General features: G+C 45.3%; 95 protein-coding genes, 1 tRNA gene and 1 riboswitch (2 of these 97 cut by a window edge). Of the genes, 54 read left to right on the forward strand and 42 right to left on the reverse strand.

All coding sequences use genetic code 11. From position 1 onward, the window contains the following. Window positions 1-1,689, forward strand: the 3' portion of a protein-coding gene (locus tag ACAY30_RS00285; RefSeq protein ID WP_290251354.1) for an alpha-amylase family glycosyl hydrolase. It extends 102 nt beyond the left edge of the window; only the last 1,689 of its 1,791 coding nucleotides appear in the window; the start codon falls outside the window, past its left edge; its stop codon occupies window positions 1,687-1,689. Window positions 1,690-1,851: 162 nt separating this feature from the next. Here ACAY30_RS00285 and ACAY30_RS00290 read toward each other — a convergent pair whose 3' ends face one another. After that, window positions 1,852-3,156 carry a Xaa-Pro peptidase family protein gene (locus ACAY30_RS00290; protein ID WP_290251353.1) on the reverse strand — a complete coding sequence of 435 codons (1,305 nt, stop codon included), beginning with the start codon at window positions 3,154-3,156 and terminating at the stop codon, window positions 1,852-1,854. 198 nt (window positions 3,157-3,354) lie between these two features. Between ACAY30_RS00290 and ACAY30_RS00295 the strand changes: the two genes are divergently transcribed. Both ACAY30_RS00295 and ACAY30_RS00300 read left to right on the forward strand, forming a co-directional pair. After that, a complete protein-coding gene (locus ACAY30_RS00295; RefSeq protein WP_290251352.1) occupies window positions 3,355-3,783 on the forward strand; it encodes a hypothetical protein in 429 nt (142 codons plus the stop codon). Then, complete coding sequence (locus tag ACAY30_RS00300) at window positions 3,780-3,971, forward strand: helix-turn-helix transcriptional regulator (RefSeq protein ID WP_290251351.1); 192 nt, start codon at window positions 3,780-3,782, stop codon at window positions 3,969-3,971. Before ACAY30_RS00295 ends, ACAY30_RS00300 begins: the two co-directional genes overlap by 4 nt. A 41-nt stretch (window positions 3,972-4,012) precedes the next feature. On the opposite strand, the gene ACAY30_RS00305 is transcribed toward ACAY30_RS00300, so the two are convergent. From ACAY30_RS00305 to ACAY30_RS00320, 4 genes are all read right to left on the reverse strand, one after another. After that, a complete protein-coding gene (locus ACAY30_RS00305) occupies window positions 4,013-5,431 on the reverse strand; it encodes an MFS transporter (RefSeq protein ID WP_290251350.1) in 1,419 nt (472 codons plus the stop codon). A gap of 68 nt (window positions 5,432-5,499) precedes the next feature. Beyond that, window positions 5,500-6,417 (reverse strand): aldo/keto reductase family oxidoreductase, encoded by a 918-nt coding sequence (locus ACAY30_RS00310; RefSeq protein WP_290251349.1) that lies wholly within the window; start codon window positions 6,415-6,417, stop codon window positions 5,500-5,502. An 8-nt stretch (window positions 6,418-6,425) separates the two neighbouring features. Further along, window positions 6,426-7,913 carry a tryptophan halogenase family protein gene (locus tag ACAY30_RS00315; protein ID WP_290251348.1) on the reverse strand — a complete coding sequence of 496 codons (1,488 nt, stop codon included), beginning with the start codon at window positions 7,911-7,913 and terminating at the stop codon, window positions 6,426-6,428. Between the two features lie 181 nt (window positions 7,914-8,094). Then, on the reverse strand, window positions 8,095-10,914 hold the full coding sequence (locus ACAY30_RS00320) for a TonB-dependent receptor (RefSeq protein ID WP_290251347.1): 2,820 nt from the start codon (window positions 10,912-10,914) through the stop codon (window positions 8,095-8,097). A 363-nt stretch (window positions 10,915-11,277) separates the two neighbouring features. On the opposite strand from ACAY30_RS00320, the gene pulA reads away from it, so the two are divergent. The 6 genes from pulA (at window position 11,278) to ACAY30_RS00350 (ending at window position 20,426) form a co-directional block, all read left to right on the forward strand. Continuing rightward, window positions 11,278-14,061 (forward strand): pullulanase-type alpha-1,6-glucosidase, encoded by a 2,784-nt coding sequence (gene pulA, locus ACAY30_RS00325; protein ID WP_290251346.1) that lies wholly within the window; start codon window positions 11,278-11,280, stop codon window positions 14,059-14,061. A 48-nt stretch (window positions 14,062-14,109) separates the two neighbouring features. Next, window positions 14,110-16,134, forward strand: a complete 2,025-nt coding sequence (locus ACAY30_RS00330; protein WP_290251383.1) for a glycoside hydrolase family 97 protein — start codon at window positions 14,110-14,112, stop codon at window positions 16,132-16,134. A 19-nt stretch (window positions 16,135-16,153) separates the two neighbouring features. Then, complete coding sequence (locus ACAY30_RS00335; RefSeq protein ID WP_290251345.1) at window positions 16,154-17,608, forward strand: MFS transporter; 1,455 nt, start codon at window positions 16,154-16,156, stop codon at window positions 17,606-17,608. 128 nt (window positions 17,609-17,736) lie between these two features. Continuing rightward, window positions 17,737-18,783 (forward strand): LacI family DNA-binding transcriptional regulator, encoded by a 1,047-nt coding sequence (locus tag ACAY30_RS00340; RefSeq protein ID WP_290251344.1) that lies wholly within the window; start codon window positions 17,737-17,739, stop codon window positions 18,781-18,783. A 148-nt stretch (window positions 18,784-18,931) separates the two neighbouring features. Next, window positions 18,932-19,564: a fused MFS/spermidine synthase gene (locus ACAY30_RS00345; protein ID WP_290251343.1), complete on the forward strand. Its 633-nt coding sequence runs from the start codon at window positions 18,932-18,934 to the stop codon at window positions 19,562-19,564. Beyond that, complete coding sequence (locus tag ACAY30_RS00350; RefSeq protein WP_290251342.1) at window positions 19,545-20,426, forward strand: spermidine synthase; 882 nt, start codon at window positions 19,545-19,547, stop codon at window positions 20,424-20,426. The genes ACAY30_RS00345 and ACAY30_RS00350 overlap by 20 nt, the downstream gene beginning before the upstream one ends. 24 nt (window positions 20,427-20,450) lie before the next feature. On the opposite strand, the gene ACAY30_RS00355 is transcribed toward ACAY30_RS00350, so the two are convergent. Beyond that, window positions 20,451-21,371, reverse strand: coding sequence for a hypothetical protein (locus ACAY30_RS00355; protein ID WP_290251341.1), 921 nt, complete (start codon window positions 21,369-21,371; stop codon window positions 20,451-20,453). Between the two features lie 84 nt (window positions 21,372-21,455). On the opposite strand from ACAY30_RS00355, the gene ACAY30_RS00360 reads away from it, so the two are divergent. The 6 genes from ACAY30_RS00360 to tesB all read left to right on the forward strand — a co-directional run bounded on the left by ACAY30_RS00360 (window position 21,456) and on the right by tesB (window position 28,976). After that, entirely contained in the window at window positions 21,456-21,992 is a 537-nt protein-coding gene (locus tag ACAY30_RS00360; RefSeq protein WP_290251340.1) for a cytidine deaminase, read from the forward strand. A gap of 51 nt (window positions 21,993-22,043) precedes the next feature. Continuing rightward, window positions 22,044-23,357: a thymidine phosphorylase gene (gene deoA / locus ACAY30_RS00365; protein ID WP_290251339.1), complete on the forward strand. Its 1,314-nt coding sequence runs from the start codon at window positions 22,044-22,046 to the stop codon at window positions 23,355-23,357. 160 nt (window positions 23,358-23,517) lie between these two features. Further along, window positions 23,518-25,275, forward strand: a complete 1,758-nt coding sequence (locus ACAY30_RS00370) for a monovalent cation:proton antiporter-2 (CPA2) family protein (protein ID WP_290251338.1) — start codon at window positions 23,518-23,520, stop codon at window positions 25,273-25,275. Between the two features lie 5 nt (window positions 25,276-25,280). Next, entirely contained in the window at window positions 25,281-25,739 is a 459-nt protein-coding gene (locus ACAY30_RS00375) for a DUF523 domain-containing protein (RefSeq protein ID WP_290251337.1), read from the forward strand. Window positions 25,740-25,750: 11 nt separating this feature from the next. Beyond that, complete coding sequence (locus tag ACAY30_RS00380) at window positions 25,751-27,517, forward strand: DUF885 family protein (protein ID WP_371189947.1); 1,767 nt, start codon at window positions 25,751-25,753, stop codon at window positions 27,515-27,517. A 374-nt stretch (window positions 27,518-27,891) separates the two neighbouring features. Next, window positions 27,892-27,991, reverse strand: a riboswitch (cyclic di-GMP riboswitch). Between the two features lie 127 nt (window positions 27,992-28,118). Next, on the forward strand, window positions 28,119-28,976 hold the full coding sequence (tesB, locus tag ACAY30_RS00385; protein WP_290251336.1) for an acyl-CoA thioesterase II: 858 nt from the start codon (window positions 28,119-28,121) through the stop codon (window positions 28,974-28,976). Between the two features lie 93 nt (window positions 28,977-29,069). Here tesB and ACAY30_RS00390 read toward each other — a convergent pair whose 3' ends face one another. Then, the gene (locus ACAY30_RS00390) at window positions 29,070-30,317 is read right to left on the reverse strand and encodes a mechanosensitive ion channel family protein (protein ID WP_290251335.1); all 1,248 of its coding nucleotides are present in this window, start codon (window positions 30,315-30,317) and stop codon (window positions 29,070-29,072) included. A gap of 200 nt (window positions 30,318-30,517) precedes the next feature. On the opposite strand from ACAY30_RS00390, the gene proB reads away from it, so the two are divergent. Continuing rightward, entirely contained in the window at window positions 30,518-31,627 is a 1,110-nt protein-coding gene (proB, locus tag ACAY30_RS00395) for a glutamate 5-kinase (protein WP_290251334.1), read from the forward strand. A 77-nt stretch (window positions 31,628-31,704) separates the two neighbouring features. Here proB and ACAY30_RS00400 read toward each other — a convergent pair whose 3' ends face one another. Together ACAY30_RS00400 and ilvC are read right to left on the reverse strand one after the other, a co-directional pair. Continuing rightward, a complete protein-coding gene (locus tag ACAY30_RS00400) occupies window positions 31,705-32,778 on the reverse strand; it encodes an asparaginase (protein ID WP_290251333.1) in 1,074 nt (357 codons plus the stop codon). 120 nt (window positions 32,779-32,898) lie between these two features. Beyond that, on the reverse strand, window positions 32,899-34,383 hold the full coding sequence (ilvC, locus tag ACAY30_RS00405; RefSeq protein WP_290251332.1) for a ketol-acid reductoisomerase: 1,485 nt from the start codon (window positions 34,381-34,383) through the stop codon (window positions 32,899-32,901). A 205-nt stretch (window positions 34,384-34,588) separates the two neighbouring features. Here ilvC and ilvY point away from each other — a divergent pair, with 205 nt between their 5' ends. Continuing rightward, entirely contained in the window at window positions 34,589-35,512 is a 924-nt protein-coding gene (gene ilvY / locus ACAY30_RS00410; RefSeq protein WP_290251331.1) for an HTH-type transcriptional activator IlvY, read from the forward strand. On the opposite strand, the gene ACAY30_RS00415 is transcribed toward ilvY, so the two are convergent. Beyond that, window positions 35,502-37,025, reverse strand: a complete 1,524-nt coding sequence (locus ACAY30_RS00415; protein WP_290251330.1) for a YifB family Mg chelatase-like AAA ATPase — start codon at window positions 37,023-37,025, stop codon at window positions 35,502-35,504. The two genes, ilvY and ACAY30_RS00415, sit on opposite strands and share 11 nt — an antisense overlap. Window positions 37,026-37,577: 552 nt before the next feature. Between ACAY30_RS00415 and ACAY30_RS00420 the strand changes: the two genes are divergently transcribed. From ACAY30_RS00420 to ilvA, 3 genes are all read left to right on the forward strand, one after another. Beyond that, window positions 37,578-38,504, forward strand: coding sequence for a branched-chain amino acid transaminase (locus tag ACAY30_RS00420; protein ID WP_290251329.1), 927 nt, complete (start codon window positions 37,578-37,580; stop codon window positions 38,502-38,504). A gap of 109 nt (window positions 38,505-38,613) precedes the next feature. Next, entirely contained in the window at window positions 38,614-40,470 is a 1,857-nt protein-coding gene (gene ilvD / locus ACAY30_RS00425) for a dihydroxy-acid dehydratase (RefSeq protein ID WP_290251328.1), read from the forward strand. A gap of 11 nt (window positions 40,471-40,481) precedes the next feature. Further along, window positions 40,482-42,080, forward strand: coding sequence for a threonine ammonia-lyase, biosynthetic (gene ilvA / locus ACAY30_RS00430; RefSeq protein ID WP_290251327.1), 1,599 nt, complete (start codon window positions 40,482-40,484; stop codon window positions 42,078-42,080). Here the strand turns inward: ilvA and ACAY30_RS00435 are convergent. Beyond that, on the reverse strand, window positions 42,077-42,343 hold the full coding sequence (locus ACAY30_RS00435; protein ID WP_290251326.1) for an accessory factor UbiK family protein: 267 nt from the start codon (window positions 42,341-42,343) through the stop codon (window positions 42,077-42,079). The genes ilvA and ACAY30_RS00435 overlap by 4 nt on opposite strands. 151 nt (window positions 42,344-42,494) lie before the next feature. On the opposite strand from ACAY30_RS00435, the gene rep reads away from it, so the two are divergent. Further along, complete coding sequence (gene rep, locus ACAY30_RS00440) at window positions 42,495-44,522, forward strand: DNA helicase Rep (protein WP_290251325.1); 2,028 nt, start codon at window positions 42,495-42,497, stop codon at window positions 44,520-44,522. A 311-nt stretch (window positions 44,523-44,833) separates the two neighbouring features. On the opposite strand, the gene ACAY30_RS00445 is transcribed toward rep, so the two are convergent. The 6 genes from ACAY30_RS00445 to ftsY all read right to left on the reverse strand — a co-directional run bounded on the left by ACAY30_RS00445 (window position 44,834) and on the right by ftsY (window position 51,852). Further along, window positions 44,834-45,052, reverse strand: a complete 219-nt coding sequence (locus tag ACAY30_RS00445; protein ID WP_290251324.1) for a hypothetical protein — start codon at window positions 45,050-45,052, stop codon at window positions 44,834-44,836. Window positions 45,053-45,192: 140 nt separating this feature from the next. Beyond that, complete coding sequence (locus ACAY30_RS00450) at window positions 45,193-47,193, reverse strand: EAL domain-containing protein (RefSeq protein WP_290251323.1); 2,001 nt, start codon at window positions 47,191-47,193, stop codon at window positions 45,193-45,195. A gap of 211 nt (window positions 47,194-47,404) precedes the next feature. After that, window positions 47,405-48,268 (reverse strand): RNA polymerase sigma factor RpoH, encoded by an 864-nt coding sequence (gene rpoH, locus ACAY30_RS00455; RefSeq protein ID WP_290251322.1) that lies wholly within the window; start codon window positions 48,266-48,268, stop codon window positions 47,405-47,407. A 530-nt stretch (window positions 48,269-48,798) separates the two neighbouring features. Further along, window positions 48,799-49,773, reverse strand: a complete 975-nt coding sequence (gene ftsX, locus ACAY30_RS00460) for a permease-like cell division protein FtsX (RefSeq protein WP_290251321.1) — start codon at window positions 49,771-49,773, stop codon at window positions 48,799-48,801. Window positions 49,774-49,775: 2 nt separating this feature from the next. After that, the gene (gene ftsE / locus ACAY30_RS00465; RefSeq protein ID WP_290251320.1) at window positions 49,776-50,459 is read right to left on the reverse strand and encodes a cell division ATP-binding protein FtsE; all 684 of its coding nucleotides are present in this window, start codon (window positions 50,457-50,459) and stop codon (window positions 49,776-49,778) included. Window positions 50,460-50,508: 49 nt separating this feature from the next. Then, complete coding sequence (ftsY, locus tag ACAY30_RS00470) at window positions 50,509-51,852, reverse strand: signal recognition particle-docking protein FtsY (protein WP_290251319.1); 1,344 nt, start codon at window positions 51,850-51,852, stop codon at window positions 50,509-50,511. Between the two features lie 186 nt (window positions 51,853-52,038). On the opposite strand from ftsY, the gene rsmD reads away from it, so the two are divergent. Beyond that, on the forward strand, window positions 52,039-52,638 hold the full coding sequence (gene rsmD / locus ACAY30_RS00475) for a 16S rRNA (guanine(966)-N(2))-methyltransferase RsmD (protein WP_290251318.1): 600 nt from the start codon (window positions 52,039-52,041) through the stop codon (window positions 52,636-52,638). 14 nt (window positions 52,639-52,652) lie between these two features. Here the strand turns inward: rsmD and ACAY30_RS00480 are convergent, their stop codons facing one another. From ACAY30_RS00480 to ACAY30_RS00510, 7 genes are all read right to left on the reverse strand, one after another. After that, window positions 52,653-52,868: a dodecin gene (locus ACAY30_RS00480; RefSeq protein ID WP_290251317.1), complete on the reverse strand. Its 216-nt coding sequence runs from the start codon at window positions 52,866-52,868 to the stop codon at window positions 52,653-52,655. Window positions 52,869-53,036: 168 nt separating this feature from the next. Further along, on the reverse strand, window positions 53,037-53,630 hold the full coding sequence (locus ACAY30_RS00485; RefSeq protein WP_290251316.1) for a YjaG family protein: 594 nt from the start codon (window positions 53,628-53,630) through the stop codon (window positions 53,037-53,039). Between the two features lie 91 nt (window positions 53,631-53,721). Further along, window positions 53,722-55,437: a hypothetical protein gene (locus tag ACAY30_RS00490; RefSeq protein ID WP_290251315.1), complete on the reverse strand. Its 1,716-nt coding sequence runs from the start codon at window positions 55,435-55,437 to the stop codon at window positions 53,722-53,724. Between the two features lie 89 nt (window positions 55,438-55,526). Next, entirely contained in the window at window positions 55,527-56,111 is a 585-nt protein-coding gene (locus ACAY30_RS00495) for a YhgN family NAAT transporter (RefSeq protein ID WP_290251314.1), read from the reverse strand. A 362-nt stretch (window positions 56,112-56,473) separates the two neighbouring features. Then, complete coding sequence (locus ACAY30_RS00500; protein ID WP_290251313.1) at window positions 56,474-56,731, reverse strand: YdcH family protein; 258 nt, start codon at window positions 56,729-56,731, stop codon at window positions 56,474-56,476. A 14-nt stretch (window positions 56,732-56,745) separates the two neighbouring features. Then, window positions 56,746-57,072 (reverse strand): TraR/DksA C4-type zinc finger protein, encoded by a 327-nt coding sequence (locus ACAY30_RS00505; protein WP_290251312.1) that lies wholly within the window; start codon window positions 57,070-57,072, stop codon window positions 56,746-56,748. 213 nt (window positions 57,073-57,285) lie between these two features. Beyond that, window positions 57,286-57,531, reverse strand: a complete 246-nt coding sequence (locus ACAY30_RS00510; protein ID WP_290251311.1) for a VF530 family protein — start codon at window positions 57,529-57,531, stop codon at window positions 57,286-57,288. A gap of 529 nt (window positions 57,532-58,060) precedes the next feature. Here ACAY30_RS00510 and ACAY30_RS00515 point away from each other — a divergent pair. From ACAY30_RS00515 to yghU, 5 genes are all read left to right on the forward strand, one after another. Further along, window positions 58,061-58,399 (forward strand): metalloregulator ArsR/SmtB family transcription factor, encoded by a 339-nt coding sequence (locus ACAY30_RS00515; RefSeq protein ID WP_290251310.1) that lies wholly within the window; start codon window positions 58,061-58,063, stop codon window positions 58,397-58,399. A 43-nt stretch (window positions 58,400-58,442) separates the two neighbouring features. Further along, window positions 58,443-59,450: an ArsJ-associated glyceraldehyde-3-phosphate dehydrogenase gene (locus tag ACAY30_RS00520; RefSeq protein WP_290251309.1), complete on the forward strand. Its 1,008-nt coding sequence runs from the start codon at window positions 58,443-58,445 to the stop codon at window positions 59,448-59,450. Between the two features lie 17 nt (window positions 59,451-59,467). Further along, window positions 59,468-60,685, forward strand: a complete 1,218-nt coding sequence (gene arsJ, locus ACAY30_RS00525; protein ID WP_290251308.1) for an organoarsenical effux MFS transporter ArsJ — start codon at window positions 59,468-59,470, stop codon at window positions 60,683-60,685. Window positions 60,686-60,711: 26 nt separating this feature from the next. Then, window positions 60,712-61,734 carry a Gfo/Idh/MocA family oxidoreductase gene (locus ACAY30_RS00530; protein WP_290251307.1) on the forward strand — a complete coding sequence of 341 codons (1,023 nt, stop codon included), beginning with the start codon at window positions 60,712-60,714 and terminating at the stop codon, window positions 61,732-61,734. A gap of 245 nt (window positions 61,735-61,979) precedes the next feature. After that, entirely contained in the window at window positions 61,980-62,840 is an 861-nt protein-coding gene (gene yghU / locus ACAY30_RS00535) for a glutathione-dependent disulfide-bond oxidoreductase (RefSeq protein WP_290251306.1), read from the forward strand. A gap of 417 nt (window positions 62,841-63,257) precedes the next feature. Here yghU and glmS read toward each other — a convergent pair whose 3' ends face one another. Beyond that, a complete protein-coding gene (gene glmS / locus ACAY30_RS00540) occupies window positions 63,258-65,087 on the reverse strand; it encodes a glutamine--fructose-6-phosphate transaminase (isomerizing) (RefSeq protein WP_290251305.1) in 1,830 nt (609 codons plus the stop codon). Window positions 65,088-65,104: 17 nt separating this feature from the next. Beyond that, complete coding sequence (locus tag ACAY30_RS00545; protein WP_290251304.1) at window positions 65,105-65,875, reverse strand: DeoR/GlpR family DNA-binding transcription regulator; 771 nt, start codon at window positions 65,873-65,875, stop codon at window positions 65,105-65,107. Between the two features lie 211 nt (window positions 65,876-66,086). Here ACAY30_RS00545 and hutG point away from each other — a divergent pair, with 211 nt between their 5' ends. Both hutG and ACAY30_RS00555 read left to right on the forward strand, forming a co-directional pair. Further along, window positions 66,087-66,878 (forward strand): N-formylglutamate deformylase, encoded by a 792-nt coding sequence (hutG, locus tag ACAY30_RS00550; protein WP_290251303.1) that lies wholly within the window; start codon window positions 66,087-66,089, stop codon window positions 66,876-66,878. Between the two features lie 16 nt (window positions 66,879-66,894). Further along, window positions 66,895-68,280, forward strand: a complete 1,386-nt coding sequence (locus tag ACAY30_RS00555) for a formimidoylglutamate deiminase (protein WP_290251302.1) — start codon at window positions 66,895-66,897, stop codon at window positions 68,278-68,280. An 80-nt stretch (window positions 68,281-68,360) separates the two neighbouring features. On the opposite strand, the gene ACAY30_RS00560 is transcribed toward ACAY30_RS00555, so the two are convergent. After that, a complete protein-coding gene (locus ACAY30_RS00560; RefSeq protein ID WP_290251301.1) occupies window positions 68,361-68,720 on the reverse strand; it encodes a hypothetical protein in 360 nt (119 codons plus the stop codon). Window positions 68,721-68,964: 244 nt separating this feature from the next. On the opposite strand from ACAY30_RS00560, the gene ccoG reads away from it, so the two are divergent. From ccoG to ACAY30_RS00575, 3 genes are read left to right on the forward strand one after another with little or no spacing between them, the layout of a single operon-like run. Beyond that, entirely contained in the window at window positions 68,965-70,410 is a 1,446-nt protein-coding gene (ccoG, locus tag ACAY30_RS00565) for a cytochrome c oxidase accessory protein CcoG (RefSeq protein WP_290251300.1), read from the forward strand. Window positions 70,411-70,415: 5 nt separating this feature from the next. Beyond that, on the forward strand, window positions 70,416-71,393 hold the full coding sequence (locus ACAY30_RS00570) for a serine/threonine protein kinase (RefSeq protein WP_290251299.1): 978 nt from the start codon (window positions 70,416-70,418) through the stop codon (window positions 71,391-71,393). A gap of 26 nt (window positions 71,394-71,419) precedes the next feature. Next, window positions 71,420-72,055 carry a thiol:disulfide interchange protein DsbA/DsbL gene (locus ACAY30_RS00575; protein ID WP_290251298.1) on the forward strand — a complete coding sequence of 212 codons (636 nt, stop codon included), beginning with the start codon at window positions 71,420-71,422 and terminating at the stop codon, window positions 72,053-72,055. 82 nt (window positions 72,056-72,137) lie between these two features. On the opposite strand, the gene ACAY30_RS00580 is transcribed toward ACAY30_RS00575, so the two are convergent. Genes ACAY30_RS00580 through ACAY30_RS00590 form a run of 3 tightly spaced genes read right to left on the reverse strand, consistent with a single transcriptional unit; the run spans window position 72,138 to window position 73,965 of the window. Then, window positions 72,138-72,851 (reverse strand): TVP38/TMEM64 family protein, encoded by a 714-nt coding sequence (locus ACAY30_RS00580; protein WP_290251297.1) that lies wholly within the window; start codon window positions 72,849-72,851, stop codon window positions 72,138-72,140. Further along, window positions 72,848-73,279, reverse strand: coding sequence for a thermonuclease family protein (locus ACAY30_RS00585; RefSeq protein ID WP_290251296.1), 432 nt, complete (start codon window positions 73,277-73,279; stop codon window positions 72,848-72,850). Before ACAY30_RS00585 ends, ACAY30_RS00580 begins: the two co-directional genes overlap by 4 nt. A 14-nt stretch (window positions 73,280-73,293) precedes the next feature. Further along, window positions 73,294-73,965 carry a single-stranded DNA-binding protein gene (locus ACAY30_RS00590; RefSeq protein ID WP_290251295.1) on the reverse strand — a complete coding sequence of 224 codons (672 nt, stop codon included), beginning with the start codon at window positions 73,963-73,965 and terminating at the stop codon, window positions 73,294-73,296. A 363-nt stretch (window positions 73,966-74,328) separates the two neighbouring features. On the opposite strand from ACAY30_RS00590, the gene ACAY30_RS00595 reads away from it, so the two are divergent. Then, a complete protein-coding gene (locus tag ACAY30_RS00595) occupies window positions 74,329-76,002 on the forward strand; it encodes a SulP family inorganic anion transporter (protein ID WP_290251294.1) in 1,674 nt (557 codons plus the stop codon). Between the two features lie 392 nt (window positions 76,003-76,394). Here ACAY30_RS00595 and ACAY30_RS00600 read toward each other — a convergent pair. Further along, a tRNA-Arg gene (locus tag ACAY30_RS00600) sits at window positions 76,395-76,471 on the reverse strand. A gap of 218 nt (window positions 76,472-76,689) precedes the next feature. Between ACAY30_RS00600 and prsK the strand changes: the two genes are divergently transcribed. From prsK to ACAY30_RS00620, 4 genes are read left to right on the forward strand one after another with little or no spacing between them, the layout of a single operon-like run. Beyond that, window positions 76,690-78,723: an XrtA/PEP-CTERM system histidine kinase PrsK gene (gene prsK, locus ACAY30_RS00605; protein ID WP_290251293.1), complete on the forward strand. Its 2,034-nt coding sequence runs from the start codon at window positions 76,690-76,692 to the stop codon at window positions 78,721-78,723. Between the two features lie 11 nt (window positions 78,724-78,734). Further along, window positions 78,735-80,090 (forward strand): PEP-CTERM-box response regulator transcription factor, encoded by a 1,356-nt coding sequence (gene prsR, locus ACAY30_RS00610; protein WP_290251292.1) that lies wholly within the window; start codon window positions 78,735-78,737, stop codon window positions 80,088-80,090. A gap of 4 nt (window positions 80,091-80,094) precedes the next feature. Beyond that, complete coding sequence (locus ACAY30_RS00615; protein WP_290251291.1) at window positions 80,095-80,748, forward strand: GDSL-type esterase/lipase family protein; 654 nt, start codon at window positions 80,095-80,097, stop codon at window positions 80,746-80,748. Then, window positions 80,736-81,893 carry an acyltransferase family protein gene (locus tag ACAY30_RS00620; RefSeq protein ID WP_290251290.1) on the forward strand — a complete coding sequence of 386 codons (1,158 nt, stop codon included), beginning with the start codon at window positions 80,736-80,738 and terminating at the stop codon, window positions 81,891-81,893. The genes ACAY30_RS00615 and ACAY30_RS00620 overlap by 13 nt, the downstream gene beginning before the upstream one ends. Window positions 81,894-81,898: 5 nt before the next feature. On the opposite strand, the gene ACAY30_RS00625 is transcribed toward ACAY30_RS00620, so the two are convergent. The 5 genes from ACAY30_RS00625 to ACAY30_RS00645 all read right to left on the reverse strand — a co-directional run bounded on the left by ACAY30_RS00625 (window position 81,899) and on the right by ACAY30_RS00645 (window position 87,927). Next, entirely contained in the window at window positions 81,899-83,101 is a 1,203-nt protein-coding gene (locus ACAY30_RS00625) for an ExeA family protein (protein ID WP_290251289.1), read from the reverse strand. A gap of 6 nt (window positions 83,102-83,107) precedes the next feature. Next, the gene (locus ACAY30_RS00630; protein WP_371189957.1) at window positions 83,108-84,622 is read right to left on the reverse strand and encodes a TIGR03016 family PEP-CTERM system-associated outer membrane protein; all 1,515 of its coding nucleotides are present in this window, start codon (window positions 84,620-84,622) and stop codon (window positions 83,108-83,110) included. A gap of 61 nt (window positions 84,623-84,683) precedes the next feature. Further along, window positions 84,684-85,598: an XrtA-associated tyrosine autokinase gene (locus tag ACAY30_RS00635; RefSeq protein ID WP_290251287.1), complete on the reverse strand. Its 915-nt coding sequence runs from the start codon at window positions 85,596-85,598 to the stop codon at window positions 84,684-84,686. A 1-nt stretch (window position 85,599) separates the two neighbouring features. Then, on the reverse strand, window positions 85,600-87,204 hold the full coding sequence (locus ACAY30_RS00640) for an XrtA system polysaccharide chain length determinant (RefSeq protein ID WP_290251286.1): 1,605 nt from the start codon (window positions 87,202-87,204) through the stop codon (window positions 85,600-85,602). 87 nt (window positions 87,205-87,291) lie between these two features. Further along, entirely contained in the window at window positions 87,292-87,927 is a 636-nt protein-coding gene (locus tag ACAY30_RS00645; protein ID WP_290251285.1) for an XrtA/PEP-CTERM system exopolysaccharide export protein, read from the reverse strand. 174 nt (window positions 87,928-88,101) lie between these two features. Here ACAY30_RS00645 and ACAY30_RS00650 point away from each other — a divergent pair, with 174 nt between their 5' ends. The 15 genes from ACAY30_RS00650 to ACAY30_RS00720 are packed head-to-tail and all read left to right on the forward strand — an operon-like array spanning window position 88,102 to window position 105,060. Further along, window positions 88,102-89,484 (forward strand): TIGR03013 family XrtA/PEP-CTERM system glycosyltransferase, encoded by a 1,383-nt coding sequence (locus tag ACAY30_RS00650; RefSeq protein ID WP_290251284.1) that lies wholly within the window; start codon window positions 88,102-88,104, stop codon window positions 89,482-89,484. 9 nt (window positions 89,485-89,493) lie between these two features. Next, window positions 89,494-90,705 (forward strand): TIGR04063 family PEP-CTERM/XrtA system glycosyltransferase, encoded by a 1,212-nt coding sequence (locus ACAY30_RS00655; RefSeq protein ID WP_290251283.1) that lies wholly within the window; start codon window positions 89,494-89,496, stop codon window positions 90,703-90,705. After that, entirely contained in the window at window positions 90,698-91,798 is a 1,101-nt protein-coding gene (locus tag ACAY30_RS00660) for a glycosyltransferase (RefSeq protein ID WP_290251281.1), read from the forward strand. Before ACAY30_RS00655 ends, ACAY30_RS00660 begins: the two co-directional genes overlap by 8 nt. Beyond that, complete coding sequence (locus ACAY30_RS00665) at window positions 91,795-92,307, forward strand: serine O-acetyltransferase (protein WP_290251280.1); 513 nt, start codon at window positions 91,795-91,797, stop codon at window positions 92,305-92,307. Before ACAY30_RS00660 ends, ACAY30_RS00665 begins: the two co-directional genes overlap by 4 nt. Next, window positions 92,304-93,443 carry a glycosyltransferase family 2 protein gene (locus ACAY30_RS00670; RefSeq protein WP_290251279.1) on the forward strand — a complete coding sequence of 380 codons (1,140 nt, stop codon included), beginning with the start codon at window positions 92,304-92,306 and terminating at the stop codon, window positions 93,441-93,443. Before ACAY30_RS00665 ends, ACAY30_RS00670 begins: the two co-directional genes overlap by 4 nt. Next, window positions 93,444-94,619 (forward strand): hypothetical protein, encoded by a 1,176-nt coding sequence (locus ACAY30_RS00675; RefSeq protein ID WP_290251278.1) that lies wholly within the window; start codon window positions 93,444-93,446, stop codon window positions 94,617-94,619. It begins immediately after the preceding gene. Further along, window positions 94,616-95,608: a polysaccharide deacetylase family protein gene (locus ACAY30_RS00680; RefSeq protein WP_290251277.1), complete on the forward strand. Its 993-nt coding sequence runs from the start codon at window positions 94,616-94,618 to the stop codon at window positions 95,606-95,608. The genes ACAY30_RS00675 and ACAY30_RS00680 overlap by 4 nt, the downstream gene beginning before the upstream one ends. After that, a complete protein-coding gene (locus ACAY30_RS00685) occupies window positions 95,602-96,789 on the forward strand; it encodes a hypothetical protein (protein WP_290251276.1) in 1,188 nt (395 codons plus the stop codon). Before ACAY30_RS00680 ends, ACAY30_RS00685 begins: the two co-directional genes overlap by 7 nt. After that, window positions 96,776-98,518: an asparagine synthase-related protein gene (locus tag ACAY30_RS00690; RefSeq protein ID WP_290251275.1), complete on the forward strand. Its 1,743-nt coding sequence runs from the start codon at window positions 96,776-96,778 to the stop codon at window positions 98,516-98,518. Before ACAY30_RS00685 ends, ACAY30_RS00690 begins: the two co-directional genes overlap by 14 nt. After that, on the forward strand, window positions 98,515-99,462 hold the full coding sequence (locus ACAY30_RS00695; RefSeq protein WP_290251274.1) for a hypothetical protein: 948 nt from the start codon (window positions 98,515-98,517) through the stop codon (window positions 99,460-99,462). The genes ACAY30_RS00690 and ACAY30_RS00695 overlap by 4 nt, the downstream gene beginning before the upstream one ends. 2 nt (window positions 99,463-99,464) lie before the next feature. Next, window positions 99,465-100,547 carry a GNAT family N-acetyltransferase gene (locus tag ACAY30_RS00700; protein WP_290251273.1) on the forward strand — a complete coding sequence of 361 codons (1,083 nt, stop codon included), beginning with the start codon at window positions 99,465-99,467 and terminating at the stop codon, window positions 100,545-100,547. After that, window positions 100,544-101,779, forward strand: coding sequence for an O-antigen ligase (locus tag ACAY30_RS00705; protein WP_290251272.1), 1,236 nt, complete (start codon window positions 100,544-100,546; stop codon window positions 101,777-101,779). The genes ACAY30_RS00700 and ACAY30_RS00705 overlap by 4 nt, the downstream gene beginning before the upstream one ends. A 1-nt stretch (window position 101,780) precedes the next feature. Beyond that, a complete protein-coding gene (locus ACAY30_RS00710; protein WP_290251271.1) occupies window positions 101,781-102,512 on the forward strand; it encodes a hypothetical protein in 732 nt (243 codons plus the stop codon). Then, entirely contained in the window at window positions 102,512-103,564 is a 1,053-nt protein-coding gene (locus ACAY30_RS00715) for a glycosyltransferase family 4 protein (protein ID WP_290251270.1), read from the forward strand. Before ACAY30_RS00710 ends, ACAY30_RS00715 begins: the two co-directional genes overlap by 1 nt. A gap of 8 nt (window positions 103,565-103,572) precedes the next feature. Continuing rightward, the gene (locus ACAY30_RS00720; protein ID WP_290251269.1) at window positions 103,573-105,060 is read left to right on the forward strand and encodes a lipopolysaccharide biosynthesis protein; all 1,488 of its coding nucleotides are present in this window, start codon (window positions 103,573-103,575) and stop codon (window positions 105,058-105,060) included. 127 nt (window positions 105,061-105,187) lie between these two features. Here ACAY30_RS00720 and ACAY30_RS00725 read toward each other — a convergent pair whose 3' ends face one another. From ACAY30_RS00725 to xrt, 4 genes are all read right to left on the reverse strand, one after another. Beyond that, complete coding sequence (locus ACAY30_RS00725; protein ID WP_290251268.1) at window positions 105,188-106,534, reverse strand: alkaline phosphatase family protein; 1,347 nt, start codon at window positions 106,532-106,534, stop codon at window positions 105,188-105,190. A gap of 119 nt (window positions 106,535-106,653) precedes the next feature. After that, on the reverse strand, window positions 106,654-108,147 hold the full coding sequence (locus ACAY30_RS00730; RefSeq protein WP_290251267.1) for a hypothetical protein: 1,494 nt from the start codon (window positions 108,145-108,147) through the stop codon (window positions 106,654-106,656). A gap of 4 nt (window positions 108,148-108,151) precedes the next feature. Beyond that, window positions 108,152-109,162: a glycosyltransferase gene (locus ACAY30_RS00735; RefSeq protein ID WP_290251266.1), complete on the reverse strand. Its 1,011-nt coding sequence runs from the start codon at window positions 109,160-109,162 to the stop codon at window positions 108,152-108,154. Next, complete coding sequence (gene xrt / locus ACAY30_RS00740) at window positions 109,146-110,513, reverse strand: exosortase (RefSeq protein ID WP_290251265.1); 1,368 nt, start codon at window positions 110,511-110,513, stop codon at window positions 109,146-109,148. Before xrt ends, ACAY30_RS00735 begins: the two co-directional genes overlap by 17 nt. A gap of 127 nt (window positions 110,514-110,640) precedes the next feature. Here xrt and prsT point away from each other — a divergent pair, with 127 nt between their 5' ends. Then, window positions 110,641-113,394: an XrtA/PEP-CTERM system TPR-repeat protein PrsT gene (gene prsT / locus ACAY30_RS00745; RefSeq protein WP_290251264.1), complete on the forward strand. Its 2,754-nt coding sequence runs from the start codon at window positions 110,641-110,643 to the stop codon at window positions 113,392-113,394. Continuing rightward, on the forward strand, window positions 113,375-114,160 hold the full coding sequence (locus ACAY30_RS00750; RefSeq protein WP_290251263.1) for a serine protease: 786 nt from the start codon (window positions 113,375-113,377) through the stop codon (window positions 114,158-114,160). Before prsT ends, ACAY30_RS00750 begins: the two co-directional genes overlap by 20 nt. 4 nt (window positions 114,161-114,164) lie before the next feature. Here ACAY30_RS00750 and ACAY30_RS00755 read toward each other — a convergent pair whose 3' ends face one another. Then, window positions 114,165-114,968: a divergent polysaccharide deacetylase family protein gene (locus ACAY30_RS00755; RefSeq protein WP_290251262.1), complete on the reverse strand. Its 804-nt coding sequence runs from the start codon at window positions 114,966-114,968 to the stop codon at window positions 114,165-114,167. A gap of 337 nt (window positions 114,969-115,305) precedes the next feature. After that, window positions 115,306-115,343: the final stretch of a murein hydrolase activator EnvC gene (locus ACAY30_RS00760; RefSeq protein WP_290251261.1), read on the reverse strand. Its footprint extends 1,117 nt past the window's final position; 38 of the gene's 1,155 nt are visible here — the last part of the coding sequence; the start codon falls outside the window, past its right edge — the gene reads right to left on this strand; its stop codon occupies window positions 115,306-115,308.

Genomic DNA, 115,343 nt, shown 5'->3' on the forward strand with positions numbered 1-115,343 from the left:
CAACTGCAGCACAGCGTTGCGACAGCACCAATTAGTGAACAGCTACCACACTATTTAGAGCGCGATATTAAAGATGAAGTGTTTTACTTTGTGATGCCCGATCGCTTTTACAATGGCGATCGCAGCAACGATTTAGGCAGTGCTAACAAACCTGAATCTTATGGCGGCTTTGATCCAAGCAGTAAAGGTCATTATCACGGCGGTGATATGCGCGGCTTAAAACAGAAGTTGCCGTATTTGCAACAAATGGGTATTACCGCCCTTTGGATGACGCCAATTATGCGCAACCAAGCGGTACAAGGCGACAGTTCTGGATATCACGGTTATTGGGTACTCGACTTTACCGAAATTGACCCGCATTTAGGCTCTAATCAGGATTTAATTGATCTGATAGACGCGGCACATGCACTTAATATGAAGGTGTTCTTTGACATCATAGCCAACCATACGGCTGATGTGATTAAGTTTAAAGAGTGCCATGGAGAAAACGGTGATCAGTGGTTGCACAAAACACCTGGTTTGTGTGACTACAAGAGTAAAGCGCAACTTGCCAACGGCGATGCATACACCGTGTTTGTTCCCGAGGGCAAAGAGCACTTGAAGGTGCCGGCTTGGTTGAATGACCCCAAATACTACAATAACCAAGGCGATAGTATGTGGCATGGTGAAAGCGCCTTATACGGTGATTTTGCTGGACTCGATGATATCAATACCGAGCACCCTGACGTGGTGACTGGGTTAATTGACGTGTTCAAAGATATTGTCACTGAATTTAAACCCGACGGTTTTCGCATTGATACGGTTAAGCACGTTAATTTAGAATTTTGGCAGCAGTTTTCGCCGGCGATTTTAGCGCATGCTAAGCAACAAGGCATACCGCAGTTTTTCATGTTTGGTGAAGTGTACGACGGCGAACCTAAAAACCTGAGCAAATTTGTCACCGAGGGCAAGCTGCAATCGATTCTTGATTTTGCCTTTCAAGGCGCGGTATACCGCAGCTTAATAGACAATCAAGGCAGTGACGAACTGGCTAAATTGTTTGCCCAAGACAGCTTGTACAACGGTGAGTATGGCGACGCCTCTACGTTAGTCAACTTTACCGGTAACCACGATATGGGACGTTTTGCGTATATGCTTAACGCCAAACACCCGAATATGACTGAAGCTGAAAAATTGGCGCGGATAAAGCTTTCTAATGCGCTGATGTATTTCAGTCGTGGTATTCCGGTTGTCTATTACGGCGATGAGCAAGGCTTTGTCGGCGATGGTAATGACAAAGACGCTCGCCAAGATATGATGCCGTCAAAGGTGGCTAGTTATAACGATGACGACTTACTCGGTACCAATAGCACCACCGCCGATGACAATTTTGATCAGCGCCATGTGTTGTATCAGAACCTAGTGTCGCTGGCCAATATTTATGGCCAACACAAAACCTTGCGCCACGGCGTTCAACAGGTGGTTTATTCGCAATCGACACCCGGCATATTTGCGTTAACTCGCACCGACGACCAGTATCAGTATTTGTTTGTTGCTAATACCGCCAATACCGAGCAAGCCGTTGACTTAACTATGACGGAGCAGGATTATCAGCCCGTTGTTAGGGCTGAGGATAAAACCGAGAGTGCTGGTATTATCAATATCAACTTAGCACCGCTGAGTTACGCCATTTATCGCAGTAAACGATAAATACGACAGTGGTGCTAAATGCCATTGTGCCAACATTAACAAAGGGCAGTGATGACTTACTGCCCTTTGTTATTGATTAATCGTTAGTTACCTCAGTAACGGTAAATCAACCAATCATTGTTGCTCTGTGTCGATACTTATAATCTTTGATTTTGTTAAACGTTAATCGTTTGCTATTAACACCAATTCTCGTTGGACAGGGATCAGGTATCTGGCACCAGTGTCGGTGATCTCGACCATCTCTTCTACCGAAATGGTCTTAACACCGCCATTTTCTAAGTACCAACTGTGAAACCCATCAAACGCAAATATCATCCCTTGTTTCAATGGTTTTTGTGCTGCAGGACGCGATGACGGACTGTGTGCGCCTCCTAGATTGGGTCCTGTATCGTGGGCGACATAACCTACGGGATGACCGGTGCTCCAAATGACGGGTAGCGACTTGGCTTTAACCATTAACTGCTTTTGCGCCGCATCAACCTCAACACCTTTAACGCCCGGTTTCATCGCTTTAAATGCAGCGTCTCGACCCGATATCGCATGTTGCCAGTAGCTTGCAATGTCATTTGGCGCCGTTGTTTCGCCGGGCTTTAAAACATAGGCAAAACGCTGGATATCAGTTACCCAGCGATCAAATACGCGAATACCGAAATCGGTTTGAATAACATCTCCTGGCATGATCACCTTGTCAGTGGCATGAGAGTGGCCGCGATCGACACCCGAATTAACGTTTGGATTTTGCTCAGCGGCCCAAGCATCAGTGACCCCGTGTTGTAGCATTTTCTGCTTAAGCCATGCGGCAACATCGGCATCCGTGGTTTTACCTGGGATAACTTGTTGGTAAGCCTCTAATTGCCATTGTGCGGTAAGTTTAGCTGCCTCGGTCATAATCTCGATCTCAGCAGGTAGCTTGATCGATAACCATTGGTAGACCAAGTCTTCTGAAGAGACCAACTTGTTGGTGAGGGCATTGCCAAGTGCCTGATGCAAGCGCATCCGCTGACTAAAACTGAGCCCATCGGCTTGTGCGTTGTTATCGGAGTTATTGACCGCGATACGAGCAAAATCCTGCTGCTTAATAAATTGCGCCGCTTGCTCAATGCTAGAGTCGCCTTTTTTCACCGCTATTATGCGATCGTGAAGCCCTGCGTCTTGCAGGGCGGTTGACTCACTTTCGGGGGAAAATACCACTGAACGCACGCCGTTTTCGCTGCGATAGAAAACAAAGCTGGCTTCACCACCGGCGTTTTCTCCGCCGATGTGATCGGCAAGTGGATCATTGTCATTTTCGCGACAAATAACCACCCATGCGTCGACATTGGCCGCTTGCATGGCTGTTGGTAGCAATTGACTGATGCGTTGTTTACGTATTTCAGGCCAAGGGGATGGGCCTGTAAAGTCGATGGCGAGAACCGGTTGTACAAGAGAGATAAGGGTAAATACCAAAGTAAATATAAGTCGCGTCATTATTGTCAGGTCCTGTTGTTATATCGACTTTACTTTACTGCCAATCTGAATAAAAGCAAACCGATAATGCTGACTTAGCCACCCTGTCAAAGTTAAGTTAACTAGATTAAAAGTAAAGCAAGATTGACATGGTGGTTTTTGTCATTATACTTAATTAAAGTAAAGTGTATTTTACATTATGACAAGCGGAGTATACAAATGGTTAAGCAAGATATACAAAATCAACATCAGCACTGGCAGTCTCAACAAAAGCAGAAGGTGAAAACGTTGGCGGTTTACACCGCGCTGTGGTTAGTCGCTACGGCGTTACTTGCCTTTGGACCTAAGTATCTATGGGACTTTAATGCGCTGTTTAGCATTATCGCAGCGATTGTTTATTGCGTAACGGGCACGGCAATGATTTTGGCCAATCGAGCCCATTTGCGCTCACTTGATGAGCTACAGCAAAAAATTCAAAGTGAGGCAATGGCCTTGTCATTGGGCGTCGGACTGGTGTTTGCTTGCGGTTATGAGATTTTACACGCGGTGCGCTTATTGAATTTTGAACCTGCAATAGCACATGTCGTGGTGGTTATGTGTGTCACCTATCTGATCGGGGTTGTTAAAGGTGAGGTTAAGTATCGATGAACAACCGCTTAAAAGTATTACGCGCTGAGCGCGATATGACCCAAGCAGATTTAGCCATGGCCTTGCAAGTATCGAGGCAAACGATTAACGCCATAGAAAAGGGAAAGTTTGATCCGAGTTTGCCATTGGCGTTTAAAATTGCTCGGTTGTTTGAGTTAGCGATCGAAGAGATCTTCTTTGAAAACTAAACAGGGCCGTTTTTACGGCCCTGATGTTGGTTAGTAGTGAGTTATTTGCGGTGCTCTTTTACTTGTGTCCAACACAATGCTGACAGCGTTAAGGCAATACCACAGAGGTAGAATATGGCGCTTTTGTCGCCTGTTTGTGAGATAAACAAGCCCACCCCTAAACTGACTAATAACTGTGGTAAAACCACAGATAAGTTAAACAGCCCCATGTACATGCCCATTTTATTTTGGTCTATTTTTTCCGACATGATGGCAAACACCAAGGAGATGATTGACGACCAACCAATACCTAAAATAGCCATAAGCAGGTATAGCGTATATTTGTTCTCACCGATCATCGCAATGGCAAAGTAACCAAGCGCCATTGTGGCTATGGCGATGGTATGCACCTTAACACGACCAATGCGCTTTGCCATAGGTTCCAGTAATAGCGCCGGTAAATAGGCAGCAACGACGCTTAAGATTAAAAACGCAATTGAGATAATTTGACCGAGCTCTTTGTCACCGATAGCCGGCATTTTGTCTTGCAAAAATGCAAACATAAAGACGAACATGGTTTGTACACCAATCCAGCTAAACGAGTGCGCAGCCAACACTTTTCTAAAACCGATAAGGCCAGCCTGGCTGTCGCTGTGGTGTTGTTCTTTAGCAAGCATGGTTTGCACGACAAACAACAGCGTTAATGCCGCACAAGCATATTCGGCGTAGTAGTGAGTGACTTCTATGCCCGATAGTTGTCGGCCCAAGGCGTAGATGTCGTAAATAATAAAGCCCCATAGTGGGCGGATGTTGATAAGCACTTCGATCAAGCTTAACGCGCTTGTCTGGTCTTCAGAACTAACCGGTAACTGACGCGGTTCAGAGATTAAAAATGGTGGGATCACTGATAACAATAGCACTAGGGCTGCGCCGAAGTAGATCAGCACATAGTTACCCCAAATAGCACCGATTGCATAGGCAAGAATTCCGAATGTTCCGGAAATCGTTTGCATCCACGTATAACCGAGAGTGCGCTTTTCTCCAGCCGGAGTCACATCAGCAATAATCGATCGAGTCGGATTAAAGCTGACATTAATGGCTAAATCTAGGGTCAGAGCGATGGCTATCGCCATGGCTAATAGGCTTTCAATACCCATCGACGTAGAAACAATGTCAATATTGGGCAACGCCAACAGCATGAGTCCAGCGAGTACGCCACCTACCACGATAAACGGGCGTCGACGGCCATTCCAAAACCACACTTTATCGGAAATAATACCAATAATGACTTGGCCCAAAATGCCGGCAATGGGACCCGCCGCCCAAACTAAGCCTACTTCGTGAATATCTAAGCCGTATTGGGTGGTTAAAATCCAACTCAAGGCGGCAATTTGCACCGATAAGGCAAAGCCCATAGCGGTTGACGGAAGGCTTAGCAAGGCGTAAAAGCGCTTCGATAGTTGTTTTTGTATTTCTAACATAAAGGGTGTTACCTAGGATTAAAATGCAGCTAGGTAATGCCTTGTTAATCATTACCTAGTGTCGAAAATTATGGCACTGGTTGTCCGTTTCTCGCTTCTAATAAGCGATACCAGTCTTCGCGTCGGTATTCAATATTGAGCGCTCGGGTTGCCGCTTTTATCCGCTCAGGGTTGGTCGAGCCAACAATGGGGCAAATATTAGCGGGATGCAACATCAACCACGCGAGGATGATGATCCATTTTTCTTCGTTATAAACTTGTGCCTGACGATCCAACTCTTGATGAATTCGATTGATCGTTGCCTGATCAAACGTGTTACCCCATGCTTCGTATACAACCGTGGCAATAGGACACCATGCCATTGGTACGATGTGCTTTTCTAAACACTGATCGAGTACGCCATTGCTAAACGCGTCGATGTTGTGAATGTTGATTTCAACTTGATTAGTGACCAATTTTTCACTGGTAAACGATTGCAACATCGCCAATTGTGAAGGGCTAAAATTGCTGACACCAAATTGTTTGACCTTGCCTTGGCGTTTGAGTTGTTCAAACGTTTCGGCGACCTGTTGTGGGTCAAATAAATAATCCGGGCGATGCAGTAAAAACAAGTCAAGGGCATCGACGTTTAAGCGCTGTAGTGAGCCTTCGACTTGTTTTATCAGATAGGCTTGGTCAAAGTCGTAACGCTTAACATCATCATCGCAAGCAAAGCGAATACCCGCTTTGCTGGTAATAATGAGTTGTTCTCTTAACGCTGGTGACTCTTTCATCACCTCGCCAAAAATACGCTCACATTCACCGTTACCATAGATGTCGGCGTGATCAAAGTGATTGTAGCCAGCGTCAATAGCGGTGCGAATAGCCAGTTTTCCCTTGGCGATATCATCGCTTGAATTATTGCCGTTGATACGCATGCAACCGTATATCAATCGCGATGACGGCAGGGTTAAATGGCCAATTTGAACGTGTTTTGCTGTACTCATAATCTATCCTAAAGTTGTGACAGGTAGTGATCGTGGCTCGGCATCTTATCGACGGTGCGATCAATAAGAACCTTTAAGTTAGCCATTAATTCAGTTAACTGTTGTTGACTTAGTTGGTCGGCAAGTGGGTGGTGATCATCGGGCAATAAACCCTGACCAATAAATACTTGTTGCCACGCAATTTCGGTAAATAAATCGTCTTGCTCGCGAAATAGTTTGCCGGTTTTCTTAAAAAGGTCGATTTTTCGCTGCAAGCTTGCGGGAATATCCATGCGCTGACACTGACGCCAAAAGGCGCTGTCATCACGTTGATTTACTTTGTAATGCAAAATGATAAAGTCGCGTATACGTTCAATCTCGATGATTGATTGACGGTTAAACTCGTCGATATTTTGCTGTTCGATACCGTGATGTGGAAAGGTCTTAATCAAGCGTATCGCTGCGGTTTGGATCAAGTGAATACTGGTCGATTCCAACGGCTCTAAAAAGCCACTTGATAAGCCAATTGCCACCACATTCTTATTCCATTGTTTCACTCGACGGCCGGTTCTAAACTCAATCACTTTCGGCTCGGTTAGCGGTTTGCCATCAAGGTTAGCTAACAAAGTCTGTTTGGCTTGCTCGTCACTGATAAACTTGCTCGAGTATACTATGCCGTTACCGATGCGGTGCTGTAATGGAATTCGCCACTGCCAACCGGCTTGGTGAGCAATGGAACGGGTATACGGTGAAATCGGCTCTACCCCTTCACATTGCACCGCAATAGCTCGATCACAGGGCAGGTAGTGAGACCAATCGACATAGCCAGTGTTTAGTGCTTTATCGATAAGTAGCCCCGACATGCCGGTGCAGTCAACAAATAAATCAGCGCTGACTTGTTGGCCATTTTCAAGCTCGACAGAGTCGACAAAGCCACTATCGCGGTTGACGTGAACCTGATTAATGGTCGCTTCAATACGCTGTACGCCGTTGTTTTGCGCAATCTTGCGCAAATACTGGGCATACAAGGTGGCGTCAAAGTGATAGGCGTAGGTAATGCCGGGTAATTGAGTGCCTTCGATATGTCGAACTTTGCTAAATTTATCGCGCTTAGCTGCTTGATAGTTTAACGAAAAATCCCAAAAGTCATCGCTTGAGTCGGCGGATTTTTGCTGACGAAGCCAGTAGTGGTAGAAATCACAAAATGGAAAGTTTTTGCCGATACCGCCAAAGGCGTGCATATAACTATCGCCTTGTCGCTTCCAGTTTTCAAACTGAATGCCGAGCTTGATCGTACCATTGGTGGCTTTTAGAAAGTCAGCTTCATTAATGCCCAATGCCGCATTGAGACTGATTATAGCGGGAATGGTTGCTTCACCAACGCCAACAGAGGCAATTTTATCTGATTCAATCAGCTTTATATTGACTATCTTACCTAACACTCGGCTCAGTAGTGACGCCGTTATCCAACCAGCGGTGCCACCACCAACGATAACCACGTTGTTAACTTTGTTCATAAACTCTTTACTGCTTTGGTTTTGTAAAGCGCGTTGTTCTGAGAAACTCGCGCCGATCGCAAACACGGTTTGTTAAAACAAACGATGATATTTTTTAGCATGTTACGATCGAGATGTAGATAAAAAAAGCCCTTGTAACAAGGTTATTACAAGGGCTTCTACATTGCGTTAACCAGTTAGCTTACAGCTTGTAGCTGAAACCTAACATGTAGTTCGCTCCGTAATCTTGGAAGTCGCGAACTTGTAATGCATTTTCGTTATAGGTTGACTTGAACGGCTCTTCGGTCAGGTTGTAACCTTGTAAGAAGATTGAAAGACCTTCTAAGTTTTCGAAGCCGGCTTCGCCAAAGTCATAACCGATTTGTGCATCAACAATGGTTTCACCTTCAATATCCACTTGCTGAGTAGAGAAGCCAACACCGTAGACATCGCCTTTGAAGTCATCGCGGTTACGCACACTCACGCGCACTTGTAAACCGTGGTTCTCGTAGTAACCAGTAACCGATGAAATGCTTTCAGACAGACCTGGTAAAACGTATTCGTTGCCGTTTGGATCTTCGATGTCTTGTTCAACACCTGTGTATGAAGCAATCACACCAAAACCATCAAGTGCATCAGAGAATGCGTTAAATGGTAGAGTTACCGACAGTTCATAGCCGTATAGTGTGCCGTCACCACCGTTGATTTTACCTGAACCGGTTGCGGTTGTGTGATCAGGATTTACAGGAGTACCGGCAGGATCGGCAACACCGGTCATGTCGACTTCGTAATTACCGTCGAAAATCCAGTTATCTAAGCTCTTGTGGAATAGAGCAACAGAGAAGTAACCTTCATCTGAGAAGTAGTTTTCGTAGGTTAAATCAAGACCAACCGCTTCTTTTGGTTCTAGTGCCGGGTTACCGCCAGATACTGACCAGAAGTTGCCATTTTCGTCCGGCTTAGGTGCTTCACCACCACCGAAGTAGTTGGTGCTGATTGACGCATTCATTTCGTCCATACGCGCACGAGAAATGGTTTTCGCCGCACCAAAACGAACCGTTTGGTTGTCATCAATACGCATTGACAAGTTCAAACTTGGTAGTAAATGCGAATAGGTGTGTTCAATGTCAGTTGGAGTGGTTTTTACTAAGCCATCTTCGGTCGTAATTGCAGCACCTTGCGATGACTGTGTAGTATCAACGTAGCGCAGGCCAGCGTTACCGGTTACTTGGAAACCTGCAATTTCCATATCTAGGTCGGCTTTAACAAACAGCGACACGATTTCTTCTTGTACCGTGTATGATTTTGTTTCGTGGCTAGGGTCAGTTAGACGCTCTGACAATAAGTCATAGTAGCCGTCTTCAACCAAACCGCGTGAGTCATACGCGATCATATCGCCCATGCCGATAAAGTCTAAGTTAGCTGAACCTAAGCGGTACTCTTCCGGTACCATCATCATGCCTGGGTTATCAAGTGAGAACGATGAAACAGTAAGGAAGAAACCATTCGAGTCTTTGGTCTTCTCACGGTTTTTGTATGATACACCGTAGGTGACTGCGGTAACGAAGTCGCTTTCAACAACTTGTGTCGCCGCTAATTTTAGCGCGGTTAACTCGTCGTCTACAGACGGAGTATTTAAGAAGCCGTCTTGCGCTTGGTTTTCGTATTCTGTGCCGGTGATACCGTATTTGTCATTCAGTGCTGACGACCAACCCCAAGACAGTGGACCACCAAGTTGAATTAGGTTGTAGTCAGAGTAATCTAACTCATGAGTGAATTTCGCGCCTTCGTTGCTGCCGTCTAAGAAGTAGCCAATGTTATCCGCTACACCGCGAGAATCACCGCGACCTGTACCAGCGTACGATTCCATCGACCAAATTTGACGTTCAACTTTGGCGTATGAAGCGTCTGCTTCTAAAGACCAACGGTCATTGATGTTGTACTCAAAATTTACACCGAATGAATCCAATTGTGCTTCGCGCTCTTCGTAGTCGTTGCGAACAACAACGCGTTGTCCCATCGTTGTCGCTTGGCTGATAAAGCCTGTTTCAGGGTCAACAACGACAGACTCAGGGTCGATAGTACCTTGACCCCATGCAAACGGTACTTCAATACCACGTAAGATTTTTTCATCAGTAAAATCAACGTGTAATGCATCAAAGGTAATGTGAATATCGTCAGAAGGCGCAAACTCTAGTACACCCATAACCGTATCGCGGTTTAGCATAGATGAACGAACAAACGGTTTTGCACCACCTAAAATTGAGTAGCTGTTGCCCGCGTCATCAGAAAACTCAGGGTAGCCCCACGAATTCCAACGCTTTTCTTGGTTAGGAGATTCCATGGTCGAGACTGCAACTGCAATACCAATGGTATCATCAGCAAACTGATCCATGTATGAGAACGTACCGCGGAAACCGTCATTGTCTGCATCTGGGTTTAGTTCTTCAAATGAGGTTTGCTCGAATGTACCGTTAATTTGAATCACGCGGTCATCTTGAGAAAGTGGTCTTACAGTCTGTAAGTCGACAACACCGGCAATACCTTCACCTTCAATAGTCGCATCAGGCGTTTTGTATACGGTAACACCGCTCATGATTTCAGCTGGGTATAAATCGAACTGAACGCCGCGGTTATCATCAATTGATACTTGCTCGCGACCGTTAAATGTCGTTGCTGATTCGTTTTCGCCAAAGCCGCGGATAGAGATTTTTGATGCGCGACCGTCTAGACGCTGTGCGGTTAGACCTGGCAAACGGGCAATCGATTCAGCGATAGACGAATCGGGTAGTTTACCAATGTCCTCAGCTGAAATAGCCTCTACTACGCTTGATGAAAAGCGCTTAGTGTTCATTGATTTAACTAGAGAGCGACGAAAGCCTGATACTTCAATAACTTCGATGTTTTCTTCAGCTTGCTGTTCAGCAGACGCTTGCTCTTGTGCAGTGGCAGTTGATGCCATAGATACTAAACCTGCGGCAACTAACGCCATGGTTAGTTTATTTGGTTGGAATGTAAGCATGTTGTAATTTCCCCAAATCGTCCTGATGTTTATTTATATTGACTCATTGTCCTTAACGAGCCTGTTATTGTATTAATTTATATTTTTTTATTGCGTAAAAAACGCTAATTATAGAACCGACAGTCTAATGTCAGCAGGCTATAATATAAACACTTTGCATACGTATTCATTGCCGTTGCTCGTGTAATGTTTTGTCGTTTATGTTCACTATTGAATTGCCGTAGATCAACCGCACACATACGTATTCATCAAATTTGTGTGATGATGACTCACGTGTTTGCATACGTATGTAATTGATTTATACCACAGGGTGTAACACTCTTAGCCGGTTTTACAACAACGACAATGCAGATGGTGGGGACGATGCAAAAAAAAACGATCAGCAGTGTACTGCTGACACTCATACTAAGCGGTTGTGGCGGGGTTACTTCAACAGACACCCAGAAACTCCAGCCACAGGCACACAATCAAACGCTTGATATCACCGATAGTCGCGGTCATTTCTTAGCGACAAACCTTTTCTTTTATTACGGTCAGTTGCAAACCGGTGATCGCGTAAACGTGTTATCCGGCCTCGACTTTAATGCAAGCTATCGATTAACACCGACCGAGCTGTCTGCTGAGCAACGCCAAAAATTTGTTCATTTGGCGGGTAAAGGCAGTGCCTTTACCTTAGCTGAACCAATGAGTATTAAGCAGCAGAAACAATTGCTTAAAGGTCCGTTGCTGTTGCAAATCAGCGATCTCAATGGGGTGGTGAAAAGTATCACTCGGGTACAGACCGGTTTTGCCATCGATGCATTATTTACCGCGGGTGATGCTGATGCTGATGAGGTCAATGACTTAGGCAGTGTGCTCAACGCTACTGGTACCCAATTTAAACTGTGGGCGCCAACCGCGCGCAACGTCAACGTCTTACTGTTTGATCAGCAAAAGCAGCCGATATCGCCATCGTCATTAGCCATGCAATTCGATGCACACACTGGTGTATGGGTTGCGCAAATCGACCAGCACCTCAATCAGGTGTTTTATCAATACCAAATCGAGGTATACCACCCAGAAAGCCAAAGCGTACAAACTCTGATCACCACTGATCCGTATTCGCTGAGCTTGTCGACCAACAGTGAATACTCACAAGTTGTTGATTTAAATAATGATGTAAGCAAGCCTTTGGGTTGGGATGAGCAGGAAAATCCGACGGTTAATCACCCCGAAGACAACGTTTTTTACGAGTTGCACATCGGTGATTTTAGTGCCTCGGATAGCGCGTTATCTAACGAAGCCGTACGCGGTAAGTACGCCGCCTTTGAGCAAACCAATAGCGATGGTATACAACACCTTAAGCAGCTCAAGTCGGCTGGTTTAAACAATGTTCATTTATTGCCGACGTTTGATATTGGCACCGTTAATGAAGATCCTGAGCAGCGAGTAACTCTCAACGATTCGCTGGCCAAATTGTGCCGCCTCAAGGTGACCCTATCGATCTGTGCCAACGACAGCCTTGATAAAAGCCAATCAATTGCTGCGTTACTTACCAGCTTTGATGTAAATTCAAGCGACGCACAAGCATTAGTTAGTGAAATGCGCACCTTAGATAATTACAACTGGGGCTATGATCCGTTTCATTACACGGTTCCCGAGGGCAGTTATGCGCAAAATCCAGACGGTGTCAGTCGGATCAAAGAATTCCGCTCTATGGTGATGGCACTGCACAATATGGGATTTCGCGTGATCATGGATGTGGTTTACAATCACACCCATCAGGCCGGTCTAGAGGCGACGTCGGTATTAGATAAAATTGTGCCGGGTTATTATCAACGTCTCAATCCGATAACGGCCATGGTCGAGCAATCAACGTGCTGTGATAATACCGCTACCGAGCGCAAGATGATGGCCAAGCTGATGCAAGATTCATTAGTGGTTTGGGCACGGGATTATAAAATTGACGGTTTTCGCTTTGACTTGATGGCGCATCAACCCAAAGACGTTATGTTAGCAGCGCGTGATGCGGTAAGCGCGGTTGATGCCGATACCTACTTTTACGGTGAAGGTTGGAATTTTGGCGAAGTTGCCAACAATCAGCGCTTTGAGCAAGCCAGCCAATTGAATTTGGCCGGCAGCGAAATCGGCACTTTTACCGATCGTTTACGCGATGCGGTTCGCGGTGGCGGAATGACGGCCTCAGGTGAGCAAATTCGTCAGCAACAAGGTATTGGTAACGGCTTGTTTACCCGACCTAATGAACTGCGCAGCAAGCAAGATTCAAAGCAACAATATTTGTTGTTTGCCGACCAGCTTCGGGTTGGTTTGGCAGCCAACTTGGCGACTTATCCACTGCGAGATCGCCATGATGAGCAAGTAACTGGTGCCGATGTGCCGTATGGTGACCAACCTGCGGGTTACGCCTTGGATCCGGCTGATACCATCAATTACGTGTCAAAACACGACAACCAAACACTGTGGGATAATCATCAGTATCGCATTGCCTTTGACGTGAGTACCGATGATCGAGTGCGCATGCAGGCGCTATCGTTGGCCTACCCTATGTATGCGCAAGGCATCCCATTTATTCACATGGGTTCAGAGTTGTTGCGATCTAAGTCATATTTACGCGACAGCTACGACTACGGCGATTGGTTCAACGCCGTTGACTTTGGTATGCAAGACAACAACTACCACGTTGGTTTACCGCCGGCTGAAAAAGACCGCCAAAATTGGCAGATTATCAGCAAAATTATCGACGCCAACCAAGGTCGCGATCAGGTGCAAGCTAAGCACATTCAATTTATGTCAGACCGGTTTGCTGAGCTATTGAAAATTCGCATGTCCTCGCCGCTATTTAGGCTAACAAGTGCGGCGCAGATTGAATCTCAGTTGCGCTTTTTAAATACCGGTAGCAAGCAAGTGCCTGGGTTGATTGTGATGCAGCTAACCGACCGCCGAGATATTGATCCAAATTATCAGCAAATCACGGTGTTGTTTAACTCATCAGCTGATGCCATCGAGTTTGATTACAGTGATGCTCAGCAATACCAACTACACCCTGTTTTAGCGAAAAGCAGTGACCCAATAACACAACAACACAGGGTGACAAACAAGGGATTTGTGGTACAAAAGTTTAGCGCAGCAGTTTTTGTGCGCCGTTAATAGCAATAGGAAAAAACAATGAATTACAGCAAGATATGGGCTGTTGGTATGTCGCTTATTGCGTTATTTACCTCGGTTCAAAGCTCAGCCAAAACGGTGTCGGTCAAGTCGCCAAATGGCGATATCCGATTTAGCGTTTCCGATGAAGCGAGTTTAGTTCAGTATCAAATTGCCTTTAAAGACAATACCGTGATAGAACCGTCGAGCTTAGGTATGTCATTCAAGCAACAGCACGACTTAACCGAAGGCTTTGTGATCAAAAGTAGCGAACTCAATTCGGTAGAGGAAACATGGCAATTACCTTGGGGTGAGCGCAAAGATGTACTCGATCGCCACAATGAATTGTTGATCACCTTAGTCAATGACAAGCAAACGCCAAGCGAATTTCAATTGCGCGTCCGCGTATTCGACGATGGTGTTGGCTTTCGCTATGAAGTGGGTGAAAACTCTGGTCTACAAGATGTGGAGATCACCAACGAACTGACCGAGTTTAACTTAGGTCAACAAGCCAGTCAGCAAGGCACTGCGTATTGGATACCCAGTCGCGGTTGGAATCGCTATGAATATGTGTACCGCACCACGACAATTACCGATGTGCACGGCGCGCATACCCCGTTTACGGTGAAACTGGATAACGGCGTGCATTTAAGTATCCATGAAGCCGCATTGGTAGACTACGCTGGGATGTCCTTAGAGCAACGTCGTCCGGGTATCTTTAAAGCCGATTTAGCGCCGTGGTCTGATGGTGTTTTAGTCAAGACGTCAACCGACTTTAAAACGCCATGGCGCACCATTCAAATTAGTGAACAGGCCACTGGGTTGCTCAACTCCGATTTAATTCTCAACCTTAATGAACCGAACAAGTTAGGTGATGTCAGTTGGGTTAAACCAGGTAAGTACGTTGGTATCTGGTGGGGAATGCACATCAATGAAAACACTTGGGGAAGCGGTGACAAGCACGGCGCAACCACGAGTGAGGTCAAGCGTTACATGGATTTCGCCGCCAAGTATGGCTTTGATGGGGTATTGGTTGAAGGTTGGAACATTGGTTGGGATGGCGACTGGTTCTTTAACGGTGATGTGTTTAATTTTACCCAACCATATGCCGATTTTGATTTACAACAAATTAAGGCGCATAGCGAAAAAACCGGCGTTAAATTAGTTGGTCACCACGAAACATCGGGCAACGTCACTAATTATCGTCAACAAATGCAAGCGGCATTCGACTTGTATGCACAGCTAGGTGTTGAACAAGTAAAAACCGGCTATGTTGCCGACGGTGGCAACATTAAGCGCGTTGATCAAAAAGGTATGGTCTACAAAGAGTGGCACGATGGCCAATTTATGGTGTCTGAATACCTGTACAACATTGAGCAAGCGGCAAAGCGCAAAATCAGTATCAATACCCATGAACCGGTTAAAGACACGGGCTTGCGTCGCACCTATCCAAACTGGATCACTCGAGAAGGCGCACGTGGTCAAGAGTACAATGCATGGGGTAACCCTCCTAACCCACCAGAGCACACGGCCATTTTACCGTTTACTCGTATGCTATCGGGGCCAATGGATTTTACGCCAGGCATCTTTGACATGGGCTTTAATGGTTTAGGGGCTGACACTAACCGTCCGCAAACGACTTTGGCTAAGCAATTAGCACTATACGTGGTGATTTACAGTCCGATACAAATGGCCGCCGATTTACCGCGCAACTACGAAGCCAACCTCGACGCATTTCAATTTATCCGCGATGTACCAACCGATTGGCAGCAATCTAAAGCGATTGCCGGTGAGATTGGCGATTACGTGATATTTGCTCGCCAACAACGCGATCATCAAGACTGGTTTGTTGGTGGTTTGACCGACGAAAATAAGCGCACCGTGAGTTTTTCGCTAGATTTTCTCGACAAAGACAAGCAATATGAAGCGCAAATCTACCAAGATGGTGAAAATGCTGATTGGGTTGATAATCCATATCCGTTATCGATTAGCAAACAGGATGTAACCAGTAGTGACACCTTGACCATTAAAATGGCTGCGAGTGGCGGTTTTGCCATACGCTTTAAAGCAAAATAATAATTAGCAGAAGTAGAAAATGAAACAACAAAAACCGCAATTGTCATTTTGGCAAATATGGAATGTCAGCTTTGGCTTTTTGGGGGTGCAGTTTGGCTTTGCCTTACAAAACGCCAATGTCAGTCGTATTTTATCGGATTTAGGCGCAGATCTGCACTCGTTATCGCTGTTTTGGCTAGTGGCGCCAATTATGGGTTTGATTGTCCAGCCTATCGTCGGTGCCGCTTCAGACCGAACGTGGAATCGCCTCGGTCGTCGCAAGCCCTATATCCTAGCCGGTGCCGTAGCAGCGGCGTTGGGTATGGTGCTGATGCCGAATGCATCAATGGTCGTGGCGTTTATGGCGCCGATGTTGTTTGGTGCGTTGATCCTCGCTTTTATGGATGCCTCGTTTAACTTGAGCTTTCAGCCGTTTCGATCATTGGTATCGGATATGGTACCCGCCAAACAACGCAACTTGGGTTATTCGATTCAAGCCTTGCTGATTAACATTGGTGCGGTTATCGGTTCGATTTTGCCATTTGTATTAACCAATGTGGTTGGTTTAGACAACACTGCAGCGGTTGGAGAAGTTGCCCCGTCGGTGGTTTGGGCGTTTTACATTGGAGCGACGGTATTGCTTGGTTCGGTGTTGTGGACCGTGTTTCGCACCAAAGAGCATGCCCCAAAAGAGTATTACGCCTATCGCGGTGAGGATTACCAAGCGGTAGCGCAAGAGCAGGCACAGCACAAATCGCTAGGACAGCGCTTGAGCGCCTTTTGGCAGTTAATGAAAACCATGCCGACAACGATGCGACAATTGGCGGTGGTGCAGTTCTTCTCATGGTTTGCGTTGTTCATTATGTGGGTGTATTCAATGCCCGCCATTGCGCAATACATTTGGGGGGTGGAAGCCAAGTGGTTTGACCCGGTTTATTTAGAGTCGGTAGGTACCGTACCTGAACACATTGCTCAGGCAAAAGGCGCCGCTGGTGATTGGGTTGGATTAATATTTGCGGCGTATTCGTTGTTTGCGGCTATCTTTTCCCTGGTTTTATCGAAATTAGCCGACGCGTTTGGCCGCAAGCAAATTTATGCGTTGTCACTATTGGCCGGTGCGCTGGGATATTTTGGTTTTATTGCCTTTGAAAACCCGGAGCCGGTGATGGTTGATTTATTGATCACCTCGGTAGAGGTACCGGCGGCAGCGGTAAGTTTATTATTACCTATGCTAGGTGTCGGCATTTCTTGGGCGGCAATTCTGGCGATGCCGTATGCGATTTTAGCGGGGTCCTTGCCGGCGAGTAAAACCGGTGTGTACATGGGTATCTTTAACTTTACCATCGCCGCACCACAAATTGTTTCGGGAATATTGTCTGGCTGGATTCTAAGTTCGGTGTTTAATAACCAAGCCATCTATATCATTATGCTGGCCGGGGTATCGATGTTACTGGCCAGTGCATCGGTATATTTCGTAAGAGAAACCGACGCTTAGCTATTCGTCTTGGTTGTTGTCTCAATATAGGCAGTACGACAAGTGGGTACTGCCTATATCAACCCTCTATACAACGTCGATATTCTCGGTTACTATTTTTAGTCTGAGGGTATAACAGTGCAACTAGTGTGAAATCCGGTTATAAAGCTACTTCTTTTGATATTGCCTACAAAGCAGGCGTCTCACAGTCGACGGTCTCGCGGGCACTTCGCAACTCGCCACTGGTGAGTGAAAAAACACGTCAAAAAATACAGGCCATTGCCAAGGAGTTGAATTACACCGTCGATAAGCACGCCAGTAGTTTGCGTTCTCAAACCAGTCGAACGATTGCACTGTTACTGTTTGAAGATCCAACCAGCGATGAATCGCAAATCAATCCTTTTTTTATGACCATGTTAGGCAGTATTACTCGCGTGTCAACGGAGCGGGGGTACGATCTACTGGTATCTTTTCAACGCATGGACAGTGATTGGCACTCGGACTACAAAGATTCAAATAAAGCCGATGGTTTGATTTTATTGGGCTATGGCGATTACGTCGATTACCGAGACAAGCTGGTTCAGTTGCATCAACAAGGTACTCACTTTGTTCGCTGGGGAGCGGAAGTTGAAGGGATGAATATTGCCACCTTAGGTTGCGATAATATGCAAGGTGGTTATCAAGTGACTCAGCACTTGCTCGCTGACAATCGACGTCACTGCGCTTTTATTGGCACTGCGTCACATCGGGCGCCCGAGTTTTTTGACCGTTACAAAGGGCATTGCAAAGCACTACAAGAAGCCGGTATTGAGGTGTCAGCGAGCATGCAAAAAGACGCTATCTCAACCGAAGAGGCTGGCTTTAACGCCACCGCACAATTACTGGCAAGTAACCAACCAGTCGACGCGATATTTGCCGCCAGTGATTTAATTGCCATCGGTGCATTGCGAGCCATTAGAGAACGAGGCCTTCGCGTTCCTGATGACATCGCCGTAGCGGGCTTTGACGATATTGCCGTCGCCCAATTTACTCGACCGAGTTTAACTACGGCCAAGCAGAACACCCTTCTCGCCGGTGAAATGCTGGTCGATAACCTAATAGAACTGATCAATGGACGGCCGCCAGAAACCATTTTGTTACCGAGCGAACTCGTCGTGCGCGAGTCCTCGCGCACACCGGCCAGTAGCCAGAAGTAAGCGATGGCGTGATCGACTTAACGCTTAGTCGATAGGGGTTATCCCTTCAGCTAAATACCAGCAATGCTATTTTTAATAGTTTTGTTGGTGCCATTTCTTTGTTAATGTTGTGTTAATAATTGTTGTTTTGGAACAGTAGTAATTTATCATGCAATTTCGTTGGCACAATTTCTTCATCTATGTAATGGCCTTTTGCGGAGGCTTTTCGATTATGGGCATTGAGTTACTGGGGGGACGCATCTTGGCGCCCTACTTTGGCTCAAGTGTGCATGTCTGGGGCAGTATTATTACCGTGTTTATGCTGGCGTTATCGCTTGGCTACTTACTGGGTGGCCGTTGGTCGCTACACCGCCCGCAACTATTGAAATACGGTTGTATTTTTATCGCAGCAGGTACATTGTTACTGCCGCTAATATTGTTCGCAACACCAATGCTAGAGTGGGTATTTACGCACGTTGAAGATGCTCGTTATGGCTCATTGGTGGCCTCGATGTTATTGTTTTTCATACCGTCAGTTGCGTTGGGAATGATATCGCCATATTCGGTGCGTTTACTGGTTACCAGTGAGCATGAAAGCGGTCACGTGGCTGGCATATTGTACTTTGTCTCAACACTGGGCTCGGCGTTAGGCACCTTGGCAACATCGTTTTACTTGGTATTGTGGTTTGAAGTGAACACCGTATTAATCGCCTTTTGTTGCATTTTGCTGGCGCTGGGCTCCTTGGCCATTGGCGTGCAAACTACCGAACGAGAGGATGCCCATGCGTTGCTTAAGTCTTAAAATTTGCCTGTTGCTTAGTCTCAGCTTGGCGGTGACTTTGGTCAATGCTAAGGTGATCCACGAGGAGCGCTCGTTGTATCGCAATATTTTCGTCGATGAGCTCGGTAATCAGCGCTGCTTGAAGTTTTCGGTTAAGCGCCGAACAACCAGTCAATCGTGTATTAACACTGCCCATCCACAAAAATTGGTATTTGAGTACACCAAACAAATGATGACCGCACTAGCCTTTGTGCCGGAACCCAAGCGGGTGTTAATTATCGGCTTAGGCGGTGGCACCATGTCCAATAGCCTGATGCAGTTGTATCCTAATATCGAGATTGATAACGTCGAAATTGATCCGGCGGTCATTCGCGTTGCGCGACAGTATTTTGCTTTTAAAGAGAGCGATCGAGTGAAAAGTTATGCGCAAGACGGACGCATTTTTATTAAACGCTCGGCGCTAAAATCAGCGCAATACGACTTGATAATGTTAGATGCGTTTAACGGTGAATATATTCCCGAACACTTATTAACGAAAGAGTTTTTACAAGAGGCTCTGTCGATATTAACCGATGATGGTGTGTTGGTTGCTAATACGTTTTCAACCAGTAAGCTGTACGATTATGAGACCGCTACCTACCACGCGGTATTTGGCCCCTTTTATCAGCTTCAGCAAGGCTTTAAACGCTCTAACCGAGTGATCATAACGGGTAAATCACCCACGTTGATAAGCGATGAGGAGCGCCTGAAACAGCTACAACAAGACCTCAAGCCTTACGATGTGGACTTAGCCGATTTACTCGATTTAATGCGCGTAAACGACGACGTTGACCCCGACGTGCGCATTCTTACCGACCAGTACTCACCGGCCAACTTATTGTAGGTACGGCGTGTTGGTACAGTGCCATTAAAACTTGAAGGTCGCGCCAATAGAAAACACATCGACCGGCAGACCTTCAATGTCGTAAACACTGAGTTCTGATGAGAACACGTAGTCATCATACTTAAACTGGTATCCTATGCCATAGAACATATCAACACCTTGCACCGGATTGGCAACATTGTTTAGTGAATTCGCACTAAGGCCAAAGTGATCCTCGTAGCCATTGAGCTGTGAGGCATCGACTTTCCAACTGTTGAAACCGACTTTGGCAAATATTGATGAGTATTCGCTCAACGGCAGTATTCCCTTTAAATTGACTAAAAAGGCACTGGAGTCATGACCAAGGCGGTAGCTCACTTCGGTCGCGTTTTGCGGTGCCGCTTGTTGACCTTGCTCGGCAACGTTCAAATTGGTAACCGAGGTTTCAAAATCAAAAAATGGATTGTCGAGCAGTGGATGCAAGGTAATTGGTTGCTGCTCTTGTCTCGCTATGGTGAAGATGTTGTTGCGTTCCCGCAAGTACTGTCTTTGCGCATTAAAACTGGCAAACTGCAGTGATTCAAGTGACGTCTTTAGATCAATGTCGTATACCGCTGCAGGGTTATCGGTGGCTTGTTGGTCGGCTTCGACGGTATCGCTATTGCGCTGCTTTGTTTCACTTTCGAAAGAATCACCACTCGACGATGCGGTTTGCCGATCAGCACCGCTGGGTGTATTGCTGGCTTCTGATTCGGGGACAGCCATCGTCTTATCTCGATTTTCATCTGCTGTTGTTGGCAAAGGCGCAGCTGGAGATTGCGCAGGCCGAGATGTATCGGTTGGGGTTGAAGTACTCAACGGCACTATTTTATCTGGTGATATCCGCTCAGTTGACATGGTATTTACATACCAATAGACAAGGTATACGGCGGATAAAGAGATAACGGTTAACAACAGCTTTTTCATCACCATCTCCCTTTGCGTATGGGCGACTAAAATATCATCAAACACAACCAGCGTTTGCTATAGTAATAAGCAGTTGCTGATTATATGAGCAAGATTAAGTTTACACTATTTTGGTACCAGTTTGCTATGGCTGCTCGGCTACAGCGATACAGGGTATCTGGGCATATCAACATTGTCGGTGATGAGACACTAAGCGAGGCGATTGTGGCAGAGCAAACCCCAGACTCTTTTGAACAATTAGTAGCGGCAGCAAAACAGGCTTACCAAAATGCCTATGCGCCGTATAGCCAGTTTCAAGTTGGCGCAGCCGCGCTTACCGCAAAGGGAAACATAGTCAGTGGCTGTAACATGGAAAATGCGTCGTATGGCCTGACCAATTGCGCCGAGCGAAATTGCATTGCTCAGGCGGTTGTCGCAGGTGAGCAACAGTTTCAGTACATCGTTATTTATACCCAAATGACCCAACTTACCCCTCCGTGCGGAGCGTGTCGTCAGGTTATCGCTGAATTTCTTGAACCCGATGCTAAGGTTTTTGCCTGTAATCATCTCGGTGACACAGTGTGCTGGCGTGTAAACCAGCTACTACCCGATGCATTTACCCCCAAAAACTTAAATCAATAGCAAACGCATTGGTTATTTTTTAGTTTCGCTGATAGCAAAGAGAGTACACATATGTTCATACCACAAGAAATTATCCGGGATAAGCGTGATGGCAACAGCCTGAGCAAAGAGCAAATTGATGCCTTTGTTGATGGCTTAGCGCATGGTTCTTTTAACGATGCCCAAGTGGGTGCCATGGCAATGGCTATTATTTTAAAAGGCATGAACGTTGAAGAAACCGTTAATTTAACCTTGGCAATGAAAGATTCAGGTCACAGTTTTAACTGGGACCACCTCAACGGTCCGGTGGTTGATAAGCACTCAACCGGTGGCGTAGGTGACAAGGTAAGCTTTATGTTGGCATCTATTGTCGCAGCCAATGGAGGTTACGTGCCGATGATATCCGGGCGCGGCTTGGGCCACACCGGAGGCACGGTGGATAAATTGGAGTCGATACCCGGCTTTGATGTGCAACCGTCAGAAGAAAAGTTTAAACAACTGGTTAAAGATGTTGGTGTGGCCATCATCGGTCAAACAAGCAACATCGCTCCTGCCGATAAGCGCCTGTACGGCATCAGAGATATCACTGCTACGGTTGATTCAATACCCTTGATTACCGCGTCGATATTGTCGAAGAAACTGGCTGCCGGATTAGATACCTTGGTTATGGATGTTAAGGTCGGTAATGGGGCTATGATGCAAAACATGGATGAAGCGGTTGCTTTGGCCAATAGCATTGTTAGTGTGGCTAATGGTGCAGGGGTAACCACCAAGGCACTGATCACTGACATGAACCAAGTACTCGGTTTAAGTGCTGGTAATGCATTAGAAATTGTGGAAACGCTTGATTATCTAAGCGGTAAGTATCGCGAGGCGAGGCTGCACAATATTGTCACCGAATTAGCGGTGGTGATGTTGTTAGATGGCAAGTTAGCCAAGCACAAAGAGCAAGCACTTGATATGGTTGAACAAGTACTTGATAACGGCAAAGCCGCCGAAGTGTTCGCCAATATGATTTCTGCGATGGGGGGACCGGCGCATTTATTTGAACGTCATCAAGCCTATTTACCCAAGGCCAATGTCATAGCTGACGTGACTAGCGATGAAGACGGGGTGATTAGCAGTATGCAAACGCGCGATATTGGTATGTTAGTGGTTGGTTTAGGCGGAGGCCGTATTAGTAATGATCAAAGCGTTGACCACAGTGTTGGCTTCGATCAAATCCTACCTATTGGCGCCAAAGTGAGCAAAGGTGATGTGCTCGCTAGGGTACACGCCAAAGACGAAGACGATGCAAAGGCATTTGCGCAAAAATACCGTCAGGCGATTAAAGTGAGTGCGAGCGTGGATGAACTCAATCCAACGGTTTACAAAGTTATTGGCTAGCCTCGACGATTGCGTTGTTGCTCTGTTTTAAGCTGAGTGTGTTACGACTTGCCTTGTCGTTCTGCACTCTATCGTTGCGCGGTGATCATTGAATATGGGTGCCCAAAGCCGATAACATTTGTTATGATTTGCTAAATTACTGGAATATCTCGGGAAACTCATGTCAGCTCTTGTTTCTGTGGTTATTTTTCTTACTGCAGCCGTGATTGCGGTACCAATTTTTACGCGCTTAAAAATGGGCGCTATTTTAGGTTATTTATGTGCCGGTTTGGTCATCGGTCCATCGATACTTGGCTTGATTAACGATCCGGCGGATATTCTCCACTTCGCTGAACTTGGCGTGGTGTTTTTACTGTTCATTATCGGTCTTGAATTAGAGCCAGACAAGCTGTTGCGCATGCGCAATAAAATCCTGTTTATCGGTGGTGGGCAGTTACTACTCTGTGCGGCGGTGCTATTTGCCATATTGACGGCCTTCAACTTTAGTTGGAAAGTGGCCTTGGTCATTAGTTTGGCTCTTGCCTTATCATCAACTGCGTTTGCTATTGGCATGATGCAAGAAAAGCGTATTTTGGCGACGCCATTGGGACAAAAAGGCCTGTCGATATTGCTCATGCAAGACATAGCCGTGATTCCTATTTTATTACTGGTGACAACGTTATCGGGCGCTAGTGCAAGCCAAGGAGCACCTTGGTGGATAGGCATTTTAGCCATTTTTGGCGTGCTGTTCAGTGGCCGCTACTTACTCAATCCGTTTTTGACGTTGGTATCGCGCAACGGCAGTGCCGAAGTGATTACCGCATCGGCTCTATTGATTGTTATCGCCACCGCACTGGCGATGCATGTCGCCGGCTTATCTATGGGCCTCGGTGCATTTTTGGCCGGGGTTTTACTGGCCAATTCTAGCTTTCGCCATCAGCTCGAAGTAGAGATAGCACCGTTTAAAGGTTTACTGCTGGGCTTGTTTTTTATCGCAATCGGCATGAATATGGATTTATCGCTGTTTGCCTATAATCCGTATTTGGTGCCGCTTGCATGCGCATTAGTAGCTATTAAAGCCTTTATTATCTATTGGCTTGTGCGCGGCAAAAATGCACCGGGTACCCACCCCATTCGTCTGGCGTTGATGCTGTCACAAGGCGGGGAGTTCGCGTTTGTTATTTTTAGTGTTGGCCTTGCCGATGGTTTACTTCCCAAAGCGATCGCCGATCAAGCGACCTTAGTTGTCGGTCTTTCGATGGCGCTGACCTCGCCTTTGGTCATGTGGTATGAATATTTGCAGCGCAAAAAGCACCTGCCGCCAGCGTATGATGAAGAAAGAGAAGAAAAGGAGCCCGAAGTTATCATTGCTGGTTTTGGTCGATTTGGGCAAATAGCAGGTCGAATTTTATCTGCCAACCACATACCGTTCACCGCTCTTGATAACAACGCTGAACACATTGAATTCGTCAAACAGTTTGGCAATAAAGTGTTTTATGGTGATGCGACCAACTTAAAGTTATTAAAAGCAGCGGGTGTTGAACACGCCCGCATTATGTTTATTGCCGCAGATTCGGACAAACACGGTTTGGCGATAGCTAAGGTGGTCAAAGAGCACTACCCTCACATAAAAATCATTGCCCGAGCGCGCAGTCGATTGAGTGTATTACAGTTTCGCGACCTCGGTGTTTATAGCAGTGTTCGGGAAATGTTCGATAGCTCGTTATTTGCGGCAAAACTATTGTTACAAGAATACGGTTTTGATGAAGCGCGAGCTGAAAATTTAGTGCAAGTTTTTAAAATGCACGACGAAGAGTTGCTCGACAAGGCCTATCACAAACAGCGCTATGACTTAGAAGAAGTGATTAAAATTTCAAATCACGGTCGAGCCGAACTCGAAGACCTATTTAACAATGATCAGGGCACAGAGGCGAAGTAATCCCCGTGGTAAAAGAGCGCATTTTAATCAGCAGCTGCCTTTTGGGTAATCCGGTTCGCTACGATGGCAAAAGCAAGGCCATAATGCATCCACAAATAAGGCTTTGGCAACAACAACATCGCTTGTTGGTGATCTGTCCTGAACAGGCAGGAGGGTTACCTACCCCGCGGCCGCGTGCTGAACAACGCGGTGACGTGGTGATCACCGAATATGGAGAGGATGTCACTCAGGCGTTCAAACGCGGCGCCGAGGCGGCACTTGCGCTATGCCAACAACACAACATACGTTATGCTTTGCTAAAAGAATTTAGCCCGTCATGTGGGTCACAAAAAATCAACGATGGCAGCTTCAGCCAACGGCGCATCCCCGGTATGGGAGAAACCGCTAAGCTTTTGCATGCCCACGGTATTAATGTTTACAGTGAACTGACACTGACCGAGTTAATCAGTGTCATCGACCAATAATAATGAGAAAAATGATGAAACCTGTTCGAACCGGCTTATTGTTAATGATAAGTTTCTTGCTATCTGCCTGTGCGCACTTAGACACGGCCACTCAACCAACAGCGGCTGATCGATTAGCTCAATTAATTGAAAAAGAGCAAGATTTTCGCGATCGTAAAAATCCATTTAACAAAGAAAATAAGATTTTATATTACGATCTCTCACCTGAAACCCTCGCTGAGCAACATCAAAGTTTGTCGCGCATATACCAACAATTGATGCAAATCGATGTATCCGAATTATCGGTTGAAGAGCAAATTAATCACGCTATATTGGCCTATCGAATTAAAAACGATATCGATTCCTATGATAATTTTGATCATTATTTACCGATCACCTCTGAGGCGGGGTTTCATGCGTATTTGACCTTTATGATCTCCAGTTCAAGCTTTAATACAGCTGAGGACTATCAATTGTATATCGATCGATTAAATGCGTTACCGAAATATTTTGATCAGCAAATTTATTGGATGCGCCAAGGGTTAGCCACGGGAATGACGCAACCACAGGTTGTACTGCAAGGTTTTGAACAGTCGATTGAAGCTTTCATTGTCGACGATGCCAAAGACAGTGAATTCTACCAGCCGTTTAACCGTTTCCCCGCTCATATTGATGAGGCGACGCAAGCTCTGTTAAAGCAACAAGCGCAGCGGGTCATCACTCAGGCGGTGGTTGGTTCGTATCAAGTGTTCTACGACTTTATGGTCAACGAGTATATCCCTGGAGCAAGGCAGACCATAGCCGCTAAGGACTGGCCTAATGGTGAGGCGATTTACCTCAACCGAGTTAAGCACTACACCACCTTGGACTTAACCGTTGATGAGATTCACCAAATTGGCTTGGATGAGGTGGCGCGTATTCGAGCTGAGATGGATGCTATCATTGACGAGGTTGGCTTTACCGGCAGCTTTGCTGAATTCGTGCAGTTCTTGCGCACCGACCCACAGTTTTACGCAACAACGCCGGAGCAATTATTGAAAGAGGCATCTTATATTGCCAAGCAAATGGATGCTAAATTACCGAGTTTATTCAAGACATTACCGCGCACGCCTTATGGCGTTATCGAGGTGCCCGCATCAATAGCGCCGAAATACACCACCGGGCGTTATTCAGGGCCTAGCCGAGACGATCAAGCAGGCAATTATTGGGTAAACACCTATGCTTTGGATAGACGTCCACTGTACGTACTCGAAGCACTTACCTTGCACGAAGCGGTACCTGGGCATCACTTACAAGGCTCTATCGCGCGAGAGATGGAAAATGTTCCGAAGTTTCGTCGACAAACTTATATATCGGCCTTTGGCGAAGGTTGGGGCTTGTACAGCGAATACCTTGGTATTGAGGCGGGTTTTTATCAAGACCCTTACTCTGACTTTGGTCGTTTAACTTACGAAATGTGGCGAGCAGTGCGCTTGGTTGTCGATACGGGCATACACATGAAAGGCTGGACCCGTCAACAGGCGATGGATTACCTAGCCAATAATTCAGCATTGTCATTACACAATGTGAAAACTGAAATTGATCGTTACATAAGCTGGCCAGCTCAAGCATTATCCTACAAGTTAGGGGAAATCAAAATTAAGGCACTGCGCAACAAAGCGGAAAAGGCCTTGGCTGAAGATTTTGATTTGCGCGAGTTCCACGACAAGGTGCTAGAAAATGGCTCAATCGGCTTAACGTTGTTAGAACAACGCATAGATGCCTATATCAATGAGACATTGGCGGCAAAAAAACGCTAGGGTCTGTTGCTGTTGTGTGGCGTCTCGATAACTCAATGACCCGCTGTGTGTCCGGTGCAGCGGGTTGCTACTTGAGCTCGGCTTGTGGTTTAACGGGATATGCTAAATCGCCTTGTCAGACGAAGCTTACTTGCCTGCAACTCAAGCTCTAACAAAGCGACTCGCTGCGATTAGTTGACAGAACACGCGATTGATTAGAGTAAGAGTTTAGACCAAGAATTTACAGCAAGGATGTTGAAATCATTGTGGAATAAATACTGATATTTGGTAATGGGTGTATCGACGCGGTGGAAAAAAGTAGAAGGCAAGGCACGCAAAGATACGATCAATAACAACTAAACGTACTAAGTAAGGTAAGCCCCCACTATACCTTAGTCGGCAGTCCCGCTATCATCATCATTTACTGAAACAGTATTTGACCTAAGACCGGAAACTTTGCGTCCCTAACTTTCGTCAGGTTTGCCTTGGACGAGCTAAGCAAGTAGCCCTAGGAAAGATTATAGTCAAAACTTTAAGTGTGTAAAATAAAAAGTTAAAAAAATTTATAAAAAAGTGAAATAATTATCAAAAACCAATAAATATAAGGGTTTAAATCACCAATATGAGTAAAATTTTAAATCAATTACTCGGCTTATTAACGCTAGAGCCACTCGATGACAACTTGTTTATAGGCCAAAGTCAAGATTTAGGCTTTCCTGCTCTGTTTGGCGGTCAAGTCATAGGCCAAGCGTTATCAGCGGCCAAACAAACCGTTGAGCCGCACCGCTCACTACACTCATTTCACTGCTATTTTTTACTACCTGGCGATGCAAAAAAAGCGGTAACCTATCTGGTTGACATCACTCGCGATGGCAAAAGCTTTTCGACACGGCGAGTCCAGGCGATGCAAGGCGGCAAGGTAATTTTCAACCTTATGGCCTCCTTTCAGTTGGGCGAGCAAGGCTTTGAACATCAAGACCCAATGCCCGACGTCCCTGGGCCCGACAACCTTGCCAGCATGCACGACTTGCACTTAAAGTATAAGCCCTATATACCAGAGGCTATGCATGCAACAATTTTTGCTGAGCGACCGATTGAATTTCGGCCGGTGAAAGAGTACGACTGGCTAAATCCGCAAAAATCTGAACCGCGCAATCAAGTGTGGATGAGAGTAAAAGGTGTGATGCCTGATGATTTGCGCATTCACAAATACCTGCTCGCTTATGCATCTGATTACAACTTTTTACCCACCGCTATGCACCCGCATGGACAGAGTGTTTGGGCGGCTAACTTTCAATTGGCGACGATAGATCACGCAATGTGGTTTCACCGAGATTTTCGCTTTGACGATTGGTTGCTTTACGACATGGATAGCCCATCGGCAAGCGGTGGCAGGGGGTTAGTGCGCGGTAAAATATTTAATGAGCAAGGTCAATTGGTGGCCTCAACGGTACAAGAAGGCGTAATTCGCCAGCGCTGATAACGATTCACTCAAGCCAGTATTGATTGCCAAACGCACAGATAACCCGTACTTTGAGGCTTCTGTGCGGTTGTGTTAACAACTTGGTGTTAGTTATTGCGACCTTGACACTTGCCAGTCATAACCGGTTGGTTGTTGGAAGATACGCAACTCAAACAGGGGGGCGATGGCAAACAAATGGTCAAAGATGTCGGCCTGCAAGTACTCGTAATTCTCCCATGCGATATCATTAGAGAAGCAATAGAGCTCTAAGGCTACACCTAACTCTGTTGGTTCCAGCTGGCGCACCATACACGTCATCTCTTTGTGAACTTTAGGGTGATGGCGCAGATATTCGAGGATATAGGCGCGAAACGTGCCGATATTGGTCAAGCGTCGACTGTTGGGATTACTGATGTCGTCAATGCCCTTTTGTTGATGATATTCGCTTATTTCGTGTTGCTTTAAGTTGATATATTGATTGAGAAATTCAAATTGACTGAGCTTGTCGAGAAGTTCGTCAGAGCAAAATTTGACGCTGGTCATATCAAAGCGGATACTGCGCTTAATGCGTCGGCCACCCGATTTTGTCATACCGCGCCAGTTTTTAAATGACTCACTGATCAGTGCATAAGTTGGCACTGTGGTGATGGTGTTATCCCAGTTTCGCACCTTGACCGTATTTAGCGCGATTTCCAATACATCGCCATCGGCACCGTATTGCGGCATCGAAATCCAATCGCCTGGGGCGACCATGCGGTTGGCTGAAATTTGAATACTGGCCACCAACCCCTTAATGGTATCTTGGAAAATCAACAATAACACGGCCGTCAACGCACCCAAACCACTTAACAGGATGACAGGTGATTTTTCTATGGCAATAGACACCGCTAAGATGATAGCGACTAAGTAAATTGCGAGTTTTAACAATTGAATTGTCGCATTGAGCGGCAGGTATTTGTTTTTACTTTTTTCCTCAAACAGGCTGTTTATCACATTGAGTATCGCACTCAGGCAGCGGGCGACTTGAATCGCGATCAACACCTTGATAAACAAATTGACACTGCTCATTAGGTATTGGTAGCGACCGATAAAAAACGGACTAGCACCAAGCATAATTACCATAGGGACCAACCAAGCAAACCGGTTGAATACTTGATGCTCAACGAGTAAGTCGTCCCATTCATTACGGGTTTTACTGACTAGTCGATGCACTAATGCCAACACTTGGTTACGGGCAATATAAAAACTTAGCCAGCATACGATAAAGAGCATGATTAGGCTAATTGCCGCAGCGACATGTGGTATAAATTCAGCGCTTAATGGGGTGTAGGACAACCACAATTGAAGAAGTTCAGACATAGGATAATTTATTAAAAGTCAATTTGTTACTAGGTTAACCTTGTCATTTGCAAACGGCAATAGCAGATCTGTTTCAACTGATAGCAAGTTACAGTTATTGGCGTTTTTTAGCGTCTTGCAACAGCAAAATTCAGTTGCCAAATGAGCGACTTTCTGGTTTGTTAGAACAATAGCTTAAAATCTAGTACAAGGGGACGACAGTGAAAATAAAACGAGTGGTTGTCAAAGTTGGCAGTGCGTTAATAGCTCCCCAAGGTCAACAAGATTCGCACTCAGCCATGCTGGAAATCGCTCAGTTTATCAATCAACTAGTAGAGCAAAATACAGCGGTGGTGTTGGTGTCATCTGGTGCGGTAGCCACTGGTAAAGAGCACATTGCCCATGGTAGTGCTAACCCGTCGATTATCGCTAAACAAGCGATGGCCTCTATTGGTCAAACCCGACTGATGAGTAAGTGGCAGTCACTGTTAACACCCGTGTGTTCACAGTTATTGATCACCCATGGTGACATTAAAGATCGACGTCGTTATATCAATATAAAAAACACCCTGCGGCTATTGCTAGCCAACCATGTATTACCCATAGTCAATGAGAATGATACCGTTGCAACCGAAGAGCTAAAGGTCGGTGATAACGATAATTTAGCTGCACTTGTTGCGGTGCTATGTGATGCAGATGCGTTGTTGATTTTAAGTGATGTCAACGGTGTCTATGACGCCGATCCGCGTGATAATGCTCAAGCTGCACTGATACCGCGTATTGAGGTAATCGACGATCGCATTCGAGCAATGGCATGCGGAACCCGCAACAACATTGCCACCGGCGGAATGCAAACCAAAATCGAAGCGGCACAAAAGGCCTGTGATAACGGTATCGATACCTTTATTTGTGGTGGCAACGATATCAGGGCTCTACAGGCGTTTTTACGCGGCGAAAATCCAGGTAGTCACTTTGTGGCGCAAAAGACGCGGCAAAAAGCGAAGAAACATTGGCTCAAATACAGTCACAAAAGCAATGCGTCGATTGAAGTGGATAGCGGTGCCGCTCAGGCGCTAGGCAAAGACGGCGCGTCGTTGCTGGCTTCCGGTATTGTCCGGGTAACTGGGCACTTTAGCAAAGGGGAAGTTGTTGCCGTGCAAGGCTGTGATGATGCGCACCTCCTAGCAAAAGGTGCGGTGCAATACTCCAGTGATGAGTTACAGCGCATCAAGGGTAAAAACAGTCGGCAAATCGCTCAGCTATTGGGCTACTGTCCATCGACAGAAGTGATCCACCGCGATGACTTGGTGTTGTTAAACGCCGATAATTAGCTATATCTCGGTGTTTTTAATCGCAGTCAATCACCAGTCAGTGATTGACATACCCCGTTGTGTTTGTGATCGACCAGCTAGTGGCCACTCATTTCGCCACATATTGCTGTGCCGAGAATTTTTAACAATTGTCCTTTTCGGTTGTCAGATCCCAGCGCCCACATCAGTTTGGTCACTGCGGCTTCCGGCGTCATGTCTCGACCGTCAATAATGTCGTCACTGCGCAAGTTTTTTCCGGCGGCATAACGCATGATATCAAGGCTACCATTGTAGACATCGGTAACAATCACCGCGCATTTGAAGCGGTTGTTGGTGCTTTGTTTGGCTTTGGCAACCACCTCCGCTAAATTAAAGGCACTCGGTGCGGTGCCGCTACCAAAGACACGTACTACTAGGCCTTCGATATCACTGCCTTCAATGATCTTCAGTAACATATCGCCAGTAAAGCCCGGGCTTAAATTAATACTTAAGACTTTATCGCTAAAGCCCAGTGAATCGCGGCTAAGCGTTGGATACGAACTCGGAGGGCGACGCAATTGTTCAGCGAAAATGGTTGGTTCAGGGAACAGCTCGCCGAGTATCTGGGCATTGGGTGTGCTAAAGCCTATGGCTGAGCGCGTGCTTGATTTACGCGAGCGGTTACCGCGCATCAGTTTACCGGCAAAGCAGATCATCACCTCGGTTAACTCAGGTAATGAGTTACCCGCTTGGTCGGCAACAAATAGCGCCAAGCGCAAATTTTGTAGACCGTCACTACCCGGCTTGCTCAGAGGCACTTGTGCCCCAGTAATAACCACTGGCTTGCTGTTTTGGGCTAGCGCAAACGACAGCGCAGAGGCGGTATAACTCATGGTATCGGTGCCGTGCAAGATCACAAAGCCGTCGTACAGGTCATTCTCGCGAATGATCATATCGGCTATCGCATCGTAATGCATCGGCCCTACTTCACTTGAGTCACTGGTGCCTATAACCTCACCATCGGCTAACTGCAATGGCTTTACATCAATAATTGAGACTAAGTCACTGGTTAAGTCTTTGATCAGATCAACCAGTATTTCGCCACGAGAGGCCTTTAGTTCACCGCTGGGTTGGGCCGCCATGGTGATGGTGCCACCGGTATTAATAACGAGTATTTTACTGCTGCGCGTCATGATAATAACTAACTTAACAAAGTTTGCTGCATTGTACGCAATTTTAGCGGTGACTTAAAATAAAAAACGCGGTCGAGTCACCGCGTTTTCATCTACAGCCATCGCTTCGAGGCGCACGACTTATTTTTCACTGCTGACAATCCGCTTCATCTCGGTCATGTAGCCGCGCAAGGTTCGCCCTATTTGCTCAACTGGGTGATTGCGTATGGCATCGTTTACCGAAATCAGGCGAATGTTATCAACCGCATTGGATGGTTCGCTCAAACCTTGACCGATATCTTCTAACGTTAAACTTTGTACGTACGGCTCGAGCAAGTCAACGGCCGAATGCGAAAACAAGTAGTTGCCGTATTCGGCGGTATCGGATATCACCACGTTCATTTCATACAACTTTTTGCGCGCAATGCAATTGGCGATAAGTGGCGTCTCATGGAGTGATTCGTAATAGGCGGATTCGGCGACAATACCGGCGGAACACATGGTCTCAAACGCCAATTCAACACCCGCCTTAATCATCGCAACCAATAAAATCCCCTTGTCGTAAAACTCTTGTTCGGTTATCGGCGTGTCGCACGCAGGCGCTTGCTCAAAGCTGGTTTTCGTTGTTAGCTCGCGCCAAGTAAGCAGGTTGTCATCGTTGTTGTGCCAATCTGCGATCATGGTTTGTGAAAACTGACCATCAATAATATCGTCCATATGCTTATTAAACAGTGGGCGCAGTATCTGTTTGAGCTGATCTGCAATATCAAAGGCACGAATTTTGGCTGGGTTCGATAACCTATCCATCATATTGGTAATGCCACCGTGTTTTAACCCTTCGGTGACGGTTTCCCAACCGTATTGAATCAGCTTGGCGGCATAAGCGTCGTCCATGCCATCGGACACCATTTTTTGGTGAGCTAAAATGGCACCCGTTTGCAACATGCCACACAAAATGGTTTGCTCGCCCATTAGGTCAGACTTTACTTCAGCGACAAATGACGATTCGAGTACCCCTGCTCTATCGCCGCCGGTTGCGCTGGCGTAGGCTTTTGCGATGGCCAGTCCACGCCCTTGCGGATCGTTTTCCGGATGCACCGCTATCAGTGTTGGTACCCCAAAACCACGCTTGTATTCTTCTCTTACCTCAGTGCCAGGGCATTTGGGAGCCACCATAATTACAGTGATGTCGTTGCGAATTTTGATCCCTTGTTCAACGATATTAAAACCATGGGAATACGATAGTGTTGCCCCGTGCTTCATCAGTGGCATAACCGCCTCAACCACCGAGCTGTGCTGCTTATCTGGCGTTAAGTTGAGTACTAGGTCGGCCTGCGGAATAAGTTGTTGATAGGTGCCTACGTCAAAGCCGTGTTCAGTAGCCCAACGCCACGACTGGCGCTTTTCGGCAATGGCGCTGTCGCGCAGTGCGTAGGCGATGTTTAATCCGGAATCGCGCATGTTCAAGCCTTGGTTAAGTCCTTGGGCACCGCAACCAACAATGACAATATTCCAACCTTTAAGGTAATCACAGCCTTGGCTAAATTCATCTCGCTGCATAAAGCGACATTTGCCAAGTTGCTGTAATTGTTCGCGTAAACTTAAACTGTTGAAATAATTTGCCATATTGAGCTCCACTAATCAGACGAATGATTGATAGTGATAACCATAGCGAAAAACAAGCGTTGCTTAAAATGATATATTTGCATCAGTATGTTTCATATATTGCAATATAGGGAGTTTGCGATACACTCGATATAAGTGAGCGTCATGCTCGTGGTTTAAACACATAAGCGTTCGGACAACCCGCACGGCGAACAGAGTCACTTTTATGGATAACAAATTACTCAAAGTGTTTGTGCATTTGAGCGAGACATTACACTTTGCGCACACCGCCAAAGCACACCATGTCAGTCCGTCGACATTATCGCGGATGATTCAACGCGTTGAAGATGACGTCGGCGCTACTTTGTTGGTACGCGATAATCGCAGTGTGATGCTTACCGCTGCGGGGGAGCGATTCCGCGACTTCGCCAAGCAGCAACTCGCCAATTGGCAGCAACTCAACATTGAACTGGCCACAGATCAAAAGCAATTATCTGGTCGCTTGAGCATTTATTGTTCGGTGACTGCCGCTTATTCACATTTACCCAGTTTACTCGACCGCTTTCGCCGTCAGCATCCAGCGGTTGAAATTATGCTACACACGGGAAATGCCAATGATGCAATTGATAAGGTGTTAACAGGCGATGTGGATTTGTCAATTGCCGCCCAGCCAGACAACCACAGTCGGGCGGTGTATTTTCAGCCGTTTGCCCATATCCCATTAACCTTGATAGCGCCCACTGTGGCGTGTCAAGTACAAGACCAATTGGCTCGTCACCTGGACTGGCAACAGCTACCGGTGATCATGCCCGATCACGGTCCGGCGCGTCAGCGATTTGAGCACTTTTTAAAGGCGCACGGCGTGCACAAGGCAAATGTTTATGCCACCGTTTCTGGTCACGAGGCGCTTGTATCAATGGTCGCATTGGGGTGTGGGGTTGGCATTGCACCACAAGTGGTTATCGATAATAGCCCGGTTATTGATCGAGTCAAAGCGCTATCGAGTGGACCGCAAATTGAGCCGTTTGTTCTCGGCTTGTGTTGCCAAAACAAACGCCGAGTCGACCCGCTAATTGGCGCGTTTTATCGCACGTTAGATGCGACAAGCGTTAGCACCGCTGACCGTTCATCACCCTACTTCAAGGATTAACACTTTCGGTAAGATGGCGGATCAGGCGATCCATGGCGCGATAGCTCAATGCTTCGACCAGATCAGAGCGGCCAATATGTGCTTGCTGGTTTAAGTCGGCTATGGTGCGCGCTATTTTTAAAATTTTGTGGTGTGCTCGTGTCGACAAACCTATTTTTTCCATTGCCAAATCGAGAAATTGCGCGTCGTCATGGTTGAGTTGGCAATACTGTTTTAACTCAGGACTGGACAAGTGAGCATTGGCTTTACCTTGACGGCTGAGTTGACGTTGCCGACAAGCAACCACCCGCTGTCTTACCGTATCACTTGCCTCCTCATTGTTATCATTCTCATTCCACAAACCCTTGGGTAATCTTGCCACTTCAAGTTGTATATCAATGCGATCGAGAAATGGGCCTGATAACTTGTTTAAATAGCGCAATATCTGTTCGGGGGTACTGCGTCTATCGGTATAAAAGCCGGTTGGACTTGGGTTCATGGCAGCGACTAATTGAAAACGCGCTGGGTAGGTTGTTTTGCGCAAAGCACGAGAAATTGTGACGTGACCAGATTCCATCGGTTCACGCAACACATCAAGTACCTTGCGATCGTATTCAGGTAGTTCATCAAGAAATAATATGCCGTTGTGAGCTAGTGAAATTTCGCCGGGAATAGGGGTTGAGCCACCGCCGACTAAGGCAGCTGATGACGCGGTGTGATGTGGTGCCCGAAATGGTCGAGTGTGCCAGTGCGTTAAGTCGATGTCGTCGTGACAAATAGAGTTCACCGCAGCGGTTTGCAACGATTCTTCTTTGGTCATTGGCGGTAAAATACTGGGTAAACGCGAGGCTAGCATGGTTTTACCGGTGCCGGGCGGACCGATAAACAGCAAATTATGAGAGCCCGCAGCAGCCAACTCTAGAGCCCTCTTGGCAAGTGGCTGGCCAATCACATCCGACATGTCTTTACTACAGTCATTGGTGTCACTAACGGTGCAGTGATCTTCTTCGAAAGGCAGTACTTGTTGACCTGAAAAGTGAGCAAATAGCTGGTTTAGCCCTTGTAAGCCAATTATCGCGCTGCCCTCCACTCGGCATGCTTGCCGTGCATTTTCACAAGGCAATACAAGGGTGTGTAGCTCTTGGCGAGCGGCCATAGCCATAGGAATGTCGCCGATAATTTTTCGAAGCTGGCCATTTAGCGCCAACTCTCCGGCAAATTCGTAATCGTTGATGTGCTGATCCGGTAATTGCTTTGACGCGATCAAAATGGCGACGGCAATCGGCAAATCAAAATGGCCGCCGTCTTTGGGTAGATCCGCGGGCGCTAAGCTGACAATAATTTTGCGCTGTGGGAATTCAAAGCCACTGTTAATGATGGCGCTGCGCACTCTATTTTTGGCTTCGCGCACTGAGGTTTCGGCCATGCCAACTAGGTGAAACGCAGGTAAACCGTTACTGAGGTGAATTTCGACACAGACTCTTGGCGCATCGAGACCAATGCGAGCTCTTGTATTAACACTTGCTAAACTCATAGAAAATCCTTTTCGCTATTTGCTTCCTGTAGCTAAGTTTAGAAGGCAATTGGCCTGTTTGCAGTGTTTTAGCCGATTTTGAAAACTCCTTGTGTGATTTAATCAGCTATGCTAAATATTAATCAATTGTTAATGTTTTATTTCTGGGTTGGGGCGTGTTTATCTTTGTAGTACATACAAACAAAGATCATCACGCCCTAGCTAAAGCACAGTATGAGTAGGCAACGGTATTGTATGGTTGATTTGAAACGCCGATTTATAGCACTAATTAAAGTCAATATCCTGATTCACCTGCGGGTGCGTTGCTGATTCGATTTGCCGATACGCAACCCCCCGCTTCACGACGAACCGGGGGGTTTATTTTTGTCCCGCTCAAAATACACTGCATAGATGCGTAACCCGTTGAGTGAAGTGTCATTAGAAATGAACAAAACTGACGAAATAGTCTTTGGTCAATTGTACTGAAAAGTCGACAATTGCAAAAAAAATGTTGATCATCTGGGCCATCAATTCAGCGGCCTCAGCCGCCACAGAGATTACTAGGAATACATAATGGCTAAAGTAAACGCAGAAAAAATTTGGTTTAACGGTGAATTAATGCCTTGGGGTGATGCAAAGGTGCATGTAATGAGTCACGCGTTGCATTACGGTTCATCGGTTTTTGAAGGTGTTCGTGCCTATAACACGCACAAAGGCACCTGTATTTTTCGTCATCGCGAGCACATTGAGCGCTTATTCGATTCAGCCAAGATTTATCGAATGAATATTCCGTACTCGGTGGAGCAAGTGATGCAAGCGTGTCGTGATTCTGTGGCTAAAAATGGCCTTAAATCGGCTTACTTACGCCCGTTGGCTTTCTTAGGTGATATTGGTATGGGCTTGCGTCCAGCCGATGATGCGATTGCCGATCTGATGATTGCCGCATTTAGCTGGGAAGCGTACCTAGGCGCAGATGCGATGGAAAATGGCGTTGACGTTGGTGTATCAAGCTGGAATCGCTTAGCGCCAAATACCATGCCTACAGCAGCAAAAGCAGGTGGTAATTACTTGTCTTCACAGCTTATTTCGCGTGAAGCGGCTCGCCATGGTTACACCGAAGGTATCGCCCTCGATATTAACAATTACGTCAGTGAAGGCGCTGGCCAAAATTTATTCTTGGTACGTAAGGGCGTGCTTTATACACCGCCATCGACGTGTTCTATTTTACCAGGTCTGACTCGCGATACGGTGATTACCTTAGCTAAAGAGTTAGGCTATGAAGTTCGCGAAGAGTTGATTGCTCGTGAAGCACTTTACTTGGCGGATGAGTTTTTTATGTGTGGTACCGCAACAGAAATCGTGCCAGTAAGTACCGTTGACGGCATCACGGTTGGCGCAGGTAAACGAGGCCCAGTAACTAAAGCATTGCAAGATGCATTCTTTGGCTTGTTTGACGGCACCACGGAAGATAAATGGGGTTGGTTAGATCCAATCGCCTAACCTGCCTTATCGATTAGCACTTAGCTAATCACAATTTAGGCAGGTATTTTTTAGGCGGGTAGCAAACCCGCCATAGCGCATTCCCAATGTGGTTTTAAGGAAAAATACTATGCCTAAATTGAGATCTTCAACGTCGACCCAAGGCCGTAACATGGCAGGGGCTCGTGCTTTGTGGCGCGCCACGGGAATGACCGACGAAGACTTTTCGAAGCCGATCATTGCCGTCGTCAACTCTTTTACTCAATTTGTTCCAGGACACGTCCATCTAAAAGACATGGGCCAGCTCGTGGCCGGCGCCATAGAGCGCGCTGGTGGCGTAGCCAAAGAGTTCAATACCATCGCCGTTGATGACGGCATTGCCATGGGACATGATGGCATGCTTTATTCGTTACCCTCTCGGGAAATCATTGCCGATTCGGTGGAGTATATGGTAAATGCCCATTGCGTTGACGCAATGGTGTGTATTTCCAATTGTGACAAAATTACACCGGGGATGTTAATGGCGGCGTTGCGCTTAAACATTCCAGTTGTTTTTGTTTCTGGCGGACCAATGGAAGCCGGAAAAACCAAGCTCAGCGAGCAAATCATCAAGCTCGATTTGGTCGATGCGATGATGCAAGGTGCCGACCCTAAGGTATCCGATGAGCAAGCCGAGCAAATTGAGCGTTCAGCCTGCCCAACCTGCGGTTCGTGCTCGGGGATGTTTACGGCAAATAGCATGAACTGTTTAACCGAAGCACTTGGTTTAGCCCTACCGGGCAATGGCTCGTTATTGGCAACCCATGCCGATCGAGAGCAGTTGTTTTTATCAGCGGGCGAGCAAATTGTGACCCTGACGAAACAGTACTATTTTGCCGATGACGAGTCGGTATTGCCTCGTAATATTGCCACCAAACAAGCATTTGAAAATGCCATGTGCTTGGATATTGCCATGGGTGGCTCGACGAATACCGTATTGCATTTACTCGCCGCCGCTCAAGAAGGCGATGTCGACTTCACTATGGCCGATATTGACCGCCTGTCACGACAAGTACCCCATTTGTGTAAAGTTGCCCCGAGCACACAAAAATATCACATGGAAGATGTGCACCGAGCCGGTGGGGTTGTTGCTATATTGGGCGAACTAGCTCGGGCTAATTTACTCAATGTTGAGTCACGCAACGTACTGAATATGAATTTGGCAGAGCTCATTACCCGTTATGACATCGCCGTGAGTGATGATCAACAGATCAATACTTTTTATCGAGCAGGCCCTGCAGGTATCAGAACCACTAAGGCGTTTTCGCAACAATGTCGATGGCCTGATGTTGATGCCGACCGTCAAAATGGTTGTATCCGTTCGGTTGAATACGCGTACAGTAAAGACGGTGGCTTGGCGGTATTGTATGGCAACATCGCCCAGCACGGTTGTATTGTTAAAACGGCAGGCGTGGCAGCTGAAAACCTGACGTTTGAAGGTCGAGCGCATGTGTTTGAAAGCCAAGATGAGGCGGTCGAAGCGATCTTAGCCGGTCGAGTAGTCGCAGCAGAGGTTGTGGTTATTCGATACGAGGGTCCCAAAGGTGGGCCAGGTATGCAGGAGATGCTCTATCCAACGACCTATCTAAAGTCGATGGGCTTGGGAACTCAGTGTGCGTTGATCACCGATGGTCGCTTTTCTGGTGGTACATCAGGACTGTCCATTGGTCACATTTCACCAGAAGCCGCTGCAGGCGGTGCCATTGCTCTGATCAATGACGGCGATCGCATATCCATCGATATTGCCAAGCGCAGTATAGAGTTAGATGTCAGCGATGAGGAAATTGCCCAACGCCGTCAACGCATGGAGCAAAAAGGGCAACAGGCCTATAAGCCGGCGAATCGCCAACGACATGTGAGTTATGCACTAAAAAACTATGCGATGCTAGCAACCAGTGCTGATCTAGGTGCGGTGCGCAATAGACAATTGCTCGACCAATACGATTAGGGGATAAGGTGATGGCGACTAACGATACGAGGATTAGTGAATGGGTATCCGAATCGACTGAGCTGTCAGCGGACGAGCAGCAACAGGTCAGTGATTTAGGGCTGGAGTACCTGCGCCGCATATTGACATCTTGGGTATACGATGTGGCGGTCGAAACCGACTTAACCGAGTTGACACGTCTGTCACTGCAAACGGGACAACAAATCTATCTCAAACGAGAAGATCAGCAACCGGTGCATTCGTTTAAGATACGCGGTGCCTATAATCGCCTATGCCAATTGACTGAACAACAAAAGAGCTTAGGGGTGATTGCCGCCTCGGCGGGCAATCACGCGCAAGGGCTGGCGTTAGCAGCGAGGCATTTAGGCATCAAGGCGACCATTGTGATGCCGATAACTACGCCGGAAATAAAAGTCGATAACGTGCGCCGACTCGGTGGCGAGGTGCGTTTGCTTGGCAAGAGTTTCAATGAGGCAGCACAGGCGGCTAAACAAGCGGCACAACGCGAACAGAAAACCATTATTCACCCATTCGACGATAGCTTTGTTATTGCCGGACAAGGCACTGTAGCCAAAGAATTGATGCAGCAATTGCCCGATGTCGACGCGGTGTTCGTGCCCGTTGGTGGTGGCGGCTTACTTGCAGGAATGGCGGTATATATTAAACAACTCAACCCTAATATCAGAGTAATCGGGGTTGAAGCCGAAGATTCTGCCTGTTTGGCCGCCGCTTTACAGAACGGAACTCCCGTCGATTTAGCCCGTGTTGGCTTGTTCGCCGATGGGGTGGCGGTAAAGCGCATTGGCAATCAGACCTTTTCACTTATCCGTCACTTTTGTGATCAAGTTATTACCGTTTCCAGTGATGAAATTTGCGCGGCAATTAAGGAAATATTTGAACAGACGCGGGTTATTGCTGAGCCAGCTGGTGCGTTATCACTCGCGGGCTTGCTCAAGTATTGTCAGCGTGCTCAGGGCAAACAAAAACTGGCCGCAGTGCTGTCTGGTGCTAACATGAACTTTCACTCTCTGCGTTATGTCTCTGAACGCTGTGAACTGGGTGAGCAAAAAGAAGCGGTATTAGCAGTTGAAATTCCAGAGCAAAAAGGTAGTTTTCGCAAATTTTGTAAAGCCTTAGGTGGTAAGGCGATAACCGAATTTAACTACCGAGGTGACGGCCGCGAGCAGGCTCATATTTTTGTTGGTGTGCGCGTTACTCAAGGCAATTGCGAGCTGGTGCAGCTTATCTCTGATTTGCGCAAACAGGGGTATAAGGTGAATGACTTAACCAGTAATGAATTGGCCAAACTTCACGTGCGTTACATGATTGGCGGTCACAACCGACAACAAGCCAAGACGGAGCGTTTGTTTAGTTTCGAGTTTCCTGAATATCCTGGCGCACTTGAGATCTTTCTCGATACGCTTGGCGCGCACTGGAACATCTCGCTATTCCACTATCGCAATCACGGAGCGGCGTTCGGTCAGGTGCTAGCAGGCGTTGAAATTGACGCCCGTGATGAACTGGCTTTCTTTCGCCATTTACACGATCTGGGTTATCAATTTCAAGAAGAAACCGACAACCCAGCCTATCAGTTGTTTTTAGGCAATTAATCTGCTGACGACTGATTTTGGTTTAACTGTGCCTCAAGTTGTGCAACCTTAGCGCTCAACTCATCGAGCTTTGCCCGTGTCTTGATCAATACTTGGGTTTGCACATCAAATTCTTCTCGGCTGACCATATCCATTTGGGCGAGCTTATTCTGCAGAATTTGCTTGGCTTTGCTCTCAAAATCGTTGGCTACTGTTTTCACCTGCGGCGGAATTGCTTCACTGATTTGTTTGGCAATATCTTCGATCTTTTTGGCGTTAATCATTGGTGTACTCTCTTCGTTAGAATATGGTCAATAATACTGTTAGACAGTCCAAATTGGTAGAATATTCCCTCTGCAGACGGTTAAAATTCTATGAAGGTCGAGGAAAAACGAGTAAAATTTGTGTTTTCCCAACGATCAACAGTAACCGTTTATGCAACTTAACCCGAGACAGAATGAAGCCAAAAAATACGTTAGCGGACCATGCTTAGTACTTGCTGGCGCAGGCTCAGGTAAAACCGGTGTAATTTGTCAAAAAATATCTTATTTAATTCAACAGTGTGACTACAAGGCTCGCAATATCGCTGCGGTAACATTTACCAACAAGGCGGCACGAGAAATGAAAGAGCGGGTGACCAAAATGCTAGGCCGCGATTTAACCCGCGGTTTAATGGTGTCGACATTTCACTCTTTGGGCTTAGACATTGTGCGCCGCGAGTTAAAAACGCTAGGCTTTAAGCCCGGCTTTACCTTGTTCGACGATCAAGACACCACGGCGTTGTTAAAAGAGTTGACCGAGAAAGAGTTCGATGGTGATAAAGAGCTGATTTCGCGCTTGCAAAATGCCATCTCTAATTGGAAAAACGACTTGTGGTTACCCGATACCGCATTAAAACAGGCACGCGGCGCTGATCAGGTTTTATTTGCTCAACTTTATCAACGCTATCACCAACACATGCGTGCATATAACGCCTTAGATTTTGACGATTTAATTCTTATCCCTACCCTATTGTTGCGCAATTACGACGAGGTTCGGCAGCGCTGGCAACAGAAAATTCAATACTTGTTGGTGGATGAGTACCAAGACACCAATACCAGTCAATATGAAATGGTTAAGTACATTGTTGGCGAGCGAGCTCGCTTTACCGTGGTCGGCGATGACGACCAGTCAATTTACTCTTGGCGGGGAGCGAAACCGCAAAACTTGGTGCTATTGGGTAAGGACTTTCCCAACTTAAAGCTAATAAAGCTCGAACAAAATTACCGCTCCAGTGGACGCATTTTAAAATGCGCGAATGTGTTGATCGCCAATAATCCGCATGTTTATGACAAGTCATTGTTTAGTGAGTTGGGTTATGGGCCTGCTCTGCGGGTGGTTAAAACCAAAAATGAAGATCACGAAGCAGAGCGCGTTGCCGGTGAATTACTGGGACATCGTTTTTTAAATAAGAGTAAGTTCAAAGATTACGCCATTCTTTATCGCGGTAACTTTCAGTCTCGGGTGATTGAAAAAGTACTCATGCAAAACCGTATTCCATACAAAATTAGCGGTGGCACGTCGTTCTTTTCTCGGGCTGAAATTAAAGACATCATGGCGTATTTGCGCTTGCTGGTTAATCCGGATGACGATAATGCCTTTTTGCGCATCGTTAACGTCCCCAAGCGCGAAATTGGTCCCGCCACATTAGAAAAACTGGGCAGTTTTGCCAATACCAAGCACATCAGTATGTTTGCCGCGTGTTTCGAACCCGAGCTTGAACAGACACTGTCGGGTCGAGGATTGGCCGCGGTACAAAAGTTTGCGCGAATGATTGTCGAAACTGAAGACAACTGTCAACGAGGTGATGCACCAGGTGTGTTGCGCAGTTTTATCCAGCGCATTAACTACGAAGATTGGCTTTACGATACTTCACCTAGTGCCAAAGCGGCGGAAATGCGGATGAAGAACGTCACCACTTTATTTAGCTGGGTTACCGATATGCTTGAAGGCAATGACAGTGAACCACCGATGACGTTACCGCAAATAGTCTCGCGCCTAACCTTGCGCGATATGATGGAGCGCTCGGAAGAAGAAGATGACGCGGATCAAGTGCAATTAATGACCTTACATGCATCCAAGGGCTTGGAGTTTCCTTATGTATACCTCATCGGTATGGAAGAAGGCATGCTACCGCACCAAACCAGTATTGATGAAGACAACGTTGAAGAAGAGCGCCGCTTAGCCTACGTAGGGGTAACTCGGGCACAACGCGAACTGATTTTTACCTATGCACAAGAACGACGCCAATACGGAGAAGTGATACGCACTGAGCCGTCTCGTTTCTTGTATGAAATGCCGCAAGACGACTTGGTGTGGGAGCAAGGCGGGCAACGACAACAAAGCGCACAAGAGACGCAAGCTAAAGGCAAGGCTGGTGTCGCTGGGTTGCGTGCTATGCTCGCACAAAAAAAAGGTAGCTAATGGTTTTGGCTAGTAACGACAAAGCGGTGATTAAACTTGGTCTTTGTCTAGGGCGTATTGATCTTTGCTGTTCATTTTAGCAGCGAGTTGTTTGGGGTTTTTACAAGGCAACGACTATAACGTTTAGTCATCTAAACAAAGAGGCGTGAACAAAGTAGAAATTTCAAACAAACGCTCCCAAAGGGTTCTGCCTAAATTCTCCCTGCTCTGTGATATCTGACATTTACATAGATGACTGTACTGCATGATAGCTATTTTGATCAGAAATCATTTAGCTTGAACAACATTTGTACCTCAAAGTTCAACACGCCCTAGCTAAATATGCGACGTTGTTTACTTTTAAATGACCAAGATGCGCAGTAAATCCAGCTGGCGGGAAAAAACACTGCGGCAAGCAACAAGCTGATTAGGCTGACTTGCGTTAAGTTTGTTGTTTTGCCTTTGGCGAACAGTATGGTTGATAACACCATAATGGCGGTGTGCGCTAAATATAGTTCGAGGATAAAATTGAAATCTAACGTCATTGTCATTTTATTGTTTAGTGATTAATGAATGTAGATACCATAGCGCAAGACGCGTTATGAGCGGCGCTAACCAATAGCTTTATAGCAATTAATACCTATTAATATCAATACTATATCAGAGAATTATCAAAGTCATGACGTTCGTGTTAGGCACAATTGTTAACGTCATCACCTTGATTATCTACCCTATCATCTATTGCCCGAGGTTGTCCAAAATAAAATCCCTGACCAAATTGGCAGCCAGCGTCAACGGCCTTTTGCCACTGGTTTTCTGTTTCAATGCCTTCGGCAACTAGGTTAAAGCCCAAGCTTTGACCCAGACTGGCCAACGATTTAGCCAGCTGTAGGTTTCGCTCATTGGTTTCAAACGAACGAACAAACTTTTGATCGAGCTTGATCAACTCAAATGGGTAGTTATTCAAATAATGCAACGACGATAAACCACTGCCGTAATCGTCAAGGGCGAGGCGTACACCTGTTTTTTCGATGCGTTTAAGGTTTTGTAGCGTATGGCGAGACGTTTGATTAAACGCTTGTTCGTTAAACTCAATAATTAGCCCTTGAGGCTCGTTGACGTTGGCTTTTAGCAGCGCAATTAGATCACTGGTTTGCTTATTGTGACTCAGATGCTTACCCGACAAATTAATGCTGATAAATAGGCTTTGCTGTTGTTGTTGCCAGTGTTTTAACTTTTTCGCGACTTCAACGATAGTCCAATGCTCGATGTCGATAATTAACCCGCATTTTTCGGCAATGTTAATAAAGTCTTTTGCGGTTACCGCCTGTTGTTGATTTTGCCAGCGCAACAACGCCTCATAACCAATAACTTGCTTTGTTTTCAACTCGAGTATCGGCTGGTAGACGATGCGAAAATGCTGATGTGCTAGTGCTTGTTGTAATTGTTGTTCGATATTTAAGTCTTTGAGCAATTCTTCGCGCATCGATGCATCGTAAAACATCAACCGACTCCGGCCCATAGACTTAGCTTGGTACATGGCGGCATCGGCATCGCGCAGTACATCAGTTGCTGACTGATATTGGTGATCGCAAATAGCAATGCCAATACTGGCACTGGTATAGAGATGGTGACCTTCAATTGAAAACGGCGTTTTGAGCGCTTCAATGACTCGGTTAGCAATATCCTCGGCATCGTCACTATGACCAAGGCTGTCTAATAAAATGACAAATTCATCACCGCCCAATCGCGATAAGATATCGTTACCCCGTATGCAGTGTAAGATGCGTTTGGCGATTTCAATCAGCAACAAATCACCGACGTGATGACCTAAGGTATCGTTGATAACCTTGAAACGGTCGATATCTATAAATAGCACTGCAAACCGATCTGTGCGGTGTCGCTTGATGTGTTTTATGGTTTGCTCTAACCGCTCGGTAAACATTGCGCGGTTGGGCAATTGGGTAAGCGCATCGTGATGAGCATCATAATGGAGCTTTAACTCGCTTTTACTTTTCTGTTCGATTTGTTGACGCAACCGCCTATTTGTCTGCTGTAGCTGCGCCGTTTTAGCGTCGACGATGTCACTAACATCCTTGCTGTACAGTGAAATTAGCTGGCGATTTTTATTGCGCTCAATGGCCGCTGAAATAATGTCGCTGATAAAACTAATTAATTGCAAGTTAACGCGCGGATTCTGATTTTCATTGATAAACCCCTTGATGCCGACAATACCGATAAGCTCACCATCAATCGTCAATGGCGCAGCTAGCCAAGCATCAACGCAATGTGAGTGCTGGTGACGATTGGGAAAAGGTCGCTCAATTAACTGAGAATCGCTCTGATAGATGCACACTTTGTCGAGCTGAATTAAAACGGGCTTGGCAATAGAGCTAATAAAATCAACAACGTCAGGGGTGAGCTGTTGCTCTATCGGCGAGCAGCGCAACTCGTCGATGTAATAATTATCACGGCTGATATTGCTGTCGGCTGAAAACTGCTGAATATATAGGTTTTTTGCCGGGAAATAGCGTTTAATGATCGCTTGCAGTCGCTGATAAAAGGCCGACATATCGGTCACCGTGCTGCATAACTGAGCAAGTTTCAATAAGCCTGTTTGGGTTTTCTTAGTGCGCTTGTACTGACCCAACAGTTGCTGCAGATTACTCGGCGTAAACCCTTTATCGTTCATTATTAATGCCTTTATCTCAAAGCTTTGTGTGCCAGATCGAAATCTTTAGAAAGCAACACTTAACCCCAGTGTAGGTGAAGGCGATTAACAAAGTCAAATACTGACATTGGTGGTTATTGTCAGCCTGTCTAAGTTGGTCGCAGACCACAGATGGTATGGCAATACAGCGCTCTAGATATAAAAAAACCGAGCGTTGCTCGGTTTTCTCAAATTAGATGTCGGTTATCGACCCTTTCAGTTTATTCAAGGCGTTCTTTTCAAGCTGACGTACTCGCTCTGCAGAGATGCTGTACTTATTTGCCAGGTCTTGCAACGTCGATTTGTCCTCATCTAACCAGCGGGTTTTGATGATATCTTGGCTTCTATCGTCTAGTGTTGCCAAAGCATTAACAAGCTGGGTATTAACGTGGCTATCCCAGTTGTCTGATTCAACTTGTTCTGATAAATCTGACGAATTGTCTTGTAAATACTGAGCAGGCGCGTAGCTGCCAGGGCGATCATCATCGTCACCGTCGGTCAAGTCAAAAGCCTGATCGGCACTTGCCATACGGTTTTCCATTTCGATCACGTCTTTAGTGCTGACACCAAGAGACTCTGCCACGGTGTTTACTTCTTCTTGGCTAAACCAACCCAAGCGCTTTTTGTTTTTGCGCAGATTGAAAAATAACTTGCGTTGCGCTTTGGTTGTAGCGATTTTAACAATGCGCCAGTTTTTCAGGACAAATTCGTGAATTTCGGCTTTAATCCAGTGAACGGCAAATGATACCAGGCGCACGCCTACTTCGGGATTAAAACGCTTAACAGCCTTCATCAGGCCGATATTACCTTCTTGAATCAAGTCTGCTTGCGGTAAGCCGTATCCAGCATAACTTTTCGCGATGTGAACGACAAAGCGAAGATGCGACATGATTAATTCTTGCGCGGCGTTTAGGTCGTTATCACTGTGGAGTCGAGAGGCTAGCTCATGTTCGCGCTCAGCAGTTAGCATAGGAATGCCATACGCCATTTGTACGTACGCTTCGATGCTGCCACTTTGTGGAACAGTTAACGCCATTGATTGCACGTTGTTAGTCATCTATACCCCTTAAAATATGTAGGATTGTTATACTCTCAAGACCGATAAAATCTGAATTGGCCCTCGATGATATCACAGCTTTTTCGAGATCGCTAATCTAAAAAAGTGGCTAAATAAATCGATAAAATATATTGCTGTAGATACCGCTAAACATGGCGAAAACAGAGCAAAAACGGTGGTGGTAACAGCTATTGACCAGGTTGTTTTAGCGACTTCCTAATAGTAAGTCAAAAATAGGCATTATCAACCATTTAGCTAACCACCGAGGATTTTAGAGTGCATGACAACGAAAAAGTTCGCAACTTCATCGCGTTGTGGTTGTGCCGCCGAGAAAATTAAAGGCGGGTATCGTTTAAGGTAAGCTTGACTGGCAACTCGCCGATATCGGTCGTAACAGCTATAACCTTGGTGGTTGATCAGTAAAGCGAAGGGATAATCGCCCGTTCTAAGCCGTGAATTACAGCGGATACAGGGAGCAATAAGACCCGCTAGGGCCTCATTGCTCTGGTTAGGCCGCCATGACTACAACGCTATTCAGCGCTAGGCTCGATTTCGCGGATGTGCTGCCTAACCGAAATATAACTGCCGAGTAAACCCAGTAATATGGCGCTGCCAATTAAGGTTAGTGTTTCACTGGCAGTTAATGCTTTTAAGCTAAATTGACTGTCGTACAAATGCGCTAAATTAGCAACGGCAAGGTCAAAGTACGCGGCTAAGGCTGTTACTGTTAAGGCGGCTAACACACCGCCGAATACGCCATACCAGAAGCCGGTATACATAAACGGACGGCGAATAAAAGCATCGTCGGCACCTACCATTTTCATCACCGCGATGGCGCTTTTTTGATTTAAAATGGATAAGCGTATGGTGTTACCAATGATCAATACCACAGATAAACACAGTAATATCGCCAAAGCACTGACGATATTGCGCACCAAAGACATAATCGCCTCCAACCGCGTTAGCCACTCTAAATCGAGCTTGCTTTGTTCGACTTCGCGCTGTTTATTAATTTTTTGCAGTAGTGATTTTGCCGCATTAGGTTGGCTATAGCGTTCTGTAGGGGTAACCAGAATGGTTGCGGGAAGTGGATTCTTATCGAGATAAGCCAATGCTTTACCAAGTCCTGACAACACTTTAAATTCTGTTAGCGCCTGCTCGGCACTAATGTATTTAACCGAATCAACTTCGGGGTATAAGCGAATGCGATTGGCGACGTTTCGCGCGTCTTTATCACTGATATCAAGCTTTAAAAAGACACTGATCTGAGCCGCAGAATCCCAATTAGAACTTACGGCTTGTGCATTTTTGGTAAACAAGTGCAGGGTTGCCGGTAGGGTTAAACTAATGCTTAGCACTAATACCGTCATTACTGACGCCAAAGGGGTTCGCCACAACTCACCCAAACTGGCGGTTGCCTGTTGAAGGTGGCGAACCGGTAGCATGAGTAAGCCAGACAACGACACTGACGAACGATTGCGAAAACTATTACTTTCTTTACTCATTTTTATCCCGCCAGTTCGTCTTGGTTCAAGCCATCGGTGATCATGCGCCCATCTTTTAGGGTAAGGGTGCGATACTTCATTCGCGCGATCAGGCCCAAGTCATGGGTTGCGATTAAAATACTCACGCCCACGGCGTTAAACTCTTCGAATAAACGGATGATATCAAGCGATAACTTGGGATCTAAGTTGCCAGTGGGTTCATCGGCGAGAATGATCGGTGGTTTGTTGACAATTGCTCGAGCGATACCGACGCGTTGTTGTTCACCACCCGAGAGCATATAAGGATAGCAACGGCTTTTAGCGCTTAAGCCAACCTTGTCCAAAGCCGCCATCACCCGCTTTTTAATTTCACTCAAGCTTTGGTTTTCAATAACTAAAGGCAAGGCGATGTTGTCAAAAACCGTGCGATCCATAAGTAGGTTGTGGTTTTGAAAAATCATCCCTATGTTACGGCGTACGTAAGGTATATCGCCATAGCGAATGTTGGATACATCGGTGTTGTTGATACACACCTGCCCAGATGTCGGCTTCTCCATCACACTGATTAGTTTTAACAGCGTACTCTTACCGGCGCCTGAGTGGCCAGTAAGAAACGCCATCTCCCCTTTATCTAAGGAAAAGTTAATATTTTTCAGTGCATTAAAACCACCAGGGTAGGTTTTGTTAACAGCGTTAAAACGGATCATAGTCGACAGTTGTTATTATTGTTAAAAGTCAGTAGAGCCAATCAAGTTACTAGGATTCACCGTGTTTGGCAAACAGTGCGTCGATAAATTCTTTGCCATTAAATGGGCGCAAGTCATCAATACCTTCACCGACGCCTAAGTAGCGAATCGGCAAATTAAATTTATCGGCAAGGGCAAATATGACACCGCCTTTCGCCGTGCCGTCTAACTTGGTCACATTAATAGCCGTCAGTCCAACGGCTTCGTTAAACAGCTGGGTTTGGCTAATGGCGTTTTGGCCTGTACCGGCATCAATGGTCAACATCACTTGATGCGGAGCATTGGGGTCGATCTTTTTCATTACTCGAACCACTTTCTTTAATTCTTCCATCAAGTGCGCTTTGTTTTGCAAGCGACCGGCAGTATCGGCAATTAATACATCGACACCTTTGCTTTTGGCCGAGTTAATTGCGTCGAAGATCACTGATGCGCTATCGGCACCGGTGTGTTGGGCAATTACCGGAATGTCATTGCGGTCTCCCCAAACTTGTAGCTGCTCTACCGCCGCAGCGCGGAACGTATCACCGGCTGCTAACATCACAGACTTGCCTTGAGCTTGAAACTGCTTGGCTAGTTTGCCGATGGTTGTGGTTTTACCGACACCGTTAACACCTACCATGAGAATGACGTGCGGTCCTTGATTCATGTTTACCTCAGGCTGCTCGACAGTATCTAAGATATTAGCGAGTTCCTGTTTTAACAAATCGTAAAGCGCTTCCGCGTCGCTAAGCTGAGAGCGCTTAGCCGTGTCAGTAAGAGAGTCGATAATACGCATAGTGGTGTCGACACCGACGTCGGCGAGTAACAACTGGGTTTCAAGCTCTTCAAACAGATCGTCGTCTATTTTCTTACCTTTGAAAAGGTCAAAAATACCTCCGCCGAGGTTCTGTCGAGTTTTACTTAGACCTTGTTTTAAGCGGCTAAAAAAGCCGACTTTTTTTGCTGGCACAGGCTCTGCGTCAGCTGTTGCTGTTGCCTCGTCAGCGCTTTGTTCACTGGCTGCTATTGCCGTGTCTAGCGCATTGTCAATTGGCTCTGCTTCAGCTGCGTTGTCAATCGCGGTGGCGTCTTGGTCGGCGTCGTTAGCAACCTCTGGTGCATCGGATTCGGCTAGTTCAGGAGCGGGTGACTTTTCTGATTTACTTTCAGTCTGCTCCGTGGTGTCATTGTCGGCCGTATCAACTGGCGCAGATGCGCTATCATCAGATCCCGTTGTAACAAGGTTAGCATCGTCGCTTACTTGGTTAGATTGCTGCTCTGTGTCAGTGTTGGATGTTGGCTGTTCACTAGCTTTTGCTTGGTCCGCTGATTTATCTTTTTTAAACCAACTAAATAAGCCTTTTTTGTTTGCCATACGGTTCATTCATCTCAAATATGGTAATAAGGGCGTCATAGCGCATTGGCTGCCGTTTGGTGCGAGCAATTTTCGGCGCAAATTGCTATGATGTGCCGCGGATTTTTTCATTGCGATTATAATATCATCATCGATGCGTTGGAAAAACCGCCGACATGTGATTATATCAGGAATTTTATCAAGCAAATGGCAAAAAAACCTCAACAAAGTAGAAATAAACCGGCAACCGGACAGGTTCGAATTATTGCTGGCGTGCATCGCGGTCGCAAACTGGCGGTATTGAACAGCGAGGGGTTACGACCAACGACTGATAGGGTAAAGGAAACGGTTTTTAACTGGCTGATGTTGGATATTCGCGATGCGGTTTGTCTTGATTGCTTTTCTGGTTCGGGGAGTTTGGGTTTTGAAGCGCTATCTCGAGGCGCTCAGTTTGTCGATTTTATTGAAAAAGACACCTCGGCAGCGAGACAATTGCAGGTTAACGTACAACAATTAAACGCCGATAATGCAAAGGTATCCCAAGGGGATTGCTTGAAGGTTATAGAATCGTTAGACAAGAAATACGATGTAGTTTTTATCGACCCGCCGTTTAGGAAAGGTCTGGTAAACCAAGCCATAGTAAGCCTCAACGACAACGGACGCTTAAATGATAATGCGTTGGTTTATGTAGAAGTTGAAAGCGAACAAGCCAATCTCAATGTGCCCACGCATTGGCAACTGCTAAAACAAAAACAGGCTGGGCAAGTCGCTTTTCAACTTTATCGAGTAAACCCCGTTAGTGTATAACGGGCCGTTGCTACTTAACTGTAGCGCAGGCGAAAGCCAACTTTGATGGTTACCTGGTAATGAGCCACTTTGCCATCGACAATGTGACCACGAGTCTCCACCACTTCAAACCAGTTCATATTGGCAACGGTTTTGGCACATTCACTGAGTGCGTTTTCAATGGCTTCTTCAATAGAGTTAGGTGAAGAACCAACGATTTCTAACTTTTTGTAAGTGTGATGTTCTGACATGGCTATGTTCCTCCGTTTTCTATGGTAAGCATAGCCAATTTTTGCAACTCTGCACGGTTGCCTAAGGCGCGGTCATTCAATTGTGCTCTTAGACATTATCAGCAACCAAAAAAAGCTTGTTAAGCCAAGCAAATAACGGTCGATAGCCGACAATAAACCAGTTTGTCGTTAGTATTCTATTGCCAAGTTAGTCAAGCGTTGTTCGGTTGCTAGTTGCTTTAGAGACTGACACGTTTGTTGGTTTTCTTTGCTGCTAGCCAGAAGTTGAATCAATTCTTGTTGCGTGTCGCGCTCCCATTGCATAAGCGGGTGGTCGTCAATGTCACTTTGCTTGATCACTATTTGCTCGTCGTCTTGGTGTTCAGACGCCAACATGATTTGCAAATAATAGCTCACACTGCCCTTTGACAGTTGCGCGACATTACCTATGGTTGCCGCATCGCTTTCTTGGATACCTTGTAAAAGTGAGCCGAGTGCCATACAGGTATCTAATGCGGGATAAACACCGAAAAAGTCAAAGTTATCCACATCGGGAATAACCTCTTCTAGCTTTTCTAATTGCGCGTCGTAGTTAATTTTAATTTTACCTTGCTCTAATCGTTGCCAGACCAAATTAAGCTGGTTGCGCAATACGTTAAAGTCTCCAAATTCAGTTGCTTCGCTAAACATTTGGTAGTTGGGTAACATTCGCTCGAGAAGTGCACAGGCAAATGCGGTTTGTTGCCATAAAGATAAGCTTTTTAGAGAGATATATTTAGCCAAAATAAGTGCTCACAAATAAAAATTGCGCTCATTATAGCGCAATTTGTTGATAACAAGAGAAGATACATCGTCCCAGCCGATGTAGCAACGACTACGACAGTTGTTTCTGCGCGTATTCAAATTTTAAACGGTATTCGGTTAGGCGGCTCTTCAATTCGCCTACTTCCTTATCAATACGTTGTTTTAACTCGTGATTTTCATCGCGAAGTTGTTTCATCGTACTGCGAATTTGCTCGTCATTGGCTTTGTGCTTCATTCGTAGCTCGATATTCTTTTGTTCAAGCTCAGTGATTTTAACCTGTTCCTGTAACAATTCTTGTTCGAGTTTTGAATATCGCGTTGAGGTACTTGAACTCTCGTTTTTAAGTTCGTCTAATTGTTGCTGTAAGGCTTCTTTATCACTGTTAAGCAACTCGATAATATCGTCAGATTTCTTTTGCTGTTGCTCAGCCATTTTACTTGAATCTGCCAATTTATCGGTTAACGAATTGATGTGCTGTTGGGCTTTTTTTAGCGCATTGTTGGCTTTTACATGTAATTCGCTGAGCTGTTTGTTGTATTGCTCTTCCAGTGACTGATGATCGACATTGGCGACCTGTAGCGCTTCTTGCAACTGCTGCTTACACACGTGATAATCGCGTTCAAGTTGCGCCACTTTGTCTTGTTTCTCGCGCAAGGTATTGCGTAACTCGCTGTGTTGCTCGTCTAACACCTGATAGTTCTGTTGCACTTGGTTAAGCTGCTGATCAAGCGTTGTAACCTGTTGTTGCAATTGCTGTGTTTGTTGCTCAAGCTGCTGCTTGTACTGCGAGTGCAATTGCGACACTTGTTCAGTTGAAGACTGATTAATGCTATCGAGCTTTTGACTTAGAGCGGCCACTTGTTTGTTGGCATCACTCAACAGGCGCTGTTTATCGCTGAGCTTTTTATCAAATTGCTTCTCGCTATTAAGTATGGCCTGAGCGTGCAAACGCTGCTGGTTTTTTAATTCACTTTGGCTGTCTTTATTGACTTGTTCAAGACGCTTGTTGTGCGCTGTTAACTCTTTGATCTGCGCCAGTAATTCAAGTTCTTTAGTCTGTGCTTTGGTTAGCTTGAGTTCTAAATTTTTCGCCTGCGAATAAATAGAGTCAGAATTTTTTTCGTGTTTTTGCAACTGCTGTTCAAGTTCGGCAATGCGCGCGTCTTTGCTGGTTTGTATCTTTTGCAGCTGTTGTTGGTAATCGTGTAATTCACCTAAGTTAGCCTGTTTTAGTTGCTGCTCTTGCTGCAGTTTTTCAAGCTGTTGTTCACTGGTTTGTTTTAATAACTGATAACTGCGCTGCAGGTCATTCAATTGTTGCATCAACGCCGTTAGCTTTGCCGACAGTGCGGCATTTTTGTTACTCAGTGGCTCTACTTGGGCTTCTAAATGCTGTTGGTTCTGATTGGCGATACGCAGCTGATCATGCAGCTTTTGCTCGTCTTTGAGTTTGATCTTTAGGTGTGTTTCAACCTGCAGTGCGCGTTCTCTGAGTTTGTTGTACTGGGTTTCGTTGAGCAACAACTTTTTCTTGAGCTGTTCGATTTCTGAATGCTTTTGTTTAACCGAGTTTAATTTTGCCTGACTGAGCTTTTCGTGGACTAATGCGTACTTTTGTTCAAGAGCTTTTTTTTGTTCGTTTAACGCTTGTTGCTTATCGTGCTCTGCATCTTTAGCAAGCTCTTCGGCAAGCTTGTTAAACTTGTCTTCTAGTTGAACAAATATATTGCCCGCTAATTGCTGCATTTGTTGATCAACATTTTTACCGTTTTGCGATTCATTCATTGTGGACTCAGTCATGTTATTTTTATTATCGCTCTAACTCTATTTAATCACGTTTACAATAGATTAAAAAGAGTTATATGAACGCTTTTTTAGCCTAAATAATTTGCGATGCCATCAAGTAACATCTGTACGGCAATCATTACCAGTATCATCCCCATCAACCGCTCCATGGCTATTAGACCTCGATTGCCGAGGATGCGCTGAAACGAGCCAGAGAAAAATAAGATAATGGCACTAATGAACCAAGCGATGATCAGTGCTAAGGTCCAATCAAGCATGCGGCTGGGATCTTGATTCGCCATTAAAATCAAGGCCGCTAAAATGGATGGCCCAGCCATTAAGGGAACGGCGAGTGGCACGAGAAAAGGTTCTTCACCTTCAGGTAGACCGCTAACCGACCCATGCGATGGGAAAATCATTTTAATGGCGATAAGAAATAGGATTATACCGCCGGCAATCGACACCGACTCTTGTCGAAGGTGTAAAAGGTCGAGTACCTTTTGTCCTCCGTACAAAAACAGCAACATAATGCCAAGCGCCAAGATAAGTTCGCGCACCACGATGATGCGTTGCCGCTTTTTTTCTATGCCTTTGAGCACCGAGATAAAAATCGGTAAGTTACCCAGCGGATCCATGATCAAAAATAGGGTGACCGCCGCGGTTATCATATCCATTGGGACGACCTTTTTATTGGTATTGTATGATCAACACGTATGTAAACAAGTTAAGTTGCTAAACCTTAAATTTGCCAGTAAGTGGCTGATTTTTTTGTTTTACCGTTGGTGTTTATGGAAAAGGCAATCATATTTTGGAGCGCGGTTGGTCGGTTAGCTCACACGCAAACTCTGTGTGTTCTATAAGGTAAAGGCAAGGTTGATAGTGTGCGCTAAACACTGCTGGCATCGATCAGATTGGCGGTTAAAGGTTGCAACAAAGAAAATAAAACAAGGTGCTGTGGACACAGAGCACCTTGAGTAAGCTGGGCATGTGGCGGATTGGAAATTTTTGAACAGCCCCGGAAAACGTTAACTTGCGTTTACGTTTGTTTGTTATGGTCAAATGCTTTGATCATCGCAAATAACATGTCTTTGTGCTTGAGTCGTTTTTTCTTCAATTGTTCGAGGTAATCGTCACTCGTATTTTCGGCGCCCCCTTCAATGCGAATCACTTCGTGGTCTAACTCGTGGTACTCTTTAAACAAACGAGCAAAATGCGCATCGGTCATCTTTAAAGTACGAATCTGTTGTTTGAATTCTGGAAATTCGTGATGTAAATCGTGCTTTTCAATTGTCATGTTGTTAATCCTCGTTATGCTTTTTCTTGTTTAGCGCATTGGATACAGGTTTTTACATTGGTTAATACGTCAAGGCGACCTTGCTCGATGGCTTTACCACATAAACTACAGATTCCGTATTGCTCTGCCTGCAACATCTGCAGGGTTTGCTCTATCTTGTGCAGTTCCATTTGCGTTTGTTGGTAAATTTCGTCTAGCACTTCATCGTTTTCACGTTCACTAGACTGGTCGGCTAAATTAGCACTGCGGCCTTGTTTTAAATCGGCTTCTATCGCGGCTAAGCGTTCACTGAGCTCTTGCTGTTTAGCAAGTAACGATTCACTGAGTTTGGAAACTATCATGCTACTCTCCTTTAGTGGTTAGACTACCGAGTTCAGGGGTAGAGATATTGATCTGGCTCAAGGAGATGCTAATTTGATCAGCAAAGCGATTGGGGCTGAGCACTACTTTGCAAATGCGTTGCGATAAAGTAGTGCGGGAACGAACGAAAACACAGAGTGTGACAGCACCACCGTCAAGTTAGTGCCAAGGCATGACCAGTTATGCTGTGACGGTTACTGATCAGGGGCCAATTTTTGTTTTATTTGATGCTTGTGTTTTATGTACAGCGCTTCTACTTTTTCGCGAGCCCACGGCGTTTTGCGCAAAAACTTTAAACTTGATTTAATGCTTGGGTCATGACTAAAACAGCGAATATTGATGTGCCGAGCAAGCTCTTCAAAGCCAAAGTACGCTTCTAGTTCGGTGACGATAGTTTGTAAAGTAATGCCGTGTAGCGGATTGTAAGGTTGATTGTCCATTGATTACATCCCAGTGGGTTATCGCGTTGTCATTAGCTTGGCCATGCGACGGCTGGTCAGGATTATCAACGAGCACGCGTGTAGATTGATGCATTGATCATATATGAATTTGCTCACCAGAGAAAATTTAGTTGATGATATTAGCGCAGCTGGCAGTAACGACATAGTGATAGGCTGCTTGAAAAATTAAAAAGGTCCGGTAAATCCTTATACCGGACAACGCGACACACCTTGACACCTTGACGGTTGAATACTTAGGTCGTTAAACGCCTACTCAACGCGGTGGTCGCTTCCTGTTGTGGAGCATTTCACATTGAAAACAGGTAATTAGTTATACAGATTTAGTCATCGAGCAGATCAGTGTTGAGTGAAAAAAGTGCGTTGGGTAGGCTAATGTCGGTCATGTAAGGCGCAGCAGTCAATCGCTTATTGGTCTGTTTAGCTGAGTTATCAAGTTGTTCAGGTCAATGCTGGGGTTTGTTATATATGGAAATGCATATATACTAAGCCACAGAATTAAGGAGGCGTTATGATCACCATGGTTGAATTTTACAAGGCATTGGCTGATGACACCCGTTTGCATGCACTGTTGTTGATTTTAGCCGAAGGCGAATTGTGTGTATGTGAACTCGGTGAAGCACTAGGGTGCAGTCAACCAAAGGTATCTCGTCATTTAGCACGGCTTAAGCAAGACCAGTTAGTGATTGACAGAAAACAGCAGCAATGGGTGTTTTACCGATTAAATCCGCTATTGCCCACTTGGTGTAGTGAGGTTTTAACGACGAGTTTAAGCTGCAAGTCAGCCGATTTCACCGAGTGCGTTTCGCGTTTAACGACAATGAAAGACCGTCCGCAAAAATGTTGCTAAACAAGCAGTGAACAACCCGTTTTAATGTTAGGAGGAAAGTGTTGTGAGTATCAAAATAGGTATTAATGGCTTTGGCCGCATGGGGCGTTTGTCAATGCGCGCGGCGTTTGATTGGGATGATGTTGAAATTGTGCAGATCAACGATCCAGCTGGCGATGCGGCAACGTTGGCCCATTTGTTAACATTTGATTCAGTGCATGGTATTTGGCATCACCAAGCCGAAGCTGACGAACAAGAGATGATCATCAATGGCCACCGTATAAAGTGCAGCCAAAACAGTGCTATTGCCGATACCGATTGGTCGGGCTGTGATGTGGTGATTGAAGCCAGTGGTAAGATGAAAACCAAAGCTCTATTGCAAGCCTATTTAGCGCAAGGTGTTAAACGCGTCGTGGTTACCGCACCGGTAAAAGAAGACGGTGTGTTAAACGTCGTGATGGGCGTTAATGATCACTTATACGATGCAGCGCAACATCCCATAGTGACTGCGGCGAGTTGTACCACCAACTGTTTAGCGCCTGTGGTTCAGGTTATTCATCAAAATTTTGGTATTAAGCATGGCTCGATGACCACCATTCACGATATTACCAACACCCAAACCATATTAGACGCGCCACACAACGATTTGCGTCGTGCTCGCGCTTGCGGGATGAGTCTTATTCCAACGACAACGGGATCGGCAACAGCGATTACTCATATATTCCCCGAGTTGAAAGGACGCTTAAATGGTCATGCAGTGCGGGTACCTCTTGCGAATGCCTCGCTTACCGATTGCGTATTTGAACTAGAGCAAGCCGTAACAGAGCAGCAAGTCAATGCGGTATTAAAGCAGGCGGCAGAAGGTGAGCTGAAAGGCATTTTAGGTTATGAACAACGCCCGTTGGTGTCAATCGATTACAAAACCGATCCTCGCTCATCGATTGTCGATGCATTATCGACCATGGTGATTAACGGCAGTCAGCTCAAACTTTACGTGTGGTATGACAACGAGTGGGGTTATGCCAATCGCACCGCAGAATTGGCTCGCAAAGTCGGGTTAAGCGATCAATAGGCGACGGTAGGATACGTATGTTGGCGAACATGTCGCAACAGGTTAAGCAGTACCTGATTATTACCGGTAATTATTGGGCATTCACCCTAACAGATGGTGCGTTGCGCATGCTGGTGGTGTTGTATTTTCATCAGTTGGGATACACCCCGTTAGCCATAGCCATGCTGTTTTTGTTCTATGAATTGTTTGGCGTTGTGACCAATTTAATAGGCGGTTGGCTAGGGGCAAGGCTGGGCCTAAATAAAACCATGAACATCGGTTTGGTGCTACAGATTATAGCCTTGCTTATGCTTACCTTACCCAATAGCTGGTTAACGGTGCCGTACGTGATGATTGCACAGGCGCTGTCAGGCATTGCTAAAGATTTAAATAAAATGAGCGCCAAAAGCGCTATTAAGTTATGTCTTCCTGATGATGCACAAGGGACGCTTTATCAGTGGGTGGCGCGACTGACCGGATCTAAAAACGCGTTAAAAGGGATTGGCTTTTTTCTTGGTGGCGCCTTGCTTAGCTGGCTCGGCTTCCAAGGAGCAATGTGGCTAATGGCCTCTGTACTTGGGCTTGTTTGGTTGTTTAGTTTGTATGCCTTGGCAGCTGATCTGGGTAAGCAAAAGAACAAGCCAAAGTTTCGTCAGTTGTTGTCTAAAAGCGGTGCGATAAATTGGCTATCAGCTGCGCGCTTATTTTTATTTGGCGCTCGTGATGTGTGGTTTGTGGTCGCCTTACCGGTTGCTTTGGCAACGACTTATCAATGGCCTCAACAGTGGATTGGTGGTTTTATGGCACTGTGGATTATATTTTACGGTGTTATTCAATCACAAGCTCCCCGTATTACCGGCAGACAACAAGGGCAGTTACCTAACGGTCAAACCGCGCTAACTTGGGTTGCTGCACTGAGTATCACTCCATTGCTGATTGGGTTGATGTTGGCGGATGACCAATTGGGCGAACGGGTACTGGTGGTTGGTCTGTTTATTTTTGGTGCCTTGTTTGCCGTGAATTCATCACTTCACAGCTATTTAATAGTCAGCTATGCCAACCGAGATGGCGTATCTATGGACGTTGGTTTTTATTACATGGCTAATGCTATGGGGCGTTTATTGGGGACGGTTTTATCAGGTTACGTGTATCAACAGTACGGCTTGCAGCAGTGTTTGTACGTTTCGGCAATCCTGTTATTAATTGCCACCGCGTTGTCGTTTAAGTTACCCAAGACGATATCAGGGCAAAACTAGCAACACACAGAAATAGAGGAGCATACATGGAGCACATCAATGTCGCCGTTATTGGCTTTGGTTTATCGGCCCAAGTCTTTCATTTGCCGTTTTTAACCGAAGATAATGGTTATTGCATATCGGCGTTTGTCTCATCACAGCGCGACGCTATAAAAGCGCAATATCCCGGTGCTCAGGTCTATGCCTCAAGCGATGCGTTATTTGCGGCTGAACAGGCCGATTTGGTGGTCATTACCAGCCCTAATAACAGTCATTATTCCATCGCCAAACAAGCCCTGCAACGCGGTTGTCACGTGGTAGTAGAAAAGCCCATCACGGTAACATCCAGCGAGGCAAGAGAACTGATTGAGCTCGCGCAGCGGCAACAACGCGTGTTAACCGTTTATCACAACCGCCGCCTTGATGGCGACTTTTTAACACTACAGCAGCTCATTAGCCAAGGTAAACTAGGGCATGTGTATCACTTTGCTTCACGTTTTGACCGGTTTCGCCCACAGGTGCGAGCCAAGTGGAAGGAGCAGGCGGGTGCCGGTAATGGCGCAGTATACGATATCGGCTCACATTTAATCGACCAAGCCTTACTGCTGTTTGGTATGCCACACGCCTTATCTGCTCGCTGTTTAGCATTGCGAGAGCAATCACAAACGGTAGACTTTTTCCAGATCAACTTACACTATCCCAAGTTAGACGTACAACTGAGCGCCAGCCCATTTAATGCGGGGCAAAACCATCGCTTTAGCGTTCAAGGAGATCTGGGTAGTGTTGATATGTACGGGCTTGATAATCAAGAGTCTCAGCTTGCTGCGGGTGTGTCAGCCAGTGACGCCTTGCTTGGCATTGATACTGAACGTCAAGTTTATGCGTATTTGCCAGACCGGCAAAGCGTGAGTTTGCAACAAGGCAACTATGTGTATTTTTATCAGCAATTAAAGCAGGCAATTACCCACAATCAGCCACCACTTGTGACTCCAGAGTCGGCGTTGCAAGTTATTTCAATCATTGAAGCCGCGTACAAAGCCAGTGAAACTGGTCAAACGGTTTCCCTGTAAATAGAATCGCAAATACACGGTGAGTGACAGCTCTAGTGACCAGTTCAAACTGCCACTAGCAACCTCATTGCGCCGTTTTAAGCTTTGACTATCGGTTATTGGCGTCTTGCGTTGGCAACGTGGTAGGCTATGGTTAACAGGGCGATCGAATACGTCGATTCAATTGGTCGTTGAGACACTACAGCGTGACTGCTGGTTTCGCATCGAACTGAGTATTGACCATATCAAGCACAATAGGAGACCTTATGAGCGATAGTTACCAACCCGATAAAGTTTGGCAGTGGAAACAAGCAAGCGGTGGTAAATTTGCCAATATTAATCGCCCTATTGCGGGCGCCACACATGAAAAAGAATTACCGGTTGGTAAGCACCCTTTGCAGCTCTATTCGCTAGCCACTCCCAACGGTGTTAAGGTGACAATTTTATTGGAAGAGTTGTTAGCAAAAGGTGTAAATGAAGCCGAATACGATGCCTTTTTGATCGATATTTTAGAAGGTGCGCAATTTTCGTCTGGCTTTGTTGAGATAAATCCCAATTCAAAAATTCCAGCCTTGGTTGATTTAAGTGGTGAACAGCCAGTTAAGGTATTTGAATCGGGTGCTATTTTGTTGTATCTAGCGGAAAAGTTTGGTCACTTTATCCCCAGCGAGCATATCAAACGCACACAGTGTATGAGTTGGCTTTTTTGGCAAATGGGAAGCGCTCCATACCTCGGTGGTGGTTTCGGTCATTTTTATGCCTACGCACCAGAAAAATTTGAGTACCCAATAGAGCGCTTTACCATGGAGACAAAACGTCAACTCGATGTGCTCGATTTGCATTTAGCCAACCACCATTACATGTGTGGCGATCAATACACTATTGCAGATATGGCCATATTCCCTTGGTACGGCAACTTGGTACTCGGTCGTCTATACGATGCGGCAGAGTTTCTCGATGTCACCAGTTACCGCCATTTAATGCGTTGGGCAAAGGAAATCGACGAGCGAGAGGCGGTTAAGCGCGGTCGTATGGTTAATCGCACATGGGGTGAAGAAAGCGAACAATTACCCGAAAGGCACGATGCCAGCGACTTTGATAACGTTACAAAATTGTCGGCAAAATGATACTCGCTAGGCGCCAATAAACCCCACAAAATGCCCGTGAAAAGATGATGACTAGCCGTTAAAAAGCGTTTAACGGCTTTTAGAATTTATCCGAAAAGGCAGGGCATCCACATATGAGTCTGATAAGGTGTACTAATCATTTGGTTAAAATCCAAACTATGCGTTCATAATAGCTCGTTTGTGATGTAAATCGCGGAACAGGTTTACCGGCAAATTAACAAACTGCCATTACATACTACTGTTGTACAAAAAATACGTATCTCAAACTTTATACTTTCGGTAGGTTTTCGAAGGTGAAGTAGCCAGGGAGTGACAGGCCAAACACAAAAACGGCCACTAAAAGTGGCCGTTTTATATTCGAAATTCACAACTGCGCTTGTAAATATCAGTTGTTGTACATCGTTACCTATTTAATGCTTACTCAACGGTAACCGATTTTGCTAGGTTTCGCGGTTGGTCAACGTCGGTGCCTTTGATAATTGCTACGTAGTACGACAGCAATTGCAATGGCAAGGTGTAAATGATCGGTGCGATGACTTCGTCACAGTGTGGCACGTTAATGACTTTCATGGTGTCATCCGACTCAAATTGCGCATCAACGTCGGCAAACACATACATTAAACCACCACGAGCGCGAACTTCCTCAACATTTGATTTTAATTTCTCAATCAAATCATTTTTTGGCGCGACGACAATAACCGGCATGTCGGCATCAATCAACGCCAGAGGACCGTGCTTTAATTCACCGGCAGCATAGGCTTCCGCGTGAATGTATGAGATCTCTTTTAATTTTAACGCCCCTTCCATCGCGATTGGGTATTGATCACCGCGACCTAAGAATAGCGAGTGGTGCTTGTCTGCGAAGTCTTCAGCCAAATCTTCAATTTCATCGGCAAGGGTTAATACTTCATCAATTTTAGCTGGCAACGACATCAGTGCATTGGTTAACTGTGCTTGTTTGTCAGCGCTCATGCCCTTGTACTTGCCAAGAGCTAAGGTCATCATCATTAAACCAACTAATTGAGTGGTAAAGGCTTTAGTTGATGCAACGCCAATCTCCGCGCCGGCCTTGGTCATAAAGGCCAAGTCAGATTCACGTACCAACGACGAACCTGGGACATTACAAATGGTAAGTGACGCTTTGTAGCCAAGCTCTTTACCCAAGCGCAATGCAGCAAGAGTATCGGCAGTTTCACCTGATTGTGAAATAGTGACTAACAGTGCATTTTTGGGCACGAACGACTTGCGGTATCTAAACTCTGATGCAATTTCAACGTTACAGCTAACGCCAGCGTGCTCTTCTAGCCAGTAACGCGCCACCATGCCCGAGTGGTAAGAGGTACCACAGGCGATAATTTGCACGTGCTCAATATCTTGAAATATGGCTTCGGCATTGTCGCCAAACGCATTAATGTCAATGGTTTGGTCGACAAATCGGTTAGCTAGCGAGTTGCGAATAGCCGTTGGCTGTTCGTAAATCTCTTTCAACATGTAGTGACGGTATTCACCTTTGTCACCGGCATCGTGGTTGACGTTGGCTTCCGTTATTTCACGTTCAACTTTATTGCCTTGTTGGTCAAAGATATTCACGTCAAAGCGAGTGATTTCAGCGACATCACCTTCTTCCAAGAAAGAAAACTTACGCGTTACCGGCAATAATGCCATCATATCTGATGCTAAAAAGTTTTCGCCTAAGCCGTAACCAATAACCAGAGGGCTACCAGAGCGCGCCACGACAACGCGCTCAACATCGTTGCTGTCCATGATTACTGTGCCGTATGCACCTTCAAATTGCTTAACGCTTTTTTGCACAGCTTCAAGTAGGCTGGCACTGTCTTTTAATTCATGGCGAACTAAGTGAGCGATTACTTCGGTATCAGTTTCTGAGCTAAATACGTAGCCCAGTTGTTGTAGCTTTTCACGCAATTCTTGGTGGTTTTCAATAATACCATTGTGAACCACGGCAATGTTTGATGACACATGCGGGTGAGCATTGGTCTCGCTTGGTACACCATGAGTTGCCCAACGGGTATGAGCAATACCAGTGCCGCCTTTTGCTGGGTTGACCTCAAGCGCGCTTGCAAGTTCTTGCACTTTACCCAAGCGACGTACGCGACTTAAATTGTGATCGCTGTCAATAATCGCAACACCCGCTGAGTCATAGCCGCGATATTCTAATCGACGCAAGCCTTCTACTAAGATATCGGCGACATCACGTTGCGCTACCGCGCCTACAATTCCACACATAATAATTATCCTGTTTGTTATTCTATTGGTGCGCAAATCACATTAATGCCTTGCGCTTGTATTTGTTTTTTCAGTTGTTCAGATAAGTTGTCGTCGGTTATTAAGGTATTGACCGAATTCCACGAAAGTTCAAGGTTGGGAATACGACGACCGATTTTATCTGACTCAACTAAGACGATGACTTCACGAGCGACTTCACTCATCACTCGCGATAGTCCGATTAATTCGTTAAACGTTGTTGTACCGCGCTCTATATCAATACCATCAGCACCGATAAACAGCTGATCAAAATCGTAGGAGCGCAACACTTGTTCGGCTATTTGTCCCTGAAAGGCCTCTGAAGTGGAATCCCACGTCCCCCCGGTCATCAATAATGTCGGCTCATTTTCAAGTTCATTTAATTGATTGGCCACACTCAGAGAGTTAGTCATTACCACTAGGCCTTTTTTATTCGCCAGGTGCGTAATCATCGCCGCAGTTGTGCGACCACTATCAATAATAATTCGATGGTGGTCTTTAATTAACAACGCCGCTTGTTTGCCTATTGCTTGCTTTTGTTTCGAAACTTTATCGTTGTGCGCTACCGAGGTGATTTCACTTGGTAACGGTACGGCGCCACCATAGCGGCGCAATAACAACCCACTGGCCTCGAGTGCCGCGAGATCTTTGCGAATAGTGACTTCAGACGTTTCAAATTGCACTGCCAGTTGATCGACACTGACTTCACCTACATCGTTGAGTTGATTTAAAATGGTGTGACGTCTTAATTGAGTATTGCGCTTTGACATAATTTTTATTAGTTGCGATATAAAACAATATCGGCATTAAAATGTTGCGTTTCGAAACTTGGCGTAATTAAAACAAAACATTGCGAAAAACGCAAATTCCATCGCCTTATTTTGCCAAGATCGTTGAAAAATGCTAAATTTGGCCGCCAATAAAATTATTTTAGCAAGCATAAACTACCTTTCGTTTAGAAATGCATCACTAGGGGAATGCATGAGCCAAGCAAGTTACACATTAATTGAAGGTAATCTACCTTTACTCATTTCAATGCCGCACAACGGTACCGATATCGCTGATCATATAAAACACACGATGACCGATGTTGCTCATAAGGTAGAAGATACCGATTGGTATCTCGATAGACTCTATGATTTTGCTAAGCACTTAGGGGCCTATATTTTAATGCCCAAATACAGTCGCTATGTGATTGACTTAAATCGCGATCCAACAGGGGTAAGCTTATATCCGGGCGCTGATACGACAGAGCTTTGTCCTACCACCAGCTTTAAATCAGAGCCTCTATACAAAGACGGGCAACAGCCAACGGAAGACGAAATTACTCGCCGCATTAACGACTATTGGCAGCCATATCACCAAGCGATCGCAGATACGCTAGCGACTATGCGCCACCAATTTGGCAAGGCGGTAATGCTTGAAGCGCACTCTATCGCCTCGGTGGTTCCGCGTTTTTTTGATGGTCAGCTACCCGACTTTAACTTTGGTAATAATCAAGGGCAAAGTTGCGCAAAGTCAATGCTAGAGTCGATCGAGCAGTTAGATTTTAGTCCGTATAGTCAAGTGTCTAACGGGCGCTTTAAAGGCGGTTATATCACTCGTCACTACGCAGACCCGAAAAACAATGTGCACACATTACAGCTTGAATTATCTCAACGAACCTATCTCGACGAAGCAACACTGGCTTACGACCAGCAAAAAGCCGACGAAGTTAAGCCAAAGCTTGAGATGCTAGTCAAACAGCTGATTGTATTTGCCCAACAAAGTTAACCACTGAGACTATCCTATGAATATGTTATTTGCCGAGCACATATTATTAAGCCATGGCACGCATAGCCAATGGCACAACAACAAAACTTTACTTATCGATAACGGCGTCATTGTTGATATCGTTGACGGTCAACTCGATGGAGCTGACATCGCTGAGGGGCCGGTGATACCGGGCATGGTAAATTGTCATTCACACGCCTTCCAGCGCGGTTTTGCTGGCTTCAGTGAGCAAGGCTCCCAGGGCAATGATAGTTTTTGGACCTGGCGTAAAATCATGTACCAATTTCTTGATGTGATCAGTGTTGAGCAGGCACAAGTGATCGCCAACCAGCTTTACATTGAAATGGTTAAGGCCGGTTATACACGGGTGGCAGAGTTTCATTATTTGCACCATCAACCAGATGGTCAAAACTACCATCAATTGGCTGCCATGGCTGATGCCCTGTTTGACGCCGCTGAGCAAGCCGGAATTGGTATCACCATGTTGCCTGTGTTGTATCGCTATAGCGGTTTTGGACCATTGCCGGCTAACGACGGGCAAAAGCGTTTTATCAACGATGTAGAACAGTTTAATCAACTGGTTAGCGATTGTTTTGCCAGCGCAAGTAAACGCGCTAACGCCAATGTGGGTATTGCGCCACATTCGTTGCGCGCAGTTGATAAGCCATCGTTGCAAGCCGCAGTAACGCATGTGCGTAATTTAGATGCCACGGCGCCTATTCACATTCACATTGCCGAGCAACAGAAGGAAGTCAATGACTGCCACGCGCATTACGGCATGCGTCCGGTGCAGTGGTTGTTAGACAATATGTCGATTGACCAACACTGGTGTTTAATTCACGCCACCCATATTGATCAGCAAGAGTTACAAGGTATTGTCGATGCGGGGGCCGTTGCCGGTATCTGCCCTACCACTGAAGCCAATTTAGGCGATGGCATTTTTCCGACCACTGAATTTATCAGCAAAGGCGGTCGCGTAGCCATTGGTTCTGATAGCCATATCAGTGTTTCGGCAATTGAAGAGCTACGTTTACTGGAGTACGCTCAACGCCTAGTACGCCAGCAAAGGGCGATTTTAGCTGATAATCAGACCCCGTCAGTTGGACAGTTTTTATGGCATCACACCGCACAAGCAGGGGCTTTATCAACCAGTAGCAACAGCGGTGAATTGGCCGTTGGTAAACAAGCTGATTTAATTGTGTTATCGAATGAACGAAATAGTTTGTTCGCCAATAGTACGAAGCATCTATTAGACAGCGTGGTGTTTGCTAGCCAAGCATCGCCGATAAAGGATGTGATGGTAAATGGCCAGTGGGTGGTGCGCGACGGTAAGCATGCTCAAGAGCAACAGGTTGCAGATCGCTTTGCTACAGTGCTGCAGGACTTAGCGGGTAATCGATAGCCCAAGTTACGTTAGGACTTGTTGGTCATTTGATGTCAATAGCAGAGTAACCTACCGCGTTGCTCTGCTACCTATCTCAACTAGTTTAAAATGCGGTATTTATCTACCGTATCACAGACTTGCTTCAAAAACTCGCGACGCAATTGGGTGTTGGTCTTCAAATTAGGGCAATACTGATGATAGAAGTTACCTAGCTTGTCACGGCTTTCCGTGATGCTTTCGACGTAGGCAATTTCGCGTTTTGAGTATTCTTTAAATTCGGGTTGCAGCACTTGTAACACCTTGCTCGGGGCAACTTGCGCCTTGGTTTGCGCCACCGAATTAAAGGTTTCTTTGGTTTTACTTATTTGCTGATTATACCATTCCGTTAAGTGGGCATTGGGATAAAAGTGCAAGTAAACGGCGGCCGCGACAATGATAACCAGAAGTTTTTTAAACATGATTTTTCACTTTTTGTTGTTGTAGTTATAGCCACGGCAAATGCTATATCATCATTCATACTGTATATGTGTTGACCGTGCCGTTAGTGATCGTTCAACAGATTAATATGTAAAAAGTTAATCTAAATCAGACTTTAACCAAAATTGCTTGGTATAATTAGCTCAAGTGATAACAACAAGATTAATGCGCTTTAGGTAGATTATACACATTTGTAATCTCTACACTAGCATTTCGGACGAAATTATGGCATCAGAGAACAAGCCGACCAACACAGCTAAAAACGTCATACCGGTCAAGCAGATAAAGGTAGACAAGCCGCGCTCGTCAACTGTTGAACAATACAAGCCACGCGATCAAATTTACGTGCGCAAAGTTGAAGGCTTTTTTCAGCGCTTGCGCCGCAAGATGAATTTGTTCTTTTTAGCGCTATTTGCCCTGATACCTTGGATTAACTACAACGGCCAACAAGCCGTGCTGTTTGATATTGGCGAACAGCGATTCAATATTTTTGCTTTAACGCTGTGGCCTCAAGACCTGACCTTACTCGCTTGGTTATTTATAATTGGCGCGTTTTTACTGTTTTTCGTCACCACCTTTTTGGGCCGCGTTTGGTGTGGATACTTGTGTCCGCAAACGGTGTGGACGTTCATTTTTATTTGGTTTGAAGAAAAATTTGAGGGGGCGGCCAATAAACGCAAAAAGCTTGATCAAAAGGCAATGGACTTTGACAAGTTTTGGCGCAAAGCAGCTAAGCACAGTTGTTGGGTCATCTTTTCCTTATTCACCGCCATTACTTTCGTTGGCTACTTCACCCCGATACGCGAGTTGGTGGTCGACTTTTTTACCTTTAAAGCGTCATTGATGGCCACTGCGATTATTTTATTTTTTACCTTTTGCACCTATGGTAATGCCGGTTGGATGCGAGAAGTGATGTGTTTGCATATGTGCCCTTATGCGCGCTTTCAGTCAGCGATGTTTGATCAAGACACACTAACCGTATCATACGATGCCAAGCGCGGTGAAAATCGAGGACCTCGCCCGCGCAAAGCCGATCCGCAAGAACTCGGTTTGGGTGATTGCATCGACTGTAACTTGTGTGTTGAAGTGTGCCCGACAGGCATTGATATTCGCAATGGCCTGCAATATGAGTGCATTAATTGCGGCGCATGCGTTGACGCCTGTAACGGCGTGATGGAGCGCATGAACTATGACAAGAACCTGATTAGTTACACCACCGAAACGGCGCTAAACGGCAAAACCGTGCATATCTTGAGACCGAAACTGTTTATGTATGCGGTGGTTTTATTGGTTATGGCTGGGTTATTTGTTGGCGACTTGGCAACCCGTCAGCCCTTGCAACTGGATATTATTCGCGACCGCAATACCCTTGCCAGAGAAAATATTGATGGCTTAATCGAAAACGTTTACACCTTAAAAATTCTCAACAAGTCGCAACAAACCGCCACTTACAAACTATCTGTGGATGGCTTAACATCACACGTATGGCAAGGACAAGATACGGTAACTGTTAACGGGGCCGGTATTGAAACGGTTACAGTGAGTTTGGCAGTAGACCCGTATGAGATAAAAGCATTTACTACGGATATTAATTTTGTTGTGCAACAAGTCGATCCGCAAGCAGATGATGTTATCATCCGTCAACAAAGTGTGTTCTTTAACAAGCGATAATACGGATGGCTGATTTTAGTTTTCAGGACCTGTCTCCTGAGTTTATTCTCGATGCATTAGAGGCGCATGGTTTTTATGTAGCCTCCGGTTTACTGCCGTTAAACAGTTACGAAAACCGCGTCTATCAATTTCACGACGACGATCGGGTCAAATACGTGACCAAGTTTTATCGGCCCAAGCGATGGTCTACCGAACAGATTCAAGAAGAGCATGATTTTGCACTAGAACTCGCTGATGCCGAAGTGCCGGTAGTTGCTCCGCTCATTCGAGATGGGCAATCATTGTTTTGCTATCGAGATGTTTACTTTGCCGTATTTCCCTGTCGAGGAGGGCGCATTTTTGAAGTCGACAATCTGGATCAATTAGAATGGATGGGACGCTTTGTTGGTCGCATTCACGCCATAGGCAGTCAAAAAAGCTTCGTGCATCGTCCAACACTGAGCACCGAGGAATTTTTGATACAGGCTCGCGCGACATTGCAAACCGCCGAGATATCAAGTGCATTACAAAAGCCCTTTTTTACCGTACTAGATCAAGTCATTGATTTAACCGTTGCGCAGTACAAACCGGGCAAGCAAATTCGCTTACACGGTGATTGTCATGCGGGAAACATCTTATGGACCGATGCTGGGCCACACTTTGTAGACCTTGATGATTGTCGCACTGGGCCGGCATTACAAGACCTATGGATGATGCTAAATGGCGATCGACAAAATAAATTGTTACAACTCGATACGTTGCTATCTGGCTATGAAGAGTTTTTTTCATTTGAATATAGCGAGCTTTCATTGTTAGAATCATTGCGTTCAATGCGACTCATTAACTATATGGCGTGGTTGACAAAACGTTGGCAAGATCCTGCTTTTGTACTTAATTTCCCTTGGTTCAACACCGAAAAATACTGGGAAGAGCAAGTACTTATGCTCAAAGAGCAACACGCGGCAATGCACGAACCAGCGCTTAGCTTAAACCAAGGTTTATAGTGATAACCTTAAAGGAATATTTATCAATGAAAAAATTATTTAGTCTATTATTGGTGGCGATCATAATGCCACTTTCTGCTTGTGCCAAAGATTACGAAGAAGGTAAACAATACACGGTGATCTCAGATTCGGTTACCACAAAGCCAGAGGTTCGTGAATTTTTCTCGTTTTATTGCCCACACTGCTTAAGCTTTGAGCCGTTCATGAAAGACTTAGCTAAGTCGTTACCTGAAGGCGTCGCGTTTGTAAAAAACCACGTTGACTTTTTACGTGCAGCGAGCCCGCAAGTACAGTTTGAAATTACTAAAGCGATGATTGTAGCGCAACAATTACCACAAGAAGAGGTGTTAATTGCTGCCTTGTTTGATGCGATTCAAAAACAGCGTCTACCTCTAGCGTCACAAGCTGAATTACGCGAGTTATTTGTTAAAAACGGCGTTGACGGTGAACAGTTTGATAAGCTAATTAACAGCTTTGGTGTGAATTCAAAAGCTAAGCAAATGAAGAAACTGCAAGACGAGTACAGCAAAAAACGCGTGTTAACCGGTGTTCCAACCATTATTGTTAATGGCAAGTACCGCGTTAATGCCAGCGAACTTGATCGCAGTGACTTTTTAAATGACTACAAAAACTTGGTACTGCACTTGTTAACACTTAAGTAAGCAACTGCAAAATCAGTAAAAAAGGCTCCGCATGGAGCTTTTTTGTACTTCATTGACCCAAACAACCACCACAACCAGTGCGCTAGTCACGTTTGGATGTCGCGCTGTTAGATGATTTTTCATCGCCTTGCTGAGCCAGTTCTTGCTGATAGCGATTGTACAACCGAAAGCTTAATAAGGTTGCGATGATACTCAACAGCACACTGGCACCTATTTGCCAAAAAGACATCAGCTGTACACCACTGCCGGCTAACGCGAAAATGGCCATTTGCGGAAAATAGCCTAGGTAAGAGGCACTAAAAAATTTGCCAGGGTGAATATGGGCGATACCCGCACATACGTTTAGTAAAAAATTACTGCCGGCGGGAATAAGGCGAATGATGAAAGTTTTCTCAAACGTGTCACGACTTAAAAATTGGTAGACCAGTTTCACTTTATTGGCGAATTTCTGGCGAATATAACGGGCAAAAATAAAGCGCGCAACACTGTAGGTGATAACGCAGCCAATCGCCGCCGCAAGCGTAGAGATAAGTGTGCCGTGGATGAAGCCAAAGGCATAGCCGGCAGCAAACGCCGCCACTTGGCGCGGCAAGCTAATGGATATGGCAAGCGCAATCACCAGTAAGAAATACACTACCCCAATAGTGCCCTGCCCGCGAATGGTATTATCGACCCATGTTTGGTTAAAGTGATCAAATAACCCTAACCAATGCAGTAAGCCCGCGAGTAGGGTACTGATCAATAAAAACAGTAAAATCAGCCGCAGTAATGACTTGTGACGGTGAAAAAAACTCATGACACAGCGCACCATGACTTGCGAGCACCACCGTGATAGGCGTAGCCGTAACCGTGTTGAATTAATAACTCTGCTAGGTTTTCACCGTTAACGTACACATCAGCCAGTAAGCGAAAGTATTTGCCTCGTTCAACATTGCGCAACTCAATGCGTTCGGCATTTTTTAGCAATTGCTCGGTAAATTGTTTGGCTTGTTTGGCTTTGTTTTTTTCACTCGGACACTTGGCTCTTAATTCAGGCGTATCTACCCCTTTGATCCGCACAGGCGTGTTTTCACCAATAACCGTTGGCCAGTTTTCAATATGCACCCGAAAGGTATCGCCATCGTAAACGCTCGATAAGGTAACGGCGCTAATGTCACCGTACTGTTTTGCACTTGCGCTGCTAGATAACAGCACAAAAGCCAATAATGATAAATATTTACTCATCAACGTATGAACGATTAGTTGGTGCACAGGATGGCTTTTTTGGCATCGATGAATTGTTGCCGCTTATTATTGGCAACGTAATTCAGACGCCCCTCAATAACCAATTGCTGGCCGATGCTGGCTTTACTGGCAAAGTATTCAGCTGCTTTGCCCCAAAGGTGAACAAGTCGCTCAATGTGTTGCCCGTTGAAGTTAAGATCAGACTCGATAAAGCCAGGTTCATTAATACTAACGGTAAACTCAGCCAACGACACCTGGTTTTCTGTTTGCACCAGTTTGACATCACTTTGCAACGTCGCATTACAAATAACTTGGTTGACACTGTTGTGGACCCCGTGACCAAGTAACGATAATGAGCCGACTTGAACGAAGTCTTTTTGCCGTTTGTTGCTAGTGGCAAGGGCACCGTGAATGAGCACTAGCTGGCCTTTATCAGCAAATAAAAACTGATCTTCAACGTGTTGTCCTTCAAAGTGACAGGCGTGATATGAAGTCCAATCTTTGTAACTGTTGCTGCGCTTATCAAACCAACTGTGGTTGGTAGCAATAACAAATTCGGCAACCGGAACAACGGGATTAGCGCGATACCGTATTTCAGGTTTGGCGACTAAATTACCGGCCAAAATAATATGGCACTGTTGTTTTTGTTGCTGTTTTTTATCTATGGGGCGACTATTATCGGTCATAACGTGTTGTCTTATTGTTAGGTGATCCCATAATAGAAAAAATAGCGCACCGAGCCAAGCAATGTTTTATCACAAGCGCCACTGCCTAAATCGGTTAACACATTTGCTTCACCGCCTTATATACACGACCCTTTGTTTTTGCACAAACAAAAAAATAGATGCGTACGGTGACCATAGGCCGACAACAGTCGAAATTGGTAGATTGGGCTTGGTTTATCCAGAACCAGACAAATCAAGGGGTTTTTATCAGGTACGATGAGCACATTTTAACGACGATAAAGCGTGCAATTAGTGACAATTAAAATTTATAATACATCCCGCCATTTAGGCGCAACTTAAAGCAAAAATAAAGACGATGACAGCATGATAAATCAAATTAGCTTCAATAATTTCAAAGGGGATTTATTTGGTGGCTTATCGGCAGCGGTAATTTCGTTACCACTGGCGTTGGCTTTCGGTGTGGCAACGGGAGCGGGGGCTGCAGCGGGGGTGTATGGCGCGATTTTAGTTGGTTTGTTTGCGTCTTTGTTTGGTGGTACCAAAACGCTAATTTCAGAGCCGACAGGACCTATGTCGGTGGTGTTTACTGTTGTCATTGCCGACATGATAGCCTCCAACCCCGAAAACGGTATGGCCATGGCGTTTACGGTAGTGATGATGGCTGGTGTATTCCAGATCGTGCTGTCTAAATTGAAGCTAGGCCGCTACATTACCATGATGCCTCACAGTGTAGTATCTGGTTTTATGTCGGGTATCGGCTGTATTTTGATCTTAATTCAACTGGCGCCGCTGTTGGGAACCAAAGCACCTGAGCCCGGTGTGATGGGCACGGTGTTGCATTTGCCGCAAATTCTCTCATCGATTTCCTTACCCGAGTTATTGTTATCGTCTTTAGCGCTAGCGGTGCTGTTCTTGACCCCTAAAAAGCTGCGTCGAAAAGTCCCACCGCAATTGTTGGCTTTGGTGTTGTTATCTATCATTGGCTACGTATTTTTTGGCGATAACCAAATTAGCCGAGTCGGTGCCATTGACGTCGGTTTACCGGCGTTACAGTTACCGACATTTGCATTAAGCGAGTTGGACAACATGCTCGTTGATGCGCTGATTCTCGGTGCCTTGGGTTGTATAGACTCGATGCTCACTTCACTGATTGCCGATAACTTGACCAAGGAAGATCACGACTCGGATAAAGAACTTACCGGACAAGGCATCGGCAACTTAGTCTCGGGGTTGTTCGGTGGTTTGCCAGGCGCTGGCGCGACCATGGGCACCGTGGTGAATATTCAAACCGGTGGCACCACCATTTTATCCGGTGTATTGCGGGCATTAATACTGGCGCTAGCGGTATTTCTATTAACTGATTTAATCGCTTTGATCCCGGTAGCGGTCCTGGCTGCTATCGCATTAAAAGTGGGATTGGATATCCTCGATTGGAGCTTTATTAAACGCGCCCATAAAGTATCGCGTCACACCGCGATGATCATGTATTTGGTGTTGTTTATTACAGTCTTTATCGACCTTATTCTCGCGGTAGGCATCGGCTTATTTATCGCTAATATTGTCACCATTGAAAAACTTAGTGCGGCGCAACAAAGTGGTATCAAAACCATTACCACCACCGATGATGAGCTTAAGTTATCTGACAATGAGCAAGCCGTATTCTCGCTATTTGAGGGTAAGTTGTTATTGGTGTATTTAAGCGGACCTATGATGTTTGGCTTATCGCGTGCAATGTCGCGACAACACCGTTTATTGTCTGGCTACCGTTATGTCGTTATGGATATATCCGACGTGTCATTTATTGACGATACCATCGCCTTAACCATTGAAAACGCCATTACCGATGCCAAAGAACACGATGTTGAGCTGTTGTTAGTGCACAGCAATAATGTGGTGAGTAACAAGCTTGATAAATTAGGCGTGCTTGATTTAGTGCCGCGCTCAATGGTGTTTTCGTCTCGCGAAAGCGCATTTAGTTGGTTAAAAAACAAGGCGCAAGTTGAGCAAAACCACCTTACCTCACTGACCTCTGCTTAACCGTCAATACTCGCCACGACCAGTATTTTTTGGCTGGAATCAGGGCGCTGATCTGTGCTTAACATCACTGCGATTAGTCGCGCAGAGGTGTTGAGCAATCATTCAAAGCATAGTTGAGCTTGGCAGTACACAAGACAATGGAATCACGTGATTTCTTGCTTGCTAGACATCAAGCTCAAGCGGCACAAACGCATTACACCGCTTCAGACATAGTACCCCAGCTAAGCGCCATGGTTGGTATTAATTCGTTCAATCGACCACGCCTTAAGCCCACCAATGTACAGCGTGATATACACCAAGAGCCACAACCTATGTCAATCTGTCGATCAACCAAACGGTTTGACTGGCAAATTAGTTTTTGAGTTTGTGGGCGGGGTATTCGGACAAAGAGATGGCCCACCCGGCAGGAGTCGAACCTGCGGCCTCACCCTCCGGAGGGGTGCGCTCTATCCAGCTGAGCTACGGGTGGTCAATGAGTTGTTATGTCGCCATTCTATAATGTTGGTGGGGGCTGTCAACCAATCTCTTTATTTAACGCATTGATTGTACAAATAGCAATCAATTCGATCCCAAACCCTGCAACCGGAGCAATGCGACTGATTTTATGCGCATTTTGTATTTATTCGACTAAGCTTTATTACGGATGCTTAGATTTTATACCGTCGGATAATAACAACACTTACCACTATGGAAACGGTTGGGTTAATTGGTTATGGCTTATCGGCCATAGCGTACTTATTTCTTCTTGTATTGCTGATATCTCATCGGCAACCCTCTGTTGCGACCAAAATTTTATTGCTGAGCGTCGCGCTTAGCATGGTCAGTTATATTGTTAACGCTTCGCAAATATATCAAGTATTTTCATTGCGTTATGCACTTTTAATGGAGTGCGTTAAGCAACTTTCTTGGGGGGTGTTACTGCTACTTGTGATTTCAGGTAGTGATACCGTGCCATCGATATTTACCTCGCCATCAAGTAAAAACTTAGCGCGAGTTCTGTTGTTATTGGTGGCATTGAATGTCACCACAATTTTCATCTTACACAACTCGCAGTGGCTATTTATTGGTTTATTGAGTTTAACGCTATTGCTGTTGGTTTTACTCGAGCAACTTTACCGCAATGCACAGCAACTCAAATGGGCGTTATTGCCGTTAACCATTGGCTTGGGTGGTTTGCAAATTTTTGATTTTGTCATGTATGCACAAGCGACATTGCTCACCCGCATTGACTTTTATTTTTGGTACTCGCGAGGCTTTATCGCTCTGTTGGTGTTGCCGTTTATTCTGTTGAGTGCGAAACGAATGCGCAACTGGAGTCCTGATTTATACATTTCTCGTGACGTTGTATTTTATTCGTCGATGGTGTTGCTCAGTGCTGTCTATTTATTGTTATTGGCCTTTTCTGGTTATGTCATTCGCTTTATGCAAGGGCAGTGGAGTGAAACCTTAAGTATCGTCTTTATGGTCTTTGGTTTGTTGGTGTTACTCGTGTTATTAATGACTAACCGATTGCGCGATAAGATACGGGTGTTTATTTCAAAACACTTCTTTGCCAACAAATACGACTATCGACTGGAGTGGCTGAAGCTTATTGAAGATATCGAGCAACAAGGCTCTAGCGATCCATTTCAAAATGCCTGTGCGGTGATGGCCAACTGCCTCGGAGTGAGCCGTTGTGGGTTTGTCGATGCAAGCCACACAAAACTGCGCGTTGTACACCAAGGTGATTACACCATTGATAGTCCACTGATGGCGCAAATTAGTCAGCTTCATCAGTTTTCATTGCAGCAAAGTTGGCTTATCGATGTGCGTGAATATCAGCGCTTTCCAGAGCGTTATCCCGAGTTGAAATTAGATACTAAGCATCTTGCTAAACAACGTCTAGAGCTATTTATTCCGACCTTTTCTGAGCAGCGCCTAATTGGCTATTTTATGCTGTCGGGACCGAGTCATCGCCCCATATTAAACTGGGAAGATCGCGACTTTTTAATTGCGGTGTCTAAGCAACTCGGTAACTATTTAATGCTGCAAACCGCGCAAAAGCAATTGGCTCAAGGTCAACAATTGGCGGTATTTCATCGGATGTCAGCGTTTGTTCTACACGATTTAAAAAATATCCAAGCGCAGTTATCGCTCATTACCCGCAATGCTGAACGCCATCGCGATAACCCAGAATTTGTTGATGATGTTTTTGCGACCGTTGAGTCAGCGTCTGCCCGCATAGCAAAAGTGGTATCACAATTACAAAACAAGAGTAAAGATGTGAACCAAGGTCACCGCCATGAGTTGATCAATGTCAGTGAATTATTGCACCAGTGTGCACAGCAAAGCCAATCGGACAAGGTAAAGATATCCTCGTCTGTTCCTCCTGAACTCTATGTCACCGCCGACAAAGACGGTTTGCACAATGTTTTTCTACACTTATTGCAAAACGCTAAAGAAGCGTGCCAACCGGATGGCTTAATTAACATTGTCGGTCGTCAAGATGAGCAACAGGTGGTGGTTGATATCAGCGATAACGGCTGTGGTATGAGTAGTGATTTTATTAATCAGTCATTGTTCGAACCGTTTACGACCACTAAGGGCAATGCTGGTATGGGGATAGGCGTATTTGAAGCAAAACAGTTTATTGAAGAATATCAAGGTACGATAGATGTAACCAGTGAATTAGGTAAAGGCAGTTGTTTTACCTTGTCATTGCCGTTAAGCACCGTTAATTAGGAATGAAAAAAATGGAAAAGTTATTGATAGTAGATGATGATCCCGGTATTCAAAAGCAGTTGAAATGGAGTTTGTCAGACTATGACGTCGTGTTGGCGCAGGATCAAGATAGTGCGATTAGCGCACTTAGGTTACACGAACCCAAGGTGGTCTTATTGGATTTGGGATTGCCACCCGATGAGGCCAATGCCAGCGAGGGACTAGCAACCTTGCAGCAAATATTGTCGCTTGCCCCGTTTACTAAAGTGATTGTTATAACCGGTAACGATGAGCATCAAGTTGCGTTAGATGCAATCGCCAACGGTGCTTATGACTTCTATCAAAAACCATTGGATAGCGATGTGGTCAACGTCATTGTAAAGCGCGCGTTTATGATGGCGGAACTGGAAAAGGAAAACCGCCAGATTCGCGAGCTCGGCGGGGTCGACAGCGGTATCATTGGCAATAGTCAGGCGATGGAAAAAGTGCGCAATATCATTGAACGCATCGCATCAACAGAAATTACGGTATTGTTGCTTGGCGAAAGTGGCACGGGCAAAGAAGTGTTAGCCAATGCCGTGCACAAGCAGAGCAATCGCAATAAAAAGCCTTTTATTGCCATTAATTGTGCGTCCATACCTGAAAACTTGTTAGAGAGCGAGTTGTTTGGTTTTGAAAAGGGGGCGTTTACCGGCGCTCATAAAACCACCAAAGGCAAGATAGAAATGGCACAAGGCGGTACGTTGTTTCTCGATGAAATAGGCGATATGCCATTTAATCTACAAGCCAAGCTTTTGCGCTTTTTACAGGAGCGAGTGGTTGAGCGAGTTGGTGGACGTCAAGAAATTGCCGTTGATGTTCGCGTAGTTTGTGCGACTAACCAAGATTTATTGGCGATGGCAGAACAAAAATTATTTCGAGAAGACCTGTATTATCGAATTAGCGAAATGGTCATTAATATTCCGCCGTTAAAGGAACGCGAATTTGATGTCATTGTTTTGGCGCGTTATTTCTTGCTTAAGTTTGCCCAAGACTACAACGTTAAAGTTAAAGGGTTTAGTGATGGTGCTGTTGCCGCGTTAAAAGCACACTCGTGGCCAGGTAATATCCGCGAACTGCAAAATAAAATAAAATCTGCGGTGATAATGGCGTCAGGGCAAGTGATCAGTAGTGATGATTTGGGCTTTAACGATGAAGTAGAACTTGATATTGATCAGCAGTTCAACTTGCGAAGCTTGCGCGAACAAGCTGAATCAACAGCGATTAAGCAAGCATACAGCATGTCAGAAGGAAATATGAGTAAAACCGCTCAATTACTGGGTATAACTCGGCCTACACTGTATGGTTTATTGGATAAGTATGAGTTAAAGCTCAAAGAGTTTAGTTAATATTATGGCGGTATTGATGCGTGCGTTGGTGATTTTTGCGTTGTTGCTCGTATTGACGATATACAACTGCGTTGTCAAAGATAAAGTCAATTGGCAAATCGCCAAATATCTTTATGCCGATTATGTCGGGGGGACACACGTTCTGCCAAATCAGCCATACAACCTTCTCCTGGGTAGCTCAACACTCGCAAATTTGAATGTCGACAATTACTTGCGTTGCCAGCCTTGGTTAAATCGCGGTATTGGAAGTGCTAAAATTAGTGACATAAGTGATTATGTGCGTTTGGCGAATCTTCATGACCATGTGTCTTATGTTGTCGTTTATATGGGGGAAAATGATATTTCCGATAACATGTCGGTCGATTTAGTAAAGCAGCAATTTTTAGCATTACTACAAACATTCAAACATCGTTTTCGCCAAGCGACAATTGTGGTCTTAGCGATAAAATATGCGCCAGCGAGGCAGGACAGTTGGGCGGATTTTGAAGAGTTTAATCATTATTTGCAAACTCTTGCTGATCAAGATGAGCGCGTTCGACTGATTCAAGTAGCTGAAAAAAGTCAGCAGGTTGGCTTATTTACTGGCGATAATCTTCACTTCAATCATCGTGGTTATGATTTATTTACACGACAGGTTAATGCCTTATGTCACAGCTAAGCCAACGTATTTTCTATATCGACGCGCTGCGCGGAGTATTAATGGTACTAGGGGTAGTACTGCACTCTGCACAGGTATTCAATCCGATGTCTGATTGGCTGATATCTAGCACACAGACTAACATTGTTTTTAGTTATCTGGTTTCGACTGTTGCCGTATTTCGTATGCCGGCGTTTTTTGTGGTCTCTGGGTACTTTTGTTTATTGACCTACATTAAATATCAGCCGGCGAAGTTTTTGCGACTGCGCTTAACTCGGTTAGTCATCCCGCTGATCAGCGCTATTGTGATCCTAAATACCGTACAAACACTGATATTAAGTAACGGCGGCTGGTATCAACTTAATTGGTCCCGCTATATTAGCCAAGGTGACTATATTTATCACTTGTGGTTTTTAGTTAATTTACTGTGCTATTTTCTGCTATTTTTTATCGCTAGTTTGGTAGTTAATCGACTCGGTGTGCAACCACTCAAATGGTTAACGCATTGTTTAGCAAAGATCGATTTTATCTTGGTCATCATCTTATTGCCGATAATTTCGCTAAGTATATTGATGTTACCGAGCATCGGGCTGCCGATATATTGGAAACTATTTGGAGTAATCGACTTTTATTCGCTGTTACACTATGCGCCGTATTTTCTATTTGGCTTATTTCTAGCGTCTAAGGATGACTTGTTGGAGCGATTTACCAGTATTAATCGCCTATTTTTACTGGGTTTATTGGTACTTGCCATAGCTGTCAAAGCGTATATTAAACAACCCGAATCAATTACCGAAAAACTAGTGTTTTATTATGCGCAATCACTACTAAGTTGGATCGCGATTGCTCTGTGTTTTTATGTGTTTAAACGTTTTTTTAACCATGCAAAATCATGGATCTCATATTTAGCGGCAGCGTCCTATACCATTTATTTATTTCATCACGTTTTTGTATTGATTTTTGGTAGTGTATTAATTGCCTTAAATGTGCCGGCGCTGATTGGCTTTGTGGTATTAGTACTACTGACCAGCATAAGTTCGATACTATGTCATGAATTAATGATTAAAAAAAGCTCGATTTTATCGATACTGTTCAATGGCAAAGCGTTACATTCATCTGCTAAAAAGGCGGTACCTCTCACTCGAGATAGCACGAAATCACCGTAACTACATTACACTTTGTCTTTGTCATTTGAAGCTTTGGAAGGGCTCTGCATTTCCATTTTTTTTTGTTCTAATAACTTATCTAGGTAGGCATTCATTTTTAGCTTTTCATCGATGTTTTTCTGTAGATAGCGGTCTACGCGCATTAGTATTTTGCGCAAATCAAGGTTCGAACGACGCTCTGAGCGTGTAGCATTCAGTTGTTGTAACGCGCTGGAGTTGGGCTTGAGTTGTGAATCGATATCGTCGTTAAAACTATCTAAACTCGATTGCTGTGATAGCACTGATGCGTTGTCATTACTATCCAGCTTGCTGTCGGGTTGCTTACTGTCGTCAGTTTGATCAGCTGGGAATGGCGACTCAGCCGCAGTTGCTGTAGAGTCATTATTAATCGATGCACTGAGTTCGTGGCGCATCTCGACCAGCACAGATTCTATGTGATCAGCCGTTATTTGCTTGAGGTTTTGCAGGTAACCAAACAGCAATACTCTATCGGCAAGTAAATTTATCTTACGCGGAATACCTTGCGTGGCCTGCATCATAATAGGGTAACATTGGTCGGTAAACAGTTGCTTGTCTTTGTAGCCAACGGTCGCTAAACGATGCTCAATATAGCGCTGCATATCTCCGATTGACAAAGGCTTCAAGTGGCACGAAGCGATGATGCGTTGTCGAAACTGTTCCATTTGTGGCATTTGCAGTAAGTCTTTAAGCTCTTCCTGGCCAAGTAAAAAACTCTGTAACAGTGGCTTGTGCTCACGTTGGATATTAGACAGCATTCGCAATTCTTCTAAAGTTTCCAAAGGCAGATTCTGCGCTTCATCTACCAGTAATAATGCGCGTTTTTGATGGCTCAATAATACCGTTAAATGCTGTTCAATGAGCTCTAATAACTCGGCTTTATTCGACGTCACAACGTTTAAGTTGAGCTGTGTGGCGATTTGCCGTAATAAATCTTCAGGGCTTAGGTTGGAAGTGACGATATTGACGGCCTCAATATTCGACGCTTCAATTGAAGCTAACAAGTTTTGCGCCAGAGTTGTCTTTCCCGTTCCAATGGGGCCGGTAATAACAATAAAGCCCTCACTCTGCTGAATACCGTATTGTAAGTATGAAAGCGCTTGCTGATGCCTTTTTGAGGCGAAAAAGAAACGAGGATCAGGGCTCAGTTGAAATGGCTTTTGACTGATGCCATAGTGCGATTCATACATTTTTAATTAAAACCTTTTTGTCAATTGGGCACTAATGCGGTTTTCTTCATAGCTCGCATCAAATCTGGTTGAACCGCGGTTTAGATGCTGCAGATAACTGGTGAATTCTAACGTTCTGTTTAAGCGTTTGTTTAAACCGATGCGATAAATTCGGTAATAATCAATTTGTTGTATTAACGTGGTACTGTTATTGTTTAGTGCGTTGTAACGAAAGCTGGTATTGATTAAAAAGTCGGTGGTTCGATTAACCTGCCTATCATAGCTAAGGCGAACGGTTTGATATCTGTCCTCACTACCGACTTCTAAGTTAGTACGATCACTTTGTGATGCCGACAGGGTTAAGCTTGAGCGCGGCAAGCGCAATGAGACGCTACTTGTTAACGCTTCAGTTAGTGAAAAGCTATTGGCGTTAACCAATTCAAAATTGGCAGTAAAGCCGGAGAAGCTGTAGTCGGACAGATCAAAACCGGCCTCTGGACCTAGCACACAATTGTTGCTGTTTATGTCTGTACCCGTTAAACACCAAATATCAATTAAACTGGTTGGCACCAGTTCAAACCGATCAAATATATCAATGCGCTCTGTATAACTTACTGAGGTGGTCAGGCGTTTAGTGCGATGTCGAAATTGTAGCTCGTAGGCATCACCAAAAAAACGTTGATAATATTGTGCGCGCAAATTGGTGCGGTTAGACGGTTTCCACGCAATCTCTGCACTGACATAATCGTCTTGCTCCTCGGTTGCTATGCCAATCGCTGGTGCATCTTCATTGACCCAGTTATAACTTAAATCGATGAATAGTTGACGACTGATCAGCCAACGCGCGCCGGCACCTATCGACGAACTGCCTTGTATACCGGAAGAGTTAATATTGTTGCCACTACTGTCTTCCTTATAAAGTCGAACAAATGGATTAATACGAAAACCGCTGATGTAACCAACTTTTGCGTCCACACTATAAAATTGACCGCTTCGCCTGTTGTTTTCGTAATCCGAGTAGTTTGCTCTTGCTTGCCAAAATGTAGTGCGCGCGCCAGTGCCACTGCTCGTTATCGCGTTAGCATTAAAGCCTTTTCGATCGCCAACACTGTCCCCGGCTCGGGTGATCGAATAGCTGGTATTGGCGGCTACGTTGAAACGCGAGTTTTCCACCAGATAATTCAAGCCCGCTTGATAGGTTTCGTATTGAACGGTATCGCCAGAGACTGTATCGGCCAGCGAGTTTCGCGCATCATTGGCGGCAACGTTACTTATCGAGGCCAAGCCAAATACAGATAAGCCGTCAACCTTAAGGGCCACTGAGCCATTGGCTAACAAATTGTGGAAATTATCACTTAAATCTAGATCGTGACTGTACAGGGCTTGGGTATAACTGTAATCAACTTCGGCGGTGACCCTACTATTTTTGTAGTCGGCAAAAAAACCGGGCGTAATAAGCGACACCCATGAAAACTCCTTATCAAATTCTGATAATTCAACGTTATCACTGATTGCTTCTTCAACGCCGAGTCGCGGTTGCACTTTCCAACTTGTCGCAAATGCGGAGGAGGAAATGCATGTACAAAGGATTAAGCAAATTAATTTATTCGTCTTCTTGATGTTCGCCGTAACCATATCCGTAGCCGTAGTAACCGTAGCTGTTTTTATGAGAATAGAGTGCTTTGTTTAGAACCAAACCCTTTGCTAATTCAGCACGCAATAAATGGTTTGCGTGCTTAACATCGTTTAAGTTAGTTTGATTCTCTTCAACGGTTATCAGAGCCTGACCCATCAAGTTACTCAAGATTGATGTTTCATTAATGCCAAGTAACGGTGGTGAGTCAAAAATGACAATTCGGTCTGCATAGCGCTGCGATAGCTCTTTGGTCATTTTTGCCATGCGTTCACTGGCGAGTAACTCATTGGCTAGATGATGACTTTTACCTGCAGGCATAATACTGAGCTTGTTGATATTGGTTCGATATATGATCTCACCAATGTCATCTATATCGCCGGTTAGGTAGTCTATTAATCCGGCTTTGGGCTTCACCCCTAGTTCGCGAAGGATACTTGGCTTTAATACATCGGCATCGACTAATAATACGGTTTTATCTTGTTCAAGTGCGATGCTCAGTGCCAGGTTAATTGAGACAAAGGTTTTACCTTCGTTTGGTTTGGCACTGGTGATCATCACCATATTTGGCGTGTCGAGGGTTTTACGGGCCGGACCAAAAGCATTGTTGAGTACCTTGCGTTTGATTTGACGAAATTCTTCTTTTAAGGCTCTCTGGCCTTCTAATTCATTGCCGACAATGAAGTTTTTTTGCGACAACAAGGCTTCGTTAACAAAAATTTGCTGCTTGGTTGGCGCCGTGCTTGTGTGAGATTGCGTAGTGCTAAGTACTGCCTTGCCATCGGTTGTTCGCGTGTTTTCGTTAACCGACTGGACCTTACCTTGATGCTCTGAATCTTTCAGCTGTGCTTGCTGTTTCTTCAAGGCTTGCTCTATTAACGACATATTAAAACACCCCTCTTACAGGTCCTGTTGATGGACTCGACATCAGGTGATAACTGATCATCGCCATCAGTAAGATCAACAACAGTGCATTAGACAACACGAAACGTTTGAGGCTATTGCGATGCTGCTTTTGAAGATCGACATTATCGGTTGCTGCGACGATACCAAATATCGGCAAACCGCTTTCTCTGCTCAACTGGCTTGCCGAAATTACGGTTGGGTTCACCGAGGTCACCATAAAGGCCGCACCAGCACCGACAGCAATACTCAAGACAAAAGCCGCCAAAAAGTAGAGAATTCGCATCGGGCCACTTGGCTCAAGAGGCACGCGCGGCGGATCGACAACGCGAAACTGTATTTTATCGGATGTCGCATCTGCTTCTTTGGCAAGCGAGGCGGTTTCTCGACGCGACAACAGCGCTTCGTATTTATCTTTGTTGATTTCATAGTCGCGATTTAAGGCAACAAGTTCCGCTTCTACTTCCGGCAAGGTGTAGATTTTTTGACTTAACTCTTGTGCTTGCTGTTCGTAGTCGGCCACCCTGACTTTCAGCGATGCCACGGTGTTTTCTAATTGATTCACTTGAATTCGCATTTCTTGATAAACCAAATTTTCATTGGCTCCAGTAGGGCTAATCCCGCCTTGCATATCTGGATTGTCCTTAATCGCGGCGTAGTAGTTATCCAACTCTCTTTTGCGAGAACGCTTTAAATCGGCCAACCGTTTGCGCAACTCTTTTACGTCGGGGTGACGATCGGTATAACTAATAAGCAGCGAGTCGAGTTGATTTTGTAACTGGGTAATGCGTTCATCATAGGTGGTTGTTACCGTGCCACTATCGATCACATTTTCGGAAATCGCTTCATTCGATCCGCGCTCTCGCGACAACTGCTGTTTGGCAGATGATAATTGCGTTTGGGCTTCAAGTAATTCTAATCGCGTTGACTTCAGTTGCTGATTAACGCGCTCTAGGGCAGCGTAAAAACCGCCAGAACCAGACGGTAAAATACCTGAGTACTTTTGCTTAAATAAAGTCAGTTTGCGCTCCGCATCAAGTAGCTTTTGTTCATACTCGGTGATTTGTTGTTGTAAGAAGCGCTGCGCCGTATCGGTATCGCTGCGACTTTCACCTAAGGTGTTTTCAATAAATACGGTTAACGCAGCTTGGACAATATCTTTGGCCAATTGTGGATCGGGCGAGGTCATTGATAAGCTGTAAATGTTCTCTTTAAAGCCGATATTGCGAATGGTAATTTCGTCTTTTAAGTTGTTAATGATGGATTCGTATTCATCGTCACTTTGCGCTGCAACGTCCAAGTCGGTCATGCGCGCGATGCGCTCGAGATTGGGGCGCGACAATAAGGTTTTTACCATTAATCGCACTTGTTGGTTGGGATCCGTCTCAACCATAATGCCTTTCATCAACGGTCTCAGTAAAGACTGGGTATCAACATAAACTCTCGCGTTAGATTCGTACTCATCAGGTAATGAGGATATTGCAATCCAACTCAAAGGGCATATTAACCAGGTGGCAATAATGACATAATGCTTCTTGGTCCAAATACCCAATAATAGTTCTTTTATTTTATCAAATTGCTCATGCATAACGGCGGTCTTTATTGTTAATATAAGGAGTTAAACTACGCACATTGCGATGTAAATATTTCACACTGACGTTCATCGAGACACTGGTTAAAACCAAGCTTCTGGGATAACAATGATATCGCCGGGCAGGACATCGACATTGGCGCTGATATCCCCTGCTTTTATCAAGTCTTCGATGGCCAGTTTGTACTGGTTTTGTTGCCCGTCTTCGATGCGCACCAGAACGGCTTGGTTACCGTCGGCAAATTCGGTAAGTCCACCTACCGCAATCATCACGTCAAGTAAGGTCATATTTTTACCGTAACTCACAGCTCGAGGCTGTGCCGCTTCACCGATCACGCGTATCTGTTCGTTGTACGGGCCAACGAAGTTATTTACGGTCACAGTAACAATAGGCTCGCGCAGGTAAATTGAAAGGCGCTCCTCGATGGCACGCGCCAACTGAGTCGGCGTTTTACCCGATGCCGGAATATCTTCGACTAACGAGGTAGTAATCATGCCGTCTGGACGCACGACAAAACTGCCTGACACTTCAGGGTTGCGCCAAACAAATATGTTTAATTGATCTCCCGGACCAATTAAATAGTTGTACGAATCAGGCGATTCGGTTTTAGCAGGGTAAATCGTGGCAGAGGGTAGTTCTTGATTGTTCGAGCATCCAAATATAACCAGAAGAGCTGCCGCAGTTAGCCAAATTTTGGCATTTAAAATTCCTTCAAACATTGCTAGTGCCCTATGTAACATTTTCTTATTCGTCTAAATAGAGACTAGCCCATAGCATTTTTTTTGCACAAAATTTTTTTCTAAAAAAAACTTGCTATCTGGTTGATTGAACTATCATTACATACTGTCAGGCGATTTTTTCCGGGTAGCGATGTACCTGACTAAGGAATTTTGGTGAACAATAATAAGACAAATTACGCAACTTTAATGCAAAAGTTGCTGGTTAGCCTTGATGTGTTTTTGCTAACCCTAGCGTTACTTATCTCAGATGGTTTACACACCAGTTCACTGCTCGAACCGCGCAACTGGTGGATGATCATCGCCTTTGTCGTGTGTGTTCAAACCTGCTTTTTGGGTCTTGGTTTATACAAATCAAAATTGCGAGAAAAACTACCGGGTATTTTTCGTCGCATCATTCTCGCCGTGTCTATGGCGCTGCTCATTCTGGTCTTATTGGTTAAGTTATTGGGCTTGCAACAGCTCAATGCCGACCAACTGTTTACCGCCTGTTTGTTAAGTGGTTTAGCGACGTTTGCGCTACGTTATTTATTGACAAAATTTAATGTGTTGGGTTTTGCCAAGCGACGCGTCTTGGTTCTAGGTTCAGGCCAACGAGCACAGATTATTGACAAACGCATGCGTCGAGCAGTCGACCGAGAGTGCTTTAATTTGGTCGGTTTTGTGCGGATGGACGGTGATTTGTCATCAGAGATTGACTCTAAACACCTGGTTCAGCTCAATGGCTCTTTATTTGATTATGTGATCAGTAATCGCATTGACGAGGTGGTTGTTGCGACGGATGAGCGCCGCACTATGTTGCCGATTAGGCAGCTATTTGCCTGTAAACTGCGCGGTGTTGTGGTGTCGGAAATTTTAGATTTTATCGAGCAAGAAACGGGACAAATAGCCGTCAATTTGATTTATCCGAGTTGGATCATCTATTCGTCTGGCTTTTCTTCGGGTAACGATTTGCGCAATAGTCTTGATCGGATATTCAACATTTCTCTAGCGCTTGTTGTTTTACTGCTTACTTGGCCCTTTATCTTGCTCACTATGATTGCGATCAAAATTGAAGATGGTTGGTCGGCGCCGTGCTTTTACTGGCAGGAGAGAGTTGGCATTCACGGCAAACCATTTTTGATAGTAAAGCTGCGTTCCATGCGCATTGATGCCGAAGCCAATGGCGCTCAATGGGCTCAATCGGAAGACGATAGAGTGACAAAAGTGGGGCGAGTTATCCGCAAGTACCGGATTGACGAGTTACCGCAGCTTTACAATGTATTAATCGGTGATATGGGCTTTGTTGGACCTCGCCCCGAACGCCCCGAATTTGTCGATAATTTGAAGCAACAAATTCCCTACTACGAAGAGCGACACAATGTGAAGGCTGGCCTAACCGGTTGGGCGCAGTTGAAGTACCCTTATGGTGCAACGGTTGCAGACGCAGAAGAAAAACTCAAATACGACCTTTACTACATTAAACACCGCAGCTTTCTACTGGATTTGAGTATTTTAATCCAGACCGCTGAAATTGTTTTATTTGGCAAAGGTAGATAGGAGCGACCAATGAAAGTATTACATGTTTTTGACTACTCTTTACCGAATATCAGCGGTTATTCACTGCGATCGGATGCGATTTTACGACATCAGCGCAAGTTGGGCGTTGAAACCGTACAAATGACCAGTCAGCGCTATCAACAATTTAAACAATTAAAGGAAACCGTGCGCGGGGTTGAATATGTTCGCACGCCCGCCGATACCCGGTGGTTCGCCAAACTTCCACTGTTAGGTTACTTTTTTTACATTAAACACTTAGCCAAACACATCGAGCAGTTAGTGATTGTTGAACGGCCCGATGTGATTCAATGTCATTCGCCCATGCTCAACGCCTTAGCGGCAGTGCAAGTAGCGCGAAAATACAACATCCCAATTGCCTATGAGGTTCGAGCCTTATGGGAAGATGCAGCCGTTGATACCGGCAAGGTCAAAGCCAACAGTGTGATGTATCGGTTGATCAAGTCGGTAGAACAAAAGGCGTTTGAAACAGTTGATGTCGTCAGTTGTATTTGTGAAGGATTAAAAATCGACATTCAGTCTCGCGGAATCGCCAGTAATAAAATATTTATCACCCCAAATGCGGTTGATTTAAGCAACTTTCAGCCACTGTATGAAAAAGATGCTGAACTGCTGCAACGTTATCAATTGCAAGACAAGAAAGTCATCGCCTTTATCGGTAGCTTCTTTAAATACGAGGGATTGTCGTATCTCGTCGATGCTATGGTGCCGTTATTGCGCAAGCGCAAAGACGTGCATTTGTTGCTCGTTGGTGGCGGTAATGAGCGCGCCAATCTCCTTGAACAGATCGTCAAGCTGCGTCTGGCAGAACACGTCACCTTTGTTGATAGAGTTAGTGCCGATCAGGTTGCTCGTTACTATTCCTTGGCTGATGTGATGATTTATCCGCGTGAGAGCATCCGCTTAACCGAACTGGTGACACCGCTGAAACCACTCGAGGCCATGGCACAAAACAAACCGGTGATCGCATCTGACATTGGTGGTCATCGCGAGCTGATTGATGATGGCAAGACGGGATTTTTGGTCCCCGCTCAAAATGCCAGGGCGTTGGCGGCCAAAATAGTCGAGGTTCTCGATAATCCCGAAGCGTTAGAGACGGTCAAAGCCAACGGTTTAGAATACGTAACCAAGCAACGAACTTGGGATGTAACCGCAGCACAGTATGTCGATGCTTATCGCAAATTGGTTGGTGTTAATGAATAAATCGATTTTGGTGATTACCAATCTTTATCCAGTACCCTGGGCACCAAATCGAGCGAGTTTTAACCGAATACAGTTTGCCAAGCTTGCAGGTTACCACCAGGTGTATGTCGTGGTGTTAGTTGGTTGGATTGAATGGTGGCGCCATCGCCATCAAGCGACAGATACCGACAGTGTTATCTACTGTCCGTACTTCTACCTGCCGAAGGTGGCTCGTGTATTAGTACCTTATTTTCAGTACCTTAGCTTGTTGTGTTTGTTACCGCGTATCAGAAAGTTAAACTGCTCGGTGCTTTTAGCTAGTTGGGGTTATCCCGATGCCGTGGCAGTGGCGATGCTAAATAGCCACCTAAAACGACCATTTTTTGTCAAAGTACATGGCAGTGACGTAAACGAACACATCCAATATGCGGGTCGTCGGCAATTGATGCGCAAATATTTATCCAAAGCCGATGGTATCTTTGTGGTGAGCAAAGATTTATGCAATAAGCTCAAAGGTATAGGCATTTCAGAAGACAAGCTGTTACTCAATTACAACGGCGTTGAGCAGCAACTATTTCAACCGGCAGAGCAGTATCCAGGCCGTTGTATCTTTATCGGCAGCTTGATTGATACAAAAGGCGTGCACGAGTTAATTGACGCGTTTACTCAACTATGCGCTTCAAGCGAACATTATCATCTCGATATCGTGGGCGACGGTCCGCTATTTTTCTATTTAAAGCAACTTGTTAGCGAGAAAAAACTAGGCTCGAGCATAACCCTTCACGGCAGTCTAAGCGCTTCCCAGGTCAGTCACTTGTTGGCAAAGGCGTCACTGTTAGTTTTGCCGAGTCATCGGGAAGGGGTGCCGAATGTGATTCTCGAAGCCTTTGCTTGTGGCGTGCCGGTCGTTGCGACCAAGGTTGGTGGTATACCTGAAGTTGTGACTCAAGACGTGGGTTTATTGGTGGCTAAGGGGGATATTCAACAACTGACTAAGGCGATGTTTGAGGCGCTGCATCGCGCTTGGGATAAGCAGCAAATTGTAGATCACGCCCGCCAATTTGACTGGGGCAAAAATATCACTTTTGTGCGCAAAACAATGAGGTTGATATGAAACAGATTATTGCAGATATTCGCTATAAACAGCGCTTTTATCAAAGCCAAGGCTTTTACACCAGTTTTACCAGAGCCTTGAGTAGTGATGGCACCTTAGCAGTGTTGTTATATCGACTTAGTGCATTTTTTGTCACCTGTAAGCTAAGCCCGTTAGCTTGGTTAACCCACAAAGTAAACGTTTTTTGCACGGGGTGTGTTATCGGCGTCAAAGCCAAGTTCGGTAGCGGTTTTGTGTTACTTCATCCGATTGGGGTTGTCATTAACTCAAAAGTCAAAGGCGGTGATAACGTGGTCCTTGAGAGCGGTGTGGTAATTGGTGATGAGAAGGGCAAAGCACCGACACTTGGCGATAACATTTTTGTTGGCAGTGGCGCGAAAATAATTGGCGATATTAGCATTGGTGATAACGCCAAGGTTGGCGCCAATGCGGTGGTGCTAAAAGATGTGCCAGCGAATACAACCGTGGTTGGAATTCCGGCAAAAGAAGTAGTGAGGAAAGCACCATGATTTGGTTATTTACGATTAGCTTAATCGTGATTGTTTACGGTTACTTTATTTATCCCGCGGTACTTTATTACATATCTCAACGCTACGGTAATGAACCGCAAAGTACCCAGCACTATCCCGATGTAGCTGTTGTTATTGCCGCTTTTAATGAGCAGCAGAGTATCGCCGACAGAGTGAAAAACCTGCAGGCTTTGCAATATCCGGGAAAGTTAACGTTTTATATTGGCTCTGATGGCAGTACTGATGATACCAACGCCATTTTAGCGTCTTTTACCGACCCGCGATTACGGGTGTTTGCATTCGCTGAAAATCGCGGAAAAATAAGCGTGTTAAACGACCTTATCGATCAAGTCGAACAAGAGGTTGTGGTGTTTAGTGATGCCAATACTGAGTTTGCGATTGACGCGGTAACCGAGCTTGTCAGTGGCCTTGTTGACGGCGTCGGAGCCGTATGTGGCAAGTTGCATTTGTATAGTAAACAAGACAATGAAAACCAAGATGGATTGTATTGGCGCTATGAAAACTTTCTCAAGTTTCACGAGTCGAGATTAGGCTCATTACTCGGCGCCAATGGAGCGATTTACGCGCTTAGAAAATCCCTGTATCAACCACTTGCCAAAGACACCGTTGTCGATGATTTCACCATTGTCATGAATGTAAAGAAACAAGGCTATAAGGTCATTTATCGAGCCTTGGCTTCGGCAAGAGAAGAAGTGGCACCAACACTGAACGATGAATTTGGTCGTCGAGTACGCATCGGCCTTGGCAATTACCGAGCCTTGCATCAATGTCGCTGGGCTTTGGCACCCAAGTACGGCATTTTAGCGTGGTGCTTTTGGTCACATAAAGTGGTGCGTTGGTTTATCCCCCATTTGCTAATACTACTCTTGTTGAGCAATCTATTTTTACTTGAGCATGGGGTTTTTAAGCTGTTTTTAACCGCTCAAATCGCCTTTTATCTGATTGCTTGGTTAGGCATGATAAAACTAAAACACAATAAAAAATTGTCTCGTATTCAAGCCATTATCACTTTCTTTGTGTTAATGAATCTGGCCTTGTTAAAGGGGTTTTATCAATTTTGTTTCGTGAAAAAACAAGGCAGTTGGCAACGAACCGCTCGAGGAGATAGCAATTAGATGTTTTGGATTATCGGTTTACTGCTCGTTGTAGCTGTCGCCTTGGTCGGCCTGATGCTGTATCGCAAAAATATTCACATCTGGCTTATCGCGTACTTGCGCGGATTGCAGAACAAGCCAACAGTTGATGGCACCAAGCACGTCCTGTTTTGCTTTGTTGATCACTTTGAACCGATGTGGCGCACCGATGATATCGATGTAGAACGGGCTCGAGTTGATCGTTGGTGTCGCGAATATCGACAAATGGCTAAACAGCATCGAGACAGCGATGGTTGTATGCCCAAGCACACGTTTTTCTATCCGGCAGAGGAGTATCGCGATGAACACTTGCAAAAACTCTCGGCGCTGTGCGCTGAGGGGTATGGCGAAATTGAAGTTCACTTACATCACGATAACGATACCGCGGATAACTTTTGCCAAACGATGAAAGCATTTGTTGAAACATTGCACTATCACCACGGTGCGTTGCCGTTTTGCCAGCAAAGCCAGCAAATAAAATACGCATTTATACATGGCAATTGGGCTCTGGATAATTCTCGATGTGATGGGCAGTGGTGCGGTTTAGACAATGAACTGAAGTTGTTGCAGCAAACCGGTTGTTACGTCGACATGACGTTACCATCAGCACCGAGTGAAACCCAAACGAAAAAAATTAATTCCATTTATTACGCTAGTAGCGTCACCGGACGCTGTAAAAATCACAATGATGGTACTGATGTAGAAGTAAACGTTCCCGCGACGGGCGACTTAATGTTGATTCAGGGACCACTCGGTTTTAACTGGCAAATGCCCGGGCGAAAATTTATCCCTAACATCGAAAATGGCGATGTCCGCAAGTCGCTTCCGCCGCTGCCTTCTCGCGTCGATCTGTGGGTCGATGCGCACATACATGTCAAGGGGCGTCCAGAGTGGATTTTTGTCAAAGTCCATACCCATGGTACCCAGGAGCCGGACATGGATACGCTGTTGGGGAAAGCTAGAGATGATATGCATCGTTATCTAGAGCAAACTTACAACGATGGTACTAACTATCAGCTGCACTACGTTAGCGCCCGAGAAATGTACAACATAGCTAAAGCTGCGGAAGCAGGAAAGCAAGGAAATCCCCATGACTATCGAGATTTCTTGCTGGCCAAACCGAGCTTCCGTCAACGTTCCAATCAGGAGGGAGCATGACGAATGTATTACAACGCTTACAAACGCGCTTGATTCGCACGTTAAAATTAGAAGACGTGCTCTTTAAACGCCTGCCCAATGGGGTTTACGTATTTAACCTACATCGCATTGGCGATCGAAATGCGAGCCCGTTTGATCGCAATATATTTTCTTGTGGCATTGAACAGTTTGAAACGTTTTTACAGTTGCTCAAAGCCAATTTTACCGTCATCGACCTTGCTGCTTTGCATGAAAAACTTGAACGAAAGCAGGTGATTAATAAACGCTTGGCGGTAATAACCTTTGATGATGGTTACAAAGATTGCGTTGAGTTTGCAGCGCCGTTGTTACAGCGCTATGGGCTACCAGCAGCGTTTTTTGTGACCACGGATTTTATCGCCAGTAAGCGCATCCCGTGGTGGGATGAGATGGCATTTTTACTGCGTCAATCCGTAGGTTCAAGCTATGACTGCATTTGCAACAACAAAACTATAAATTTGAATCAATCGGTTATTGAAAAACAAATCACACAGGTACTGTATGCCTGTAAACGCGACAAAACACATACCATAGAGCAAATACTGAATAGTATGCGCACGCAATTTCCACAAGCAAGCAAAGCGCTTGGCAATTATTCAGCAGAGCTTTTTATGAATTGGCAGGATATTAAGCAGCTTATCTCGATGGGCATGGAAATCGGTTCGCACGCAAAAACTCACAATATACTGGCGCGGATGACCGGCGAGCAACAATTGCAAGAGCTAACCCTGTCTAAGCAAATTCTAGAGCGACGGTTAAACCGATCTATTAGCTATTTAGCTTACCCAGTAGGACGCTATCACTGTTTCGACAAACAAACGCTAGAGAATGCGCGAAAAGCGGGCTATCAATTAGCCTTTAATAATGAAAAAGGTAAAAACCAAACTATCACCGAGCCCTACAGTATCAATCGATACTGTTTTGATGAGGGTGATATTTCGACACTCAAACTAAATTGTATTGTATGGTAGAGCAAACGCTAACAACACGAGCCCTTATTTTGGCGGTCGGACCTAACGGCTTAGGTGCTTTGCGCAGTCTGCACAAAGCCGGTGTAAGCTGTGATGCTCTTGTTGCCGACAAAGAAGACGTCAGTGTCTACTCTAGGATCCCTCGCCGAGTTAAGTCATTTACTCAGGGCAACCAAGCAGAATTGTTAAAATTACTGCTCAGCTGGCCAGAGCAAGGGCTAGTTCTAATACCGACATCCGATTGGTATGTTAGTTTTATCGAGCAGTATCAACAGCAGTTATCAACAAAATTTCACTTTGTTTTATCGGGTAATAAACAAAGCCTTGAGTTTATTGATAAACGCGCTGAAATTAATCGTGTATCGAGCTTTGTCAATGTGCCTGTCTCCGTCACCGAGTTGCCCAATACCGCGCAATTATTATTACAGCTGTGTCAGCTACCCATTATCATTAAACCGCGTAGTCATGCTCATAATGCGTTGAAAAAAAAGAATATCATTATTGATACTAAGGCACAGCTACAACGTTTTTATCAGCTGTTTTATCCCCACCTCGACAGCGTTATCGCTCAACAGGTTATTAGCGGAGACGATGACCACCAATGGGTGTGTAACTGTGTTTTTAATGAGCAGCATCAACTGGTTAGTCACTTTACCTTTCAGCGTTTACAGTTATCACCCCCCCATTACGGAGTAACTTGCTATGCGGTGAGTAAAAGCAACGACGCAGTGGTTGAACAGGTGCGATCTCTTGGCCTTGGCTGCCAACTCGTTGGTCCTGTAATGGTTGAATTCAAGCGCGACGCAGATGACGGTCTGTACAAATACATTGAATTAAATCCTCGTCTGGGTATGTGTAACTACTTTGATACTCAGTGTGGGGTAAACAATGTTTTAGCCACCTATTTAATTGCATTAGGACAGCGCGTGCCAACCACAAAACAACAGGATAATTGCTATTTTTTAGGGGTTTATGAAGATTTGTATTCGCGTTATCGCGATCAGCAATCAATAGCTGATGTGGTTAACCACTATCGTCAAATGCTGAGTAAAAAACGCTATTATTTCTATTTTTGTTGGCAAGATCCATGGCCTGCGGTAGTGCTTGGCTACGGTCAATTAAAGCGTTCAATAAGTGCGATAACACACCATGTCGCAAGGAGGTTCAGTGTTCGGTTTTAGCGTGCAACTCGATCTCAGCCAACGTGAAGATAACTGGCCGCTCAGTGCAGGTGTTAGCGCACTAGATACCAGCTGTCGAGATTTGTATCTCGACAACGGCGACCGGCTGATAATGTGCGGTTACTTTTGGGGGCGAAGCCAACAACAACTCAACGACGATTTAATTGCGCGGGATTTTGAGCAACTAAGTCACCTCGATGGACACTTTTGCGCCGCGTTAATAAGTCGAGGCACGGTGTTTTTATTTAACGACCGCTATCGAGGTAAAACTGTGTATTGGCGACGCGATGCCGATACGCTGTGGATGAGCAGTCATTTACAAAATTTTGAGCCTGACTGGTTGCACTTTAGCAATATCGGATGGCAGCAGTGCGTTAATTTTCGCTTTGTTACCAATCAACATGGCTTTTTTAATAATATCAACCAGCTACCTATAAGAAGTGTGGCGATGATAACTGCTGCAAGTGACGAGGTTAACCATTATCAATGGTCTATAGCATCACTCAGTGCTACCTCGTTTGACGAGCAATGTCAGCGCACCAAGCAAGCACTACTCGAGAGTTTACAAAAAGCGCGCAAGCATCACCAAAGCGTTGCGATATTACTCAGTGGTGGCGTTGACAGCTCGCTGTTGGCGGCATTGGCAAAGCAGGTGTTTGACGACTGTCTCTTGGTTTCCGCTCGCTTTGACCGGTTTGACGGCGAGCTTGCTATGGCGAAGCAGTTTGCTAACTCACTGCAGTTGCCTCATCTTGTTGTCGATATTGAAGATACACAGATTTATCCATCGTTAACACGGCTTTTAGAGCACTATCGCAAGCCTCTGCGACACTATAGCTCGTTAGTGGTGGAGCGTTTGCTAAGCGCTATTCCTGCGTCGTACACGGGAGTTATTTACGGAGAAGCTGCCGACTCGATGATGGGCACTTTCGGTGTTAAAAAGACGTTGACGAAGCAGCGAATCAAGGCACTGACACCAGCTTGGTTAAGTCGATTTTTAAACCGTTTACCGTTGCCTTCAAACAACAAAGCAGATTACCTGAAACAAACCGCAAATAAGACAGTTGACCAGCTTTACTGCGAGGCGTTTGCCATTGACTACGGTGTGCATGGGCAACACTTTATCAGCCATCATTGTGCTAAAAATATTGCCGATAGAGGTCAGCTGGAGTGCCTCACCACGCCGGCGAGTCCCTCGCGCATAGCGTTAGTCGATTTTCTCATTGAACACGAAGTGGCACAGCACTTTGAAGAAACAGAGATCATCGCTGAGTTATATCAAAAGCAAATCATCTCACCATTTATGGAGGCAAAAATATATGCCATTTCAAAGTCGCTGAGTGATACCCAATACTTTGGTAAGCAATGGCTAAAACCGGTACTGCGCACGCTCGCCAGCGACTATTACCCGAAAGCGTGGATCTATCAGCATAAAAAGGGCTTTCCAGTTCCGATGCAGGCGTGGTTAACGGGATCACTTGCAAGCGCGGTAGCTGCCGCGGAAGATGAAGTCAAGAGCATCGGGCTTAGTACCCAAGCACTTACCCCACAGCGAGATTATGAAGTGTATTGGTTACTGATTAACTTACATGTATTGGCCGGTATGTCCAAGCAATCAGGCTATCTTGCCTCATTGTTCACCCAGTGCAATGCGCAAACGCAAACTACCTCGTTTACAGCAACAGAGACAATAAGCACCCCCCAATCAAAGAGGCACGTCTTACGATGAGTGTTAAATACGCAATTAAAGCACAGTTGCGCCATGTCGCGAATAACAGTCTAGGTCGTTTGCACTATCGCCGGTCAGCAGGCAAAGGCAACATTATGTTGTTTTCCAACCGACGTGGTGGTTCAACCTGGCTTATTGAATTGTTGTCGGCGGAGCCCAATACCAAACGCAGTGTTGAAATATTTGATGTGACATTAAATCACAACCCGTACAGGAGCCGATTACCGGACGATCAAAATGGTTTTTTTGTCGATCTATCTACGGCGGAACAAGAGCAACTTTTTGACTACTATCAAGCCATCGAGAGCGGACAAATCGTCTACAACACGCAATGGAAATTTTGGCAGCAGCCGTATAATTTTGTTTATGATCGGCATATTTTTAAGTTGTTTTATGTAAAAAACTACATTGCTGAATTTGAGCGGCGATTTCCTGGGCACATTATTTTTCAAATGCGTCACCCTGTCGCCACGGCAATGTCTATTGAACGCCTCGGGTGGCCAAATTGCGCCAAACCTTATGTCAACAGCAAGCAAGTTGGGCAACTGCTAACCCCTGAACAACATCAAGTAGCCAATGCTGTGTTGGAGAAAGGTACGTCACTCGAACAACACGTACTCGGTTGGTTTTTAGAAAATTGGATTCCAATAACGCTTGCCCCAACATCGTCTTGGCTTGTTTTACAGTATGAAACTATGGTGCGCGAGCCGTTACAAACCGCAAGTTTATTGAGTTCGCGCCTACAGTTAACGGGTAGCGAGCAGTTTCTCAATAACTACCGCAAACCGTCTTACAATGCGTTTGATTCTCAGCAAAAGATCGAACGATACGATGTTGAACAATTATGTGAGGGCTGGCGCGATAAATTAGATATCCACAAGCACGCATTAATTGCCGATATCTTTCAGGCATTCAGCAATCCGTACTATTCATGGGATTTGTAGCAATGAACTTGTCGATTCGAATTATTGATAGCCTATCTCAATTACCCTCCTATCGACAGTCGTGGGAGGCAGTGAGGCAGACCGGTAATATTGGTTTTTGTTGCAGTTTTGACTGGATACACTGTTGGGTTAAACACTATCTATCGGCGAAAGACAAGCTAGCTATCGCTATGGTCTATGACGGTCAAACTCCGGTTGCAGTGATGCCGACCTATTTGCGCTCATATCAGCAATCAGCCGAGTTGTTCTTTATTGGTCAAGGGGAAGCAGAACACGAGGAAGTCGCCAGTGAGTTTCAGGACATCATCATCGCCCCAGGGTATCGCCAGAGAGTATTTGAACTTTTACATGACTTTATCACCCAAATCGACAACTTAGCAGCGGTTGAGTTTCGGCAAGTTTTGGACTCCAGTACCTGTGTAGCGTTTATGTCGCACTATCAATCACTCGCTCAAACACGCACGGTAACGCATCGTTCTCAGCGCTATTCGTTACAGGTTAATAATTTTGTCGACTCAATTCCTCATCCCAATACGCGTCGCAAACTGCTCAAGTCCTTAGCGGATTATCAGCTCGAATGTCAATTACCTCAATCGCAGGCAGACGCGCAACGCATGTTAAATCAGTTGATCACCTTGCATCAAAAGGCATGGCAAGCAAAACAAAAACGCGGTGCCTTTAGCAGTCAACGTTTTATCGACTTTCACCAGCAATACATCGCTGATAAATGGCAACAAGGCAAAGTTTTGTTGTTTGCTCTGTCTCATCGCACAGACGTCGTTGGCGTTTTTTATGGCATTATCGACGACACGCTGCTCAGTTACTACCAAAGCGGCTTAGATCTTACTCAGGTTAACAATCTCGGTTATGCAATGCATGCGCAGGCTATTCGCCTCGCTAAACAACGAGGGTTAACACGGTACGATTTGATGGCCGCATCAACCAACAGTTACAAGCGCCGTATAACCAATACCACCGAGCCGATGCTGACAGTTCGATATCAATTTTCACGACGCCACTGGCGCGACTACTTAACTGAGGTAAAGAGCAAGCTTTGGGGCAAAATTAAGGAGCATGCGTTATGACGTTTGTCATACTGTGTTTGTACTTTATTGTCGTTATTATTCGACCTCATGAGTGGTTCGAGGCGACGCGGCAATGGGAAGCTGCGCGTTACTTGATTTTGCTTTGCGCTATTGCGTATGCCCTGTTTGAAGAGAAAAAGTTTTGGCCTAAACAGCTGTCTATGCTGCTTGGTGTTGCACTGGCTATATTGTTGTCTATGGTATTTACCGGATGGCTAAGTGGTGGCATTAATCGCAGTGTAATGTTTGTATTTTCGTCGGTGATTCCGGTGTTACTGATCAGCAACATTGTCAAACAGCCATGGCAAGTCGAGTGGATAATGCGCATTATGGTGTTCGGCACATTGGTGATGGTCGCACACGGTTACGTACAGGTAACATCCCCTGACGGTGTGGGCTGGACGGGTCAAGCGCTGATCATGGAGCGGGCGACTTATATTGGCATTTATGGCGATCCCAATGACTTTGGTATGTATGTGCTTATCACTATTCCGATGATGTTTTATTTACTCAGTGAGAGTAAGGGATTTATCGGCAAAAACTATTATCGGTTGGCAATACTGGCCAGTTTGTACGGCATTTATATCTCGAATTCGCGCGGTACATTAGTGGGCGCACTGGCACTTCTTGGCTTTTATTTTTATCAAAAATTTGGCGTGTTAAAAACCGCAATTATGTCGATTTTTACCTTGCCAATCGTACTCTTGGTCATGGGTAAATTTAGGGCTATAGATCTTGAGGAAAACTCGGCACAAGATCGGGTGTTGGCCTGGTATGACGGTATCCACATGTTTTTTGCAAATACGATATTTGGAGTTGGCAAAGGGTGGTTTACCGATTTTCATTCTTTAACCGCTCACAACTCGTATATTTTAGTACTGGCGGAGTTGGGCATGTTTGGATTTGTGTTTTGGTTTGCCGCGATGAGTTATTCGATGATGCAGATGAGTGGTTTATTTGACGGTAAGGCCAACAAAATTCAAATCACCTTGTTTTATAGTTTGTTAGCGTTTGCGACGACGGGCTTTTTTCTATCTCGCAGTTTCTCAAATATTTTTTATCTATTGATTGGGTTAAGCGCCGCGATTTGGTGGCAAAAGATGCAAAAATCTAAAGCAAAGAACTTTGAGTTGGCGCAGGTACAGGTACAGCAAGCGGTAGCGTCAGTTGTTTTAGCGCCCTTTGCTGTGGTAGCTATCTACATGATTATAAAGATATTACTAATGGTATAAGATGAAGCAAAAAATACAAAAAGCGATATCGATTGTAAAACAAATGGCAGACATGCCAACGGTACCCATTGATTTACAATTAAGTAAAGCGAAAGACAATGACCCATTTTTTCAACAGGTCACTCAGCAGTTTTATCGACAGGCCATGTCTCGACATAACAAGTATCTGCTGATTCGACAATTGCAGTATGGTGTGGCGCTATTTGCCGAGCCTCATGCTAGCAAAGATTACTTTATGAGTATTGAGAGCTCAGCACGGCGCAACTACCGCAAAGCAGTGCGCTTTAATTATCGAACTGAGGCGATCAACTTTAATGATTACCTAGACGATATTTGGGAGATCCGTAAATCGGCGAAAGTACGCCAAGGAGAAATGCCCGAAGAATTTATCCAGCAGCGCCCGCAACAGCGTCCCGTGCACAAAAGTAATCGCGCTGAGCACGATTACTGTTATTACGGTGTTTTGGATGAAGACAATAAATTAGTGGCATACGCGGCGTTTTTAGTTGCTGGAGAGTTGTGCATGCTCGAACATATGTATGGTCACGCAAAAGTGCAACACCTCGGCGTAGTACCACAACTTATCATTGATGCGTATCAAGATATTAAAAAACGCCACCCACAAGTACTCTATTATGCCTATGGCTCCTTCTTTGGTGCCAGTGATAACTTAAAGCGCTTTAAGAAAAAAATGGGCTTTAAACCGTACAAAGTTAACTGGCAGCTGAATTAATGATGAAAGTTGTACACGTTGTCAGTAGCTTGAATATGGGAGGGGCTGAGCGATTCGTCCTCGATTTGGCTAGCTTTCAACAAGCCAATATGGACTTAGATGTAGATATTGTATCGATGGGCAAAGCCACCGATGCGCTCTATCAAAAAGTGGTTGAGCAAAATTATAAAGTGCATTTGGCAACGACAGTAAATCAACTTAGAAGGTTGTTTAACGAAGCGGATATTGTTCATGTACACTCCAGCTATTGCTTAGCAAGAGTGGCTCTGTCGCTACTTGGGCTCAAGGCTAAGTTTATCTACACTCGGCATAATCAACACCCATTACTCGGCCTTAAGTGGCGCAGTATTTATCGTTTGGTGTTTGCACGCCTGCACCAGGCGGTGTTTGTTTCGCGTACCGCCGAGCAGCAGTTTTTACAGCACTATCAGCATTTTAAAGGCAAAACGACGGTGGTCCTCAACGGCATTACTGCCATCGCACAAGCTCCTAACCAGTTTGGTTTTAAAGAGGGGGAGCGGCGGTTAAATATTGCCCATGTCGGGCGTTTTGTGCCATTAAAAGCTCAACACCTATTACTCGAAGCGGTGAGTAAACTCACCGCTCCAATACGAGATAAAATCACTGTCAACTTTTATGGTGACGGACCGTTGAAAGCTAAAAACCAAGCACTCGCCAAGCAATTAAAGATTGAGCATATGGTTAATTTTCACGGCAATGTCAGTGAACAACAGGGTATTTATCAGGGCAATGACGTGTTAGTGGTTACCTCTGAAACCGAGGGCTTGTCGCTGGTGATATTAGAAGCCTTCAGCGCCGCAATACCGTGTATTGCCAGCCGTGTCGGCGGTAACGTTGAACTCGTCAAAGACAATGAAACTGGTTGGCTATACGACTATCAAGATACATCAAAGCTGGCAGAAATTGTTACCAGTATCGTCAAACAGCCCGACTTGATTGCGCGCACGGGTCAAACTAGCCTGCTCTATTTCCAAACGCACTTCACCATGCACAAGTGCGCTGAAAGCTATAAACAGGTCTATACATCGTGAGAGCGGCAATGCAAACAGCCATGGCAGGTGTCAATTTGTACAGCGAATATATCTGTGGCATGCTCGCGTCAATCGTCATTGCGCGCAGTCTAACGACAACGGAGTACGGGCTGTATTCAAGCATCATTTTTCTCGCCAGTATGTTTACCTTGTCAATCAATGCTGGAATGAACATAAACGTTACCAAGTTTGTCGCCGAGTTATCACATCAAGCACCGCACTTTTTATCGTCATTTACCTATCTAATTAATCGTCTATTTGCCTTACGCCTGCTGATAGCTACTTGTTTAGTCGTCGGCGTCATAGCAGTCAATTTTGATTTTGGTGTCCCCGCACTGGTTATTGCTGGGGTATTGGTTGGCGCGACATTCAAGGCTCGCTATACGCTGGATAATGCGGTACTCAAAGGCTTGCGGCGTTTTGATACGGTGGCGAAAGTTAGCTTGATAGTCAATCCGACCAATGTACTCGCGGTCGTTGCCTGCGCCATCTGGCTACCTACCTTAAATTACTTTTTAGCGGTCTACGCTGCCACTTGTTTACTGTTTTGGTTGGTGATTAAGAGTGTCGGTAATGACCTACCCAAGGCCACGCATAGTATTGAGTTTGATCAGCAATACAGGCAACGGTTTATCGAGCAGATGATCAGCGCGACATTCGTGGTCATCTTTGCCGGTTTTACCTTTCGTCAAAGCCAAGTGTTGGTTTTGAAGGGCTACGATTTTGTTGAGGCCGCCGGCTTTTTCAATATCGCTTTTATTCTTGCTAATGCCGCACTTACCTTAGTGCCAGGTATTTACAGCGAAATATTACTGCCTAAAATGGCTATCGCCAGGCACACTAAAACCGCTAAAACCGAGGTGCTGCAAGCTCAGCGCTATTTGACTTTGTTAGCGTGTTTAGTGGTCTTTCCATTAATTGTTTACGCCGAGCAATTGGTTGCTTTACTGTACGGAAGTAGATACTTAGCGGTCGTTGAACCGTTGCGTTGGATGGTCTTGTTTAAGTTTTTAGGACTGTTGAAAGAAGGTGCAAACCTCACCTTGATCAGTCACGACAAACAACAAGTGCTAGCTAAAATTAACCTTTTGATCTTTGCTCTGATGTGCGTACTTAGCGTCGTTTTTGTCAGTCAATACGGGCTGATGGCAGGCGTTTGGGTATACGGGATATTATCGATTATTCAATTGTTGGCATATCAGCATTGGGCTAGACCATATGGCTATGTGATGTTACCTTGGCCAGCATTGTTGCGCATTATTGTTCCTGCACTGATCATGTTTGTGCCCCTGCTGTTACTCGAGATGCAATTTAGTCGTTGGTGGATGATGATTCTCGGAAGTCTTATATTTGTCGCGGGTTACTTGCACTTGTTGATCTGGTTCGGTGCTTTTGATCAAACCGGGCAGCGCTTTATTATCTCATTGCAACGAAAAGCGCCATTTGCCCTTAGAGCCTATTTGGGTTGGCTAACCAAAGGGCTGACGGCCAAATAGGTTAACAGTGGCAGGTGGGCGAGTTGTGTTACACCGCAAAGCGGGCCAGTGGTTGAGGAGAAAGGAAGTGCGGGAGATAGGGGCTATTTATGCCCCTTGCTAATTTACGAGCTCTGTATTACCACAATTACGTTGCTTGAAACTGTTGTAATATCAGCGATGTCGCCTGTGTGAGCTGTATCCGTTGTGTTTGTTGAGCACTGGGCTGTTGCTGTGAAATCCAGAATACCCCATCGGGATGATGCATGCCACTTTTGATGTTGTCGGCCATATAAAAGTAATCGAAGAAACGATGTGGTTGGTGCTCGATCTCGAACGTAACCTCATTATCTAGTAAAACCTTTGCATTGCAGCCGGCAAACACTCTGTCGCCTTCAAGCACCAACTTTAACAGTGGTGTGCCATTGGAAAAATTGGCCTGGGCAAGTATTTGCATCGCCTCACTCGCTTGTTGTTCACTAGCAAACTGAATGTGGAATTGATGTGACATTACCGGCATCACACTAATCAAACCGGGTAATTCGAACAGGGCCACTAGCTTATCGAAGTTAGTGGGGCGGTAAAAGCGGCGGCCACCTTGTGCTTCTTCTGCGGTGAAAGGTTGCTGACTCAACGCCGAAGATAACATAATACAGGTGTCTTCGTCAGCCATCGCCAATACACGGCCTATGAGTTTATCGTGATTTTGGTATGCATATTCTATCGCTTGACCAAACTCGGCGAGCTTGGCCGGGTCTGCCGGCGCTGAAAACTTATCAGGTTCCATATAGCGCCAGTACTTGTGTTGAAAGTGAGCCGTCGAATTAGAAAACAACACCGAGAAATGCGGATTAAATTTTTTCAGGCCGTAGGCAAATACATCGGTTTGCAACCAATCGAGAATGGTGGCTTTGCGCCATCCAGATGAGTCGCTAGTAAAGCGATGCCAAAATACCGAACTAATGTGTTTTAACGTTGCAAGCGAGAGCCCGTGTTTGAGCATAAAGTTAAAAAATTTAGTGTAGTCTTTTGCGCTTAACTGAAAGTTGTCGTTAGAATGCTCTTGCACGTTTGCGCGAACAAATTGGTAAAAGCTATCAAGTTCTGCTGGCGAGGCCTTACCATCGGCGCTCCAAGGGTCGGGCAAAGCCCAAATATTCGGATCGTTGGGGTCGTATTTGATATTCATACCACCACATAACCAACTGCGCAAACCTTGCTTTGACAGCCGATCCCAAATCGAGTCTTGCTGCAAGTTTTGTGCTTCTCCCAAGCGATAGACTCGGTGTTGTTCGCAGGATACGCCAGTGTGTAAAGTAACCCACTGAATCCAAGGTTCGAGGTACTCAACATCGCAGCTTGCATCGGTGATGAATTTTTGACTTTGTGCTGCGAGCTTAGAAAAGTTGGGTAATTTACCTTGTGCGCAAAATTTGTCTATTAGGTTTGGGCACAACTCATTGAACTCTAATAGTATGACCTTTTTCGCTTGCATGAAGACCTCTTGAGGTGGTTATTGTTTTGTCGTTAACTTTTATAGTTTAGACAGCAATGGTAGAAGTTGCTAAACCAAAAAGCGCCGAAATTGAATCAATGCAACGCTCAATTTACTGCTTATTTATCGACCGAGTATTGTATCGCGCCAACGCTTGTTTGTTGGCCTCGCTTGCGTCCTAAAATATCGCTTTGAGGACTGAATTCTGACCTAGTCACCGTTAGCTTGTTGACGTTGCTCGGTTGGCTAATTTGGCTGATAATGCGCCGAAACACTTGTTCAATAGATGTTGAACCGTCGGCAAATTTGCGTTGCTCAGCGATAAATACGGGCGATATCAGCTCTGGTGGCGCTTGGATTTCGGGATTAAAATGTATGAGGTTGGCGTCATCACTGGCATTGATCTCATCAATGATCGAATGCGGAATACTGTTTGGTCCGTTAAACACTGCGTTGTTTTGTAATGAAAATTGATCGACGGTGCCAATTTCAGTATCGCTAAAATCATTGAGCTTTTGGTAGTCGCCAGCGCCCATAGTGCCCGTTGGATCGGAAAATATATTGTGGGTCAGCAAGATTCCCGTAGGCACTTGATTTTGCCCTTCGACACTAATTCGCAGTGCATACGCATTACTCGGCAAGTCACCGATAACGGTATTGTGGCTAAAATTAATATCGCGCGCACCTTTGACCGCAAAAGGCGAACGCATAGAAATGTCACTATTGCCGATGAGCAAATTGTTAACAATATTGATATTGCGAGCCTCAAAGTAGGGCTTGCCATCTTCACCAACCAAAATAAAGCCGTGACCATGAGAGCCTTGCCAGTTAAAGAATATGTTGCCGTCGATATCAATATTGGTACTGCCGTGGTAGCGGTCCTTATCGTCGTTACTGTCTTTTATGACAATATAACTCGATGACTTCTTGGTGATATCGCGATTGCTCGCGTTAAAGTCGTTAAAAAATACATTGTGCCGAACCGAGACATGCGATGTGGAATTGATGTCGATGTGCTCATCGGAATTACCCTGATTATAAAACAGGTTACAGTTTACTAAAATGTGATGAGCGCCATAGTTAATTTTCAACAGGTCATTGTTGAAGCTGTCGTGAATGATGTTGTTGACTAAGCTGATGCCGTAAACATTGGTGGTGCCCCAAGCGTCAATGTGGACAACGACCGGACTGGCTTGGGCATCTTTATGGCGGATTTCAAACCCTTCAATACGGATATTAGACGCGTTTTTCACTAACGCCAACACCCGTTGATTAGCGGTAAGTTTGGCCGCGTAGGGTATCTCAGACTTAATAGTGATGCCTGTTTTAAACGCTTTGCTGATCTTGACACGACCATCATACACACCGGGTTTAACGATGATTAAGCTATCGTCTTCGGCTTTAAATACGGCAAACTCTATGTGTCGCCACGGACTTACTTTGGTACCTTTTCCTTTGTAGTCGTGACCATCTAGAGCAACGTAGTAGATATTTTTATGTTGGGGTGCGGGCTCACAAAGCGGAATGCTATCATCGCCAATAGCTCGCAGGGGCAATAATAGTAAGGATAATAAGATAGTTAAATGACCAACAGAGGGTGTAGTTCTAAACATATTTTTACCTTTTAGCCTCACTAGAAGATATGTAATCACAATCGACTTTCGCCGTATTTGTACCGTCACCAGATTGCAATTGTTTTAATAGGGTTTGGGTCCACTTTTGCGGGGTAAAATGAGTTAATGCGTAGTGGCGCGCATGTGGATTGGGGCGTTGAATCGAACGTAAAACATCAATAATTTGTTCGTTGCTGTCGGCAAAATGAGCGAACAGGCGTGGTTGATTTGAGATCACTTGTAACCCGTATTGCTGAGCCTCAACCACCATTCGCGAATAGCCATCGTGCTCTGTGATGCGGATCAGAAAATGGCTGCGCAGGTACAATTGATGCATCTGATCTTGCTCGACAATGCCCAGCGACTGCACGTTCGCTAAACTGGATAGTTGTTTGTTCAAATGGCCAACTAAGACAAATTGGTAGTCGGGTAAGCTTTTGGCAAGCGCCAACATTTGCTCGGTTCGATAGAGCCATTCACGTTGGTCGTTTGAGTAGATAATAATGACCTTAGTGCGAGCTTGCCAATTTTGTTCGATGTCTTGCTTGCTTAGCTTTTTGCTTAATTGGTATAAAGGGGTCGGTGCTTCCCAGTTGTGAACGTTAGTAAAGGCCAAGCGTTTTAAATCATCGCTGAGCCAGGGCGCAGAGGTGAAGTTGCAATCGATACAGTGTCGTAAAATCGGTAATACCCACAACTTGTTTATTGCTGAAAGCCGTTTTAGTAACAATAGGTCTGTTCCCATCCAGCGACGCATGACTAACGAGTAACCTTTTAATTTAAAACGCAAAGCGAGCTTGAGGCCAAACCATAAATAAGTGTGCGCAAACAAAATCGCAGACCCTTTTACTGGGAGACGAGTTAATTCGGTCAGGTTGGTGCAAAAGTGTATTTGTTGGTAGCCTTCGGTCATTTGTCGCCATTGCTCTATATGCCGGCCTTGACCAAAAATAATGACCCGCTCGCAACGATTCGGCACTGGCCTACTGCCGGCGCTTTTAGCGAATATTGCCATCAAAACCACCTTTGCTATTAGCGCAAGAACCTATATCACAGTCCACCATTCGCCAAGCGATACTGGTTTGTTGATCGGTTCTAAACACACCGCTCAGTCTCGACAGTTTAAGCGCCATTAAGTTGTCGACGGTGGTGTCGCCGTATTGATAGGTATAGGTAATTTGGGCGCGTTGGCGACCTTTTGCTACGAGCAAATAATTCGCTTCTCCAGTGCGGTCATGGCGAAGCACCTGCCATCCTTCAGGTACCATGTTATTCAAGTAAAAGTCAGGTTTACAATCGAGCTCTTTGCAATCAAACCAAATACGATATTCGCTAATATCACTGGGTCTGTCAGTCGAGGAGGTGTGATTAATCGATGAATAAAACTTTATCGTCGGCGCCGGTAACGTCTCAATATTGGTATACACCTGATTTGATTTATGTGCGGTTGCTAACCAAGATGACGATAAACTCAAGCCAAGCACACACACCACGATCGCTCTTGCTTTGATGGCAATTGATGACCCGCAATTTTCTTCTTTAGCATCTGCTACCGGTAATTTGCGCTCTAGATAATTGCCGTATGCAAACAACAAAAACAAGAAGGGAATATATAAATACCAGCCAAAGTTATTGTGGTCTTTCATTAGAGGCGATGTCATTTGCGTGTATTCACCAATTAAAATGAGGGCGGTAATTCGTATCCAGTTGGTGACTAAGGCGCCGGCAATGGCAACGCTAATAAATTTAATGGCACTTGACCAATGTCGCAAATACAGCAACACATATAAATGGGTTATCGCGAGAGAAACCAGTAAATAGCGCAGGCCACTGCAGCCGTTGGCGATGTGAAATACCCCGGCGGGGATGGTGACATATTGCTCTTCAACATAAAACGCGATGCCTGAAAAACTCATCATCACCTCAACTGCGCTGACCGAAATAAATTGCAATAAATTGGTCAAGCTACCCCACACAGGTAATAAATATATCGGGTATAAGGTCGCTGCAACCAATGCCAAATTAGCCCTTAGAAACAGCAAAATGGCGCTGCTACATAGCAGCAGTAAGGCGATCCAATAAGCCAAACTAAGCTGCGCTCTGACAGAGACAAATAGCAATAAGCTCGCTAACACAAAATAGCCAATCACGGTCACAGAGAGCTTTGTTCGGCCAATGAGTTCGCCCCGTTGGTAGAGCCTCCAAAATAGAAACGCACAGATAAATGGAATCAGGTAGGCGTGCGAGTAACTGCCGTCATCAAAGCTATGACGCCAGATGGTGGTAATAATTTGCACGTTTAACAGCGCAGCAATGACATACACCGTTGCGATGACAATTAATGGTGTTACCCGGAAAGTTTTCATTTGTTTGTTATTGTGTTCACAAGTTGTTTTTTTCAGCTTTACATTAGGTCTAGCTCATAACTTGAAAAATTTCATCTATACTTTTTACTGATCAAATAATAAACGAATTACATATCAAGGAACTGGGATGCTAAAACTAATCACACCCGCACTGTTGATTGCGGCTTTGGTGGCTTGCTCTGGGCAAAAATCATCTGAACAATCGATTCAAGACGCGTTGGAGCTGATTAAGCAGAGTGATGTGTCTGCGGCTGTTGTTGAGTTAAAAAATGCAATCAGGGTTGACCCAAATGCAAATCAAGCTCGCTTTTTGTTGGCTCAGCTTTACATGCAAACCAGCAATTTTGGCGGTGCGCAAAAAGAGTTGCAGCGCGCATTTGACAATGGCTACGATGCCAATGAAATCATTCCCTTACAAGTGCGATTGGCTCTGCTCATCGGCGATGCCGAAAAAGTGCAAGAATGGGTCAACCATTCAAGTGTTGACACATTACATCCAAACAAACAGACAGAGATTCAAGCAATTGCCGGTATTGGATTGACTTACTTGGGCTACTTTAAAGAAGGCTATACAACGCTGGCCAAGGTACTTAACGACGGAAGTCAGGACAGCCGCTATTACACCATGGCCAAAGCTTGGCTTGCTGCCAACGAGGGCCAAGCGGAACAAGCCATCGCCTTGGTTGTGCCTCTGGTCGAGCAGGATAAGGTTTATGATGACGCTCGGGTTTTACTGGCCAATTTATACGGTCTAGACAACGATCCTGAGCAAGCGGTTAAAACCCTTGAACCGGTACTGGCTCGTCATGGTAATGACGTGTTCTTTCGCTTGTTGTACGTCAATATGTTGATGCGCAGTGGCGAGTTGGAAAAGGCACACGCTGAAACCGATACACTGCTTCGCAGTTCACCTAACGCTCCGGCTATCAATGAGGTCAAGGCAGAGTTGAGTTTGCGCAATGGCAATTACCAAGAAGCGGTTGAATACGCGACTATCGCCCTAACCAATATTCCCAATCTTCACAAAGCAAATCTCATCGCCGGTATCGGTCACTATAAAACCGGCAATATGGAAATGGCATACAATCATCTGAAGAAAATAGAGCCTCGGTTACCAAAAAACCATCTAGCCCAGCAGGTACTCACTCAGGTCAAGCTAAAACTTGGCTATATTGATGAAGCGGTTGGTAGTATAGACACCTTAAATGCGCTGACACCAAACGATTTTGCCGCTCTGGCTAATGCCACCGTTGAAATGTTGCGCAGTGGTGATACGAAGCGCGCGGCAGAGTATTTAAATAAGCTAGAAAACATTGATGAGTCCAACGCAGACATGATGTTAAAGCGCGGTGCGCTTAAGCTTTCAGTCAAAGACGAATCTGGATTACAAGACCTTTACGACGCCCTGATTATTGATCCTGAACTGCGCGAAGCGCGCCTTGCACTAATCCACCATTACCTACAAAGCGATCAGCTTGACATGGCAATGATTGAAGCCGAAAGATGGATTGAAGAGATTCCCGAACGAGAGGGCGGTCAGCTTGCCAAGGGGTTGGTATGGCGCCAAAAAGGCGATCTTGATCAGGCTAGATCGGCTTTTCAAGCCGCATTGAAGGTTAATGAAAACTCCATTGGCGCACATTACAACCTCGCGCAAATCGCTAACCGTCAACAGCGCTATGACGATTCATTGCGTCATTTAGAACAGTTGTTTGCGCACAGTGCCGATCATCAAGGCGCATTGCGGTTGGCGGTTAACTTAGCGCCGAATGTTGGCGATCAGGCGATCACCGGATTACTGGAAAAGTTGAGCGCCCAAGAGCCAGATAACTTGGCCTTGGCCATTGCCACGGCGCAAACCTATGACAACTTGGGGCAAGCCGAGATAGCTATGCAACAGCTCAGCAACTTGCGCCGTGAGTTTGGTGAGCAGCCGAAATTATTATCGGCCATAGCCAAAGTCGCCATTCGCAATGGTGACTATGCCATGGCTGAACAAACATTTAAGCAAATTTTAGATGTTGCACCGAGAAACTTCACCGCTCAGTTAGGTTTGCTCATGGCCCTAGAAAATCAAGGCAAAGACCAACAGGCATACACTGAAGTTAAAAAGGCGCAGCAGACGTTTATTAATGTGCCGATGTTACATTTCTTTGAAGCTAACTTCTTGTATAAAACCAAAGCTTACAAAGCGGCTCAGAATAAACTCGCCTCGATTAACCCATTGAGTTTAGAGGCTAAAGCGTATTGGAATTTAGCTACCAAGGTGGATATTCAGTTACAGCAATGGCAACGGGCAGTGAAAAGTGCAGCTAATTGGTACCAAGCCGAAGACTCGGTTGCCAGTTCTACCAGTTACGCCCGTACACTCGCCAAAGCAGGCCAACATGAACAGGCGATGAAGATTGCCCAACAGGCTTATCAAAAGCACGGCAGTCACCCCGGTCTCGATAGTCTGATGGCGGAGTTGAATTTAGAGCAGGACCCTGAGGCATCGTTTAAATATTATCAAAAACTCGCAACACAGCATCCGAAAAACTTTGGTATTCAAAACAATTTAGCCTGGGCCGCGTTGCAAATTGACAAGCTAGATGTCGCCTACCAAGCCGCTGAAAAAGCGGCAGAGTTAGCACCTGATAACCCGCATGTTATGGACACCTTAGCAATAACCTATATGCGCAAAGGCGAGTTTGAAAAAGCCGATAAATTAATGCAACAAGTGCAAAAGCAATTACCTAACAGCGACGAAGTAAAAATTCATTACGCCGAGTTATTGGTGCGTATGAAAGAATTTGAAAAAGCAAAAACGCTGCTAGATAGCATTGTTGATAGTGAACAGAAGCAAAAGGTAATGAGCTTATATGATGAGCTTAATGGTTAGAGCGTTACAGCTTGGCATATGCCTAATTTGGTTGACCTCATCGTTTGCTTTGGCTAGCCAAAGCTTGGTCAAACAAATTAAACGGATCAAACCCAGTATCGTCGGTGTGGGTATTTACGAGCCGACAGGAGCACCGCAAAGTCGCTTGTATGGTACAGGGTTTGTTATTGGCAATGGCAGCTATGTGGTGACTAACTACCACGTATTGCGGGCCGAGCTAACCGATACCCAACAGCGCGTCGTATTTTCAGGGACGGGCCCTAGGTCACAAGTGCACAAAGTCGATATAGTCGCCTACTCGAGTGAGACAGACCTAGCCATACTCAAGTTACAACAGGGTCAGTTGCCCGCCTTGACTTTATCGCAAGATTTGGCTGTTAACGAAGGTCAGGATATCGCTTTTACCGGCTTTCCTATTGGTGCCGTTTTGGGCTTATACCCAGTAACGCATCAAGGTATTGTCGCCAGTATAACACCCGATGCGATTCCCCTAGTGGGCGACAAACAGTTGTCTGCGGCGATGATAAAGCGACTAAAGAACCCTAAGCTGATCTATCAGTTAGATGCGACAGCATACCCGGGTAATAGCGGTAGCCCGGTGTACTTTCCTGAATCAGGCGTGGTGGTTGCAGTGATAAATAAAGTGCTCGTTCAGTCGGGCAAAGAATCCGTTATATCGGCACCGAGTGGCATTACTTATGCGATACCAATCAAACACGTTTTCAGTTTATTGGCATCACAGGGCATTGATATCAATGCCCCTTAACTGACTATTGCGGTGATAACTTATCTGCGGGCTCGCTCTGGTCATCTAACGTTGCCTCTGATGACTGATTGAGGCTTGCCAGTTGTGTCTCTGACAGCAAGTTTGATAAATCAACCAATTCGATATTGTGTTGTTTCAAGGTTGGTATTAAGCGCTTTAACACGCGCATTGTCGTTGGATGCGGATGACCAATTGCAATCGCTTGCCCGTTTCGTTGACTTAGGTTGATCATCTTATAAAACTGTTGCTCGATATAGCTTTCATCGATGCGGTTATCGAGAAATATATGGCGATGTAATGTCGGCACACCGCGGGTCTTAGCGACGGTTTCAGCTTGTGAGTAGCGACTGGTCCGAGAATCTAAAAAAAACAAGTTGTTCGCTTTGAGTACTTCCATCGTCCAAGACATTGGCTCGGACTTCTGGGTCAGTAAACTACCCATGTGGTTATTGACGCCAATGATATGTGGAATATCGGCAATGGATGCCTGTAGGGTGCGAATGACGTTATTTCTATCCATGTTGGTGGTAATCGCACCAGGACCAAGCAGTAAGTTATTAATAGACTCCATTGGCACGTGTAACAGAATTTCACGTTTTTGCTTATTGCCCAGCTCGGCTAGGGTGCGGCCATATGGCGTATGAGGTAATACCGAAAACGTCACTTGCTTAGGTAACTCAAGAGCTGATTTATCGGTAGCGCGATAGCCAAGGTCGTCAATGACGATAGCCAATTTAGGCTGACTGGCTGGTTGCGCAGTCGCAACTGTTGAAACAAAAGCAACAAGTAATGAGAAAAATATACGCACGAGTAATTCTTATTTTTATATTTAGTCTATTTTTCAGCTGACAAAAAACAGCAGTAATACTGATTTTTTAGCAGGTATGTGACTACTTTACCCTATAGTTGGCACACAAATCTAGCCCCTTTTTTTAATTGACTTAAAAGCGTTTAGCGATAAGGCGTTAAAGGGCTATTTGGGTGTACACACAACGACCGAAATTTGGTTTTTTATACTTCGTTTTGTTGAATATGTCGTCGTATTAGTCGGATTTAATGAGGCGTTTAACCGGCGACGCAAATTGACTACAACAAGCCGTTAGCAATGCCATGTAACGACTTGTTCGCAGTTGTTTAGCAGATAACTAGCGGCACCAGTAACTCGGGTTTACGGGCTTGCCTT

Origin of the sequence: Thalassotalea ponticola (assembly GCF_041379045.1) — a bacterium.
Lineage (GTDB): Bacteria > Pseudomonadota > Gammaproteobacteria > Enterobacterales > Alteromonadaceae > Thalassotalea_A > Thalassotalea_A ponticola.

Bases quoted from the DNA above. Each gene is read 5' to 3' on its own strand.
- ACAY30_RS00290 (WP_290251353.1), bottom strand. From the start codon at position 3,156: ATGACGCGACTTATATTTACTTTGGTATTTACCCTTATCTCTCTTGTA.
- ACAY30_RS00295 (WP_290251352.1), top strand. From the start codon at position 3,355: ATGGTTAAGCAAGATATACAAAATCAACATCAGCACTGGCAGTCTCAA.
- ACAY30_RS00300 (WP_290251351.1), top strand. From the start codon at position 3,780: ATGAACAACCGCTTAAAAGTATTACGCGCTGAGCGCGATATGACCCAA.
- ACAY30_RS00305 (WP_290251350.1), bottom strand. From the start codon at position 5,431: ATGTTAGAAATACAAAAACAACTATCGAAGCGCTTTTACGCCTTGCTA.
- ACAY30_RS00310 (WP_290251349.1), bottom strand. From the start codon at position 6,417: ATGAGTACAGCAAAACACGTTCAAATTGGCCATTTAACCCTGCCGTCA.
- ACAY30_RS00315 (WP_290251348.1), bottom strand. From the start codon at position 7,913: ATGAACAAAGTTAACAACGTGGTTATCGTTGGTGGTGGCACCGCTGGT.
- ACAY30_RS00320 (WP_290251347.1), bottom strand. From the start codon at position 10,914: ATGCTTACATTCCAACCAAATAAACTAACCATGGCGTTAGTTGCCGCA.
- pulA (WP_290251346.1), top strand. From the start codon at position 11,278: ATGCAAAAAAAAACGATCAGCAGTGTACTGCTGACACTCATACTAAGC.
- ACAY30_RS00330 (WP_290251383.1), top strand. From the start codon at position 14,110: ATGTCGCTTATTGCGTTATTTACCTCGGTTCAAAGCTCAGCCAAAACG.
- ACAY30_RS00335 (WP_290251345.1), top strand. From the start codon at position 16,154: ATGAAACAACAAAAACCGCAATTGTCATTTTGGCAAATATGGAATGTC.
- ACAY30_RS00345 (WP_290251343.1), top strand. From the start codon at position 18,932: ATGCAATTTCGTTGGCACAATTTCTTCATCTATGTAATGGCCTTTTGC.
- ACAY30_RS00350 (WP_290251342.1), top strand. From the start codon at position 19,545: ATGCGTTGCTTAAGTCTTAAAATTTGCCTGTTGCTTAGTCTCAGCTTG.
- ACAY30_RS00355 (WP_290251341.1), bottom strand. From the start codon at position 21,371: ATGAAAAAGCTGTTGTTAACCGTTATCTCTTTATCCGCCGTATACCTT.
- ACAY30_RS00360 (WP_290251340.1), top strand. From the start codon at position 21,456: ATGAGCAAGATTAAGTTTACACTATTTTGGTACCAGTTTGCTATGGCT.
- deoA (WP_290251339.1), top strand. From the start codon at position 22,044: ATGTTCATACCACAAGAAATTATCCGGGATAAGCGTGATGGCAACAGC.
- ACAY30_RS00370 (WP_290251338.1), top strand. From the start codon at position 23,518: ATGTCAGCTCTTGTTTCTGTGGTTATTTTTCTTACTGCAGCCGTGATT.
- ACAY30_RS00380 (WP_371189947.1), top strand. From the start codon at position 25,751: ATGATGAAACCTGTTCGAACCGGCTTATTGTTAATGATAAGTTTCTTG.
- tesB (WP_290251336.1), top strand. From the start codon at position 28,119: ATGAGTAAAATTTTAAATCAATTACTCGGCTTATTAACGCTAGAGCCA.
- ACAY30_RS00390 (WP_290251335.1), bottom strand. From the start codon at position 30,317: ATGTCTGAACTTCTTCAATTGTGGTTGTCCTACACCCCATTAAGCGCT.
- ACAY30_RS00400 (WP_290251333.1), bottom strand. From the start codon at position 32,778: ATGACGCGCAGCAGTAAAATACTCGTTATTAATACCGGTGGCACCATC.
- ilvC (WP_290251332.1), bottom strand. From the start codon at position 34,383: ATGGCAAATTATTTCAACAGTTTAAGTTTACGCGAACAATTACAGCAA.
- ilvY (WP_290251331.1), top strand. From the start codon at position 34,589: ATGGATAACAAATTACTCAAAGTGTTTGTGCATTTGAGCGAGACATTA.
- ACAY30_RS00415 (WP_290251330.1), bottom strand. From the start codon at position 37,025: ATGAGTTTAGCAAGTGTTAATACAAGAGCTCGCATTGGTCTCGATGCG.
- ACAY30_RS00420 (WP_290251329.1), top strand. From the start codon at position 37,578: ATGGCTAAAGTAAACGCAGAAAAAATTTGGTTTAACGGTGAATTAATG.
- ilvD (WP_290251328.1), top strand. From the start codon at position 38,614: ATGCCTAAATTGAGATCTTCAACGTCGACCCAAGGCCGTAACATGGCA.
- ilvA (WP_290251327.1), top strand. From the start codon at position 40,482: ATGGCGACTAACGATACGAGGATTAGTGAATGGGTATCCGAATCGACT.
- ACAY30_RS00435 (WP_290251326.1), bottom strand. From the start codon at position 42,343: ATGATTAACGCCAAAAAGATCGAAGATATTGCCAAACAAATCAGTGAA.
- rep (WP_290251325.1), top strand. From the start codon at position 42,495: ATGCAACTTAACCCGAGACAGAATGAAGCCAAAAAATACGTTAGCGGA.
- ACAY30_RS00445 (WP_290251324.1), bottom strand. From the start codon at position 45,052: ATGACAATGACGTTAGATTTCAATTTTATCCTCGAACTATATTTAGCG.
- ACAY30_RS00450 (WP_290251323.1), bottom strand. From the start codon at position 47,193: ATGAACGATAAAGGGTTTACGCCGAGTAATCTGCAGCAACTGTTGGGT.
- rpoH (WP_290251322.1), bottom strand. From the start codon at position 48,268: ATGACTAACAACGTGCAATCAATGGCGTTAACTGTTCCACAAAGTGGC.
- ftsX (WP_290251321.1), bottom strand. From the start codon at position 49,773: ATGAGTAAAGAAAGTAATAGTTTTCGCAATCGTTCGTCAGTGTCGTTG.
- ftsE (WP_290251320.1), bottom strand. From the start codon at position 50,459: ATGATCCGTTTTAACGCTGTTAACAAAACCTACCCTGGTGGTTTTAAT.
- ftsY (WP_290251319.1), bottom strand. From the start codon at position 51,852: ATGGCAAACAAAAAAGGCTTATTTAGTTGGTTTAAAAAAGATAAATCA.
- rsmD (WP_290251318.1), top strand. From the start codon at position 52,039: ATGGCAAAAAAACCTCAACAAAGTAGAAATAAACCGGCAACCGGACAG.
- ACAY30_RS00480 (WP_290251317.1), bottom strand. From the start codon at position 52,868: ATGTCAGAACATCACACTTACAAAAAGTTAGAAATCGTTGGTTCTTCA.
- ACAY30_RS00490 (WP_290251315.1), bottom strand. From the start codon at position 55,437: ATGAATGAATCGCAAAACGGTAAAAATGTTGATCAACAAATGCAGCAA.
- ACAY30_RS00495 (WP_290251314.1), bottom strand. From the start codon at position 56,111: ATGGATATGATAACCGCGGCGGTCACCCTATTTTTGATCATGGATCCG.
- ACAY30_RS00500 (WP_290251313.1), bottom strand. From the start codon at position 56,731: ATGACAATTGAAAAGCACGATTTACATCACGAATTTCCAGAATTCAAA.
- ACAY30_RS00505 (WP_290251312.1), bottom strand. From the start codon at position 57,072: ATGATAGTTTCCAAACTCAGTGAATCGTTACTTGCTAAACAGCAAGAG.
- ACAY30_RS00510 (WP_290251311.1), bottom strand. From the start codon at position 57,531: ATGGACAATCAACCTTACAATCCGCTACACGGCATTACTTTACAAACT.
- ACAY30_RS00515 (WP_290251310.1), top strand. From the start codon at position 58,061: ATGATCACCATGGTTGAATTTTACAAGGCATTGGCTGATGACACCCGT.
- arsJ (WP_290251308.1), top strand. From the start codon at position 59,468: ATGTTGGCGAACATGTCGCAACAGGTTAAGCAGTACCTGATTATTACC.
- ACAY30_RS00530 (WP_290251307.1), top strand. From the start codon at position 60,712: ATGGAGCACATCAATGTCGCCGTTATTGGCTTTGGTTTATCGGCCCAA.
- yghU (WP_290251306.1), top strand. From the start codon at position 61,980: ATGAGCGATAGTTACCAACCCGATAAAGTTTGGCAGTGGAAACAAGCA.
- glmS (WP_290251305.1), bottom strand. From the start codon at position 65,087: ATGTGTGGAATTGTAGGCGCGGTAGCGCAACGTGATGTCGCCGATATC.
- ACAY30_RS00545 (WP_290251304.1), bottom strand. From the start codon at position 65,875: ATGTCAAAGCGCAATACTCAATTAAGACGTCACACCATTTTAAATCAA.
- hutG (WP_290251303.1), top strand. From the start codon at position 66,087: ATGAGCCAAGCAAGTTACACATTAATTGAAGGTAATCTACCTTTACTC.
- ACAY30_RS00555 (WP_290251302.1), top strand. From the start codon at position 66,895: ATGAATATGTTATTTGCCGAGCACATATTATTAAGCCATGGCACGCAT.
- ACAY30_RS00560 (WP_290251301.1), bottom strand. From the start codon at position 68,720: ATGTTTAAAAAACTTCTGGTTATCATTGTCGCGGCCGCCGTTTACTTG.
- ccoG (WP_290251300.1), top strand. From the start codon at position 68,965: ATGGCATCAGAGAACAAGCCGACCAACACAGCTAAAAACGTCATACCG.
- ACAY30_RS00570 (WP_290251299.1), top strand. From the start codon at position 70,416: ATGGCTGATTTTAGTTTTCAGGACCTGTCTCCTGAGTTTATTCTCGAT.
- ACAY30_RS00575 (WP_290251298.1), top strand. From the start codon at position 71,420: ATGAAAAAATTATTTAGTCTATTATTGGTGGCGATCATAATGCCACTT.
- ACAY30_RS00580 (WP_290251297.1), bottom strand. From the start codon at position 72,851: ATGAGTTTTTTTCACCGTCACAAGTCATTACTGCGGCTGATTTTACTG.
- ACAY30_RS00585 (WP_290251296.1), bottom strand. From the start codon at position 73,279: ATGAGTAAATATTTATCATTATTGGCTTTTGTGCTGTTATCTAGCAGC.
- ACAY30_RS00590 (WP_290251295.1), bottom strand. From the start codon at position 73,965: ATGACCGATAATAGTCGCCCCATAGATAAAAAACAGCAACAAAAACAA.
- ACAY30_RS00595 (WP_290251294.1), top strand. From the start codon at position 74,329: ATGATAAATCAAATTAGCTTCAATAATTTCAAAGGGGATTTATTTGGT.
- prsK (WP_290251293.1), top strand. From the start codon at position 76,690: ATGGAAACGGTTGGGTTAATTGGTTATGGCTTATCGGCCATAGCGTAC.
- prsR (WP_290251292.1), top strand. From the start codon at position 78,735: ATGGAAAAGTTATTGATAGTAGATGATGATCCCGGTATTCAAAAGCAG.
- ACAY30_RS00615 (WP_290251291.1), top strand. From the start codon at position 80,095: ATGGCGGTATTGATGCGTGCGTTGGTGATTTTTGCGTTGTTGCTCGTA.
- ACAY30_RS00620 (WP_290251290.1), top strand. From the start codon at position 80,736: ATGTCACAGCTAAGCCAACGTATTTTCTATATCGACGCGCTGCGCGGA.
- ACAY30_RS00625 (WP_290251289.1), bottom strand. From the start codon at position 83,101: ATGTATGAATCGCACTATGGCATCAGTCAAAAGCCATTTCAACTGAGC.
- ACAY30_RS00635 (WP_290251287.1), bottom strand. From the start codon at position 85,598: ATGTCGTTAATAGAGCAAGCCTTGAAGAAACAGCAAGCACAGCTGAAA.
- ACAY30_RS00640 (WP_290251286.1), bottom strand. From the start codon at position 87,204: ATGCATGAGCAATTTGATAAAATAAAAGAACTATTATTGGGTATTTGG.
- ACAY30_RS00645 (WP_290251285.1), bottom strand. From the start codon at position 87,927: ATGTTTGAAGGAATTTTAAATGCCAAAATTTGGCTAACTGCGGCAGCT.
- ACAY30_RS00655 (WP_290251283.1), top strand. From the start codon at position 89,494: ATGAAAGTATTACATGTTTTTGACTACTCTTTACCGAATATCAGCGGT.
- ACAY30_RS00660 (WP_290251281.1), top strand. From the start codon at position 90,698: ATGAATAAATCGATTTTGGTGATTACCAATCTTTATCCAGTACCCTGG.
- ACAY30_RS00665 (WP_290251280.1), top strand. From the start codon at position 91,795: ATGAAACAGATTATTGCAGATATTCGCTATAAACAGCGCTTTTATCAA.
- ACAY30_RS00670 (WP_290251279.1), top strand. From the start codon at position 92,304: ATGATTTGGTTATTTACGATTAGCTTAATCGTGATTGTTTACGGTTAC.
- ACAY30_RS00675 (WP_290251278.1), top strand. From the start codon at position 93,444: ATGTTTTGGATTATCGGTTTACTGCTCGTTGTAGCTGTCGCCTTGGTC.
- ACAY30_RS00680 (WP_290251277.1), top strand. From the start codon at position 94,616: ATGACGAATGTATTACAACGCTTACAAACGCGCTTGATTCGCACGTTA.
- ACAY30_RS00685 (WP_290251276.1), top strand. From the start codon at position 95,602: ATGGTAGAGCAAACGCTAACAACACGAGCCCTTATTTTGGCGGTCGGA.
- ACAY30_RS00695 (WP_290251274.1), top strand. From the start codon at position 98,515: ATGAGTGTTAAATACGCAATTAAAGCACAGTTGCGCCATGTCGCGAAT.
- ACAY30_RS00700 (WP_290251273.1), top strand. From the start codon at position 99,465: ATGAACTTGTCGATTCGAATTATTGATAGCCTATCTCAATTACCCTCC.
- ACAY30_RS00705 (WP_290251272.1), top strand. From the start codon at position 100,544: ATGACGTTTGTCATACTGTGTTTGTACTTTATTGTCGTTATTATTCGA.
- ACAY30_RS00710 (WP_290251271.1), top strand. From the start codon at position 101,781: ATGAAGCAAAAAATACAAAAAGCGATATCGATTGTAAAACAAATGGCA.
- ACAY30_RS00715 (WP_290251270.1), top strand. From the start codon at position 102,512: ATGATGAAAGTTGTACACGTTGTCAGTAGCTTGAATATGGGAGGGGCT.
- ACAY30_RS00720 (WP_290251269.1), top strand. From the start codon at position 103,573: ATGCAAACAGCCATGGCAGGTGTCAATTTGTACAGCGAATATATCTGT.
- ACAY30_RS00725 (WP_290251268.1), bottom strand. From the start codon at position 106,534: ATGCAAGCGAAAAAGGTCATACTATTAGAGTTCAATGAGTTGTGCCCA.
- ACAY30_RS00730 (WP_290251267.1), bottom strand. From the start codon at position 108,147: ATGTTTAGAACTACACCCTCTGTTGGTCATTTAACTATCTTATTATCC.
- ACAY30_RS00735 (WP_290251266.1), bottom strand. From the start codon at position 109,162: ATGGCAATATTCGCTAAAAGCGCCGGCAGTAGGCCAGTGCCGAATCGT.
- xrt (WP_290251265.1), bottom strand. From the start codon at position 110,513: ATGAAAACTTTCCGGGTAACACCATTAATTGTCATCGCAACGGTGTAT.
- prsT (WP_290251264.1), top strand. From the start codon at position 110,641: ATGCTAAAACTAATCACACCCGCACTGTTGATTGCGGCTTTGGTGGCT.
- ACAY30_RS00750 (WP_290251263.1), top strand. From the start codon at position 113,375: ATGATGAGCTTAATGGTTAGAGCGTTACAGCTTGGCATATGCCTAATT.